We start from the raw sequence: 112,699 nt of genomic DNA, 5'->3' as shown, positions 1-112,699 counted from the left end.
TCCCACAGTTCCACGCCGCGGCTCTCGGCCTGCTTCACAGCAGCCCCGGACAGTTCGTGCGCCTCGCGGAAGGGCACGCCCTGGCGGACCAGCCACTCGGCGATGTCAGTGGCCAGCGCGAAGCCCTGCGGAGCCAGGGATTCCATCCGCTCGGCATTGAACTTGAGCGTGGCGATCATGCCGGAGACAGCCGGCAGCAGCAGCTCCAGCGTGTCGGCGGCGTCGAACACCGGCTCCTTGTCTTCCTGCAGGTCGCGGTTGTACGCGAGCGGCAGGCCCTTCAGCGTGGCCAGCAGGCCGGTGAGGTTGCCGATCAGCCGGCCGGCCTTGCCGCGGGCCAGTTCGGCCACATCCGGGTTCTTCTTCTGCGGCATGATGGACGATCCCGTGGAGTAGGAATCGTGCAGCGTGACGAAGGAGAACTCCTTGGTGGCCCAGAAGATGACTTCCTCCGAGATCCGGGACAGGTCGACGCCGATCATCGCGGCCACCCAGGCAAACTCGGCAAAGACATCGCGGGACGCGGTGCCGTCGATCGAGTTGTGGACGGCGGAGAAGAAGCCCAGGTCCGCGGCCACGGCCTCGGGGTCAAGGCCCAGCGACGAACCCGCGAGGGCACCGGAGCCGTACGGCGAGACGCCGGCTCGCTTGTCCCAGTCCTGCAGCCGCTGCACGTCGCGCAGCAGCGCCCAGGCGTGGGCCAGCAGGTGGTGGCTGAGCAGGACGGGCTGCGCGTGCTGCAGGTGCGTGCGCCCCGGCATCGCCACGCCGGGGTGGGCCTTGGCCTGCCCCACCAGCGCGTCGATGGTGGCGAGCACGCCGCGGGCAATGATCCGGGCGTGGTCACGCAGGAACATGCGGCCCAGCGTGGCCACCTGGTCGTTGCGCGAACGCCCCGCCCGAAGCTTGCCGCCCAGCTGGGTCCCGGCACGCTCGATCAGGCCGCGCTCCAGCGAACCGTGCACGTCCTCATCGGATTCCGCCGGCACATAGGCGCCCGAGGCGACGTCCGCATCCAGCTGGTCCAGGGCTGCGAGCATGCCTTCGAGTTCGGCGGCATCCAGCAGCCCGGCCTTGTGGAGCACGCGGGCGTGCGCCTTGGAACCGGCGATGTCGTAGCGCGCCAGGCGCCAGTCGAAGTGCGTCGACTTGCTCAGCGCCGCGAGGGCATCGGCGGGGCCGCCGGCGAACCGGCCGCCCCACAGCGCGCCCTCGTTTGTTGCGGACGCCATTACTTTCCTGCGACGCGGATGTCGCGGCCGGACGCAACCTTGGCGGACATGCCCCACAGCTCAATGAAGCCGCGCGCCATGGACTGGTCGAAGGTGTCGCCGGTGTCGTAGGTGGCGAGGTCGAAGTCGTACAGCGAGGTCTCGGAGCGGCGTCCGTTGACGATCGCCTGGCCGCCGTGCAGCACCATGCGGATATCGCCGGAGACGTACTTCTGGGTGTCGTCGATGAAGGCGTCCAGGGAGCGCTTCAGCGGGGAGAACCACTGGCCGTCGTAGACCAGTTCGGCCCAGCGCTGGCCGACGGTGGCCTTGAAACGGGCCTGCTCGCGCTCGATGGTGATGTCCTCGAGGTGCTTGTGCGCGGTGATCAGCGCCATGGCGCCCGGTGCTTCGTAGATTTCGCGGGACTTGATGCCCACGAGGCGGTCCTCGACGACGTCGATGCGGCCCACACCCTGGGCGCCGGCGCGGCGGTTCAGTTCCTTGATGGCCTGCAGCGGGGTGACCTTGACGCCGTCGATGGCTACCGGAACGCCGGCTTCGAAGGAGATGGTGACCTCGTCCGGGGCCGGCGGGAATTCCGGCGTGGCGGTGTAGTCGTAGATGTCCTTGGTGGGCGCGTTCCAGATGTCCTCGAGGTAGCCGGTTTCGACGGCGCGTCCCCAGACGTTCTGGTCGATCGAGTAGGGGTTCTTCTTGGTGGTCTCGATCGGCAGTCCCTTTTCCTCGGCGAAGGCGATGGCCTTATCGCGGGTCAGGGCGAGGTCGCGGACGGGCGCGATGCACTTCAGGTCGGGTCCGAGGGTCTGGATGCCCACCTCGAAGCGGACCTGGTCGTTGCCCTTGCCGGTGCAGCCGTGCGCCACCGTAGTGGCGCCGAATTCGCGGGCGGCCTTGACCAGGTGCTTGACGATCACCGGACGCGAGATGGCGGAGACCAGCGGGTAGTGGCCCTGGTAGAGGGCGTTGGCCTTCAGCGTGGGCACGCAGTATTCGTTGGCGAACTCGTCAGACGCGTCCGCCACGTAGGCCTCGACGGCGCCGCAGCCGAGGGCGCGCTGGCGGATGGTCTCCAGCGATTCGCCGCCCTGTCCGACGTCGACCGCCACGGCGATGACCTCGGCGCCGGTGGCTTCACCGATCCAGCCGATGGCTACGGAAGTATCCAGGCCACCTGAGTAGGCCAGAACAATACGCTCAGTCACGGAATATGCTCCTTAGTTGTTGTTTCTGTTTTTTGTTTGTCTTGGAAGGAAGCGGCCGGCTTACTGGCCGGCTTCCTCGGCGAGCTGCAGGAACCGGGCGGCCAATTCCGGCCCGCCCAGCGGGTCCCGGGCCACAAGCAGCACGGTGTCATCCCCGGCGATGGTGCCCAGGATCGAGGGCATCACTGAATGGTCGATGGCGAGGGCGAGGAAGTTTGCCGCGCCCGGCGGCGTCCGGAGCACCGCGATGTTGGCCGAGGCCTCCGCCGTGACCAGCAGTTCGCCGCACAGCCGTGCCAGCCTGGCATCGAGGATTTCCTGGCTGACCCCGCTCTTGGCCGCCCGCTCCCCGCCTTCACCGGGGACGGCGTACACCAGCACGCCTTCCTTGCCGCGGACGCGGACAGCACCAAGCTCCACCAGGTCACGCGACAGCGTGGCCTGGGTGACCTGTACGCCGTCGTCCGCGAGCAGCGCCGCAAGCTCGGCCTGCGAACGCACCGATTCGCCGGTCAGGATCGCGGTGATCCGCGCCTGGCGGGCCGTCTTGGTGGCCGGGCTCGCGCCGGGCGCGGGAGCGGGGACGGACAACTACGCCTGCCCTGCCAGGGGCCGCAGTCCGTCGACGACGGCCAGCCCGGACTGGTGCATGAGCCAAGCCATGAGCCCCTTCTGCGCGTGCAGGCGGTTCTCGGCCTCGTCCCACACGATGGACTGCGGGCCATCAATCACGCCGGCCGAGATTTCGTAGCCGCGGTAGGCGGGAAGGCAGTGCAGCACGACGGCGTCAGCGGCAGCCTGCGCCAGCGCAGCCTCGTCCACGGAGTATTCACGGAACAGCTTCATCCGTGCTTCCTTTTCCGCTTCCTGGCCCATGGAAACCCAGGTGTCGGTGGCCACGACGTCGGCTCCCTTGAGTGCCTCCGCCGCGTCCGTCGTGATGAGGACGGATCCGCCGGTTTCGGCAGCACGTTCCTCGGCAGCGGCCACGATGCCGGCCGCAGGCAGGTAGCCCTCGGGACCGGCGATGCGGACGTGCATGCCTGCCGTGACGCCGGCCAGGAGGTAGGAGTTCGCCATGTTGTTGGCGGCGTCACCGAGGTAGGCCATGGTGAGCCCCGTGAGTTCGCCCTTGTGCTCCTTGACGGTCAGGAGATCAGCCAGCAGTTGGCAGGGGTGGTAGTCGTCGCACAGGGCGTTGATAACCGGAACTTTAGAGTTTTCGGCCATGGCAACGAGGCCGGAGTGCGCGCCGGTGCGCCAGACGATGGTGGAAACCATGCGCTCCAGGACCTTGGCGGTGTCCTCCACCGATTCCTTGTGGCCGATCTGGGCCTCTCCCGGGTTGATGATGAGGGCATTACCGCCCATGTCCGCCACGCCGGTGGCGAAGGAGACCCGGGTCCGGGTGGAGGTCTTGTCGAAGATGACGGCGACAGTTTTGCGTCCGCTGCCTTCGGCGGCGAACGGCTGGACGCTGTACGGCGCTGCTTTCATGCGTCCCGCGAGTTCCAGGACTTCCGCCTGCTCGGCAGGGCTCAGGTCCGTGTCCTTGAGGAAGTGGCGGATGGTGCCGGTGGAAGTCACTGTGCGTCCTTTGCGGTTTGCAGGATGGCCGGAAGGGCGGCCAGGAAACGGTCTGCCTGCTCGGTGGTCAGGATGAGCGGCGGGGCCAGGCGGATGGTGCGGGGGCCGGGGCTGTTGATGATGAAGCCGGCGTCCAGGGCTGCGGTCACCGCGGCAGGGGCGACGTCGGCGTCCAGGTCGAAGCCGATCAGCAGGCCCTCGCCACGCACCTCGATGACACCATCGACGGCGGCCAGCGACTGCCGGACATGCCCACCGACAGCGCGGACGTTGTCCAGCACGTGCTGGCTTTCGATGGCGTGCAGGGTGGCAAGGGCCGCCGCGGTGGCCACCGGGTTGCCGCCGAACGTGGTGCCGTGCTGCCCTGCGGACAGCAGCGACGACGTCTGCTCGCCGAACGTGACGAGCGCACCGATCGGGAAACCGCCGCCGAGGCCCTTGGCCAGGGTGATTGCGTCCGGCACGATGCCGGCGTCCTCGCTGGCCAACCACTTGCCCGTACGGGCGATGCCGGTCTGCACCTCGTCCAGGATCAGCAGGGCACCGGCCTCCGCCGTGAACTCGCGGGCGGCCTTCAGGTAGCCGGCCGGAAGGGGCCGGACGCCTGCCTCGCCCTGGATCGGCTCCAGGAAGACGGCAGCCACGGTGTCATCGACGGCGTTGCGCAGCGCCTCGATGTCCCCGAACGGGATGTGCTCAACGCCGCCGGGCATGGGCTCGAAGGGCGCGCGGTACGCCTCTTTTGCGGTGAGTGCCAGTGCGCCCATGGTCCGGCCGTGGAATGCGCCTTCGAGCGCGATGATCCGGGTGCGGCGCTTGCCGCCGGCCTCCCCGGAGGAGGAACCCGAGTTCCGGCGGGCCAGCTTGAAGGCGGCCTCGTTGGCCTCCGTGCCGGAGTTGGTGAAGAACACCTTGGACCCGGCCGGCGCTGCACTGAGTTCCAGCAGTTTTTCGGCCAGCGCGATCTGGGTGGGGCTGGTGAAGAAGTTGGACACGTGCCCCAGGGTGGCCAGCTGGCTGGAGATCACCGAGGTCACGAACGGGTGGGCGTGGCCCAGCGCGTTGACGGCGATGCCGCCCAGGAGGTCCAGGTATTCCTTGCCGTCGGCGTCCCAGACAAGGCAGCCCGCGCCGCGGACCAGCACCCGCTGGGGCGTGCCGAACACACCCATCAGCGACGAGGAGTAGCGCGCCAGCCACTCGGAGCCTGCGTGGCCGCTGGTTTCAACCAGCTCCGTTACCGGGCTCCGTTGATCGAGCTTGTCGAGATTCTCCATGGTGTTCATGCGTTCGTCTCCTCGTCCGGGACCACCTGGGTGCCGATGCCCGCCGTCGTAAATGTTTCAAGAAGCATTGAGTGGGGCAGCCGGCCGTCCACAATGTGCGCCCGCTCCACGCCCTCGTCGATCGCCTTAAGGCAGGCGGCCATCTTGGGAATCATGCCTGATTCGAGGCTGGGTAGCATGTCCCGCAGCTCGGAGGCCGTCAGGGAGGAAATGAGCGAGGATTTGTCCGGCCAGTTGGCGTAGAGGCCTTCGACGTCGGTCAGGATGACCAGCTTGGAGGCGCCCAGCGCGGAGGCAACGGCCGCCGCTGCGGTGTCCGCGTTGACGTTCAGGACCTGGCCGGTGGGCTGGAACCGCGCGGTGCCCGTCACGCCTTCGCCGGCGTCGGTGATCTCCGGGGCGACGGTGGAGATCACGGGGATCCGGCCGGCGTCGAGAATGTCCACGATGCCGGCGGGGTCAACTCCCACCACCTCGCCCACGAGCCCGAGGTCCACCTGCTCGCCGTCAACGACGGTTCCGGTGCGGACGGCACGCAGCAGGCCGCCGTCTTCACCGGACATGCCGACGGCGTAGGGCCCGTGCGAGTTGATCAGGCCCACCAGTTCCCGGCCCACCTGGCCGGTGAGGACCATGCGCACCACATCCATGGCCTCGGGCGTGGTCACGCGCAGGCCGCCCTTGAACTCCGACTCGATGCCGAGCCGGCCCAGCATCGAGTTGATCTGCGGACCGCCGCCATGCACCACCACGGGGTGGATGCCCACGTGGTGGAGGAACACGACGTCCTCGGCGAAGGCGCGGCGCAGCTCGTCGTTGACCATGGCGTTGCCGCCGTACTTGATCACCATGGTGGTTCCGGCAAAGCGCTGGATCCACGGCAGGGCTTCGATGAGGGTGCCTGCCTTGTCTTGGGCATCACTCATGGACGTTGACTCGCGGGTCTGGGTGTTCATGCGGCTGGTTCTCCAGGGTTGCCGGCGGATCTAGCTTGAGTAGGCGCTGTTCTCGTGGACGTAGTCGTGCGTGAGGTCGTTGGTCCAGATGGTGGCTTCTGCATCGCCGGCCTGCAGGTCGATCTCCACGAGCACCTCGCGCGGCTCCAGGTCCACGAGCTTGCGGTCCTGGCCTATGCCGCCGTTCTGGCAGATCTGGACCCCGTTCATGGACACGTTGAGCTGGTCCGGTGCGAACGCGGCGTCGGTGGTGCCCACGGCGGAGAGCACGCGGCCCCAGTTGGGGTCCTTGCCGAAGATGGCTGCCTTGAAGAGGTTCGAGCGGGCCACGGCGCGGCTGACCGTTTCGGCGTCGCGCTCGGTGGCGGCGTTGAACGTCCGGATCGCGATGTCATGGCTGGCGCCCTCTGCGTCGCCGATCAGCTTGCGGGCCAGCTCGGCGCAGACCTGGGTGAGGCCCTGGCCGAAGGTCTCGGCGGACGGAACGGCCTTGGAGGCGCCGGAGGCCAGCAGCACCACGGTGTCGTTGGTGGACATGCAGCCGTCGGAGTCGGCACGGTCGAAGGTGACCCGCGTGGCGTCGCGGAGGACAAGGTCGAGCATTTCCGGCTGGACGTCCGCATCCGTGGTGAGCACCACCAGCATGGTGGCAAGCCCGGGCGCCAGCATGCCCGCGCCCTTGGCGATGCCGCCGATGGTGAATTCGTTTCCCCCGGCGTCGGCGCCGGTGAAGACCGCCTGCTTGGGCACCGAATCGGTGGTCATGATGGCCGTGGCGGCCTGGGCACCGCCGTCCGTGCTCAGGGCGGCTGCCGCGGCGTCGATGCCCGGGACGATCTTGTCCATGGGCAACTGCTCGCCGATCAGGCCGGTGGAACAGACGAAGACGTCGGTGGCGGACAGGCCGAGCGCCTCGGCCGTCTTCTCCGCCGTCGTGTGCGTGTTCTGGAAGCCCTGCGGGCCGGTGCAGGCGTTGGCACCGCCGGAGTTGAGGATCACCGCGTCGACGCGGCCGTCCGAGACCACCTGGCGCGACCAGTGGACGGGGGCTGCGGCCACCCGGTTGGAGGTGAAGACGGCGGCTGCGGCCTTGGACGGTCCGTCGTTGACCACGAGGGCGAGGTCCGGATTTCCTGAGGCCTTGAGGCCGGCCCTGACGCCGGCGGCGCGGAATCCCTTGGGTGCGGTAACGGTCACGGGGCAACTCCCTGCAGGTTGAGGCCGGCGGTCTCCGGCAGGCCAAGGGCAATGTTCATGGACTGCACTGCTCCACCGGCGGTGCCTTTGGTCAGGTTGTCGATGGCGCACGTGACAATGACGCGGCCGACGTGCGGGTCGAAAGCCAGCTGCATGGCAGCGTGGTTGGAGCCCTGCACGGACTTGGTGGTGGGCCACTGGCCTTCGGGCAGCAGGTGGACGAACGGCTCGTCGTCGTACGCCTCCGCCCAGGCACGGCGCAGTTCCTCGGCCCCGACGCCGGGCTTGACCCGTGCGGTGGCGGTGGTGAGGATGCCCCGGCTCATGGGCGCCAGGGTGGGCGTGAAGGAAACCGTCACCGGCTCACCGGAGGCGTTGGACAGGCCCTGCTCGATCTCCGGCGTGTGCCGGTGGCCGCCGCCCACGCCATAGGGGCTCATGGAGCCCATGACCTCGGCGCCGATGAGGTTCACCTTTGCTGCCTTGCCTGCGCCGGAAGTGCCGGAGGCGGCGACGATGACGACGTCGTTCCCCTCGAGCAGGCCGCCGGCGAAACCGGGCGTGAGAGCGAGCAGAGCCGACGTCGGGTAGCAGCCCGGAACGGCGATCCGGTTGGCACCCTTGAGTTTCTCGCGCTGGCCCGGCAGCTCAGGCAGGCCGTACGGCCATGTTCCGGCATGGTCCGAGCCGTAAAACTTTTCCCACGCGGTGGCGGACTCCAGGCGGTGGTCCGCGCCGGCGTCGATCACCACCGTTCCCTCGGGGAGCTTGGCCGCGATTTCAGCGGACGCCCCGTGCGGGAGGGCCAGGAACACGACGTCGTGCCCGGACAGGTTCTCCACGCTGGTGTCCTCGAGAATCCTGCTGGCCAGGCCATGGAGATGCGGCTGCAGTTCGCCTAGTCTGGAACCGGCGTTGCTGTGTGCCGTGATGGCTCCGATGGTGACGTCCGGGTGGCCGGCCAAGAGGCGGAGGACTTCGCCGCCGGCGTAGCCGCTGGCCCCGGAAACGGCAACAGAAATAGTCATGAAGACGACTATACAGCAAGACTATGCATAGAAGTCGATATTTATGCATGCGATGGATTCTGCCCGTAAACCCACTGCCCGGTGGTTTGGAGCGTCAGCGTATGCTGGCAGGAGGGTGAGCTTGACCGTGCGGTCCGAATGTCGGCTGCAGCGTTGCCCGTGACAGTTACGAGGCGCCGCGTCCATGACCCCCACCACCACTTCGGAGCGCCCGCAGACGCGTGTCCGGCAACCAAACGCCGTTGTGGCGAGCTATTCCGAACTCCTTAAGAGCGTCAAGGCAGCCGGGCTGCTCGAGCGCCGCGTGGGTTTCTACATCACCCTGTTTTCCAGCCTGGTTCTCCTGATGACCGCGGCCTGGTTCGGTTTCGCGCTGATCGGCGACAGCTGGTTCCAACTCCTGATCGCTGCCGCGGTGGGCATCCTCTGCACCCAGCTGAGCTTCCTGGCCCATGAGGCCGGGCACCGTCAGATTTTCGCCTCCCGCCGGGCCAACGACTGGACCGCCCGCATCCTGGCCACCTCCGTGGCCGGCATGAGCTACTCCTGGTGGGAGCAGAAGCACGGTGCGCACCACAACCACCCGAACGTGATCTCCAAGGACCCGGACATCGCCCCCGGTCCCATCGCGTTCCACACTGAAGCGGTGGCCGACCGGCAGGGCAGGTTCGCTTTCCTGACCCGCAAGCAGGGCTGGTTCTTCTTCCCGCTGCTGTTCCTGGTGGGCCTGGGACTTCAGATCGATTCGGTGAAGTTCGTCCTCCGCCGGGCCAAGGTCACGCACCGCTGGGTAGAGCTTCCCATCCTGCTTGTCCGCCTCGGCAGCCTGCCCGCCCTGGCCTTCACCTTCCTGCCGCTGGGCATGGCTGCCGCCTTCATAGGCGTGCAGCTCGCTGTTTTCGGTTTCTACATGGGTGCGTCTTTTGCACCCAACCACAAGGGCATGCCGGTCCTTCCGGCGGACAGCCGCGTTGACTTCCTCAGCCGCCAGGTGCTTACATCACGCAACATTTCCGGCGGCCGGTACATGGACATCCTGCTCGGCGGCCTGAACCGCCAGGTGGAGCATCACCTCTTCCCCGACATGGCCCGGCCCCACCTGCATAAGGCAACAGCGATGGTGCGCCAGCACTGCAAAACACAGGGAATTCCCTTTACCGAGACCACGCTGGCCGCGTCATTCGGGATCATTGTCCGGTACCTCAATGAGGTGGGGCTCGCTGCGGGACGCGGCTTCGAATGCCCCATGTCTGCGGTCTCCCGGCGCTACTGAGCGGCTGCCCGACTTCGCCTGCACCGCCCCGGTCCCTAGGATGAGTTGAGGAAGGGTGCCGGAGGTCCCGGCCCGGAAAAGGAGAGGTTCCATGACGCACGCCATCGTCGCCCGGCAGGCAGGCGGACCAGAGGTTCTGGACATCACGGAGATCGACCGCCCCGTCCCCGGTCCCGGCCAACTGCTGGTGAAGGTAGCGGCAACGGGCGTCAACTTCATCGAAACCTACCAGCGCAGCGGCACGTACAAGGTGAACTACCCCTTCACCCCGGGATCCGAAGCGGCCGGCGTCGTTGAGGAAATCGGCGAGGGCGTCGAGGACTACCCCGTGGGAAGCCGGGTAGCCACGGCTGAGGGAACCGCGTGCTACGCCGGGTACACCGTGCTGGACGCCGTGAAGGCCCTGCCCGTGCCGGACGGCGTGGACGACCACACCGCCGCCGCGCTCCCCCTCCAGGGCATGACGGCGCATTACCTGATCAACTCCTCGTTCCGCGTTGAGCCCGGACACAACGTGCTGGTCCACGCAGGCGCCGGCGGGGTGGGCCTGCTGCTCATCCAGCTGCTGAAAGCCCGCGGCGCCCGTGTCATCACCACCGTCTCCACTGACGAGAAGGAATCCCTGGCCCGCGGTGCCGGCGCGGACGAGGTGCTGCGCTACGACGGCTTCGCCGACGCCGTCCGGGACCTGACCCACGGTGCCGGCGTGAACGTGGTGTACGACGGCGTGGGGAAAGACACGTTCGACGGCTCCATGGCCAGCCTGCGCACCCGTGGTTCACTCGTGCTCTTCGGTGCGGCGTCCGGCCCCGTCCCGCCCGTGGACCCGCAGCGGCTTAACGCCGGCGGCTCACTGACCCTGACGCGCCCGACGCTCGCGCACTTCCTCGGCAACCCGCAGGAACGGCTGTGGCGCTCCACAGAAATCTTCGGAGCAGCGGCCGACGGCAGCCTCAACGTCCGCATCGGCGCCACCTATCCGCTGGCTGAGGCCCGCCGGGCGCACGAGGACCTCGAGGGCCGGCGCACCACCGGCAAGGTCCTGCTGGTCCCGTAGCGTTTGTCTTTAACCCTGCAGGCCCGGAACGCGGCAGCCCTGTAAACAAAGCAGCCCCGGATGAACGGAGGGGAAACGATGTCACCTTCCGTTCACCTTGGTGGGGGAGAATCCAGCCGTGATTGAGCCCCTCCCCAAAACCATGGACACGACCGCTCCCTCTGCCCTCGGCGGACCGGCAGCGGCAGAGGTGCACGCGGCGCAACTGCCGGGCGCTGCCGCCGCCCCGCCGGAGCGGACGCTGGTGGACATCCTGGCTGAGACGGCCGCCCGGTATCCCGACGCTTCCGCGCTCGACGACGGCCGCCGCTCCCTGAGCTACGCCCAGCTCCTGGCCGAGGTAAAGTCCGAGGGCCTGCGTCTGCACCAGGCCGGCCTGGGAGCGGGAGACAAAATCGGGGTGCGGATTCCTTCCGGCACCAACGAGCTCTACATCGCGATCCTCGCCGTCCTGCTGATCGGCGCCGCCTACGTCCCCGTGGACGCGGATGATCCGGACGAACGGGCCAAGCTGGTGTTCGGTGAGGCCCTGGTGGCCGGCATCCGGCGAGCCAACGGCGAGATCGTCACGGACCACAAGCGGCCGCGCCCCTTCCCGGCTCCCCGCCCGGCCGCCCCCGCCGACGACGCCTGGGTCATCTTTACGTCCGGCTCCACCGGGACGCCCAAGGGCGTTGCGGTGCAGCACCGCTCTTCGGCCGCGTTCGTGGACGCAGAAGCCCGTATTTTCCTGCCGGACGATCCGGTAGGGCCGCAGGACCGTGTGCTCGCGGGTCTTTCGGTGGCGTTCGATGCCTCCTGTGAAGAGATGTGGCTGGCCTGGCGCCATGGCGCCTGCCTTGTGCCTGCCCCGCGGGCCCTCGTCCGCACCGGCATGGACCTGGGACCCTGGCTGATCAATCACGGCATCACGGTGGTCTCCACCGTTCCCACTCTTGCGGCGCTGTGGCCGGCCGAAGCCCTGGAGAACGTCCGGCTGCTGATCTTCGGCGGCGAGGCCTGCCCGCCGGAGCTGGCCGAGCGCCTGGCCGTGGACGGCCGTGAGGTGTGGAACACCTACGGACCCACCGAGGCAACAGTCGTGGCCTGCGCGGCTCCGCTGGGCGGTACCGGCCCGGTCAGGATCGGGCTCCCCCTGGACGGCTGGGACCTGGCGGTGGTGGGTTCCGACGGCGTCCCGGTGGCCGAGGGCGAGGTGGGCGAGCTCATCATCGGCGGCGTGGGGCTGGCCCGCTACCTCGATCCGCAGAAGGACGCGGAGAAATATGCCCCCATGCCCTCGCTGGGATGGGGACGCGCCTACCGCTCCGGCGACCTGGTCCGTTTCGAGCGCGCCGGCCTGATCTTCATGGGACGCGCCGACGAACAGGTCAAGCTTGGCGGCCGCCGGATCGAACTCGGCGAGATCGACGCAGCCCTGCAGTCCCTCCCCGGCGTTGCGGGCGCCGCCGCCGCTGTGCGCACGACGGCCGCCGGCAACCAGGTCCTGGTGGGTTACCTGGCTCCCGCCGCACCGGACACTGCGCCGGACCTGGCCGCGTTCCGTGAACTGCTCTCCGCCACACTGCCGGCCCCGCTCATCCCCATGCTGACCGTCGTCGACACGTTGCCCACCAAGACCAGCGGGAAAGTCGACCGGCATGCGCTGCCGTGGCCCCTGCCGGGTGCCGGCGCCGCGGCTGCGGACGCCGCGCCGCTGAACCTGCCGGAGGATGCCCAGTGGGTCGTTGACCAGTGGCAGGCCGTCCTGGGCAGCAGCGTGGCCGGCCTCGACGCGGACTTCTTCGCCCACGGCGGAGGTTCGCTGGCCGCGGCACAGCTCGTCTCCGTGCTCCGGGTCCGCTACCCCACCATCACCGTGGCAGACATCTACGCCACCCCGCGCATCGGCGCGCTGATTGAGACGGCCCGCCAGTCACTGCCCGACGGCGTCTCCGCCGGCCCTGCCCCGGAACGGCCGGTCCGCCCCACGGCCCTGAAGTCACAGGTCTTCCAGACCCTGATGGGCATCCCGCTGCACATTCTGGCGGGTATGCGCTGGCTGACCTATCTGATGGCTGCCAACAACGTCCTGTTCGCGGTTGCCGGGTTCACGGCGGCGCCCACCGTGTCATGGTGGTGGGTGGCCGCCTCCTGGCTGATCTTCGTCAGCCCGGCGGGACGGATGGCACTCTCTGTTGCCGCCGCCCGCCTCCTGCTTCGCAACGTGCAGCCGGGGACCTACCCGCGGGCCGGCAAAGTGCACCTGCGCCTCTGGCTTGCCGAACAGATCCAGGACTTGGCCGGCGCCGTGAGCCTTGCCAGTGCGCCTTGGGTGCCTTACTACGCAAGGGCCCTCGGCGCCAAGATCGGGAGCGACGTCCATCTGCATTCCCTACCCCCGGTGACAGGCTTGCTTACCCTCGGCCGCGGCTGCAATATCGAGCCTGAGGTGGACCTTTCCGGGTGGTGGATCGACGGCGACATCGTCCGCATCGGCCATATCCACGTCGGGGCGGAGGCCACGGTGGGAGCCCGCAGCACCCTGATGCCCGGGTCCAGCATCGGCGCCGGCGGCCAGGTGGAACCGGGTTCCGCGGTGCTGGGCAAGGTCAAGTCCGGCCAGGTGGTGGCGGGTTCCCCGGCACAACGGCGTGGCAAGGCGCGGCAGGACTGGCCCGCGGCGCAGCCGGTCAGTTCCCTCCTGGGGCGCCTCTGGTTCACGGCCTTCGCCGCCGCGTCCGCCGTCCTCGCCCTGATTCCCTACGCTTCAGCCGTGGCCGCAGCTTTGGTGGTCTTCCTGTTCATTCGGGGCAGCGACTCACTGCTCAGTGCCGTGCCGCAGGTGCTGGCGTCGCTTCCACTCGCCGCTGTGACCTGGTTCCTCACCAATATGCTGCTCATCCTGGTCACCACCAGGCTGCTGGGCCTGGGCCTGAAGGAGGGCTACTACCGGGTCCGCAGCCGCGTCGGCTGGCAGGTGTGGGCCACCGAGCGGGTGCTGGACATGGCACGGGACCTGCTGTTCCCGATTTACGCCAGCCTGTTCACGCCCGTCTGGCTGAGGCTGCTGGGGAGCAAAGTCGGAAAGAATGTTGAGGCCTCCACCGTCCTGTTGCTGCCGCGCATGACCACCGTGGGAGAGGGTGCTTTCCTCGCAGACGACACCATGGTGGCCCCCTATGAGCTCGGCGGAGGATGGATGCGGATTGCGCCCGCGAAAATCGGAAAGCGCTCCTTCCTTGGCAACTCCGGCATGACCGCGGCCGGACGCAGCGTACCAAAGAACTCCCTGGTCGCAGTCCTCTCGGCGACACCGGGCAAGGCCAAGTCAGGCACGTCCTGGCTGGGCAGCCCTCCCGTCAGGCTGCGGCGCACCGCGGTGGCGTCCGACAGCACGCGCACCTTCCAACCGCCGGCCCGGCTCAAGGTGGCCAGGACCCTCTGGGAACTGTGCCGGTTCGTGCCGGTGGTCCTGACGGTGGGTCTGGCCCTTGGCGTGCTGCTCGTCTTCGACTGGCTCGCCACCGCCCTCGGCTACGGTGCGGCAGCGGCACTCGGAGGCGTGGTCCTCCTGTCCGCGGGCGGGGTGGCGGCAGGCTGCTCGGCGGCGGCCAAGTGGCTGCTCGTGGGCAGGATCAAAACCGGTGAACACCCGTTGTGGAGCTCCTTCATCTGGCGCAACGAGGTTGTGGACACCTTCATCGAGATGGTTAGTGCCCCGTGGTTTGCCCGGTCCGCCAGCGGTACCCCGGCCCTCGTCTGGTGGCTGCGTGCCCTCGGCGCCAGGATCGGCCGTGGCACGTGGTGTGAAAGTTATTGGCTTCCTGAGGCGGACCTCGTGACGCTCGGTGCCGGCTCCACGGTCAACCGCGGCTGCGTCGTCCAGACCCACCTCTTCCACGACCGCGTCATGAGCATCGACACTGTTAGTCTCGAAGACGGGGCGACGATGGGCCCGCATGGCGTGATTCTGCCGCAGGCGAGGATTGGCAAGGGCGGAACCGTTGGTCCGGCGTCCCTGGTGATGCGGGGCGAGACCGTTCCGGCCGGGACGTACTGGATGGGCAATCCGGTCAGCCCGTGGACCGGGCCCGCCGTTCCCGCACCCCGACTCAAATAACAGCTAAGGAAGTCACACGCAGAATGAGCTCCGGAGAATCGCCCGGCCCCGCCGCCGTCCTCTCTGCCGGCGCCACGACAACCGGCGACCCCTACGTCCCGGGCCACGGTACGGATGCCTACCGCGTCCTGCACTATGAACTGGAGCTGGACTGCAAGCTCGCCAGCAACCGGCTGACCGGCCGCGCAGTCCTGGCTGCTGTGGCAGCCCGCCGCACATCCGCCGTCGTACTCGATATGACAGGCCTCCGCGCCCTGAAGGTCCAGTTGAACGGGGTCCGCGTGCGGAAGTTCACCCAGCGGGCAGAACAGCTCGTCGTGCACTGCGAACAGCCCCTTGAGGCGGGCACCGAGTTCAGCCTCGAGATCCGCTATGACGGCAACCCGCAGCCGCGGCGGGGGCTGTGGGGCGAGGTGGGCTGGGAGGAGCTCACCGACGGCGTTCTGGTAGCCGGCCAGCCCAACGGGGCGCCGACGTGGTTCCCCTGCAACGACCACCCGCGGAACAAAGCCAGCTACCGGATCACCGTCACCACCGATGCCGGCTACCGCGCCGTGTGCAACGGACTCCTGGTGGGGCAGGCCGTGAGGTCGAGCCGCCAGACCTGGGTCTACGAGCAGCGTGAACCGATGGCGACGTATCTGGCAACCATCCAGATCGGCCGGTATGGGCTGGTCAGCCTGCCGGACTCGGCCGGCGTGCCCCAGTTCGTTGCGGCGCCGGCGCAGCTGGTGGCCCGGGCGCAGACCGCGCTGGCCCGGCAGGAAGCCATGATGAGCACCTTTGTGAGCCGCTTCGGTCCCTATCCCTTCCCCGAATACACGGTGGTGGTCACCGACGATGAGCTGGAAATTCCGCTCGAGGCCCAGTCGCTGTCCATCCTCGGCGCCAACCATCTGGATACCGGGTGGGATTCACAGCGCCTGATCGCCCATGAACTGGCCCACCAGTGGTTCGGCAACTCGCTGACGCTCGGCACGTGGAGCGACATCTGGCTGCACGAGGGTTTCGCCTGCTACGCGGAGTGGATCTGGTCCGAGGAAGCCGGAGAGATGCCTGCCCACGAGCGGGCGCTGGCGGCCTGGCGGCGGCTCAACGCCGGCGCTCAGGACCTTCTGGTGGGTGATCCCGGACCCGAGCTCATGTTCGATGACAGGGTCTACAAGCGCGGAGCACTGGCCCTGCACGCCCTGCGCCGCCGTTGCGGAGACCTCGCGTTCTTCGCGCTGCTGCAGGAATGGACCCGAACATACGCGCACAGTTCCGTGTCGACGCCCGAGTTCATCCTCACGGCCGACCGCGTCACGGGGCTGGACTCGGAATCGCTGCTGCATCCGTGGCTGTACGAAGAGGCCCTGCCGCCGCTGCCCTAGCCGGGACGCCATAAAGCCACTCAGACAAAAAGAAAGACCACGCCGCATGGCGTGGTCTTTCCTTTTGCTTATCTAGCGCTGGACGGCACCAAACCGCTCGGCTGCGGCGGCGACGGCGCGCTCCCGAGCCTCCGACGCCTCGTCGGCCGTCAGTGTCCGGTCGGTGGCGCGGAACCGCAGCCCGAAGGCGAGGGACTTCTTGCCGTCCCCGATCCCCTTGCCCGCGTACACGTCGAACAGGGCGACGTCCTCAAGCAGCTCACCGGCACCTTCACGCAGCGCTACCAGCACGTCGTCGGCGGGGACGTCCTGCGGCACCACGAGTGCCACGTCCTGTGTGGCCACCGGGAAGGTTGAGATGTGGCGGGCCACCACGACGTCGGCCGCAGCCTCGAACAGGGCATCCGCGTTCAGTTCCAGCGCGACGGACCGCGCCGGAACGTCGTGCGCGGCCAGGAGCTTGGGGTGCAGCTCGCCGGCGTATCCCACCACTTCGCCGGAGCGCAGCGACAGTTGCGCGGCTCGGCCCGGATGGAAGGCCTGGTGCCGGCCCTGCGTGACCACAAGCTCCACACCAAGAACGTCACCGGCCAGGCGGGCGATGTCCAGGGCGTCTGCCCAGTCCCATGGCCGCGGGGCGTGGCCGGCGGCGGCGGGCGAATCATGGCCGGTCAGGACGGCGGCGACGTGCAGCGGCTGGTCCGGAACGCCGTCGTACAGCGCGTCCAGCACCTCATCGGTTGGCTTGACGCCCAACGGAGGGATGGACGGCGTGCCCAGCGTGTCACCGGGCAGGAACACCATGCCGGCTTCGAAGACGGCAAGGTCGCGGAAGCCGCGGGAGTGGTTGCGCTTGGCGACCTCCAGCAGGCCCGGCAGCACCGATGTGCGCAGGTAGCCCTGCTCCTCGCTGATCGGGTTGGCAAGCTTGACCGCAGTCCGGGGTGCACCCTCCTCGGCCACGCCGAACGTCTCATTGGCGGCCTTCGACACGAAGGGGTAGGCCAGGACCTCAGTGAGACCGGCGTCCGCCAGGGCCTGGACCAGGCGGCGGCGTTGCTGCTGCACGCGGGTCAGGCCACGCCCGGGAGGCGCCACCGGCAGGGTCGCGGGGATCTGGTCGTAGCCCACCAGGCGGGCTACCTCCTCGGAGAGGTCCTCCTTGGTTTCCAGGTCGTTCCGCCAGCTCGGCGCTGTGACGGTCCAGCCGGCGTCGGACTTTTCGAGAACGGCGCCGAGGTCCTCCAGGGACGTGACGATCTGCTCTTCGGTGAAGTCGATGCCAATCCGGGCTGCGGGGAATTCCCCCGGCAGCGCGATGGTCACCGGATCCGGCGCGGTTCCGACGTCGGTGCCCGCCTCATCGGCGGTCCCGCCGGCCAGTTCCACGAGAAGGTCGACGGCGCGCTGGGCCGCGATGTTGGCGACCTGCCAGTCCACGCCGCGTTCAAAGCGCTTGGAGGCTTCGGACGGGAGCTTGTGGCGCCGGCGCGAGCGGGCAATGGAAACTTCCTCGAAGTGGGCAGCCTCGATCAGGACAGCCGTGGTGGCGTCGGAGACCTCGGTGGACGCGCCGCCCATGACGCCGGCGACGCCGATGGGGCCGGAGGCGTCGGTGATCAGCAGGTCCTCGGGATCGAGCGAGCGCTCCTTGCCGTCGAGGGTGGTCAGCTTCTCCCCGGCAACAGCCCGGCGCACCACGATGTCGCCGGACAGCTTGTCCTGGTCGTAGAAGTGCAGCGGCTGGCCGAGCTCGAGCATCACGTAATTCGAAATGTCCACCGGCAGGGAGATGGACCGGATCCCTGCGAGGCGCAGTCTGGAAGCCATCCACGGCGGCGTGGGCCTGGTGGCGTCCACACCCCGGACGCTGCGCGCCACGAAGCGGTCGCAGCCGGGCTTGCCGTAGATGGGCGCGTCGTCGTTGATCTTGACGCCGTAGCCGCCGGAGAGGACAGCCGGCGCGTTGACCTTCGACGCGGGATCGGTGAATACCGTGCCGGTGGCGTGGGCGTATTCGCGCGCCACGCCGCGGATCGAGAAGGCGTACCCGCGGTCCGGCGTCACGTTGATTTCCGCGGCCTGGTCGTAGAGGCCCAGCAGTTCCATGGCGTCGGTCCCGATCTCGGGGTCGAGGCCGATCCGGGAGAGCACCAGGATGCCGTCGTGGTCCTCGCCAATGCCCAGTTCACGGACGGAGGCGATCATGCCCGCGGACAGGTGGCCGTAGGTCTTCCGTGCCGAAATGTGGAAGTCGCCGGGAAGGACGGCACCCGGCAGGGTGACCACCACCTTGTCGCCCTCAACGAAGTTGTGGGCTCCGCAGATGATGCCCTGCACACCGGAAGGGTCAATGCCCTTGCCGGTGAGGGTCTGCTCCTGGCCCTCGGGGACGACGCGGACCTGGCACCAGTTGATGGTCTTGCCGTTGGTCTGCGGTTCCTTGACCAGGCTCAGGACCTGGCCCACCACGACGGGTCCGCGCAGGGCGTCCGTGGGGCGGTGCACTGCTTCTTCTTCAAATCCGACCTTGACCAGTTCGGCCATGACGTCTTCGGCCGTTGCTCCGGCCGGGATCTGCGCAAATTCACGCAGCCAGGAAAGTGGGATACGCACTGTTAGATCTCCATCCCGAAGTGCTCGCTGAATCGTACATCGCCCTCGATCATGTCGCGCATGTCGGCGACCTCGTTGCGGAACATGAGCGTGCGCTCGATGCCCATGCCGAAGGCAAAACCTGAATAGACATCCGGATCGATGCCGGCAGCCCGCAGGACATTGGGGTTGACCATGCCGCAGCCGCCCCATTCGATCCAGCGGGGCCCGCCCTTGGCGCCGGGGTGGAAGATGTCCAGCTCGGCGGACGGCTCGGTGAACGGGAAGTAGTTGGGGCGCAGCCGGATCTGGGCTTCGTCGCCGAACATCTGGCGGGCGAAGTGCTCCAGGGTTCCGCGGAGGTCAGCCATGCTGAGCTTCTTGTCGATGGCCAGGCCCTCGAACTGGTGGAACACCGGGGTGTGGGTGGCATCGAGCTCATCGGTGCGGAACACCTTGCCCGGGCACAGCACGTAGATGGGCAGCTCCCGCTCCAGCATGGACCGGACCTGCACCGGCGAGGTGTGCGTGCGCATCAGCAGGTGCGCTTCCGGCGGCTCCACGAAGAACGTGTCCTGCATTTCGCGGGCCGGGTGGTCCGGCTTGAAGTTCAATGCGTCGAAGTTGAACCACTCGGATTCCACCTCGGGGCCCTCGGCGATTTCCCAGCCCATGCCCACGAAGATGTCCGCTACGCGGTCCTGCAGCGTGGACAGCGGATGGCGGGCTCCGGCGCGGCGGCGGCGCGGGGCTGCCGTGACGTCCACGGTCTCCTCAACGAGGATGCGGGCGTCGTTCTCCGCTTCGAGCTCGGCGGTGCGGTCCGCGAGCGCCTTATTAACACGTCCGCGCGAGGAACCCATCAGCTTGCCGGCGGCGGCCTTCTGGTCCTTGGGCAGGCCTCCGATCCCACGGTTGGCCAGGCTGAGCGGCGACTTCTCGCCGGTGTGGGCCAGGCGGACTGCCTTGAGTTCATCGAGCGTGGACGCGCCGGCAATGGCGGCGACGGCCTGGTCCACGGCGGCGTTGATGGCGGTTTCATCCAGAGGGTTCGGGACGGCGGCGCCCGGCAAAGTTTCAGTCATCTACTGTTCTTAGCTACGAGTCGGGTGATGCCAGCGGCCGGTGCAGCCGCGCCGGTTTCCCAGGCAGCGCGTCCGTCGCTGGCACGTCATTGCATGAAGTCGTCCAAGGACGTCATCCAAAGACGCCATCCCAAGACAAGGGCAGGCTCGCCGGCGGATGGCCGGCGGGCACTGTTCCCAGTCTAATTGACAGCGCCGGGCTAATTGACAGCGGCCCGGCTGCTTGACGGTGGCCCGGCTGCCCGCTGCCCGGGGGCTGTCATCGGCAGGGGCCCGGCCGGCGCCCTTCGCCTGTCACGCACCGCCGCCCGCGGCTAGCATGGCCTCATGATGCAAGGCCCTATGGCCCCGGGCCCGCTGACGCGAGGACAGCGCCTGAGGCAGCTCGCAAACGTGCTGAACGCCTCCACGCCGCTGGGGCTGGTGCTTGCCGGGCTGGCCCGCACCCGGACGGTCCGGGGTCCCCACGGCCTGATTGTCGCCACCGGATACCGCTGGCGGCTGCCGGTGGCTGGCGCCTTCACGGTGGGCAACGTGGTCATCTTCCGGACGGATACCGACACAGCTTTGACGAGCCGCGTGCTCCTGGGCCACGAGGAGCGGCACAGCACCCAGTACGCCTGGTGCGCCGGGCTGCCCTTCCTGCTGTTCTATTTCGCGGCCGCGGCCTGGTCGGCCGCGCGGTACGGCGATCCGGCGTCGGGAAATCCCTTCGAGCGGCACGCCGGCCTGGAAGCCGGCGGCTATATGGACCCGAGGCACCGGCACGGCCGGAGGCACAGACATGAGTGAACCCGCGGGCCGGGCGGAAGCCCGGACTGTCACAGTCACCGGAACCGGAACCGCCGAGGCCGCCCCGGACCTGCTGACGCTCGCCATTGGCGTGGAATGCCGGCGCGACTACGCAGGTGATGCCTATGCCGCCGCCGGCGGGGCCTCCGCTGCCGTGACGGGCGCACTGCGCACTCGGGGCGTGGAAAGCCGGGACATCAGGACGTCGGGTCTCAACGTCCGTGCCGACGTCGTCTGGCAGGAAGGCCTGGGCCAGCAGGTCACGGGGTACGTGGCGTCCAGCATGCTCAGCGTCCGGCTCCTGGATCTTGCCGCGGGCTCCGGAATCATCGCGGCAGCCGTGGAGGCAGGCGGCAACGACGTGCGCCTGGATGGCCTGCAGCTCGGCTTTGCCGATGCCGCGGCCGTGATGGCACTTGCCCGCGAGGCCGCCTGGACCGACGCGCGGGCAGCAGCATCACAGCTCGCCGCTCTTGCGGGCGCTGAGCTGGGTGAGGTGGCCTCCGTGCGGCAGCACCCGGTACCGTCGGCGCCCGTTCCGGTGGGCGGGATGGAGCGGGCCTTCGCCGCCGGCTCCATGACGGTGGAAGCCGGTGAATCCGGCGTCAGCACCAGCGTCACGGTTGAGTGGGAGCTCCGCTCCGGGACAGGGACACCGCCGGGGCCCTAGTGAAGACTGCCGGACCCAGCGTTGTCGCCCGTCCGCGGGAAACGCCAACGGCGGACCTTGACTTAAGTTCGAACATACCTTCGAATGGAGGGCATGAGATGGGACGCGCAGGCAGTCAAACCCGCACAGGAAGAGATGCCCGGGACTGCACCGCTGCTGCCCCTGGCCGGCTTGGTGCGGTCCGTGTCCACGCCCGAGTTCGCCGGCGTCACCTTTCATGAGGTCACCGCCAAATCGGTGCTCAACAAGGTGCCCGCCGGCTCACGGATGCCGTTCGAGTGGACCGTGAACCCTTACCGGGGCTGCAGCCACGCGTGCGTCTACTGCTTCGCCCGCAAGAGCCACACCTACCTGGACTTCGACGCCGGGATTGATTTCGACAGCCAGGTGGTGGTCAAGATCAACGCGGCCGAGGTGCTGCAAAAGGAGCTGGCCAAGCCCTCCTGGAACCGGCAGCACGTGGCACTGGGCACCAACACCGATCCCTACCAGCGGGCGGAAGGCCGGTACCGGCTGATGCCCGGCATCATCGGCGCGCTGGCCGATTCCGGGACTCCGCTGTCCATCCTGACTAAGGGGACTTTGCTGGCGCGTGACATTCCGCTCCTGAAGCATGCCGCGGCACAGGTTCCCGTGGGCATCGGGATCTCCCTCGCCATGACGGACGAGCAGCTCTCCGAAGCCATCGAACCCGGCACACCAGGACCCCGGGCCCGGCTCAAACTCGTATCCCGGCTCCGGGAAGCCGGGCTGCCCTGCGGGGTGATGGCCATGCCCATCCTCCCGTGGCTCTCGGACAGCGACGAGGCACTGGACTCCCTGTTCGCCTCACTGGCGGCCGCGGGTGCCACCGGCGTCACAGCCGGTGCACTGTATCTGAAGCCCGGCACCCGGGAGTGGTTCATGCAATGGATCGCCGCCCGGCATCCGGAACTGGCGGGCCGCTACCGCAGGCTGTACGGCACAGGCTCATACGCCTCCAAGGAATACCGCACCTGGCTTGCCGGCAGGATCCGCTTCTTCAAGGCCCGGCACGGCTTCACCGGCTCGCACGGGTTCAGCCACCGGGACGTCGAGGATTCCCCCGCCGACGATCCCCGCGGCGAAGAAGCCGCGTACCCCGAAGGAAGCCTGCCGCAACACCCGACTGCGCAGCATGGGTCCGGGCAGCATGGCCAGCGCAGCGAACTACGGACGTCCCAGCCCACACTGTTCTGAGCACTAGGCCATGCTGCCACCGGAAATCCAGGCCACCCCCCGGAAGCCTCTGCGTGGCAGCCAAGAAACGCCACCAAAAATGCGGAGGGCAGGACGGTGACCGTCCTGCCCTCCGCGGGTCCGGTGGCGTTAATTTCCAGGGAGGGAGTCCGCGCGGGTCGCTGCGGCGACGCTGGCCAGCAGCGCCTGGACAATCGGGAGGTCAGCCGGAATCCAGGGCAGACTGAGAGCTTCGTCACCTTCGCGGATGCTGACCCAGCGGAGTTCATCGTGATCTTCGAGCGGCCGCGGGTCGCCGTCGGCCACCTCGGCGAACCACACCCGCATTGCTGCCCGGTCATTCAGGGGCCAGCCAGCCGGCTCCGGTGATTCCAACTCGACCCCAAGGACGACGCCGATGCCAAGTTCCTCGCGGAGTTCCCGGTGCAGCGCGCTTTCGGTCGCCTCCCCCGGCTCCACCTTGCCGCCGGGGAATTCCCACATGCCGGCAAACTGCGGAGGCGCCGTCCGGCGCGCCACGAGAAGCCGGGCGGGGGCGGACAGCGAGTCCACAACGGCCCCGCCGACGACGTTAATCAGTTCAGTCACCGCCCCAGTCTACGAGGGCGCATGTCCCTGCGGATGCACGTAGCCCTCCGCAGGCGGAATATCCATCCCGCCGCGAAAGCTTGTTAAAATCAGACGTATCAGTGGCAACGAGGCCTACTCCGCAACTCCCCTTCGAAAAGCAGGCACATGACTTCCACTGTCCAGGCTCCCCGCACGCCAAAGGCCGCCACGCGCATCGGACCCGCCATCCTGGCCCTGGCCATGGGCGGCTTCGGCATCGGCGTCACCGAGTTCGCCATGATGGGACTGCTCAAGGAAATCGAAATCGGACTCCGGATCAGTACTCCCGAGGCCGGCCACCTCATCTCGGCCTACGCCCTGGGGGTCGTCGTCGGAGCTCCCGTGCTTGCCGCCGTCGGGGCGAAACTGCCGCGCAAGTTCCTCGCACTGGGCCTCATGCTGTTTTTCAGTGTTGCCAACCTGTCCTCGTTCATTGCTCCCGATTACGCGAGCATGCTGGTCTCCCGGTTCGCCGCCGGACTGCCGCACGGCGCATTCTTTGGTGTGGCCGCAGTGATCGCCGCCTCCCTGGTGGCGCCCACTAAGCGTGGCTGGGCCATCTCCATGGTCATGGCGGGCCTCACCGTTGCCAACGTGGTCGGCGTTCCCTTCGCCACGTGGCTCGGCCAGACCTTCGGCTGGCGGCTGCTCTTTGTCCTGGTGGGAGTGCTGGGACTCGTGACCCTGGCCCTCATCTGGAAATTCGTTCCGTTCCAAAAGGCGCATGCAGACGCCAGCATCCGCCGGGAGCTGGGCGCGCTCAGGCGGGGGCAGGTCTGGCTGGCGATCCTCATCGGCATCGTGGGTTTCGGCGGGTTCTTCGCCACTTACACCTACATCTCCCACACCATGACCTCCGTGGCCGGAATTCCCGCCGCCCTGCTGCCGCTCGTGGTGGCCTTGTACGGTCTGGGAATGGTGGCCGGCAACATCGTCGGCGGCCGAATCGCGGACAAGTCCGTCATGGGCACCATCTACCGCGTTCTGCCGGGAATCGCCGTCGCACTGGTGGTGTACGCCGTGGCCGTGCACTGGCCGTGGTCAGCCTTCGTCATGGTGTTCGTGGTAGGCGGCGCCGGGTCCATGCTCGTCCCGGCCCTGCAGACCCGGCTGCTGGACGCGTCTCCCGACGCGCCGTCCCTGGCGTCCTCGCTCAACCACGCCGCACTGAACGTCGCCAACGCTCTGGGCGCCTTCCTGGGTGGCGTGGTGATCGCCTGGGGCTGGGGGTACGTTGCGCCTGCCCTGGTGGGTGCTGTTTTGGCCATTCTCGGCCTGATGGTTGCGCTCCTGAGCGGCCTGCTGGAACGCAAAAAGCCGCTGGCCCCGTAACAGCAGTCACGGAACCAGCGGCGGAAAAATGCACAGGGCCGGCGGCCCAAGCGGTAAGCGGCTAGGCGCCCGAGTCGCCCGCAAGGGCTGGCCCGCTGGCCACCTGGGCGCGGCGGATGTCGGGCTCCAGGTAGATGACCCGCGCGATGGGAACTGCTGAGCGGATCCGAGTTTCGGCGTCGTCAATGGCCTTGGCAATATCCAGCCCGGAATCACCGGCCTCCACGCTGATCTTGGCGGCCACGAGCAGCTCCTCCGGGCCCAGGTGCAGGGTCTTAAGGTGGATGATTGCGGTTCCGTCCGCCTCGATGGCGCGCCGGATGCGGCCGACATCGTCCTTGGTCGCCGACTCCCCCAACAGCAGGGATTTGGTTTCCACCGCCAGGATCACGGCAATCGCCACCAGCAGCAGACCGATCATCGCGGTCCCGATTCCGTCCCAGATGCCGTCGCCGGTCAGCAGGGTCAGCCCCACGCCGAACAGGGCCAAGACCAGGCCCAGCAGCGCACCGAAGTCCTCGAGCAGGATCACCGGAAGCTCGGGCTGCTTGGCGGTCCGCACAAAGCTGATCCAGCCCTGGCTACCGCGGATGTGGTTGGCTTCGATGATGGCCGTCCGGAACGAGAACGACTCGGCGATGATGGCTCCCACCAGCACGGCCAGGGGCACCCACCAGAAGTCACCTTCAATCGCGTGCGGGTGCTGGATTTTTTCCCATCCCTCATACAGGGCGAACAGGCCGCCGACGCTGAAGAGCACGATGGAAACGATGAACGCATAAATGTAACGCTCGCGTCCGTAGCCAAAGGGGTGTTCCGGGCTGGCTGCCCGTTGTGCGCGTTTCCCGCCGACCAGCAGCAAGATCTGGTTGCCGGAGTCCGCGACTGAGTGGATGGCCTCAGCCAGCATCGACGATGATCGCGTCAGCAGGAACGCGACGAACTTCAGGACAGCGATGGTCAGGTTGGCGGCCAGCGCCGCCACAATCGCCTTGGTACCGCCATTTGCAGCCAAGGGAGGCTCACCTCTTCACGTGGATATTTCAACGGATGGGACAGGGCGGCATGGAACCGCCGTCTAGTAAATACCGTACCCGTCCGGCCCCGGACAGACACCGGACACGGCAACGGATGCCACGAAAAGAGCCAAAACTAAGCCTGCTGACAAATAATCACGCGCTGTGTTAGCTTGAAGCCATATCGGGACTGATAAGAATCGCTCCCGACGAATATGAAGGAGCAGACAATGGGATTTCTTGCTTGGATTATTCTCGGCCTGATCGTAGGCGCAATTGTTAAAGCCGTCATGCCCGGCAGGGTCGGCGGCGGCTGGGTCACCAGCTTGGTTCTGGGCGTCGTTGGCGCCATCGTTGGCGGCTGGATCGGCAGCCTTCTCTTCGGCAAGGGTGACCTGGCGTTCTTCGACCTTGGCACCTGGATCCTCGCCATCATCGGCGGCCTCGTAGTCGCAGGTATCTACGGCGCAATCACCGGCCGCAGCCATAGCACCCGGGCACCATAACAGGTGCGAATCACAGGCACTGGGCCGTAACAGGCCCAGGCCCAGGCCCAGGCCCATAACAGACAAACAGACAGGAGCGGGGGCCCACCACCAGGGTGGGCCCCCGCTCCTTCGTGTAGGACCGCCGACACTGTCTAAAGGTGGAGTTTTTGTACAAATATCGCGACCAAAGGTGCCTTTTGCGGCCTGTATCTGTACAAAAACGCCAGCGCGCTAGGCGGGCTGCTGGGACCTCGCACTGGCATAGAGGCAGACGGTGGCGGCCGTTCCAAGGTTGAGGCTCTCGGCGGCGCCGTACACGGGCACAGCCACCCGATGGTCGGCAAGCGCAAGCTCGTCCTCGGACAGTCCCTGGGCTTCGTTGCCGAAAAGCCAGGCCGTGGGGTTTTCCAGGGCGTAGTCCGAGCCCGCGGCCGAAGCGCCGAAGCGGCGAGCGGCGTTCTCATCCTGCAGGCGGTCAAGGTTCAGCTGCCCGTAGCCGTCCGCCGCGAGCACGCCGATCCCCCGGCTTTTGCACAGCGCCACCAGCTCATTGACGTCGGCGCCGAGGACCACCGGGAGGTGGAAGAGGGAACCGGCGGTCGAGCGGACCGCCTTGGGATTGTAGATGTCGACGCTGGAACCGGTCAGGACCACGGCGTCGGCGCCGGCGGCGTCTGCGGCCCGAAGCACCGTCCCGGCATTGCCGGGATCGCGGACCTGGCAGAGCACGGCAATCAGCCGCGGCCCGGCGTCGAGCACGTCCGCCAGGGCGACATCCACGAAATCACACACCGCAATGATCCCCTGCGGGGTAACGGTGTCCGCCATGGCGGCCAGGACGTCGTCTGTGGCGAGCCGGGCGCTGGTTCCCGCGGCCAGTTCCTCAAACTCTGGGTACCGGTCCAGGCAGGCCTCGCTGGCATACACCTCGCGCACTATGCCTGGCTGGCCCGCAGCGATCCGCTTGCCGTGAAGCACCAGGGCCTCACGTACTGCCTGGGGGCCTTCGGCCAGGAACTGCCGGCGCTTTAAACGGGCCGGGCGCCCTGCAAGCTTTGCCACGTCCCTGACCCGATCTGCTCGGGGATTGGAGAGTGGAAAGTCTTGCGGGCGCCCGGTTTCGTTCATATAAGAAACCATAGTGGCTGTTGCCACCGGTCCTTGAACGGGGAGTTGCCTGCTTACTCAGCAGCTGCAGCAACCGGCTTCTTCGCAGCGCGTGCGCGGGTAGCCTTGGCCTTCGGTGCAGCCTCAGCCTTGGCGGCCGGAGCGGAGGTGTCGGCGGGCAGCGAGTCTTTGGCAACCTGGACCAGCGCAGCGAACGCGTTGGCGTCAGAAACGGCGAGCTCGGCCAGCATGCGGCGGTCAACCTCGACCTCAGCGGCCTTCAGGCCCTGGATCAGGCGGTTGTAGGTCAGGCCGTTGGCGCGGGATGCAGCGTTGATGCGCTGGATCCACAGGCGGCGGAAGTCGCCCTTCTTCTTCTTGCGGTCCCCGTAGCTGTACACAAACGAGTGCAGCAGCTGCTCTTTGGCCTTACGGTACAGGCGTGAGCGCTGTCCACGGTAACCTTTGGCGCGTTCGAGGATAACCCGGCGCTTCTTGTGGGCGTTTACCGCCCGCTTCACACGTGCCACGTGCGTACTCCTTCAAAAATCTGATCCCAAGCGACTACTGCCGGTAACCGGCTGGCCTGAGAAGGCTTATTGGTAGTTGACCGCTGCCAGGTGGCAGTCAGTCAGAATGCTTGGAAATTAGATGCCGAGCATCTTCCGGATGACCTTGGCGTCGCCCTTGAAGACGATCTTGTCGCCGGCGAGGCGGCGGGTCAGCCTGGAGGACTTGTGCTCGAGGTAGTGGCGGCGGTTGGCCTGCTGGCGGCGGAGCTTGCCGCTGCCGGTCAGCTTGAAGCGCTTCTTAGCACCGCTGTGGGTCTTCATCTTCGGCATGGGAACCGATCTCCTTACGTATCCGCGGACAATGTCCGCAGTTCTATCGTGCAGCCGCCCCTGCGGGCGGCATGCTGGTTGCTGACTGCCTGAAGGCGATGCCTTCCGCAGTTTCGAACTAGGTGGTCTTCTTACCCGCCGGCTTGGGCGTGGGCCGAGGCGCTGCGGGTCGTGCAACAGGCTTCGGCGCTGCCGGCCTGGCCACCGGCTTGGGCGGGCCCGGGGCAACCGCAGGCTTCGGCGCTGCCGGAGCAGGCGACTCAGCTACGGGAGCCTTCGGCTCAGCAGGCACTGCCGCCTTTGGTGCTGCAGGGGCTGCCGCCCTGGGAGCAGCGGGGGCTGCCTTGGGTGCTGCGGCCCTGGGTGCCTCGCGCTTCGGCTCGGCCTCCTTGGCAGCCCTGGGTGCTTCCGCAGCCTTGGGCGCCTCGGCAGCCTTGGGTGCTTCCGCAACCTTGGGTGCTTCCGCGGCGGGGGCCTCGGCAGCCTTGGGTGCTTCCGCGGCGGGGGCCTCGGCAGCCGGAGCTGCTTCGACCGGAACCGAGGGCGCTTCGACGGCGGCTTCCGGAGCGGCTGCCTCAGCTGCTGCCGGGGCGTCCTGCGCAGGGGCCTCCGTGGAAACCTGGAAGCCTTCCGGCAGAAGATCGGCAAGCGACTGTGTCAGGGGTGCCTGATCGTCACCGGAGGTGTCCACGCGGCCTGAGGCCTTGGCTTCGTTCTGGGCCTTGGCTTCAGCGCGCTGGGTTGCACGGCGCGCTTCGGCCTTGGCCTCCGCCTTGTTCTTCAGCGGACCGATGACCATGACCATGTTGCGGCCGTCGATGCGGGGGCTGGACTCCACCACACCGACCTCACCGACATCTTCCGCGAACCGCTGAAGCAGGCGCAGGCCCATTTCGGGACGCTGCTGCTCACGGCCACGGAACTGGATCATGGCCTTGACCTTGTCCCCGGCTCCGAGGAAGCGGAGGGCGTGGCCGCGCTTGGTCTCGTAGTCATGGGTGTCAATCTTCAGGCGGAACCGGATTTCCTTCAGAACCGTGTTGGTCTGGTTCTTCCGGGCCTCACGGGCCTTTACCGCGGCTTCGTACTTGTACTTGCCGAAGTCCATCAGCTTGCACACCGGAGGCTTGGCCTGCGGTGCAACTTCAACGAGATCCAGGTCGGACTCGGCAGCCAGACGCAGGGCATCCTCAATACGGACGATTCCTACCTGTTCGCCGGCAGGGCCGACCAGCCGCACCTCAGGGACGCGGATACGCTCATTGATTCTTGGCTCGCTAATGTTAAAGCTCCTGTGTTCGTGATGGGGTTCCACCGGCAAAATAGAGAAGGCCCCCAATTGCCGGAGCAATCGAAGGCCTCAAAGATCGGATGTGCATATCCCGCGAGGGACTGCACGCACTTCCCCAGGCTCCTGCCCGGTGAACCGCCCGACCGTTACCCGGCAACCTTGCTTCCCTAAAATCTTCCGGGAAAACGGCTGACGCGGGTGGGAGAGAACTCCGCTTGCAAACTGAATATCAATTCTACATAAAGATGCCCGCTTACCGCACATTCGCGGCAGTGGGTCTCATCCACGGCAAAATAACGACATCCAGTCGGTCTGTGACAAGCTTACCAGTATGAGCACTCCAGACAGCAATTCACACGTCTACCAGGCGCCCGGCGCCGGGGATGACGTCACGCAGCAAACCCGCGATATCTCCGAAGTTCCTGCGATCGAGGTCATCACCACGGCCGCCGTACACCTCATGAGTGCCTCCGCCGTAAAGCTCGGCCTGGCCGCGGAGGAGAACGCCGCTGAGCTGAAGGACTTGGACGAGGCCCGCAAGCTCATCACCGCCCTCGCCGGCCTGGTGACGGCGGCCGCCCCGGAAATCGGTTCGCAGCATGCCGGGCCGTTGCGCGATGGCCTGCGGTCACTGCAGCTCGCCTTCCGCGAAGAGTCCATCATTCCGGATCCCCCGGGCAAGGGTCCCGGTGAGAAGTTCACCGGTGCAGTGAACTAAAGATTGAATTACGACGGCGGCGGCCGGCTCCTCGGGGCCGGCCGCCGCCGTTTTTGTCTTCTGGGGGCACTAGCTCCGGAAGCGCTCCCCCACCCACCTCTTCCCAACGAAACCGGAGACCGTCAGGATGCGGCGGCGCGGCGGCGCCGCTGCTGCAGGACAAGCCCCACGACGCAGAGCAGCACCCCTGCCACCCCGACGGACACAAAGCCTCCCGCCGCGCCAATGCTGTCGATGAAGAGTCCGGCCAGCGGAGCCCCCAGTGCCACGCCGGCGGTCAACGCGGACCCGTACCAGCCCATGGCCTCCCCCCGCCTGGCCTCGTCAACCAGTTCAGCCACCTTCTCGGATGCCGCCGAAAGCACCGGCGCGCAGAGGAGCCCCGGCAGCAGCGACAGCAAGCTGAGGGTCAGTGTGTCGGTGGCAAACCCCATGGGAATGGTCAGGGCAGCCATTCCCAGCAGCAGGAGGATCGGTGAAACGGGCCGGTGCATGGCCCCGTAGACCAGGCCGCCGACCACCGACGCGGCGCACCAGAAGAGGAACACCACGCCGATCTCGCCCTGGCGGCCGCCTGTCTCCAGCGCAGCCACGATTCCCACATCAGTGCCGCTGAGCACCATGCCGGCGCCGCCGGCGACGGCGAACACCGCGGCCACGGCAGCGGTGAACCAGCCGAAGCTGTGGGCCACCCTGCGCCTCAGGACTGCCCGCCGCCTGCTGCCCGCAGCCGCCGGACCGAGCTCCGCGGCAGCCTCCTGCAGGTGTGCGGGGGCGGCGGCCACAACGGCTACCTCTGCGGCAACCTGCTCGTCCGCCTCACAGGATTCGCTGCGGACAGCACTGCGGGTGGGCGGGTTGAACCACATGAGGAAGAGTCCGGCCAGCGATGTCGAGACGCCGACGGCGGTCAGCCCCAGCACGGAATTGCCGCTCGTGGCCACCACGGCACCCGCGGCCGGGCCGATCATAAACACCATCTCGGTGCTGACTGCGTCCAGCGCGAAGGCGGTCCTGCGCTGGTCGCCGTCCGCCAGGACTCCCAAAGACTGCCGCACCACACTGAAGATGGGAAGCGTCAGGAGGCCGCCGACGAACACGAGCGGCAGCAGCCACTGGTAGGAGACGTGCGGCACGATGGACCAGATGACCGTTTCCGAAATCACCGAAGGTATCAGCGCCGTCCGAAGGCCCGCCGTATCCACCCGGCGGCCACGCCAGGGTGCGCCGAGCGCGATGCCAATGGTCATCACGGCCGCTGCCGTACCCGCAGCCGCATAGCCCTCGCCGAGGGCCAGGACGATGTGCAGGGTCAGCAGGACGCCCGCCGCCGAATGGGGAATGCGGGCAATCATGCCGACCGCCAGAAGCCGGCGGATGGGCCGGACGGCCAGCAGCTCCCGGTACAGGCTGAAATTCACAGGTGGGTCCTCAGTTCCGCCGCCGGACAGCGCCGGAACGGACCCCACCGGGCCGGCGGCTACTGCGCGGCGCGCCTTAGCTTGACTTCGATCGAATCAACGCGCTCACCAAACAATACATTCCGGCTCCACTCGCTCTGGAGGCCGGCAACGAGGGCCTGGACCGCGGCCGCATCAAGTCCGTCCTCCAGGTAGAGCACCACCCGCAGTTCCGGTCCGGCGCCGCCGCCATCCACGCGGCTGCCCGAAGCAGTGGCAGTGGCCACTCCCCCGCCGGGAAGGACCTCGAGTCCGCGGACTGCGGGTTTGCTTTCCGTTCCGGCACGCAGCACCGCGGCCAGCTCGGCGTCCAGGTAGGCCGGCACCCACTGCCGCTGCTGCGCGAGGGCCCAGACGCCGGGGCGCCGGACCACGAAGGTCACTTCCGAACCGGGGTCCACCACCAGCAACTCGGCCCCCTCGGCGACGGCGGACAGGGCGGCCCGAGCGGCGTACACGGCCACCGGCCGCGCCTCCGGGTGCCACGCCGCCAGGGCTTCCGCCGAAGTGAACACCGGCATGGCGAGGCGGCCGTCGGGAGCCTTGAGCGTCACCAGCGCCATGTCCGCCTGCTTGTCGGCGTGCACGCCGTGCGCGCCCTCGGCTTCCTCCGCTAGCTGTGCCACAACGGGGACAAACACACGGGCACTGGCCAGCGAGGCAACCACCGCAGCCTCGTCGCCGTCGCCCGCAACAAGTGCAGAGACTGCGGTGAGGTAGCCGGCGTCGGCCGCGCCGTCGTCGTCCTCGAAGTTGTGGATTTTGGCGTCATCGCCGGCCAGGCTCCGCCCGGCCCAGGGCTGTCCCGCGGAATCGCCGGCGCCACCTGCTCCGGCGAGGGCTGACTCGATGTGACCGGGCAGCCGGCGTGCCGGGGGCAGGTCCGCTGCCTGTCCGCGGCCATCCGCGGAGTTGCGCTGGTGCTCGGTCACGGCGGCGTCCTAGCGGCGTCCGGCGACGTCGAGGGCCTCGGGCAGGGTGAAGGCGCCGGCGTACAGGGCCTTGCCGACGATGGCACCTTCGACACCGAGCGGCACCAGGGAGCGCAGGACCTTCAGGTCATCAAGGCTGGAAATGCCGCCGGAGGCCACCACGGGCTTGCCGGTTTTCTCCACCATCTGCCGCAGCAGTTCGACGTTCGGCCCCTGCAGCGTGCCGTCCTTGGTCACGTCGGTGACAACGTATCGTGCGCAGCCGGCCTCTTCGAGGCGGCCCAGCACGTCCCACAGGTCCCCGCCTTCCTTGGTCCAGCCGCGGCCGGCCAACGTGGTTCCCCGGACGTCCAGGCCGACGGCGATCCGGTCACCGAAGCGGTCGATGGCCCGCGCGGTCCATTCCGGGTTCTCCAGGGCGGCGGTGCCGAGGTTTACCCGGGCGACGCCCAGGTCCAGCGCCTTCTCCAGCGATTCATCGTCCCGAAGGCCGCCGGAGAGCTCGACCTTGATGTCCAGCCGGCCCACCACTTCGCGCAGCAGGTCCGCGTTTGAGCCGCGTCCGAAGGCAGCGTCCAGATCCACCAGATGGACCCATTCCGCGCCCTGCTGCTGCCAGTTGAGCGCCGCCTCCAGAGGCGTTCCGTAGCTTGTTTCGCTGCCGGCCTCGCCCTGGACCAGGCGGACGGCCTGGCCGTTCACGACGTCGACGGCGGGAAGCAGTTCAAGTACCGGCAGCTCGTTTTGGCTGGTCATCAGGGGTCCTCAGTTCTTATAGGCGCTGGTTCCCGTGCGCGGCGACTTCTGCGGCGCACACGGCGGGTTAGTTGGTTAGTTGCCGGGGAGCGTCAGCAGGTAGGCGGCCAGCAGCGACATGGCGGCCAGCACGTAGAAACCGATCTGGATCCAGAGCGGCTTGCGCTGCTGCCTGAAGGACAGGCCGCCGCCCACCAGGAGACCGGCCAGTCCCATCAGGAGGATTGACCACATCTAGGCGTCCGCTGCCTGCCGGGAATGCGGCCCACGGAGCCCGTCGACCCAGTTCTTCAGGAGCCGCGCGCCAGCGTCACCGGACTTTTCCGGGTGGAACTGGGTGGCGCAGAGCGGGCCGTTCTCCACGGCGGCGATGAAGGGGCCGCCGTGCTCGGACCACGTAACCAGGGGCGGCGCCATCCGGGGCTGGATCACATCGAAGTCCCAGCTCTGGACACCGTAGGAGTGCACGAAGTAGAAGCGCTCATCTTCGACGCCGTCGAAAAGCCTGGAGCCTTCCGGGACCTTGACGGTGTTCCAGCCCATGTGCGGGACCACTTCGGCCGGCAGGAGTTCCACCTTGCCGGGCCATTCCCCCATGCCTTCGGCTTCGGTTCCGTGTTCGACGCCGGCCTCAAAGAGCACCTGGAGGCCGACGCAGATACCGAGGACCGGACGGCCACCGGCAACGCGGCGTCCGATCATCCGGATTCCATCCACGGCCTTAAGCTCGCGCATGACCGTTTCGAAGGCGCCGACGCCGGGCACAACCAGCCCGTCGGCGTTCAGCACGTCCTCCGGTTTGGAGCTCAGGATGACCTCCGCACCGGCACGTTCCAGGGCGCGTACGGCAGAACGGACGTTGCCGGAGCCGTAGTCCAGGACGGTGACGGTGGGCTTGCCCTCCGGGGATGCCGGCTTCAGCGTGGCCGACGGATCGAGGATCGCGCCCTCGCGCAGAACTTTGCCGGTCACAGTGCTCCCTTGGTGGACGGAATGCCTTCGACGCGGGGATCCGGCTCGACGGCTGCGCGGAGGGCCCTGGCGAAGGCCTTGAACTGGGCTTCCACAATGTGGTGCGGGTCGCGGCCGGCGATAACGTTCATGTGCAGGCAGATGCCGGCGTGCAGCGTAATGGCCTCGAAGACGTGGCGCGTCAGCGATCCCGTGAAGTGGCCGCCGATCAGGTGGTACTCCTGCCCGGCGGGCTCGCCGCCGTGCACCAGGTATGGCCGGCCGGAGACGTCAACGACGGCGTGCGCGAGGGCCTCGTCCAGGGGCACGGTGGCCTCGCCGAAGCGGCGGATGCCCGCCTTGTTGCCCAGAGCCGTGCGCAGCACCTCGCCGAACGTGATGGCAACATCCTCGACGGTGTGGTGGACGTCAATGTGGGTGTCGCCCGTTGCCTTGACGGTCATGTCGATGAGTGAGTGCTTGCACAGCGCCGTCAGCATGTGGTCGTAGAACGGGACCGACGTGCTGATGTCCGACACTCCGGTGCCGTCGAGGTTGATCTCCACCAGCACGGAAGATTCGCTGGTGGTGCGCTCCATGCGTGCAGTCCGTGCCTCGGCAGCCTTGATTCCGGTGTCGCTCATGGTGATAGATGTCCTTTGACGAAGGATGGGGGCGGACCTGACCTGGTCCATATCCAAGTTTAGGCCGGAAGTGCGGTCTGCCGGGCCAGGATGGTTTCCAGCGCTTCGAGGAAGGCTGTGGTTTCCGTCTCAGTACCGGCTGTGACCCTCAGGTGGCCGGCGATGCCGACGTCGCGGACGAGCACCCCTGCGTCGAGCAACCCCTGCCAGACCTCATGGGGGTTCTCCAGCCCGCCGAAGAAGACGTAGTTGGAGTCGGACGCCGCGGGCCGCAGCCCCATCCGCGTCAGTTCCGCGACAATCCGGTCGCGCTGCCGCTTGATGTCCTGGACATCGGCCATGAGCGCCTCGCGGTGCTGCAGCGCCGCGAGGGCGGTTGCCTGCGTGACGGCCGACAGGTGGTAGGGCAGGCGCACCAGCCGGAGGGCGTCTGTCACCTCCGGGGCCGCGGCCATGTAGCCGAGGCGGGCGCCGGCAAGAGCGAACGCCTTGCTCATGGTCCGGGATACGATGAGCCGCTCCCGGCCGGGCAGCAGGGTGAGGGCGCTTGGCGTGCCGTCGTGTGCGAACTCGTGGTAGGCCTCGTCCACGACCACCACCGCCTGACTGGCTTCCCCGGCCTCGTAGACGGCTTCCACCACATCCAGGCCCAGGCCGGTGCCGGTGGGGTTGTTGGGCGAGCACAGGAAGACGATGTTGGGTTGGAGTTCGCGCACCTGGCTCGCGGCGGACTCGGCGCTGAGGCCGTAGTCGTCGGCACGCTTGCCGGCGATGTAGGCGGTGTCCGTGCCGCTGGCGAGGAGCGGGTACATGGAGTAGGTCGGCGGGAAGCTCAGGAGCGACCGGCCCGGGCCGCCAAAGGCCTGGAGAATCTGCTGGAGGACCTCGTTGGAGCCGTTGGCCGCCCAGAGGTTGTCCGCGCTGAGGCCGTGGCCCAAATATTCGGCCAAGGCTTCCCGGAGCTCGGTGAATTCGCGGTCGGGATACCGGTTGAGTCCGGCGGCGGCCTCGGTTACGGCCGCGGTGATGGCCGCCCGCACGTCGGCAGGCACGCCATGCGTGTTCTCGTTGACGTTGAGCAGGATCGGAACATCAAGCTGCGGGGCGCCATAGGGGGACAGCCCCCTCAGGTTGGTCCGAAGGGGCAGTCGGTTCAGTCGCTCAAGCTGGTCAGTCACCTCAACAGTTTAAGTAACCTGGAGGGCTGGCCGGAAACTGTGACGGTTCCGGCACTCGGGGAACCGCGCACCGCCCCTACTTATTCGGCACAAACAGCTGCTGGCCGGGCATGACCCTCCCGGCCTGAAGGTCGTTGAGCAGGACGATGTCCGCAATCACGTCCCGGGGATCGCGGTCCGGGTCGACTTGCCCTGCGATGGCCCACAGTGACTCGCCGGGCTGCACCGTGACCGAAACGGTGGGCGTGACCGTCAGGCCACTGGCATTGTCTGCAGCCTTGGCCGGGGAGTTCAGGAGCCCGGCAAGGGACAGGACCACGGCGGCAAGCAGAACAAGCGGCAGGCCGATCAGGACAATCCGGCCCCGGCGGGTAAGGCGAAGGCGCGGCGGCTTGCCGGGCCGCGACAGTGGCGTTGAAGTTGATGCTGCTGTTGAAGCTGACATGGCGTGAGCCCTCCTGGACCAAGTTGTACTGCCTCGCGTTCGAACAAACAGTTCGAACACCGGGCTGACAAACGGCCCTCACTAGAACACATGTTCGAACTTTGCTTTTCCTAGTTTTAGCACCTATCAACGAATTAAGTCGAGACTCGCTAGAACAAATGTTTGAAAAAGCCCTATGGCTGGCCTACGTTTGAAATCACAGAACAACCACATCTGCAGTTGATCAGCAGGGTCTGACATTTTTCAGGCCGGAAGTTCCCGGCCCCTGCAACTACCGCGGCCGGGAGGAACGGAAAGGCGTTGGCGAACATGGCAGCACAGGCCTCTGACGGCAAGGCTCCCCAGCGCAGCCCGCGGTCTCAGCGGATCCCCAAGGGACTCACCGTCCGGCAGAAAAAGATCCTGGAGACCATCCAGCGCTCGGTCAACGACAACGGCTACCCGCCGTCGATGCGGGAAATCGGCGACACCGTCGGCCTGGCCAGTCTCTCCAGCGTGACCCATCAGCTCTCGCAGTTGGAAAAGCTTGGCTACCTGCGGCGCGACCCCAAGCGGCCGCGCGCCATGGAGGTCCTGATGCCGCTCACCCTTGATGGGGGAACGGCGAAATCCGGCAGCGCGGACAAGGCCGCCGCCCTTAGCACCGCAGGCGCTTCCGTATCCGAACTGCCCAGCGCGATGGACACAGCAATGGTGCCGCTGGTCGGCCGGATCGCCGCCGGCGGCCCCATCCTCGCGGACCAAATGGTGGAGGACCTGATGCCGCTGCCCCGGCAGCTGGTGGGCCACGGCGAACTCTTCATGCTCAAGGTCGCGGGCGACTCCATGGTGGACGCCGCCATCTGCGACGGGGACTGGGTTGTGGTCCGCCGACAAAGCGACGCGGTCAACGGCGACATCGTCGCGGCGCTGCTCGACGATGAAGCGACAGTCAAGACCTTCCGGCAGCGGGACGGCCACACGTGGCTGCTTCCCCAGAACACCCAGTACGAACCCATCCTCGGCGACCACGCCGTTGTCATGGGCAAGGTGGTTTCCGTACTCCGCTCGCTGTAGCTGCTGCAAATCTCCGGCCCCGGGCTGTTATAGCCCGGGGCTTCTTTACGCCTGTGCGCCGGCGAGCCGTTCGAGTGCTGCGACGGCGGTCTTCCTGTCGGTCGTCGGCCAGAACGGCGGCAGGGCGGCCCGCAGGAACCCGCCGTAACGTTCCGTGGACAGCCGGGAATCCAGCACCGCCACCACGCCCTTGTCGTTCGTGGACCGGATGAGCCGTCCTGCCCCCTGGGCCAGCCTGATGGCCGCGTGCGTGGCGGATACGGACATGAAACCGTTGCCGCCGGCCTGGGCAACGGCCCGGGACCGCGCGGTCATCAGGGGGTCGTCCGGCCGCGGGAAGGGGATCCTGTCAATGACCACCAGGCGGCACGACCCGCCCGGCACGTCGACGCCCTGCCACAGTGACATCGTGCCGAACAGGCAGGTATCAGGCTCGTCAGCAAACTGCTTCACCAGTGCCGTCATGGTGGACTCACCCTGGCAAAGAATGCTGACATCCAGCCGCGTGCGCAGGGCATCTGCCGCTTCCTCGGCGGCCCGCCGTGAGGAGAACAGGCAGAGCGCTCCCCCACCGGAGGCGCGGATGAGGGACTCGAGTTCGTCCAGCGCCTCAGGCGAAGTGCCGCGGCCCGGTTTCGGCAGGTGCCCCGCCACGTACAGGATGCCCTGCCGGGGGTAGTCGAAGGGCGAACCCACGTCGACGCCGGTCCAGCTCGGTGCGCCGTCCCCGACCAGGCCCAGCCCGCCTGCGGCGGGTTCGAAGGCAGAGCCGATGGCCAGTGTTGCCGACGTCAGCACCACGGTATGGCCGGCGAACAGGCCTTCCCGGAGCCTGCCTGCCACGCTCAGCGGGGCGATGTTGACCAGAGCCGGGGCAGTCTCGTCCGGCGCCGAGTATCCTTGCTGGGGATCAAACGTGCTGTTCCGCGAGAACCAGACCACCTCGCGGTTTTCCCGGGCGGCGATGAGCCGCTCACAAAGCTCCAAAATCACCAGCAGGCGGGAGCGCGCGAGCTGCCGCCCGCCGTCGGCCGTTGTATTGCTGTCCCCCTTGGAATCCGACAGCGCCGCCCGGCAGGCCTCACGAAGCTGGTCCACACAATCCAGCTGCTCGTCGTTCAGGCCGTTGGGCAGCAAGCCGCTGGGAACGCCGGCAAGAGCCACCTCGAGGTTGGCGGCCGCTGTGTTGAGCGCGTCAACAGTGATCCCGGTGTGCTTGCGGGCGCCGGACGCTGCGGCGTGGACCATGGCCACCGACAGCTGCCCCGAAACCGCGCCGGTCACCCGGTCCTGGAGTTCGTGGGCCTCGTCCACCACCACGACGTCGTACTCCGGCAGCACGGCCAGGCCCTCGAAGGCGCTGACGGCCAGCATGGCGTGGTTGGTCACCACGACGTCGGCTTCCGTGGCGTTATGGCGGGCAAGTTCGCTGAAGCACTCTTCGGCGAGGGGGCATTTCTGCGCGCCGAGGCATTCCATGGACGTGACGGACACCTGCCGCCAGGCCCGGTCCGTGACGCCGGGAAGGAGCTCGTCACGGTCGCCCGTGGTGGTCTGCTCCGCCCATTCCCGGAGCCTGACCACCTCCTTGCCCAGCTGCGAGGAGGGGCCGCCCATGGCCGCGGCGAAGTGCGGGACGCTGGTGTCCTCGCCCAGTGAGAAAAGCTGGCCTTCGGAAGGCTCCTCGGAGGGAAAGCCGCCCTCGAGCTTGTGCCTGCAGACATAGTTCGCGCGGCCCTTGACCAGCGCAATCTTCACAGGCCGGTCGAGTGCGGGTTTGAGGCTTTCCAGCAGCCGCGGAAGGTCCCGGCCCACGATTTGGGTCTGCAGCGCGAGGGTGGCGGTGGAGACGAGGGTCGGTTTATTGCTCTCAAGCGAGTGGGCGATGAGCGGGACAAGGTAGGCCAACGACTTGCCGGTTCCCGTGCCGGCCTGCACCAGCAGGTGGTCGCCGGTTTCGATGGCGCGCGCCACCTGCCGGGCCATCTCGTGCTGGCCGCTGCGGCTTTGTCCGCCCATGCCCGCCACGGCACGGTCGAGCAGCTCCAGTACATGCTGCTCGCCGGCCGTGGCGCTGGCTGCGGCGTCTGCCACCCCGTCAGTCATTGCTGATGAAGGATTCCAGTTCAGCCGCGAGGCCTTCCCGGACCATGACAACGGCGCGGGTGCCGCCCTCTTCGTGATCCAGGCTGAGGATCTCCGCGTCAGAGTCGTGCAGTTTACTGATGAGATCGCCGCGGTGGTACGGCACGAGGAGCTCCATCTTGACATTTGGCCGCGGGATGGCCTCGCTGATGGCCTTGAGCAGCTCGGCAATGCCCTCCCCCGTGCGTGCCGAAACCACCACGTGCCTCGGTTCGCGCTGCTTCAGCCGCTCCACCACAAACGGGTCGGCGGCGTCCGCCTTGTTCAGGACGATGATCTCGGGCACCTTGCGGGCGTCCACCTCGGCGAACACCGAGCGCACGGCGGCGATCTGGCCCTCCGGGTCCGGGTGCGACACGTCCACCACGTGCAGGATCAGGTCTGCATCCGCCACTTCCTCAAGGGTGGAGCGGAAGGCCTCCACCAGCTGGGTGGGCAGGGACCGGACGAACCCCACGGTGTCGGCCAGCGTGTAGCCAACGCCGTCTGAGGTCTCGGCCTTGCGGACGGTGGGGTCCAGGGTGGCGAACAGGGCGTTTTCCACCAGGACGCCGGCGTCGGTAAGGCGGTTGAGCAGCGAGGACTTCCCGGCGTTGGTGTATCCGGCAATGGCCACTGACGGGACTTCATTACGACGGCGGTTGGCACGTTTGGTCTCCCGTGCCGGCTTCATCGCGGCGATCTCGCGCCGCAGCTTGGCCATCCGGGTGCGGATCCTTCGCCGGTCCAGTTCGATCTTTGTTTCACCGGGACCACGCGAGCCCATGCCGGCGCCTGCACCGCCCACCTGGCCACCGGCCTGGCGGGACATGGATTCACCCCAGCCGCGGAGGCGCGGAAGGAGGTATTCGAGCTGCGCCAACTCCACTTGAGCCTTGCCTTCACGGCTCTTGGCGTGCTGGGCGAAGATGTCGAGGATCAGTGCCGTGCGGTCAATGACCTTCACCTTGACGATGTCTTCAAGGCCGCGCCGCTGGGACGGAGCGAGTTCGGCGTCCACCACGACGGTATCGGCGCCGGTGGACATCACCACGTCCTTGAGTTCCAAGGCCTTGCCGGAACCAAGGAAGGTGCCGGGGTCCGGCTTGGCGCGCCGCTGGACGAGTCCGTCGAGGACTTCCGAGCCCGCCGTTTCCGCCAGCGCGGCGAGTTCACGCAGCGAATTCTCGGCATCACCCAGCGTGCCTTCGCTCCAGAGGCCGGCGAGCACAACGCGTTCCAGGCGCAGCTGCCTGTATTCGACTTCGGTGACGTCCTCGAGTTCGGTGGACAGCCCGGCGGTGCGCCGCAGTGCGCGGCGTTCCTCGAGGTCCTGCTGGTCGCCGTCGAACGTGCTGTGCTCTTCGTCGAGATGCGAGATGGCCTGCGCCTTGCCCAAAACGCCTTGGCTGTCGGCGCCGCTGCCGTTGGCAGGTGCGGCGTTCTTGGCCGGGACGTCCTTGGCGAGGATCCGGTCGATAACAGCCTGGATTTCCTCAGGACTCATGTCCTGGGCCGCCGGCTTGGATCCGGGATTTTGCTGACTGGTCATGGTCTCCTTTGAAGGTTCTGCATCTTCAGAATAGTGCTGATTGCCGCCCTTGGCGGAGGTATTCGCGCTGGGCTGACTGCGAGGGGTCATGGAGGGTCTCCTGAAATGCCGGCAGACGTCAGGCATGGCCGGCGGGAAGCGGTCTGATTGAGTGCTGTTCGGGCTGCGCTCCTGCGGAAGATGTGTGCCTGCAAAGGGCAATACCTGCGTCGCATTGGAGGGGAGCCATGGGCCGGCGCCGGCGGCTAAAGGCCGCGGGCAAAAAGAGGTACCGGCTACTCAAAAATCAGGAACATGCCTTCAAGGATACCAGAACGGCCGGCCGGCTTTCCGATCGGCCGGTTTCCCATCGGGCGGGCAGCCCACTAATCTGGCCAGTTATGGAGTCTGCCCACTATTTCAGCGCCTCACCTGCGGGGCCGTTTACCCGCAAGCCCCTCACAGTGGAACTGGCCGGTGAAACGCGGAAGCTGCAGACCTCGTCCGGCATCTTCAGTCCGGACGGGATCGACAAGGGGACGGCCATCCTGCTGGCCGAGGTTCCCGCTCCTTCCCCGCAGGGGAACCTGCTCGACATCGGCTGCGGCTGGGGACCCATCGCCCTGACCATGGCGCTGCGGGCACCGCACGCCCAGGTCTACGCCGTGGACGTCAATGAACGGTGCATCGCGCTCACCAACGGGAACGCTGAACTGCTTGGGCTGAGCAACGTCGCTGCCAGCACGCCAGAGGATGTGGACCCGGAAATCCGTTTCGATACCATCTGGTCCAATCCGCCGATCCGGATCGGCAAGGATGAACTGCACTCGCTCCTGCTGCTCTGGCTGCCGAGGCTGGCGCCGGGCGGTTCGGCCTGGTTGGTGGTGCAGAAGAACCTGGGCTCGGATACGCTTCAGCGCTGGCTGGCGGAGGTTCTGGATGGCTCCTTCACGGTGACGCGGGAAAACACGTCCAAATCCTTCAGGATCCTGCGGGTCAGGAAAGCGTCCCGGTAGCAACGATCGTTGCCGGGCCGCTGAGCTCCACGTGCTCGCGGCCGCCGGCAACGGTGAAGAACTTCACGCCCACGACGCCGCCCGGCACCTTCACCTGCCAGGTGTCCGGGGCGCCCTGCCCGGCCCAGTGACGGATGGCCACCGCTGCTGCACATGCTCCGGTGCCGCAGGACTGCGTTTCGCCGACACCACGTTCGTGGACCCGCATGGTCACGGTGCCCACGCCGTCGTGCACCAGCGGCTCGGCCGGGACAACGAACTCGACGTTGGTGCCATTGCCGGGAGCCGGGTCGACGTGCGGGGCGGTGAAGAGCCGGGTGTCCCGGAGTTCGGACAGCTCGGCCAGGGCGACCACCGTGTGCGGGTTGCCCATGCTGACGGACAGCGCCGGCCGCGGCACCTCGAGTCCGTCGGCGCTGACCAGCGAATCCATGGCGCGGGCCGCTGCCTCGTCCGGGAAAATGAACTCCCAAGGGCCCATGTCGACGGCGTAGCCGTCACCTGTGCGGACAATGGTCTTGACGCCGCCGCGGGTGCCGATGGTCAGCGAGCCGCCGGCAGGCAGCTCAGCCAGGCCTTCGGCCAGGAGGAAGTGGACGAACACGCGCACGCCGTTGCCGCACATCTCCGACAGGGAACCGTCACCGTTGCGGTAATCCATGAACCACTCGGCGCCGGGGTTTTCGGCAAGAATCTGCCGGCCCTCGTCAAGAAGCCGGGACGGCACGGCGCGGATGAGGCCGTCACCGCCGATGCCGCGGTGACGGTCGCACAGCTGGGCGACCTGCTCCGCGGAGATGGCGTGCACGCCCTCGGGATCAGCGACCAGGACGAAGTCGTTGCCTGTTCCGTGGCCCTTGGAAAACCGCAGTCCGCTCAGTGTGGTGCCGGCGGGCCGGGCTGTTTCTGCAAGGGTTTCATTCATGGTTCAAGGTTACCCGCCCGCCAGCGGCGCCAGAAAAACGGTTTGGATCCGCCTGGCCGGCCGCGGGTGTAGTTGCCGGCCCAGAACAGCGTCGCTGCCAGCAGCGAGGCGATCGCAACAGTGAGGGTCCGCCGCGAGGTGCGCTTTGGCCCGGCGGCAACTGCGAGAGTCATAAGGCTCTTTCTTCAAGCGCGTTGGGTGCTGGCTCAGCGGCACAGGCCGGCTGCCTTGGCGGCGAGCCCGGGGTCCTGCCAGTCCAGCCAGCTGATGCGGGGGTCGGCCCGGAACCACGTCAGCTGCCGGCGGGCGAACTGCCTGGTGGCCACGATGGTCTCCTCGGCTGCCTGCGCTACATCCGCTTCGCCGTCGAGCACCTTGAGAAACTGGGCGTAGCCCAGTGCGCGGGGTGCGGTCTTGCCGCGGCGAAGGCCCCGGGCGTCCAGCCCTTCGACTTCCGCCAGCAGCCCCCGCTCCACCATCCGATGCACGCGGACAGCGAGCCGGTCCCGTAACTGCTCACGGTCAACCTCCAGCCCGATCTGGATGGCCGGCTGATGGTACTCGCGGGTTGGCATGAAGGAGCTGAACGGGCGTCCACTCAGTTCGAACACCTCCAGCGCGCGGATGATGCGGCGGGCGTCGCCGATGCGCCCGGCGGAGACGGGGTCCACGGCCCGGAGGCGGTCCAGCAGCACCGCAGTCCCTTCCGCGGCGTTCTCCTGTTCGAGCCGGATGCGGATTTCCGGATCGGTTCCCGGGAAGTCCAGCACATCGAGGGCGGCGCGAACGTACAGGCCCGACCCGCCGGCAAGGATGGCGCGCTTGCCGCGGCGGTGGATGTCCGCGATGCAGTCCCTTGCCTGCTGCTGGAAGTCGGACACCGACGCCTCCTGCGTCACGTCCAGGATGTCCAGCAGGTGGTGCCGGACGCCCCGTTGTTCAGCCTCGGTGACCTTGGCGGTGCCGATGTCCATGCCGCGGTAGAACTGCATGGCGTCGGCGTTGATCACCTCGCCGTCCAGGGCCAGGGCAAGATCGACGGCGAGGTCGGACTTGCCCGAACCGGTGGGGCCGACAACCGCTATGACGGGGGGTTGGCCCGCCACCGGGTCAGCGGCTCCGCACCGGGAGTGACGGCATGCCAAGTGACACGCCTGCTCTGCCGGCGGCCCCCGCTGCGCCAGGCGCCGGCACGCCGCAGGAGTCGGCCTGCGCCCTGTCCCAGGCATCGCCGGCGCGGGACCGGCGCAGGGAGTAGTCGGCTGCGGTGGCCGGATCGGCGACCAGGTGGAAGGCGGCCGCTTCCGTAATGGTCACTGTCACCAGGTCTCCGGGACGCGGGGCAGGAGCGCCCTCGGGAACCGCGAAGTGGACCAGGCGCTGGTCCTGCGAACGGCCTGAGAGGCGGTGGGTTTCCTCGGACTTCCGGCCGGACTGGGCGGTGACCATGACCTCGACACAGCGTCCCAGCTGCTTGGCGTTCTCTTCCGACGCGATGCGGTCCTGGAGCGCAGTGAGTCGCTCAAAGCGTTCCTGCACCACCGCCTTGGGCAGCTGGTCCGGCAGGTCCGCTGCCGGCGTGCCAGGCCGCTTGGAGTACTGGAAGGTGAAGGCCGTGGCGAAGCGTGACTTTTCGACGACGTCCAGGGTCGCCTGGAAATCCTCCTCCGTCTCCCCCGGGAAGCCGACGATGATGTCCGTGGAGATCGCCGCATGCGGCATCTTGGCGCGGACCTTGTCCAGGATCCCGAGGAACTTCGCCGACCGGTAGGAACGCTTCATGTCACGCAGGACCTTGTCCGATCCCGACTGGAGAGGCATGTGCAGCTGCGGCATGACGTTGGGCGTCTCGGCCATGGCGTCGATGACATCATCGGTGAACGCGGCCGGGTGGGGGCTCGTGAAACGTACCCGTTCCAGGCCCGGGATCTCTCCGCAGGCGCGCAGCAGCTTGGAGAAGGCCTGGCGGTCCCCGAACTCCACCCCGTACGAGTTCACGTTCTGGCCCAGGAGCGTCACTTCGATGGCGCCGTCGTCCACCAGGGCCTGGACCTCGGCAAGGATCTCCCCCGGCCGGCGGTCCTTTTCCTTGCCCCGCAGGGCAGGGACGATGCAGAAGGTGCAGGTGTTGTTGCAGCCGACCGAAATGGACACCCAACCCGAATAGACGGAGTCGCGCTTGGTGGGCAGCGTGGATGGGAAGACATCCAGCGACTCGAGGATTTCCAGCTGCGCCTCGTTGTTGTGGCGCGCCCGGTCCAAAAGGGCAGGCAGGGCGCCGACGTTGTGCGTGCCGAAGACGGCATCGACCCAGGGCGCCTTCTTCAGGATGGTTTCGCGGTCCTTCTGGGCGAGGCAGCCGCCGACGGCGATCTGCATCCCCGGGTTGGCTGCCTTGACGGGGGCCAACTGGCCGAGGTTGCCGTAGAGCTTGTTGTCGGCGTTTTCCCGCACGGCGCAGGTGTTGAAAACGACGACGTCGGCCTGGGCACCGTCCGCCGGTACATAACCGGCGGCTTCCAGCATGCCCGCCATGCGCTCGGAGTCGTGAACGTTCATCTGGCAGCCGAAGGTGCGCACCTGGTAGGTGCGGGGCACAGCGGCCTCACCAGTCGGTTCGTTTTCGGTGCCGGTTGCGGGAGAAGGATAGGTCAGGCTCACCCATTAAGGGTACCGGCTGCCAAGAGTACCGGCTGCGCTCACTCCCAGTGCGCGGCGGCCTCGTAAGTATCCTCGTCGGACGCGGCGCCGCCGGCTGCAGCGTCCAGGACCTCCCCCACGATCCGGAAAGCCTGCGAGGGCTGGTACCCCTTGCGGGCAAGCATGGACGCGAGCCGCCGTGTGGTCTTGTCGCGTTCCGCCCGGTCAGTCAGGTCCGTCCCCGGCCGAAGCTTGCGTTCCACCAAGTGACGCGCGGAGGCTTCTTCGTCCTCGTCGCTGAGCTGCTCCAGGGCCGAGGCCGCCGTGTCAGGGTCAATGCCCTTGTCCGCGAGCTCCCGGCGCAGGGCTCCCTTGGCCAGCCTGCGCGACTGCGACCTGCTCCGCACCCACATGTCCGCGAATTCGGCGTCGTCGACGAGCCGGACCTCTTCGAAGCGGTCCAGCACGGCCGCGGCGACGTCCTCCGGCACGTTGCGCTCGGCCAGCTTGCGTTCAAGCTGCTGCCGGCTCTTGGGCGATGCGGTCAGCTGGCGCAGTACGATGGCGCGCGCCACCGACGCCGGGTCCGCCTCCCGGTCCTCATCCGGAGCGGGGCCTGGTCCTGCTTGCCGGTCCCCTCCGACCTTGGCGAAGGCCGAAGAAGACCGGCGTCTGCTAGAAGCCGTCAACGGCCTTCAGCTTCGGTGAAGCTTCGGTCTCGGCCGGGGCCTTCACGCCGACGCCGAGCTTTTCCTTGATCAGGCGCTCGAGCTCGGCCGCCAGTTCCGGGTTGTCGCGCAAGAAGCGGCGCGAGTTCTCCATGCCCTGGCCGAGCTGGTCGCCGTCGTAGGTGAACCATGACCCGGACTTCTTGATGATGCCGTGCTCCACGCCCATGTCAATGATGCCGCCCTCGCGGGAGATGCCCTGGCCGTAAATGATGTCGAATTCGGCGATCTTGAACGGCGGGGCCATTTTGTTCTTGACGATCTTGGCCTTGGTGCGGTTGCCCACGGAGTCCGCGCCCTCCTTGAGGGTCTGGATGCGGCGGACGTCGATACGCACGGAGGCGTAGAACTTCAGGGCCTTACCACCGGTGGTGGTTTCCGGGGAACCGAAGAACACACCGATCTTTTCGCGCAGCTGGTTGATGAAGATGGCGGTGGTCTTGGTCTGGCTCAGGCGGCCGGTGATTTTACGCAGAGCCTGGCTCATAAGGCGGGCCTGGAGACCGACGTGACTGTCGCCCATGTCGCCTTCAATTTCCGCTCGCGGCACCAGGGCTGCCACGGAGTCGATGACGACGACGTCCAGGGAGCCGGAACCGATAAGCATGTCCATGATTTCCAGGGCCTGCTCACCGGTGTCCGGCTGGGACACGAGGAGCGCGTCGGTGTCGACGCCCAGCTTGGCTGCGTATTCCGGATCCAGGGCATGTTCGGCGTCAATAAAGGCGGCAATGCCGCCTTGTCGCTGGGCACTGGCGACGGCGTGCAGGGCAACCGTGGTCTTACCGGAGGATTCCGGTCCGTAGATTTCCACGATGCGGCCGCGAGGCAGGCCGCCAATTCCCAAGGCGACGTCCAGGGCTATGGAGCCGGTCGGAATGACCTCGATGGGCGCACGGACTTCGTCGCCCAGGCGCATGACCGAGCCTTTGCCGAACTGCTTGTCAATCTGGGCAAGCGCTGCGTCGAGCGCCTTCTGGCGATCCGGGGCTGCGGCCATGGTTCACACCTCTAATACTTTCTCGCTTTGGAGGGGCCTCTGCGGCCCTTTGTCTGTCATCACTGACGCTAGCTCCACCCGCTGACATTCTTACCGGGCAGGCGTACGTATGTGGATAACCCGCTGCCAAAAAGCATAGTCGCACCCGAACAGATATTCGAACAATCCGTCGGCGTGTCAGCAGGTTCCCAGGCCGGGTCGGGATCTGCTCAGACCAGGTCTCGCCCGTGCTGTCGCGGCTTGATATCGCGGCCGAGGCGGCGCTCCTCGGGGACGTCCTGCACGTCGCACACCGCCAGCCAGATGTCACGGGGACTGACGCCCGCAGCGAGGGCCTGGTTCGCCGTCCGGCCGCCGACTCCCGCAAGGACGAGGGAGCCACCCAGTACCCGCGAGTAGCCGGCCCCGAATTCGTCGTCCATCAGCCGCCAGAAATCACTAATCCTCACTCAATACAGTCTCTCACGGACGCTGACTCTAGAATGGTTGCCATGAGCAATCCCGCTGAAGCCCCCGGAGCCACTGCCGCCTTCGAGGACACGCTTGATACGGCGCTGACCAACGTGGAGCATCAGATCAGCCTCTTCTGGCGACGGGCCAGGTCCGTTTCCCAGCAACTGTCGCGCGAGGTCCACCCGGATATGGAGCCCGCCGCCTACGGACTGCTCACCGTGATCCGCAAGAGCGGCCCGATCCGCCTTACCGAACTTGCATCCTCCATCGGCGTCGGCAAGCCGTCTGTCAGCAGGCAGATCGCATTCCTTGAAAGCATCGGCCTGGTGCTCAAGGAAGCCGACCCGCTGGACGGCAGGGCGCAAACGATCCGGCTCACAGCCGAGGGCGAAGAGAAGATGCACCAGGTGCAGGATGCCCGGCGGCAGGTGTTCCGGGAGCGCCTGGGCGAATGGCCGGTAGAGGACCTCGAGGCTCTGGCCGGCTACATGGCCAAACTCAACGCCACATACGAACGTGACGGATTCCCACGGGACGGCGCCTAGATTAAGACTTGATTTCAGGGAACGACGAAGGCCTCCGGCGGATTGCCGGAGGCCTTCGCTGTTGCTATTGAGTCCGGATTTCCGGGTTCCGTTACCGGGCGCCCGAGAGCATTTCCGTGGCGAGTTCGTTGTTAAGCTCGCTGCTCAGGTCACGCTCAAGGTCCCGGCCGTAACGCTGGGAGAATTCCTGCGGGACGGTGTCCGGCACGGCAACGCCTTCAGCGACGGCCACGCGGTCGCTGACCTCACGGAGCATGCTGGATAGCGGAACATCCAGCGCCGAACAGATCGAGGACAGGAGTTCCGAGGAAGCTTCCTTCTGGCCGCGTTCCACTTCGCTCAGGTAACCCAGGGACACCCGGGCACTGTGCGAGACTTCGCGGAGGGTACGCCCTTGACGCTGGCGGACATCGCGCAGTACATCACCGATTTCGTGACGAAGTACAACCATCTTGCGCTCCTTCTGTTCGCTCTTGGCCTGATCGGCGAGGCCCACGTCCTTCCAGCGGACAACGCCGTTTACGGACACGGGCTGCTTTACCATCTGTATCGCCTTGCTCCCTCGTGGTTCCGGTTCACTGTGACGCAAACCGCATATGTTCTCTTCATCCTAGGCGCCTCCCTCAGGGAGAGGCGACACAATGTGACAACTATTCGGATTCACTTTTTGTTCCCGGCAACCTTACTCCGGGTAGCTTAGCGCAGTCAGTGGGCCAGGCCAGCGTAGCCGGAAACTCAGCTTAACGCAGCCAGTGCCTCCTGAAGCCGCTCCAAAGCAGCGCCACAGGCCAGCCCGCGGATTTCTGCCCGGGTGCCCTGGAAGCTGTAGGGAAAGGCCTGCACGCGGTCCGCGGTGGCGACGCCCACGAACACTGTTCCAACCGCTTTGCCATCGTGCGCGTCAGGGCCGGCCACACCCGTGGTGGAGACGGCGAGGTCGGCCCCGCAGACCCGCCGGGCGCCTTCGGCCATGGCGGCAGCCACTGCTCCATCCACCGATCCGACGGCGTCCAGCAGGTCCTGCGGAACGCCAAGGACGTCCCGCTTCACGGTGTTGCTGTAGGAGACCACGCCGCCCTGCAGCATGGCGGACGCCCCTGGGGTGTCGGCCAGTACAGCGGCGACCATTCCTGCGGTGAGTGATTCCGCGGTGGCCACGGTGACGCCGCGCCCAACGGCCGCAGCCACGGCTTCTCCGGCGATCCGGTGCAGATTCGTCACGGCTGGCCCTCCTCGTTCTCCTGCTGGCCACGGTCCGCAGCCCGCCGGCGCAGCCCCTCCGACCTGACTTTCAGTGCTTGCACGACGTATTCGACGCCGGTCCAGACGGTGATCAGCACGGCTGCCAGCATCACCGCGAAGGCCACCCAGGTCAGCCACGGTGCGATGGATGCCAGCGGAAGGAGGTAGAGGAAGATCGCCACGGTCTGGACAACCGTCTTGAGCTTGCCGCCGCGTGACGCCGGGATGACGCCGTAGCGGATCACGAAGAACCGCAGCGCCGTGATGCCCCACTCACGGACCAGGATCACGATCGTCATCCACCAGGGCAGCTCATTCAGGACGCTCAGCATGACCAGGGCGGATCCGGTCAGCAGCTTGTCCGCGATCGGATCGGCAATCTTGCCGAAGTCGGTGACCAGTCCCCTGCTGCGGGCGATGTCGCCGTCGAGCTTGTCCGTGTAAATCGCGACGGCGAACGCCGCCACGGCTGCCCAGCGCCACCCGCCGGACTCGCTTCGCAGGCCCGGGGCATCGGCGACAAGGAACCACACGAAGAACGGCACCAGCACAATGCGGAGCATCGTGAGGATGTTGGGAAGATTCCAGATCCCGGAGCTGTTGGAGCCGGCCGCGGTCGCTTCGGTGCTAGTCACCCTTCTAGGCTACCGTCTTCGGCGCTACCGCTTTCTTGTTGAACGTCATTAGGACTACCGACCGGTGAGGGACCAGGCGTCCTCGGAACCGTCCTCGTCGTCACCGGAACTGTCGGCGCCGTCGTAATAGTCGACACCCTGGGTGCGGTTGTCCAGGTCGGCGGCAACGAGGTCCTCCGCGTAGCCGCCCTGCGCGATGTTGGCGTTGGCGTTGTCACTGAGCGCGGCGGTCTGCGAATCGGCCGTGGCCGGAGCCTCCTGGCCCTTCATCGCGGCCAGCACCGCGGCGAGGTCGTCCGGCTTGACCAGCACATCACGCGCCTTGGAGCCTTCCGATGGACCAACGACGCCGCGTGATTCGAGCAGGTCCATGAGGCGGCCCGCCTTGGCGAACCCGACGCGGAGCTTGCGCTGCAGCATGGACGTCGAGCCGAACTGGGTGGTGACCACCAGCTCCGTGGCCTGCAGCAGCACTTCGAGGTCGTCCCCGATGTCGTCGTCGATCTGCTTTTTCTGCGCCTCTGGTGCGACGTCGTCTCGGTAGACGGCCTGGAGCTGGCCCTTCACGTGTTCGACGACCTTATGGATTTCGGATTCGGTCACCCAGGCGCCCTGTACGCGCATCGCCTTGGACGCACCCATCGGAAGGAACAGCGCGTCACCCTGTCCGATCAGCTTCTCGGCACCGGGCTGGTCCAGGACCACGCGGGAGTCGGTCACGGATGACGTGGCGAAGGCCATCCGGGACGGCACGTTGGCCTTGATGAGGCCGGTGACCACGTCAACGGACGGGCGCTGCGTGGCGAGCACCAGGTGGATACCGGCGGCGCGGGCCAGCTGCGTGATGCGGACGATGGAATCTTCCACGTCCCGCGGTGCCACCATCATCAGGTCGGCAAGCTCGTCCACAATCACCAGGAGGTACGGGTAGGGCCGGATGACCCGCTTTGAATCCACCGGCGGCTGGACCTTGCCGGCGCGCACTGCCTTGTTGAAGTCGTCGACGTGCTTGAAGCCGTAGTTGGCCAGGTCATCGTAGCGGGCGTCCATTTCACGGACCACCCACTGCAGCGCCTCGGCAGCCTTCTTGGGGTTGGTGATGATGGGCGTGATGAGGTGCGGCACGCCTTCGTAGGCAGTGAGCTCCACGCGCTTGGGGTCCACCATGACCATACGGACCTCGTCGGGGGTGGCCCGCATCAGCAGGGACGTGATCATGGAGTTCACGAACGAGGACTTACCGGCACCGGTGGCACCGGCCACCAGCAGGTGGGGCATCTTCGCCAGGTTGGCCACGACGTAGCCGCCCTCGACGTCCTTGCCCACGCCCATGACCATGGGGTGGTCCGTGCGGCGGGCGTTCTGGCTGCGCAGGACGTCGCCCAGCGACACGGTCTCACGATCCGTGTTGGGGATCTCGATGCCGATGGCCGACTTACCGGGAATGGGGCTGAGGATGCGGACGTCGCTCGAGGCGACGGCGTAGGAGATGTTTTTGGACAGCGCGGTGACCCGCTCCACTTTGGTGCCCGGCGCCAGTTCGATCTCGTACCGGGTCACGGTCGGACCGCGGCTGAAACCGGTCACAGTGGCATCCACGTTGAACTGCTGGAGCGTGTCAGTCAAAGCGGCCACGACAGCGTCGTTGGCCTCCGTACGTTCCTTGGGAATGGAGCCGGGTGTGAGCACGTCGGACGACGGCAGCGTGTAGGTGACATCGCCAGCGAGGGACAGCTGCTCCGTGCGCTGCGGAATCGGTGTGGGCGGCGGCGCAGGCGCCACTGGCTTGGACGGCACCTGCACGGCAGCAGCGGGTGCAGTCACCGAACCGGCCATACCCGGGGTCACGAGCGGAATGGCCTCGGTGGCGTTCTCGGCGTCGGCGCCCTTGGCGCCGAGTCCCTGGGCTGCCTTGATCTTCTCGACGGCGATCTCCGCCTGCGTGGGCCGCCGGACTCCGGGGGCCACAGCAGGGCGCCCCTTGCCTGCCTCCGGTGACGGCTCGTCGTCGTCGACCACGGCATGCTCAAAGGCTTCGTCTCCGACGTAGCCTTCCAGCCGGGGATCGGCTTCCGCATCCTTGCCGAAGAGCCGCTTGCGCTTCTTCTTCGGGGCGGGAGGGCTGTTCTCGTACAGGTAGCTGCGGTCGTGGGCGTCGCCGTCGTTCTCCTGAAGGTCGATGCCCATCAGGTGCTCATAGGCGCCGCGCAGCCGCCGCGGTATGGCGCCGAACGGCGTGGCCGTGACGATGAGGACGGACACGAAGGCCAGCAGCCCGTACAGGACCACCGGGACCGCTGGGTGAATGGCGGCCAACGGCGAGGCCGCCAGGAAGCCCAGCATGCCGCCAGCCTGCCGCAGCCCGTCGAAGCCCTCGCTGACGGTCGGCTGGCCGCCCACAATGTGCGCGATGCCGCACCCTGCGAACGTCATGATGAGGAAGCCGATTCCCACGCGGTTGTTTCCTCGGCCGTCTACAGGCTGCCGGAACAGCCTGCAGGCGCACACGAAGAGCATGAGCGGCAGGACGAGCGACATCCATCCGAACGTGCCGTTGACCACGGCGTAGACGGCGTCCGGGAACCAGCCACGGAAACCCCACCAGGCGAAAGTGGCGATGAAGACCGCCAGCGCCATGTTGAACAGGGCGGCCCCGTCACGGCGGTCTTCGGGTGCGATGTCGTTGACGTCCTGGCCGATCCGGCGCACTCCCCCGCCCACCAGATGGCCGATGCCCTGCCAGGCCCCGCCGGCCACCCGCAGCAGCCAGGGCTGCCGGTGTTCGACGGCGGGAAGCTGGCGCGTGCGGGCGCTGCCGGCGGACGATCCGGCCCGGCCGGATTTCGCCGCCGACGAGCCGCTGCGGCCTGCGGATGCGCCCGTTTTACTGCTGGGGGTACGTTTTGGCGCCGGGGAAGTACGAGTGGCCATATGTGCCACGGTACTCCACCGCGGCCGCGGAACAGCGGATTTCCGGGCCTTCCGGGGGCTGTGTTCAGCCCCCGGGCACCGGCAGCTAGGCCTCCAGGACCACCGGGATGATCATGGGGCGCCGGCGCAGCTTGCGGTTGACCCACGTGCCGACGACCCGGCGGATGATCTGCTGCAGCTGGTGGTTGGTGTGGTCAGCGTTGCTGAGCACGGCCTCCTCCAGTGCGGCGTTGATCTTGGGAATGATGTCGTCGAAGACCGAGTCGTCCTCGGCAACGCCGCGGGCGTGGATCTCCGGCCCGGAGACAACCTTGCCGGTTGCTCGGTTGATGACCGTGATGATGGAGATGAAGCCTTCATCGCCCAGGACGCGGCGGTCCTTGAGGTCTGCGTCGGTGATTTCGCCGACGCTGGAGCCGTCCACGTACACGAAGCCGACCTCCACCTGGCCCACGATGTCGGCGCGGTGGTCGTGAAGGTCGATCACGGTGCCGTTGTCTGCCAGCAGGATGCTTGCGGCCGGAACTCCCGACTCCTCTGCGATCTTGCCGTTGGCGATCAGGTGGCGGGTTTCGCCGTGCACCGGCATGGCGTTGAGCGGCTCGAGGATGTTGTAGCAGTAGAGGAGCTCCCCCGCCGCGGCATGGCCGGACACATGAACCTTGGCGTTGCCCTTGTGGATCACGTCGGCGCCGAGCTTCAGCAGGCCGTTGATGATGCGGAAGACGGCATTCTCGTTGCCGGGAATGAGGCTGGACGCCAGAATGACGGTGTCGCCTTGGCCCACCACTACGCGGTGGTCGCCGTTGGCCATGCGTGAGAGCGCGGCCATGGGTTCGCCCTGGGAGCCGGTGGACATCAGGACCACCCGGTTGTCGGGCAGCGTGTCGATGTTCTTCAGGTCCACCACGATGCCGTCCGGCACGTGCAGGTAGCCGAGTTTGGCGGCGATGGCCATGTTCCGCACCATGGAACGCCCCACGAAGGCGACGTTGCGGCCGTGCTTGGCCGCAGCGTCCAGGACCTGCTGCACCCTGTGCACGTGGGATGAGAACGACGCCACGATGATGCGCTTGGTGGCCTGGCCGAAGAGCCGGTCCAGGGTGGGGCCGATCTCCTTCTCCGCGGTGGTGAATCCAGGGACGTCGGCGTTGGTTGAGTCGGACATGAACAGGTCCACGCCTTCTTCGCCCAGCTTGGCGAAGTGCCGGAGATCGGTGATGCGGCCGTCGAGCGGCAGCTGGTCCATCTTGAAGTCACCGGTATGCAGCACCGTCCCGCCGGCCGTGCGGATGAAGACCGCCAGGGCGTCCGGGATGGAGTGGTTGACCGCAACAAACTCGCACTGGAAGGGACCGAACTGCTCCACCTGCCCCTCGGTGACGGACAGCGTGTAGGGCCTGATCCGGTGCTCCTGCAGCTTGGCTTCAATCAGCGCGAGAGTCAGCTGCGATCCCACGAGTGGAATGTCGTTGCGGAGCCGCAGCAGGTACGGAACGGCTCCGATGTGGTCCTCGTGGCCGTGGGTGAGGACCACGGCCACGATGTCATTGATCCGGTCTTCGATGTAGGAGAAATCGGGCAGGATCAGGTCAACGCCGGGCTGGGTTTCCTCGGGGAAGAGGACGCCGCAGTCGACGACCAGCAGCTTGCCGTCGATTTCGAACACAGCCATGTTCCGGCCGATTTCGCCGAGCCCGCCCAGCGGAACAATCCGCAGGGTGCCCTGGGGAAGGCGGGGAGGCGTAACGAGGCCGGGGAGGGCTACTTGGGTCATAATGCACTTCTTTCCAGACGAAGAGTGCCGGTCTCAGTCCGTCAGGAAAAGACCAGCCCTCCTTTCGCCAAGTCCTCGCGGATGGTTTCGATCTCGGCTTCGTCCGGCTCCACGAGGGGCAAGCGGACAATCGAGTTGGGCAGGACTCCCTGCCATTTAAGAATTTGCTTGGCTGCAACGGCGCCTTGGACGCGGGTCATCGTGGCGCGCACTACCGGCTCAAGCTCGAAGTTGATCTTGCGGGCCGTGCCGAGGTCGTTCGCGTTGATCGCGTCGATGAGCTCCCGGAAGCGGCGGGTGGCGACGTGCGTGGTGACACCCACGAGGCCCACGGCGCCCAGGGCCATCCACTGCAGGGTCAGGCCGTCGTCGCCGGAGTAGAAGGCAAGGTCGGTCTCGGCCAGAACGCGGGTTGCTGCGGCGAAGTCGGCCTTGGCGTCCTTGACGGCCACGATGTTCGGGTGCTGGGCGAGGCGGATCATGGTGTCCGGCGCGATCTCGATGGAGGACCGCCCGGGGATGTCGTAGAGCATGACGGGCAGGTCCGTGGCGGATGCGACCGTCTCGAAGTGCGCCCGGACGCCGGCCTGGCTGGGCTTGTTGTAGTAGGGCGTGACGATCAGCAGGCCGTCGACGCCCAGCTTGGCGGCTTCCTGGGACAGGTGCACCGAGTGGGCGGTGTCGTTGGTTCCGGTGCCAGCGATAACGGCGGCACGCCCGCCAACGGCTTCCATCACGGCGCGGAACATCCCAAGGTTTTCCTCGTCGGTGAGGGTGGACGTCTCGCCGGTGGTTCCGGTGACAACCAGGCCGTCGCAGCCGTCGTCAACGAGCTTGCTGGCCAGTTCCGCGGCCTGCTGGTAATCGACCTTGCCGTCCATCGTGAACGGGGTAACCATGGCGGTCAGGAGGGTGCCCAGGGCAGGAAGGTTCGCGGAAGTGTCAGCCATGGGAAAAACGTTACCCTGTCACGTGCAGGTTAGGACAATGGCCACCGCGTGATGATCGTCAAATTGCGGCGAGCAGGCTGGCTACCGGTACCTCTCCAGCGAACCCCGCTGCAGCACGGCGGTGACCACTTCCGTTCCGGTACCGCCAGCCTGCTGCATCGACAGCCCGTCCGGTCCCCAGAAACCGCTCAGGCCGCAGGACGGACCCAGCGGCGTACGGCCACCCAGGTTGGCAAGGACGCCGTACATGCGGTTGTCCATGGCCCGCGCTCCGAGATGCAGCCCCAGCCGGTGGCCTTCCTCCTGCGTATAGAGCGCCGAGACGGCATACACGTCAGCTCCGGCAGCGGCAGCAGCGCCGGAGTGCGCGGGATGGGCAGCATCGAAGCAGATGGCCAGTGCAATTTTCCAGCCGTCCACGTCCAGCAGGAGCGGTTCCTGCCCTGCTTCGACCCCCTGCCCTTCTCCGAACCGCCCATCTTCCGACCGCCCATCTTCGGACCCAGGCCCTGCTTCATACCCCGGCCCTGCCTCGAACAAGGACTGCTCGTCGCCGTGAAGGTGCGTCTTGAAGCCAGCCTCGTCTGTGCCGTTCGGGTGGACGGCCAGGGATGCGAGCCGCGGCGTGCCGTCCGGCTCCCGGAAGGGTGCGCCAACGACGGCGGTGATCCCGGTTCTGCGGCAGATCTCGCGGATGGGGTCCAAACGGTGGTCCCCTGGCGCCACCCACTGGTCCCCCGCATGAGACTGGTCGCCGCCGCGAAGCAACGGCAGGTCGTACCCCGTGAGGGACAGTTCGGGGAACAGCACCAGCCGGGCACCGTGCGAGTCGGCGTCCTCAATGAGGCGCACATGCTCCGGCACATTGGCGTAGATGCCGCCGCCCAAGGCCGCATACTGGATGGCGGATACAGTCAGGGGTGCAGTCACGAGCCCATCCTAGGCGGGCTCCGGACCCGAGCAGTAACGCTCCACAGCCGCCTCCCGCAATGACTCGGCCCACTGGGAAAGGCGCTGCGCGGCCCTGACGTAGTGGAACAGCTCCGTGGGCGTCAGCGCATCGAGATCCGTTTCGGACAGCCGGCGTGCAAGCTCTGCCCCGGGCCCTTGGACGGAGAGCGCAATGCCTTCCCGGTTCCACTGGGTGTCCTCGGGCGGCTCCCCCGCCACGAGTTGCCGGAACAGGTAGTCCACGACGCCCGGGCTCATTGCCTTCAGCGGGTCGCCCTTAGGCGCGTCACTTCTGAGCGCATGAGGTTTGGGCGCATCGCTCTTGAGCTGGCCTCCGCCAAGCGCGCGCCCTCCCGGCTGGTGACCTGCCGACTGGGGACCCGGCAAACGCCCTGATGACTTCTTCATGCCGAAATCATATTCGAACATATATTCGAATACAAGAGCCGGAGAAGCATTACCACAGACCGGCCCTAGTGCTTTAGCCACACTGCTTCGCTGGGGGAACGACGGCGACCTGCCGCCTTTCGCCGCCTGCTGGAGGTGCTCGAATGCGCAGGATCATCCTGATGATGTCAGTGTCCCTGGATGGATTCTTCGAGGTCCTCAACCGGGACATCAGCTGGCGTCTGTGGACGGCGAACTCCTCCGCAACCTCAACGAGCGGTTCCGGACCATGAGCGCTTTCATGTCCGAGCGCATCACCCATGAGCTGATGGCCGGTTCCTGGCCCGCCGCCGACCAGGATCTGGGACAGGGCCGGCCACTGCTCGAAGAGCCCGATGTCCGGATGAGCCTCAGGCTCGAAGGGACGCGATCGGTCGGCAACGGCGTGGTTGCGCTTGATTACTCAGGCGACCCCGGTTCATGAAAATCAGTGCTGCAATGCGGATGTGAGACGATCACATCATGACCTCGCGGAGCACGGCTGCATCTTCCAAAACAGCGAAGGGGCCCGCAACAGGCGTCCGATTGGCCGGTATCGATGCTGCCCGCGGCCTGGCCCTCCTGGGCATGATGGCCACCCACCTGCTCCCGACCTTCGAGGCAAATGCCGCCCTGACCCCGACCTGGGTGGGCCTGACATTCTCCGGCCGTGCCGCCGCACTGTTTGCCGTGCTCGCTGGAATCGGCCTCGCCCTGTCCACCGGCAAGCAACAGCCTCTTGATGGACCGGCACTGACCGCGGCGCGGCGCGGCATCGCGATGCGCGCCCTGGTGATTGCCGTCGTCGGGCTCGCGCTCGGCGGACTTGACGTCAACGTGGCGGTAATCCTGGTCCATTACGCCGTGCTGTTCCTGTGCGTTCTGCCGTTCATCGGGCTGCGGCTGAAGGCCCTGTGCGCCTGGGCAGCGGGCTGGATCCTGCTGTCCCCGTTGGTTGCCTTCCTGCTGCGGCCGTGGCTGATGGCCGCAGATCCGCCGCTGCAGCTCAACCACAACCCGGGGTGGGAGGACCTCACCGCCCCGGGCCAGCTGCTTGGAGACCTGTTCCTGACGGGGTACTACCCGGTGTTCCAGTGGATTTCATATCTGTTGGTGGGTCTCATCATTGGCAGGCTCGCGCTGACCACGGCGATAGTTCCCGTGTTGATGCTGCTCGGCGGCACTGCGGTGGCGGCATTCTCCAAGGTCCTGGGCACGGCGGCGATGGAGCGATGGGGCGGCCGCGCCGCCCTGCAGGACATCCTCACGGACCCCAACTATCCGCTGGACAGCCTCCTGCAGGTCAATCTGGCCGGCGTCCGCCAGGAGGGATCGTGGTGGTGGCTGGCCACCAGCGCGCCACATTCCGGAACCACGCTGGACCTGCTGCATACCAGCGGCGTGGCGGCCGCCGTCGTCGGCCTTTGCCTTCTGGTGGGCAGGCTGGGACAGTGGCTGGCGCTGGACCTGCTGCTTCCCCTCCGCGGACCCGGCGCCATGACGCTGACGCTGTACACGGCCCATGTGTGCGTGGTGGCGTCGTTCCATCTCAAGCCATTGCCTGTGGGGTGGACCGAGGACGGGATGTACTTCGCCCACGCGGCGCTGGCCGTGGTGATCGGCATGGTCTTCGCGATCCTGAAATGGCGCGGTCCGCTGGAATGGCTCGGACACGCCGCCAACCAGGTGGGCCGCCACCAGCCGGCAAGGATCCGGTAGACCGGCTGCCCGTCCGGTAGACCGGCTGCCCGGCTAGCGCGCCACAGCGTCGCTGGAGGCGCGGAACAGCCGCACGGCATCCCGCATGGAAGACCGTGCCCGTTTCCGGTCGCCCGACGCGTCATAGGCGCAGCTGAGCCTGAACCAGGAGCGCCAGTCGTCCGGGGCCGCTTCGGTTTCCGCGCGGTATTTCTCGAACTCCTGGTCCGCCGCAGCCCGGATAATCCGGCCGGCCGGCGTGCGGGGCAGGTTGTCCTCCGGCAGGCCGCCTTCGGCCTCAAGCACCCGCGCCATCTGTTCCGTCCGGGCGCCGAAGAGGAGTTCCCGGATCAGGGCCCAGGCGCCGATCACCGGCAGCACGAGGTACGCCGCGCCGATGGCCTTGGCCACGGGCTCGGGATCGGTCAGCAGCAGGACCGAGCGCTGGAGGGACACCACCAGATAGAAGACCAGCAGGAGCGTCACCGCGCCCACCCAGATCTTGGTGCGGTTGGTCTTCAGCCAGCTAAGTAGCGGTTTCACTGCGTTACAGCCCCAGGTCCAGGTAGCCGTCGAGGCCTACGGTGAGGCCCGGATGGGCGGCAACGTTGCGGACACCCAGGAGGACACCGGGCATGAACGAGGCGCGGTCGAATGAATCATGACGGAGCGTCAGCTGCTCCCCCCGCCCGCCGAGGAGGACCTCCTGGTGGGCCACGAGCCCGCGGAGCCGGACGCTGTGCACACGCACGCCGTCCACCTCGCAGCCGCGGGCTCCGGCCAGTTCAGTTGTTGTTGCGTCCGGGCTGGGCCCGACGCCGGCCGCCTCGCGTTCCGCTGCCACCAGCTGGGCGGTGCGCACCGCAGTACCCGAGGGCGCATCCACCTTGTCCGGGTGGTGGAGTTCGATGATCTCCACGGATTCGAAGTACTTGGACGCCTTGGCAGCAAATGCCGACGTGAGCACAGAGCCGAGGGCGAAGTTGGGCGCAATCAGTACGCCGACTTCCGGGTGGCCGGCCAGCAGGGTCTCCAGCGACTCCAGCCTGCCCAGGTCCCACCCGGTGGTGCCCACCACGGCGTGCATGCCGTTTTCGACGGCGAAGCGAACGTTCTCCTCGGTGCTTTCCGGAACGGTGAGGTCCACGACGTACCGGGCACCGGCGTCGAGCAAGGAATCGAGGGAGTCACCGCGTCCCAGCGCGGCGACGAGCACCATGTCCGGAGCGGCCTCCACAGCTTTCACGGCCTCGGCGCCCATGCGCCCGTTTGCGCCCAAAACGGCGACAGGAAGTTGTTGGGTCATGGTTGCAACACTACCGTTCGGGCCGCGGCCGGAAGGAACCGGAGCACATGCGTTACCTCACGCGCGGACGGCGTTTTCCCCGGCGCTGCTGGCCCTTATTCCCCTGCCCCGACCCATTCGACGGTGCCGTCGCTGAAGAACTGTTCCTTCCAGATCGGCACCTGCGCCTTCACCCGGTCCACCAGCTCGGAGCACACGGCGAAGGCCTGCCCGCGGTGGGCGGCCGCCACGGCACAGACAAGGGCGGGGTCGCCAATTTCCAGCGGCCCCACCCGGTGCGCGACCCAGATCCGGACGGGGGGAGCCGCACCAGCGCCACCGGCCGTTCCAGCCGGGCCGGCACCCTCCGTTCCAGCCGCTGCGGCCTGTTCGGCCACCAGCTGCGCCACGACCTCGTCCAACACCCTCCGGGCCGTCGGATGGGCGCTGTAGCTGAGCCGGTCAACCGGCTTCCCTCCGTCGTGGTTTCGGACCACGCCGCTGAAGCTGACCACAGCTCCGGCCGTCTCCGATTCCACGGCGGCGATGGCCTGGTCCACGGAGATGGGTCCGGCGCTGAGCACCGCGGTTACTACTTCGAACGAAGCCTCAGTGGCCATGTCCGCCCTCCAATTGGTCGCACAGGTGCCCGATCACCGGGTCCAGGACGGAGAGACCGTCCATAACCCCTTTAGGTGATCCGGGCAGGTTGATGATGAAAGTCCGGCCGGCCGCACCGGCATGTCCGCGGCTGAGCATGGCGTGCGGCGTCTTGGCCGTTCCGGCCTGGCGGATGCCCTCCATGATGCCGGGGATTTCGCGGTCCAGCAGCGGCAGCGTCATTTCCGGCGTGCGGTCGTCCGGGCTCAGGCCGGTGCCGCCGCTGGTGATGACGACGGCGGGGCCCTGGGTCAGGAGCGCGCGGATCGCCGCACCCACCGCTTCACCGTCGGGCACCACCATGACCGGATACGGCACGAAGCCGTGTTCGGTGAGCCAGTCGGTGATGACCGGCCCGGTCTCATCCTGGTAGACGCCGGACGCTGCGCGCGTTGAGGCAATCACGACGCCGGCCTTGCGGCCCTGCACCTCGCCGTGGACGTGAGGTGCCCTGGTTGTGGAATCGGGGGTGCTCACAGGGCCCAGTCCCCGCTCTTGCCGCCGCTCTTGGCCAGGACCTTGATGTCTGTGAGGACAGCGTGCTTGTCCACCGCCTTGATCATGTCGTAGACGCTCAGCGCCGCCACGGAGGCCGCCGTCAGGGCCTCCATTTCGACGCCGGTCACACCTCTGGTCTTGACCGTGGCCAGGATGTCCACGGTCTCCGGTCCGAGTTCAAAGTCGACCGTCACCTTTGAAATCGGGAGCGGGTGGCACAGCGGGATCAGTTCAGGGGTTTTCTTGGCCGCCATGATCCCGGCAACCCGGGCCACGGCCAGCGCGTCGCCTTTGGGCAGGCCGCCGGTGCCAAGCAGCGCGAGGACCTCGGCGGTGCTGCGGACCGTCGCCGTGGCCGTGGCCTCGCGCGTGGTTTCCGGTTTTTCTGAGACGTCCACCATCTGGGCCGTGCCGTCACGGCGCAGATGAGTCAGGGCGCCGTGGTCATTTTCTGCAGTCACAACATCCATACTTCCACTTCGGCGCCCTCGTCGAGAGCGGCAGTGCCAACTGGCACGTGTACCAAGGCGTTGGAGTGGGCCAGCGCCTGCACCAAATGCGAGCTTTCGCCGCCCTGCAACCGGACTGCACCGTCAGCCTGCAGGGACCCGCGCCGGACCTGGTGCTTGCCGGCCGGGGAAGACAGCGGTTGAGCCAGCCGTGCCCGGACTGCGGGCCTGGGCGCTGGGGCGCCAAACAGTTCGCCCAGCACCGGACGGAGAAACATCTCAAAGGAGACGAGGCAGCTGACGGGGTTCCCCGGAAAAGCAAGGAGGGGGACGCCGTCGAACGTTCCCAATCCTTGCGGGCCGCCGGGCTGCATGGCGACGTGCTGGAACGCGACGTCCTGGCCGTCCATGGCCTGCCGCACCACCTCGTACGCCCCCTTGCTGACTCCCCCGGTGGTGACAATCAGGTCCACCGCGGACGTGTGGGTGCGCAGCAGCGTCCGCAGGGCGTCCGGGCTGTCGGCCGAAATGCCCGCCCTGGTCACGGCAAGTCCCGCCTGCCGCAGCGCAGACTCCAGTATGGTGCCGTTGGCGTCGTAGATCTTGCCGTCGCCCAGCGGTTCCCCGGGTTCCACCACCTCATCCCCGGTGGTGACCAGCAGGACGGACAGCTGCTTGTTGACCAGGACCTCCGGCAACCCCAGCGCCGCGAGCAGACCCAGCTGCGCGGGACCCAGGCAGGTTCCGGCGGCCAGGGCCTGCTGGCCGGCCTCGATGTCGCTTCCGGCGGCTCGGATGAACGTCCCGGCAGCCGTGGCCGGCAGTCTCACCTCAGCCTCTTCGCCTGCGGTGGGAAAGACGGAGGGGACGGCCAGTTCAATGGGTACGACGGCGTCTGCCCCGGCCGGGACCATGGCACCGGTCATGATCGGGGCAGCGGTGTCCGGCTGCAGGGGTGCGGGATGTGCGCCCGCCGGAACCGGAGCCGCGACGCGCAGGCGCGCGCCGCCGTCGGGCACGTCCGCGGAGCGGATGGCAAAGCCATCCATCTGGGAGTTCGGAAACGGGGGCAGGCTGAGCGGAGCAGTGACGTCCTCCGCCAGACCGCGGCCCAAGGCCTGGACCAGCGGAAGCCTTTCGGTCCGCTCCGGGGACAGCAGCGGTTCGAGGAGCTCCCTGACCGCCCGGCGGTGATCCGCGACGCTCCTGTGGGTCCCGTGATCGTGGGCGCCGTGATCGTGGGTGTTCTGTTCATGCGCGCTGCGCTCGCGGACGCTGGCGTCCGTGGCGGCGGCAGCGCCGGCGTCAGTTGCGCCGGATCGTACGGCGGCATTGCCGTGCGGCTGCGAAGGGCTGTGCATAATCCGGCCTTAGGTGGGCTACGTTTTCACGTCCACTCTAATGGTGTGGAAGCCCGTGGCACCGTCCGGCGCCACCGAGCGCTGTTCCTCGGTCTGTTCAGTGCCCTTGCGGTCCGTGGCCCGGACCTGGACCTCGTGCTGCCCGGGCTGCAGGTCAATGCCGAGCTGCCACTGGTACCAGGTGTCCACCGAGATGCCCGGAGCAAGCCGGGCCGGCTGCCAGCTCCCCCGGTCCACGCGCAGCTCGACCTTGCCGATTCCTGTGTGCTGCGCCCAGGCCACCCCGCCAAACACCACGTTCCCGGCCGGGACCGAGGCTCCGTTCCGGGGCACGTCGACCCGGGATGAGATCTTGATGGGGCCGCGTTCTGACCAGCCGCGCGGCGTCCAGTAGGCCACGTCGTCGGCAAACCTGGTGACCTTCAATTCGGTGAGCCACTTGGTCGCGGACACGTACCCGTACAGCCCGGGGACGATCATCCGCATGGGGAAGCCGTGTTCGAGCGGGAGCGGCTCGCCGTTCATGCCCACGGCCAGCAACGCATCACGGCGGTCGGTGAGCACCTCCAGCGGAGTGCTGGCCGTAAAGCCGTCGGAGCTTCGGGACAGGACCATGTCCGCGTCGGGCTTGGGGACGGCCATCGCCAGCAGTTCCCGCACCGGCCAGCCCAGCCACCGTGCGTTGCCGATCAGGTCGCCGCCCACCTCGTTGGACACGCACGCGATGGTCACGTGCCGCTCGATCAGTGGCTTCGCCAGCAGGTCCTCGAAGGTGAGCTCAACCTCCCGTTCCACCAGGCCGGTGACCTTGAGCCTCCACTCGCGGGAATCAAGCACCGGAACGGACAGTGCCGTGTCAATGCGGTAAAAGTCCGAACTCGGGGTGACCAGCGGGGTGACTCCCGCCAGGCCGATGTCAGCGCCGGCCGGAACGGGCGGCGCCGGGGACTTCGGCACGGGCAGCCGCAGGGTCCGGCGGACCTCGTTGACGCCGGCGGCCCCGCCCCGCCAGACGGTGACGACGGCGCCGCCCACCAGGACGCCGGCGGCGGTGCCTCCCAGCAGCTGGAAGAAGCCCCGACGGGCCGGTCCCGGGCCAGTCTCCCCGCCCCGCGCGCCAGCAAAGCGCCTGACGAGCTTCATCAGCACCGCGATCCCGATCCCGCCCGCAAGCAGCGGAAGGACGACGGCGGCGGCGGTCACCTGGGCACGCGTCAGGACCGCGGCCAGGCCCACGACACCGAAGACTGCAAACACAGCCGCACCCGCGAAGCGCCGGCGCAGCTCGAGGACGCCTGCCGCGGCAGCGAAAGCGGCGATACCCAGCGCCATGCCGGCCAGCAGCGCCAGCTTGTCCGCTGTGCCGAAGAGGGAAACGGCCCACTCCTTGACGCCCGGCGGAACAGCGTCAATGACGGCGCCGCCCAGGGCGGTCATTGTGGAAAGTGAAGGACTGACGAAGCCTGCGATGAGTTCGCTCGCGACGAGTCCGGTGCCGGCTGCCACCACGCCTGCGGCCGCCGCCCACCGGCGCCGGTGCCGGCCTGGCTCATGGCTCCCGTTCACCCTTCCAGCATAGGTTCAGCAGAGCTTTTCCGGCACTGCCGTCATCCCCGGCGACCGCTCTGTATCCGGTGCCGCAGCCGCAGCCGCCGGTCACGGAACGAGGCGGGTGTGATCGGCGGCCCGGGGTGGCGTAGCCTGAACTTATGAGTGTTCAGCTTGGCATGCCGCAGCTCCCCGAAGGAGGCGCACCCGATTCCGGTCCGCAGCCCCTTCCCGCTGCCCGCCTGGCGGGGGTCCCCGCCCGTCCGGCTGACGCCCCCGCCGGTCTCGCGGACCGTTACGGCCGCAGGGCCACGGATATGCGGCTCTCGCTCACGGATAAATGCAACCTCCGGTGTACCTACTGCATGCCGGCCGAGGGGCTGGAGTGGCTGGCCAAGCAGGCAGTCATGACCGGCGAGGAAATCGTGCGGATCGTCGGCATCGGCGTGAACCTGCTTGGCGTGCGCGAACTGCGCCTGACCGGCGGAGAGCCTCTGGTCCGGGCCGACCTCGCCGACATCATTGGCGCCCTGCGCCAGGCGCACCCCGAGCTTCCGATTTCCATGACGACGAACGGCGTCGGCCTGGACCGGAAGGCTGCAGCCCTCAAGGCCGCCGGGCTGACGCGTATCAACGTCTCCCTGGACTCGCTGCACGAGGAAACCTTCACCAAACTGACACGGCGGCCGTTCCTGGACCGGGTACTCGCCGGGGTGGACGCCGCCTGGGCTGCGGGCCTGGGACCGGTGAAGCTCAACGCCGTGCTGATGAGGGGCATCAACGACGCCGAATCGCCGTCCCTCCTCGCCTGGGCGCTGGAGCGCGGCTACGAACTGCGGTTCATTGAGCAGATGCCGCTGGACGCCGACCATGGCTGGACCCGCCGGAACATGATCACCGCGGCTGAGATCCGCGAACTCCTCTCCAAGGAGTTCGTGCTGAGCCCGGATCCGCGTGCCCGGGACGGCGCACCGGCGGAACGCTTTGAAGTACGACGCCGGACGGCCGGTTCCACTGACCCGGACGCCGCTGCCGGTTCGGACGGCCCGGTGTTGGGAACCGTGGGGATCATCGCCTCGGTCACCGAGCCGTTCTGCTCCGATTGCCGGCGGACCCGGATCACCGCCGAAGGCAAGATCATGAGCTGCCTCTTCTCCCGCGAGGAATTCGACCTGCTCGGCCTGCTGAGGCAAGGGGCCAGCGACGAGCAGCTCGCCGAACGCTGGCAGGATGCCATGTGGCTGAAGCCCAAAGCCCACGGCATGGACCATGTGGGACTCGACGCTCCGGACTTCGTCCAGCCGGACCGCAGCATGAGCGCCATCGGAGGCTAATCCTTGAACGTACGATACTTCGCTGCCGCACGCGCCGCGGCAGGTGTGGATGAAGAACGTTTCGAACTTCCCGCCGGATCCACGGTGGAGTCCCTCCTGGCCGCCGTGCTCGACGTCGAACGTCCGGAACCGCCGGCCGGGACACCGCCGCTGGACAGGATCCTGGCCCGCAGCAGCTTCCTGCTGAACGAGGTCGCCGTCCGGGACCGGACCACCGTCCTGGTAGTTGGCGACGTGGTGGACGTCCTGCCGCCTTTCGCTGGCGGCTAACTCAACTGTGTAGCAGCACAGGGCGTTCCCAGCCGTGGGACCGCCCTCAGCTGGTACCTAGTTGAGTGGTGCGGCGTCGGGTACTACCGCACTGGGTGGTGCGGCAGGATGACCGGTCCTACCATGGCACTACCTCGCCATTTCACCGCGCCGGACATGGACCGCGCGGGGAATGGAATGCACCAGGAATGGAGCGGAGGCAGGCCAAAGGAGACCGAAAATGTTCACCCTGCAGATTGAACACGCCATCAAGGACTTCGACATGTGGAAGGCGGCCTTTGACCGTGATCCCGCGGACCGTGCGGGCTCCGGCGTCGTAGCCCATCGGATCGGCCGCCCGGTGGAGGACGACCGGTCCATCGTGTTGGAACTGGATTTTGAGCGCCGTGACCAGGCCGAAGGCTTCCTGGCCAAGCTGCGCGAAAATGTGTGGAACTCCCCCGACGTCGCTCCGGCCCTGTCCGGCTCCCCGCAGACCCGGGTCATCGAGCTGGTTGGCTGACCACCGCCTAGTTAGCTCGCAACCCGCCTCAGGCGCGGTGGCAGATCGAGGTCATGAACGGCTGGAAGTCCTGGGCCTCCCCCAGCCGCAGTTCGGCCGTGTGAGTCAGCACGCCCTGGTCAACCCGAAAGGTGTGACGGGCGGTGCCGCGGTCGCTGTGCCGCTCAACCGTGAGGGTCGAGTCGTGCCAGGCACCACGGGCCGGCGCCGCCGGGGGCTTGCCCATGCTGTCGACGTAATACCAGAGCGTTTCGTCGTGGTCGGGATCCACCGTGAAGACCCCGTGCCCTTCAAAGTGCGTGCCGTCGGCTTCGGTGTGGCGGTAGGACTGGACGACGGCGAACCCTCCGGCGGCGCGGGTGAATGTCACCTCCGCGGTGGCGGTACGTGCCGGACCCCACGGCGAGGCAGCCAGCTCGGTGGTTCCCAGCCAGCGCCCGACGAAGATCTCGAGCGCCTCGTGCGCTGTGCCCGGTAGCGGCTGGTCCATCATTCCTCCTACGCCGGAACTTCCTAGACTCAGAGCCCGAAGGTTTCCGATTCGTCGAAGGGGCCGACCACCGTCACGGTCCGGGGTGCCGCAGCCAGCTCACTGGCCAGCTCCTGGACCTGTTCCGCCGTCACGGCCTTGATGAGCCGCAGGGTCTCGTCAATGTCCTGGTATTCACCGGAGACAAGCTCGGCGCGGCCCAGCCGCGACATGCGGGAGCCAGTGTCTTCGAGGGCCAGGACGATCCCGCCGCAGAGCTGCCCCACCGCCTTGCGAAGCTCCTCTTCGGAGATGCCGCCGGCCGCGAGACTGTCGAGTTCGGCGCCGAGGAGTTCCAGGACCTGGCGCACCTTGGTGGGCGTGCAGCCGGCATACATGCCGAAGTAGCCGGCGTCGGCGTAGGAGGAGGCGAAGGAGTACGTGGAGTACACGAGCCCGCGCTTCTCGCGGATCTCCTGGAACAGCCGTGATGACATTCCGCCGCCGAGCACCGCGTTCAGCACGCTCATGACGTAGCGGCGCTCATCGGTGGCCACGATGGTGGGACAGCCCATGATGATGTTGGCCTGTTCCACCGGGCGGGTGACCACGTGCAGGCCCGCGGTGCCGGTGATCTCTGCGCGCTCGGTGGAGCGGCGCTCCACGGGAGCCGACCCGGACTCAAGTGACCACCCGGCTGAGTGGAGGGCATCCACCACAAGCCGGCAGACGACGTCGTGCTCCAGGCCACCCGCGGCGGTGATCACAAGCTCGTCCGGGCGGTAGTAGCGGCGGTAGTGGTCCCAGACGGAGTCACGCGCCACGGCGCGGATGGCGTCCGGAGTGCCGCCAATGGGCCGCCCAAGCGGATGGGTGCCGAGAACGGCGGCCACGAAGTGTTCATGGGCGACGTCCGTGGGGTCGTCGCTGTCCATGGCGATTTCCTCGAGGATGACGTCCCGCTCCTGCTCCATCTCTGCGGGGTCCAGCACTGCGCCGGTAATCATGTCGGCGATGACGTCGATGGCCATGGGCAGGTCCGTATCCAGCACGCGGGCGAAGTAGCAGGTGCTCTCCTTCGCCGTGGCGGCGTTGGATTCGCCGCCCACCTCGTCAAAGGCGGAAGCGATCTCAAGGGCGGTGCGCCTCTTGGTGCCTTTGAACAGCAGATGCTCAAGGAAGTGCGTCGAGCCGTGCTGTCCGGGAGCCTCGTCGCGGGATCCCACCCCCACCCAGAACCCGATGGTGGCCGAACGCTGCCCCGGCATGGCCTCTGTCAGGACGCGGACCCCACCGGGGAGGACCGAACGGCGGACTTCCGAACCGCCGTCGGCTCCGTGGATCAGGGTGTCGCCGGGGTAGTTCTGCTCCAGCGGCAGGGGTACGACAGTCATCAAGGCCTTTCGGGAAGCGGAGCCAAATCTGCCTGCAATCGTACCAGCGGGCCCCGCCGTCGGCGTGGCTCTGACGTGGGCTGTTTTGCCGCCGCAAGCGGGTTTGGGGTGGGTTAAAAGGGGCGGGGCCGGTGGTACAACCAACGGCCCCGCCTTTATGGGTTCCGGCAGCACGCAGCTAGCCGGAGCCTGGAACTACTCGGAAGCGTCCGAGCCTTCTGCCGGAGTTGAAGCGTGGACGCGCTCGGCGTCGCCAGCGCCTTCCTCTTCAGCCACTACCGGAGACAGGGACAGCTTTCCGCGGTCGTCGATCTTGGTGATCTCGACCTGGATCTTCTGGCCCACGGAGACGACGTCCTCGACGTTGTCCACGCGCTTGCCCCCGGCGATCTTGCGCAGCTCGGAGATGTGCAGCAGACCGTCCTTGCCCGGGGTCAGGGACACGAAGGCGCCGAAGGTGGTGGTCTTGACGACCGTGCCCAGGTAGCGCTCACCGATTTCCGGAACCTGCGGGTTGGCGATGGCGTTGATCGCGGAGCGGGCGGCATCTGCCGACGGGCCGTTGGTGGCGCCGATGTAGACGGTGCCGTCGTCCTCGATGGAGATGTCCGCGCCGGTGTCCTCCTGGATCTGGTTGATCATCTTGCCCTTGGGGCCGATGACCTCGCCGATCTTGTCCACGGGGATCTTGACGGCGATAACGCGCGGCGCGAACTCGGAGAGCTCGTCCGGGGTGTCGATCGCGGCGTTGATGACCTCGAGGATGTGGAGGCGGGCCTCGCGGGCCTGCTTCAGTGCTGCTGCCAGCACGGATGCCGGGATGCCGTCGAGCTTGGTGTCCAGCTGGATGGCGGTGACGAACTCGGAAGTACCGGCAACCTTGAAGTCCATGTCACCGAAGGCATCTTCGGCGCCGAGGATGTCGGTCAGTGCGGCGTAGCGGGTCTGACCGTCCACCTGGTCGGAGACCAGGCCCATGGCGATGCCGGCAACGGCTGCCTTCAGCGGGACACCGGCGTTGAGCATGGACAGCGTCGAGGCGCAGACAGAGCCCATCGAGGTGGAGCCGTTGGAGCTGAGGGCCTCGGACACCTGGCGGATGGCGTACGGGAACTCCTCGCGGGACGGCAGCACCGGCACGAGCGCGCGCTCGGCCAGGGCACCGTGGCCGATTTCGCGGCGCTTCGGGGAACCGACGCGGCCGGTCTCACCGGTGGAGTACGGCGGGAAGTTGTAGTTGTGCATGTAGCGCTTGCGCGTGACCGGCGACAGCGAGTCGATCTGCTGTTCCATCTTGAGCATGTTCAGCGTGGTGACGCCCATGATCTGGGTTTCGCCACGTTCGAAGATGGCGGAGCCGTGAACGCGGGGCAGGACCTCGACCTCTGCGGTGAGCTGGCGGATGTCCGTCAGGCCGCGGCCGTCGATGCGGATCTGGTCCTTGAGGATGCGCTGGCGGACCACGTGCTTGGTCACGGAACGGAAAGCTGCGGACAGCTCCTTCTCGCGGCCTTCGAACTGCCCGGCCAGGGAGCCAACAACCTCGTCCTTCAGCTCGTCCGCTGCGTTGTCGCGGTCCTGCTTGTCAGCGATCTGGAAGACAGCGGTGAGCTTCTCCGCGGCAGCAGCCTCGACGGCGGCGTAAACGTCGTCCTGGTAGTCCAGGAAGACGGGGAACTCGACGGTGGGCTTGGCGGCGCGGGCAGCCAGGTCCTGCTGCGCTTCGCAGAGTGCCTTGATGAACGGCTTGGCAGCCTCCAGGCCCTCGGAAACAACCTCTTCGGTGGGGGCGGTGGCGCCCTGTTCCTTGATGAGGCTCCAGGAGTTGTCCGTGGCTTCGGCTTCGACCATCATGATGGCGACGTCGTCACCGGCAACGCGGCCGGCCACAACCATGTTGAACACGGAGTTCTCGAGCTGGGAGTGCTTCGGGAAGGCAACCCACTGCGAACCCTGCTCGTCGGCGACGAGGGCAACGCGGACGCCGCCGATCGGGCCGGAGAACGGCAGGCCGGAGAGCTGGGTGGACATCGAGGAGGCGTTGATTGCAACGACGTCGTAGAGCTCGTCCGGGTTGATCGCCAGGACGGTGACGACGATCTGGACCTCGTTGCGCAGGCCCTTGACGAACGCGGGGCGCAGCGGGCGGTCCATCAGGCGGCAGGCCAGGATGGCTTCCGTGGACGGGCGGCCTTCACGGCGGAAGAACGAGCCCGGGATGCGGCCGGCGGCGTACATGCGCTCTTCGACGTCCACCGTCAGGGGGAAGAAGTCAAAGCCTTCACGCGGGTGCTTGCCGGCGGTGGTGGCGGAGAGGAGCGCGGTGTCCTCGTCGATGTACACCATGGCTGCGCCGGCTGCCTGCTTGGCAAGGCGGCCGGTTTCGAAGCGGATTACACGCTTGCCAAAGCGGCCATTGTCAATGACTGCTTCTGAGAACTGGATTTCGGGACCCTCCAAGAGAGTCACCTCCGTTTCTTGTTTAACGGAAGTCCAGCCGCATCAACCCAGCCAGCATCTGTCTACTGGCCCTGCACCCGGTCATCGATCGAGACCCACGGGCTTGCTTCAGTCAGCGAAGCTTCCCGGGGATCACTACCGAGGACCGCGAATGCGTGATGCGGTTGATCCTCCTGTTTAGTTTTTATGTACTGACGAGGCGGCCCGTTCCGGGAGGAAAGGGCCGCCTCCAAACCAGACTAGCGGCGCAGGCCGAGACGCTCGATGAGCGAACGGTAGCGGGCGATGTCGGTGTTCTTCAGGTAAGTCAGCATGCGCTTGCGGCGACCAACCATGGCCAGCAGACCGCGCTGGGTGTGGAAGTCGTGCTTGTGCTCCTTCATGTGCTCAGTCAGATCCTTGATCCGCTGAGTCAGAACCGCAATCTGAACCTCCGGCGAACCGGTGTCGGCCTCAGACGTTGCGAAATCCTTGATGATGGACTGCTTTACGGCGGCGTCAAGTGCCACAATAACTCCTAGAGATGTGCCGTGAGGCCCGAATCAGTAATTCACTGCCGGGGGTGCCGGACGGTATTCCGATGAAGATTCCGAACAGGCAGGACCCAGCAACCACGGACTGCAGCCGGATCCACCGCTTAGTTTACCGGGCGTGTTGCAATCTTGTCGAAACGGCAACAGCGCGTTCGGGGTTGCGGTTCAGGCCTCCGGAAGCAGGTCCCGGATGGCCGCCATGCCGCGGTGAAGTTCGGTAAAGCCTGTGCTCAGCGGCGAAAGTCCAATCCTGATGCCCTGGGGCGCCCGGAAGTCCGGGATAACATCCTTCTCCCACAGCGCCGCAGTCACCTCGCGGAAGGCGGGATGGTCAACGGTGATGTGGCCTCCGCGGCGGTCGGCATCCCGCGGCGTGGCAAGCCTCACGCCAGCCGGCGCGAGCCAGGCATCGTGCAGTTCCAGGGCGTAGGCGGTGAGCTGCCGCGACTTTTCGCGGATGGCGGCCATGCCGGCCTCTTCAATCAGGTCCAGGGTGCCGCGCATGGCGATCATTCCGAAGATGGCCGGCGTGCCGCTCAGGAAACCGCGGATACCGGCGGCCGGTTCGTAGCCGGGCCCCATCTCGAACGCGTCCTTCCGGCCCATCCATCCCCAGATGGGCTGCGCGAGTCCGGGCAGGTGCCGGTCGTTGACGTAGGCGAAGGCGGGCGAGCCCGGCCCGCCGTTCAGGTACTTGTAGGTGCAGCCCGCGGCAAAGTCAACGTTCCAGGCGTCCAGCTGAAGCTGCACTGACCCGGCGGAATGGCACAGGTCCCAGACCACCAGCCCGCCGGCGTCGTGCACTGCCGCGGTGATGGCCGGCAGGTCCGCCAGGTAACCGGAACGGTAGGCCACGTGGCTGAGGAGGACGACGGCGGTGGCCGGCCCCACGGCCTCCCTCACCTGATCGAGGTGGACACCGGAGGCGGGATCCGCCTCGATCCAGCGCAGGGTCAGCCCCTCCTCCTTGGCGATGCCTTCGACGAGGTATCGGTCGGTGGGAAAGTTGTCCGTGTCCACCACGATCTCTGTCCGCGCCGGGTCTCCGACGGCGGCGAGGGCTGCCCGGATCAGCTTGTACAGCACCACGGTGGTGGAGTCGGCGATGATCGTCTGGCCGGCGGCGGCGCCCAGCACCGCTCGCCCCAGCTGGTCGCCGAGGGCCTGGGGCATGTCCAGCCATTCCTCGTCCCAGCCCCTGATCAGGCGACCGCCCCAGCCCTCCTGGATGAAGGTGGTTATGTCACCCGCGGTCCGCTTCAGCGGGCGGCCCAGGGAGTTGCCGTCGAGGTAGGACAGCTCGGTGTCCGCGCCGACGAACAGGTCCCGGTACCGGGCGAGGCGGTCTTCGGCATCGAGGCGCGTGGCCTTTTGAAGCAGGGCCTCGCTTGCTTGGGCGGTCAGGTCACCCGAGCCATCCAGGGCGGTCACTGTCCGATCTCCGTACGCACGGCGAACAGCTCCGGGAAGAACGTCAGCTCAAGGGCCTTTTGCAGGAACGCCGCCCCGGTGGAGCCGCCGGTGCCCGTCTTCATGCCGATGGTGCGCTGTACGGTGCGCAGGTGCCGGAACCGCCACAGCTGGAAGTTGTCTTCCAGGTCAACGAGTTCCTCGCACGCCTCGTACGCTCCCCAGTTCTGCGCGGCGTTTTCGTAGATGTGCTTGAAGAGAGGCACCAGCCCTGGCTCAAACTCATGCGCCCGGGTCACATCCCTGTTGAGCACCTCCTCGGGAACATCGAAGCCTTGGCGGTGAAGGTACGCGAGGAATTCGTCGTAGATGCTTGGCGCGTGCAGGACTTCGGTCAGCAGGGCGTGGGCTTCGGGGTCGGATTCGAAGACGGGAAGCATCTTCCTGTTCTTGTTGCCCAGCACGAACTCCACAGCACGGTACTGGCTGGACTGGAATCCGGATGAGTTGCCCAGGAACCCGCGGAATTCCGCGTACTCGGTTGGTGTCAGCGTGGCCAGGACGGACCACTGTTCGGTGAGGGTCTTCTGGATGTGCTTGACCCGCGCGATGCCCTTCAGGGCCGAACCGAGGTCATCGGAACGCAGCCACTGGGCGGCACTGCGGAGCTCGTGGAGCACAAGCTTCAGCCACAGCTCCGTGGTCTGGTGCTGGATGATGAAGAGCAATTCGTCATGGTGTTCCGGGACGCTGACGGGCTGCTGGGCGCTGAGCAGCGTGGGCAGCTGAAGGTAGGACGCGTAACTCATGCGGGAACTGAAATCACGCACAATGCCCTTGTCCAGTTTCCTGGTGTTCTTCTCTACGGTCACAGCGTCGCCTTCCTTGCCAATACTGTGTGATGCGGGACTGTGTGTTGCAGACCCAGGGGTGCAGGCGGGTCAGCGCTTGAGCAGGATGTCGTGCGTCTGCAGGACGTCCTGGCGCATCTGCTCCACGAGGGCTTCAGGCCCACGGTATGCCACCATGCCACGGAGCCTGGCCGCGAACTCCACAACTACTGTCTGGCCGTACAGATCGAAGTCCTCGATGCGTTCTTCGGGCCTGTCGATGACATGAGCCTCCACCTGGCGGCTCACGCCGTCGAAAGTGGGGTTGGAGCCAACGGAGATGGCGGCAGGCCAGCGCGTCCCCGCCTCGTCCACGAGCCAGCCCGCGTAGATGCCGTCCGCCGGAATCAGGCCGCTCGCGTCGCTGGAGAGGTTGGCAGTGGGGAAACCGAGGTCGCGGCCGCGCGCGGCTCCGTGGACCACCTCGCCCCGCATCCGGTGCGCGCGGCCCAGGACCGCGGCGGCGGTGCCGACGTCTCCTTCCCGGAGCGCTTCGCGCACCCAGGTGGAGGAACAACGGCGGTCCGTCCCGCCGTCGTCATGCAGCGGGAAGCCTTCGGAGCCGAACTCGCTGATCACCAGCACCTCGAAGCCGAACTTCTCCCCCAGATCCTGCATGGTATTCAGGTCCCCGGAGTTACCTTTGCCGAAGCGGGTGTCGTGGCCGATGACAACGTAGCTGGCGTGGAGGCTGTCCACTAGCACCGAACCGACGAACTCTTCCGGGGTAAGGCTGGCGAGCTCCAAGGAGTACTTCATGACCAGAACGGCGTCCAGTCCGAGCTCGCCGAGGGCCTGGAGTTTGTCCTGCAGGCCCATGATCAGCTCAGGCGCGCTTTCCGGCCGATGGACCAGGGCCGGGTGGGGGTCGAACGTCACCGCAACCGACTTGGCGTTGTTCAGCCGCGCGGTCCTGATGAGCTGTGACAGCACCTGCTGGTGGCCGCGGTGGACGCCGTCGAAATTGCCGATAGTGACAACGGAAGGACCAAAGTCTTCGGGGACCTCGGTCGGATCATTCCAGATGTGGACCATCAACCTCGCCTTTTACTGCCTGCCAGAACTTGCTTCCGGCGCGCCGGGGCCGGAACTCTCTAAGGTTACCTGCAATCCCTGCCGGTCACGGACGCCCGGGTTACGGCGGGCCAGGTGGCCTGGCAAACGCGCTGGGGGCAGCCCGGCGGGCCTACCGTCTGCAGGCACGCCCCGCTAGGATGCAAAGGCATCGGCCCGGGCAGCACTGCCCTGAGCTTTCTGAGTTTCATTCGCGTCTTAAGCGCACGGATCGCCTGCGAGATCAGCGGGCCGGAAGGAGCCACGCATGAGTGATATCCAGGAGTTATTGGGACAGATCCCTGTCCAGCAGATCGCGTCCCTGCTGGGGACTGATGCGGCATCCGCCCAGGCTGCCGTAGAAGCCGCCGTGCCGACGCTGCTTGCCGGAATGCAGAGCAACGTCTAGGCGCCGGATGGCGCTGCTGCACTGGAATCCGAGCTGGCCAGGCACCGGAATGGACTGGCCGACGGCGGCGTGGACCCGTCGCAGGTGGACACTAAGGACGGCGAGAAGATCGTTGACCACGTCTTCGGCGGCCAGCAGGACCAGGTGGCCAACCGGCTTGCCGGGACAGCGAACCTCGGCGGTGTCGGCGGGGACCTTGTCCGCAAGCTGCTGCCGATCCTCGCTCCGATCGTGATGTCCTACCTGGCCAAAAAGGTCCTCGGGGGCGGACAGGGTTCCGGCGCACAGCCCTCCCCTGCCGGTGGAGGCGGAATTGACCTGGGAAGCATCCTCGGGGGAATTCTGGGTGGCAGCCTCGGCGGGCTTGGTTCCGGCGGACAGGGTGCGGGCGGGCTCGGTTCAGGAGGACTTGGTTCGGGCGGCCTTGGCGATATCCTGAGCGGCATTCTTGGCGGCGGTTCGCAGCCGCAGCAGGCTCCGCTGACCGGGCAGGACGAGGAACCATCCACGCGGTCCGGTCCGGCACCGAATACGAACAGTTCAGGGCAGACGAACGATTCAGCGCCACCCTCGCACCGGTCGGTGACGCCCGGCGAGCTGATCGAGGTGGACCTGCCCGACGAGTACCGTTAGATCAGGCGGCAGGATCACTGGACCGGCGGTATTCCTGAACCGGCCGTGTCCCGTATCGGCAGTCCGGAACAGGTTCCTAGGCGGCAGGGGCTGCGGGCCGCCGTCGGTAGAGCCAGATGAGGCCCAGAATCGGCAGGATGAAGGGAACGAAGGCGTAGCCGCGGCCAAACGCGGACCACACGGTTTCGTGCGGGAACTGCACGGAGTCGAACAGGCTCAGCGCCCCCACGACAATGACGCCGACCAGTTCCACCAGGACGGCGACCAGGGAAACCTTGAACCAGGTGCGGCCAGCCTTGGCCAGCGACACCGTGGCCACCACATAGACGACGGCGGCGAAGGCGGACAGCAGGTAGGCAAGCGGGGCTTCGGAGAACTTGGTGAGGATCTGGTAGCCGGCCCGGGCGGTGGCCGAAATGGCAAAGATGGCGTAGACGGCGATGAGGAGCCGGCCGGGACCGGTGTTCCTCGTGTCGGCGGGGCGCTTGCCGGTGTGTTTGGACGTATCAGTCACGTTGCGTGCTTCTTCCACTTCAGTACCAGATCTGATTCATGCGGGCGGCCATGACGAGGGCGGTAACGCCGACGGCCGCCAGGACAAAGTTGCTCCAGCGGGTCCGTTCCAGGATGGACCAGTACACCGCGGCTACCGGCAGCAGGAGCGCGGTGGCGAGGTAGCCCCAGAATTCCCAGGCCTCTCCCGCGATCTGTTCCCCCGCGATGACCCGCACGATCGAGCCCACGAGGTAGACCAACAGGGCCAGTTCGACGGCCGCCACCGAGAGGATGGTGACGTCGTTCGGAGCCTTCTTCATGATGCCGGCCGCCACGCAGATGAGCGTGGACAGCAGGCCGACTCCCAGGATGATGTAGAAATAGGCGTCCAACGCTAGGCCTGCCCGCCGCCGTCGGCACCCGAACCGTCAGGAACGCCTGGGCCTGCGCCGGAACCGCCTGTGCCGGAACTGTTGGAGCCGCCGGGTCCCGTTCCCGGGGCGAAGACCAGCACGGGTTTGGCGAAGCTTCCGCTGTCCGCGAGCAGCGCCACAAGCGATCCGTCAGGCGCGAACGCGGCCGCGGGCTTTTCCGCTGTCGCGGCGGACGGTGTGCCCGCAGCGGCTCCGGCCGCGATGCGCCGGCCGAAGGAAATCTCAGTGGTTTCATCGGCGCTCAGCTCCCGGTTGGGCATAAGCGCCCTGGCCGCCTGCGACATCTCGAGGATTTCGAGGTCTTCGGCGAGCTGCTCGAGGGTGCGTGCCTGGTCCAGCGAGTACGGTCCCACGTTGGTGCGACGCAATGCGGTCAGGTGCCCGCCGACGCCGAGGGAGTTACCGAGGTCCCGGGCTAGGGCACGGATGTACGTGCCCGAGGAGCATTCCACCGTCACGTCGACGTCCATGACATCTGTGTCGTGTCCGGTGACCTGCTCCCGGCGGATTCCGTGGATGTCGAAGCGGTGGATGGTGACCGGCCGGGCAGCCAGCTGGACATCTTCCCCGGAACGGACGCGGGCATAGGAGCGTTCACCGTTGACCTTGATGGCGCTGACGCTGCTGGGCACCTGCTGGATCTCCCCGGTTAGGGACTCCACGCCGGAGCGGATGGCGTCCTCGGTCAGGGACGCGGCGCTCGCCCGGCTGACAACTTCGCCTTCGGCGTCATCGGTGATGGTGGATTCCCCCAGCCGGATGGTGGCCGTGTAGGTCTTGGACGTGCCCACAATGTACGTGAGAAGCCGAGTGGCCTTGTTGATGCCGAGCACCAGCACGCCGGTGGCCATGGGATCCAGCGTTCCCGCGTGGCCCACTTTCCGGGTACCGGCGATCCGCCGCATCCGTCCAACCACATCGTGGCTGGTCCATCCCTGCGGCTTGTCCACTATTACTAGTCCAGAAAGCACGCCTATCAGTATATCGGGCACGCGGCCGGGGTATCGGGACGCATCGGCGATGCGGCAGGGCCCGGCGCTAGGATGGCAGTCATGCCCGAGCTTTCCGCGCACATACGCGACGTACCCGTGAACCAGATCCGCGAGATCACCGAGGCAGCGTGGCGCACCCCTGGGGCGCTGATCCTGAGCATCGGGGAGCCCGGGTTCCCGCTCCCCCGCCATGTCCTGGATGCGGGTATCGCATGCCTGGACCGTGACGAGACCAACTACACTCCGAACGCCGGCATCCCGCCTCTCCGGGAGGCTTTCGCGACCAGGTTCCGGGAGCAGTCCGGCGTAGATATCGGGGCGGACCGCGTATATGTGGTGGACGGCGCCCAGCAGGGCCTGCACTTCGCCATGAGCCTGCTGCTCGCCCCCGGCGATGAAATCCTGATCCCCAATCCCGGCTATCCCACGTTTGCGATGACCAGCCGGCTGCTGCATGCCGTGCCCGTGGAGTATCCCATGTATCCCGCCCAAGATTTCCAGCCCCGGATCGCGGACATCGAGGCGCTCATCACGGACCGGACGCGCGTGCTGATGCTCAACTCGCCGTCGAACCCTTTGGGCGCCGTTCTCCGTGAAGATCTGACCCGGGAACTGGTGGAACTGGCCCGCCGCCGTGACCTGTGGATCATCTCGGACGAGTGCTACGAGGCCTTCACGTTCGACGTCCCCCACGTGAGTCCTGCCCGGTTCGACAGCACCGGCCCCGGCGAGGCGCGGGTGTTCACGTCACTGACGCTGTCCAAGACGTATGGGCTCACCGGCTTGCGCATCGGGGCCTTGATTTGCCCGCCCGGCCTGGAGCAGCGGATGAATAACGTCATGGAGGCGATTGTCTCCTGCGTGGCGTCGCCGTCCCAGTACGCGGCGCTCGCCGCGTTAACCGGTCCGCAGGACTATGTGTCGCAGGCCCACGCGCACTACCGGGCCAACCGCGACGCGGCGTCCGCTGTGCTGGCTGAGAAGGGCATTCCCTTCCTGAGCGCGCAGGGGGCGTTCTACCTGTGGGCGGACGTCTCGCATGTGAGCGGCGGAAACGTCCGGGCCTGGGTCAAGCAGTTCCTCGCCGAGGCCGGCGTCTCCTTTGCGCCCGGAACAGCCTTTGGCTCCATCGGCGAGGGCTGGATCCGGATTGCCCTGTGCAGGGACCAAAGCGAATTGGTTGAGGGCGTGGGCAGGCTTCCCCGCAGGCTCGCCGGGTAGCGAGCATCAGTAGTCGGTGCGTCCGGCGTTGCTCCGCCAGGCATCGAACGGGGCGCCCGACGTCGGGACCTGGGTATGGCTGACCGGCAGCAGTTCGGGCCGTGTGCCGCCGAAGTATTCGTAGAAGACGGCGTCGTCGAATCCCGCGGCGGCTGCGCCGTGCCGGTCGGCGGCGAAGTACACCCGGTCGATCCGCGCCCAGAGCGCTGCGGCGAGGCACAGCGGGCATGGCTCACAGCTGGCGTACAGAACGGCGCCACTAAGGTCGAAGTTCCGGGTCTCCTTGGCGGCGGTCCGGATAGCCACCACCTCAGCATGGGCGGTGGGATCGTTGTCCCGGGTGACCCGGTTGACCCCTTCGTGGACGTTACCGTCAGCTGTAACCACCAGAGCGCCGAAGGGCCCGCCGCCGGCCGCGACATTCCGTTCGGCCAGTGCCACCGCCTCGGTCAGGTATCCGGTCACGTCTGCAGCAGATGGGTGGGCGCGCATGGTCTGATCATAGCCAGCCGGATGGTGATGCGGGACTGCCAGCTCCCGTTCATTCCTTTTGGGGTCGTGAGCGGACGTAGTTGTTGCGGCGTGGTTTTCGTTGGGGGTCGAGTTCCGGCGGCGGTTTGAACCAGGGCACTTCGCCGGTGACGTCGATGGTCCAGTGTTCTTTGTGGATGAGGTGGTGGTGACGGCTGCAGAACAGGACGCCGTTGCCGGTGCCGGTGGGTCCGCCCCGGGACCAGTAGGTGATGTGGTGCGCTTCGCACCAGGGCGCGGGGATGGTGCAGCCGAGGCAGCCTGGCCTGCAGGAACTCGACGCTGTTCCGGGACCCGTCGTCCGCCGGCGAGGGGTCAGCCACGGGGACGGGGACGAGGGGTGATGCTGCGGCGGTGAGGGCGGCGGTGCGGGACCGGTCCACTGCGCCCGCGGCCATCACCTGCAGGTGCTCCACCCTGGGAGAGCTCCTCGAGCCGGTCCGCGAAATCCGCGGCCCGCCCGAAACCCCACAACCCCGTGTCCTCGGCGGTGATCGCGTCAGATGTCAGCAGCGCCAGGACCTGATCAACCACGTCCCCCTCGCGGACGCGGGCGTCGCCGTCAGCAGGAGTGCTTTGAAGGGCGTTGGCGCCGGCGGTAGCCCACCCGCCGGCACCGGGCCGTCCGGCCCGGTCTGCGGTGAATCACCCAATGGCTTCCATGGAACCAGTCTGTGGAGGGGGTCTGACATTATTAGCCCTGTCAGCAACCACCCGGAACTTTTTGAGTAGTCCTAATCCACAGCCCGGAGCGACGTTCCAAAGTCAACACCGGCCCATCGACAGGCCCCGAAAGCCGGGCTTAGAATACGCGCGTCGGGGGACCCGATTTTCGGACCACATATCGGTCTCAATGTTTTGGATGCGCACCATAGACATTGGAGACGGCATGGAAAAGCAACGAGCACTTTTGGCGGCTGTCGCGGCTGCCTCACTCCTCTTGTCGGCGTCCCCGGCGGGCCACGCAGCCCCGGCAGGCAAGGCAGCAGGGAGCCAGTCCCCGCCGACCGTGCTCACCAAAGGCCTGCTGAGCCCGCTTCACCTCAGCGACGGACCGGACGGTTCCGTTCTGGTCAGTGAGGAATTCGCGGGGAAGCTGACGAAAATTGCCCGGGACGGCAGCAAGTCGATGGTTTACGGGAACGCAGCCTGGGACGTGGCCGGCAGCGACCGCGGCGGCCGCACCATTTACCTGGCCGAGAGCCAGGGCGCCGGCCCCATGGATCCGAGACCGCTGGCCGGACACATCAGAAGCATCGGCGCCGACGGCAAGCACCGCACGTTCGGCGACCTCGCTGCCCTGGAGGTAAAGCACAATGCGGACGGCGGCACGAGCTACGGCTTCAAGGACCTTCCCGCCGCCTGCGCTGCCAAGCTGCCGAAGGACGTGGAGGTCTCCTACAAGGGCCACATCGATTCGCATCCCTACGGAATCGAGGTTTACGGGAGCACCATCTACGTTGCCGACGCCGGGGCCAATAGCATCGTGTCGGTCGACGTAAAGTCAGGCGAGGCCGAAACCGTAGCCGTGCTGCCGGCCCGGCCGCACACGTTTACCGCCAAGGACGCCGCGGCCCTGAAACTTCCGGGCTGCATCGCCGGCCACACCTACCGCTTCGAGCCCGTGCCCACCGACGTCGAGCGCGGACCGGACGGCTGGCTTTACGTCTCCGTGCTGCCCGGCGGACCGGAGGACCCGGCACTGGGTGCCCGCGGAGCGGTGTACAAGGTCAATCCCCACAACGGCCGCGTCAAGCTGTTCGCCGATGACGTGATGTCACCCACCGGCCTGGACATGGACGACAACGGGCATGTGTACGTCGCATCCCTGTTCGGTAAGGGCGTGTTGAGGCTGTCTGCACATTCAAGCGAGCAGACGGTGGTGCTTCCGGGAGTGCTCACGGCCGACGTCGACATCAGGGGCGAGACCATCTACGCGACGGTCAACTCCCTGCCGGCACCGAATGCGGCGCCGGACGGCCGTGTCGTGAAGGCCCCACTCGACGACTAGCAAAGTAAGGGCAGCAAAAAAGTAAGGGTGCGGCCGGATTGATTAGATCCGGCCGCACCCTTTCAGTGCATGATGGCATGGGCTCTGCGGCGCAGAACCGGCAACGTTAGCGGTTCCGGTCCTCGTCGATAGCGTCGTCATCCGCGAGGCCGAGGCCCTCTTCGTCGAAGTCGTCTTCGTCGATTTCCACGTTCGGCTGGGCGTCGCTCTTGTACGGGTCGGCGTCGCCCGCGGGCTTGGCGTTCCGGGCCAGTTCAGCCACCTCGGCATCGCGCTGCTTCGCGGTGCGGAGCAGTTCTTCGAGGTTGGACGCGTTCACGGGAATCTGGTCCGCGACGAACTCCAGCGTAGGCGTTAGCCGGACGGTGATGTTCCGGCCCACTTCCTGCCTCAGCACACCCTTGGCCTTCTCCAGCCCCTTGGCGGCATCAGCCTGTACGGCCTGGTCGCCGAAGACGGTGTAGTAGACGGTGGCATGCTGCAGGTCATTGGTCACACGGGCGTCAGTGACGGTAATCCCCTCAAGCCGGGGATCCTTCACCTTCCGGCCCAAAGCCTCAGCAACAACAACCTTAATCCGTTGCGCCAACTTGGCAGCGCGTGCCGGATCAGCCATGACATCCTCCTGGATGGAAATAGAAAACTGGGGCGCGCCAACGCATGGAACATGCGTCAGCGCGTAGCGATTGTGGGGGTCCGGCGAAGGGGCGGGGCCGCCGGAAAAATCCAACGGCCCCGCCTCTGTAACGCTAAACCGATTAGACGCGCGGCTTCTCGCGCATCTCGAAGGTCTCGATGATGTCGCCTTCGGTGATGTCGTTGAACGAGCCAAGTCCGATACCGCACTCGAAGTCCGTGCGGACCTCGGTGGCGTCGTCCTTGAAGCGCTTGAGCGTCTCCACCGTGAGGTTGTCGCCGATGATCTTGCCGCCGCGGCTGATGCGGGCCTTCGTGTTGCGTCGGATGGTGCCCGAGCGAACGATGGAACCTGCGATGTTGCCGAACTTGGAGGAACGGAACACTTCGCGGACTTCGGCGGTGCCCAGCTGGGCCTCCTCGTACTCCGGCTTGAGCATTCCCTTGAGGGCCAGCTCGATGTCATCGATTGCTGCGTAGATGACGGAGTAGAAGCGCATGTCCACGCCTTCGCGGTCTGCCAGTTCGGCAACCCGCTCGGCGGGCTTGACGTTGAAGCCGATGATGACGGCGCTGTCGACCGTTGCCAGGTTGACGTCGTTCTGCGTGATCGCACCGACACCGCGGTGGATGACGCGGAGCTGCACGCCTTCGCCGACGTCGATCTTGAGCAGCGCGTCCTCGAGGGCTTCGACGGCACCGGACACGTCACCCTTGAGGATGAGGTTGAGGGTGTCGATCTTGCCTTCGGCGACGGCCTGGTCGAAGTCTTCCAGGCTGATGCGCTTGCGGCGCTTGGCGAGCTGGGCGTTGCGGTCAGCAGCTTCACGCTTTTCGGCGATCTGGCGGGCCGTGCGCTCGTCGGAGGTCACCAGGAAGGTGTCACCGGCGCGCGGCACGTTGGACAGGCCGAGGACCTGAACCGGACGGGACGGCAGTGCGACGTCGAGGGCCTCGCCGTCCTCGTCGAACATGGCGCGGACGCGGCCGTGGGCCGTGCCGGCCACGATCGTGTCGCCGACCGCGAGGGTACCGGACTGCACCAGGACGGTGGCCACGGAACCGCGGCCCTTATCCAGGTTCGCTTCGATGGCGATACCTCGGGCGGCCTTGTCCGGGTTGGCCCGCAGGTCCAGCGCGGCGTCGGCGGTCAGGAGCACGGCGTCGATCAGTTCGTTGATGTTCACGTTCTGGCGGGCAGAGACCTCAACGAACATGGTGTCGCCACCGTATTCTTCGGGAACCAGTCCGTACTCGGTGAGCTGACCCTTGACCTTGTCCGGGTTGGCGCCTTCCTTGTCGATCTTGTTCACAGCCACGACGATCGGCACGTTGGCCGCCTGGGCGTGGTTGAGGGCTTCAACGGTCTGGGGCATTACGCCGTCGTCCGCTGCCACAACCAGGATGGCGATGTCCGTGACCTTCGCGCCACGGGCACGCATGGCGGTGAACGCCTCGTGACCAGGGGTATCGATGAAGGTGATGTCGCGTACGTTGCCCTCGTGCTCGTGGCTGATCTGGTAGGCACCGATGTGCTGGGTGATGCCACCGTGCTCGCCGGCAACGACGTCAGAATTACGGATCGCGTCCAGCAGGCGGGTCTTACCGTGGTCAACGTGGCCCATGACGGTGACTACCGGAGGACGAGCCTCGAGGTCTTCATCGCCTTCAGCTTCGAGCTCGGCTTCGAAGTCAATGTCGAAGGTGGAGAGCAGCTCGCGCTCCTCGTCCTCCGGCGAAACAACCTGCAGCTTGTAGCCGAGTTCCTCACCGAGCAGGGCAAAGGTGTCCTCGTCCAGCGACTGGGTTGCCGTCGCCATTTCACCGAGGTGGAAGAGCACGGTAACCAGTGCGGCGGGGTTCGCCTCGATCTTGTCAGCGAAGTCCGTGATGGACGAGCCGCGGCGAAGCCGGATAACGGTGTTGCCGTCGCCGCGGGGTACGCTCACGCCACCCAGCGACGGTGCGCTCATCTGCTCAAGTTCCTGGCGCTTTGCGCGCTTCGACTTGCGCTGCTTGCCACGGCCAGCGCCGCCCTTACCGAACGCACCCTGGGTGCCACCGCGACCGCGGCCGCCCTTGCCGAAGCCACCGCCGGCCGGAGCACCGCCACCGGCACCGGGACCGCCGGTTCCGGGAGCGCCGGGACGGCCGGGGCCGCCAGGACCGCGGCCGCCGCCACCGGGACGCCCGGCACCTGCAGGTGCGGGACGCTCGGTGCGGTTAGGCATCATGCCAGGCGTGGGCCGGTTTCCACCGGCACCCGGGCGGGGACCGCCGGGACGGGCGCCGCCTGCGCCAGCCGCAGGACGCGGGCCGGGCGTAGCGCCGGGACGCGGAGCACCGGGGCGGGGTCCGCCTGCACCGGCTGCCGGACGCGGGCCGCCGGGACGGTCGCCGTCAGTGCGGCCGCCGGCACGGGGCATGCCCTGGGAAGTTGCAAACGGGTTGTTGCCCGGGCGCGGCGGACGTTCGCCGTCTCCACCGCGGCCGCGGGGCATGCCCTGGGACGTGGCGAAGGGGTTGTTGCCGGGGCGGGGGCCACCGGGACGCGGAGCACCGCCCGGACGTGAGGGGGTCTCGGCCTTCGGTGCGGGACGCGCTCCCGGCTTGGCGCCGGTGGAGGGCGCAGCAGGCGTGGATGCAGCGGGAGCTGCCGGAGCGGCGGGAGCAGCCGGAGCTGCAGGCGCCTCGGCCTTGGGGGCCGGTGCCGGTGCCGGTGCTGGTGCGGGAGCCGGAGCAGGCGCCGCAGCCTTGGGGGCAGCGGGGCCGGGAGCCGGCGCGGGACGGGAATCCGCCGGCTTGGCCGGGGACTTGGGGGCGGCTGCGGGGGCTTCGGACTTCGAAGCGGCGGCAGCCGGGAACGCGTTGCGGAGTTTCCGCACCACGGGGGCCTCAATGGTGGAAGAGGCGGAGCGAACAAATTCGCCCAGTTCCTGCAGTTTGGTTACTGCATCTTTGGAAGTAATACCGAGCTCTTTTGCAAGCTCATGTACGCGGACCTTGGCCACATTTCTCCTGTCTCGGTCCGCACCGAGCCAGGCACGAACCGTCTACTTCTTACTGCGGGCCCCCGCTGCGGTTACAGCTGAAAGGCCCATTGCAGAGCGCAACAAAGTTGTCATCGTTACGCGCTCATCGCTGGGAACTCATCGGGTTTCCATCAGATTTCTGACCCGCTTTCAGGTTGGACGGTTGGTACTGCAGACGCCGGGACGTCCGCAGCGTGCGCTCCTGCCGTTATCCGGCGTTCGACGGCGGCGGTTCCGGTTGACCCGTTGAGGGCCCTCCCGAAGGCTCGCCGCTTGACCGCCAGGGCCAGGCACGCTTCGCTGGGGTGCAGCCATGCACCCCGGCCAGCCATCCGACGTCGTTCATCCACCACGACGGCGGACGAACCGCCGGTGTCGGAGACGAGCCGGAGCAACTCTGACCGCGGACCCTTTTTCCGGCATCCGATGCAGGTACGCTGCGGCTGATTCCCGAGTTGTTGCACGTGTGCCACTGCCGAGTATCTTCCTGCCTGTACCTATCTGCCTGCCCGGCCACCCGTCACTGCCTTTCGGCAGGACCTGCTTGCGGCAGGAACCCGGGCGCACGAACACGCTGATGCCGGCCGCTAGGCGCGGCCACGTTCTATTCTAGCCCCTGACGGGCCCCATACCCGAAACCGGAAACTGAAACTGCCCGCCGCGGGGGCGGGCAGATCGGTCGAGGTCAGGGCTTGTGCCGGACGGTCTGGTCTCCGTCCGGCGCAGCGCTAACCGCGGGGAGCGGCGGCGTCGGAGACGATATCGATTCGCCATCCCGTCAGCTTGGCGGCGAGGCGGGCGTTCTGGCCCTCCTTGCCAATGGCAAGGGAGAGCTGGTAGTCCGGCACCACGACGCGGGCCGAGCGGGTGGCCTCGTCCGTGATGGTGACTGAATTCACACGCGACGGCGACAGTGCGCTGGCGATGAAGGTGGCCGGATCCTCGCTGAAGTCAACGATGTCGATCTTTTCGTCGTTCAGTTCGGTCATGACCGCCCGCACGCGCGAACCCATTTCGCCGATGCACGCGCCCTTGGCGTTGATGCCCTGGGTGTTTGCCTTGACCGCGATCTTGGTGCGGTGCCCGGCTTCGCGGGCCAGGGCGACGATCTCCACGGAGCGGTCGGCGATCTCGGGGACCTCCAGTTCGAAAAGCTTCCGAACCAGGCCCGGGTGCGAACGGGACAGGGTGATGGACGGGCCCTTGGTGCCGCGGTGCACGTCGATCACGTACGCGCGCAGCCGGTTGCCGTGGGTGTACTTCTCCCCCGGCACCTGCTCCGGCGGCGGAAGCAGGGCTTCCACGGAGCCCAGGTTGACCTGGATCATGTGCGGGTTGTTGCCCTGCTGGATCAGCCCGGCAACGAGTTCACCCTCGCGGCCCTTGAATTCGCCCAGGACGTTATCGTCCTCAACGTCGCGCAACCGCTGCAGGATGATCTGCCGGGCGGTGCTGGCGGCGATGCGGCCGAACCCGGCCGGCGTGTGCTCGAACTCGCCGATGGGCGCGCCGTCGTCGTCGATTTCGGTGGCCCAGATGGTCACGTGGCCGCTCTTGCGGTCCAGCTCCGCCCGGGCCTTCTCGAAGGCGCCCGGTGACTTGTGGTAGGCGACGAGCAGGGCCTGCTCGATCGTGGGGATGAGGAGATCCAGCGGGATTTCGCGCTCACGCTCCAGGAGTCTCAGCGCGCTCATGTCAATATCCATCAGGCCTCCTCAGAAGGTCCATTGTGCTCAGTTTCCAGACCGGCCTCGTCGAGGCGGCTGAACTCAATTTCGACTTTTCCGCTGCGGATCTTGTCGAAAGGAAGTTTTACGGGGTCGCCCTGCTTGGGCTTCATGCCCTTCTTCACGGCGATTTCGGGAACGAGGGTCACGCCGGCGTCGTCAACGGAGCTGATCCTGCCCGTGACGTTCTCGCCTTGGATCACGTTGACCGCAACCATCCGGCCGCGGGCGCGGTGCCAGTGCCGGGGCTCGGTCAGCGGCCGGCCCACGCCGGGCGATGAAACTTCGAGGTCATAGGGACGGCTGTCCGTGCTGGGGTCGCTGTCCAGGATGTCGGAGAGCTCCTTGGAGATGTCTGCGATGACGTCAAGGCCCACCCCTCCCGTTTCTTCCTGCGGCAGATCCACCACTACGTGGACCACGCGGTTGGACCCTGCGATGTGGATGGCAACATCCTCGAGGTAAAGCCGGTGCGACTGGACCGCGGGCTCCAGCAGCGCCCGGAGGCGCTCAGCCTCGGGATTGTGGACAGCCGCGGGTTCAGCCTTTCCCGCGTCGGTCCGGTCTGATGAAGTCGTGGCTTCTGCATTGCTCACGATGCCGGCCGCCTCCCGTTAGATGATGTTGTGTCTACTAGCGTAGCGATTTTCCGGGCGGCTTGGTGCACGGACTTCCACGCGGCCGTGACAACATGGTCTGTTGTGAATGACGACAGCGGGCGAAAAAGAAGGACGGCCAGCTATCTCCGGTATGGCCTGCTGGCTCTCGCCGCATTCCTGGTGCTGAGCCTCGGTTTTGCGCTGATTCCGCGGGAATCCCCGGCACCGGCAGCTCCTCCTTTCTCCGAGCAGGCGCGCGCCGCCGCCCTCGCTCAAACCCTGGACCTGAGGGCTGCAAGCCAGCACCTCGCGGACGGGTCGTCGGGCGCGCGGCGGCAGCTGTTTTCGCACACTGTGACTTTGCTGACTACGCAGGCACGGGCGCTCCTTCTTCCGGGTGGCGCCACCGCCACTTCAACGGCCGGGGCGCCGGGAACCGCCGGTCCGTCCGCCGCAGCATCATCGGGGACAGCACCGTCGCGACCGGCCACGCTGCCCGCGCTGGTCGCTGCACTGTCCAAGAGCGGCAAGGAACGCCTCGTCCATGCGGAGAAGGCCGATGGCGGGATGGCCCGCCTGCTCGCCGCGGTAGGAACCGCTCAGCTGCTTCAGGCGACGACGCTGGCACAGGTTGCCGGGACGCCGTCGCCTGCCCTTTCAGCGCCCGCGACAACGAAGCGAAACGCGGCCACGGCGTGCTCCGTCACCAGCCCCTCAGGCCGCAGCGCCCAATCAGGCAACAGCGCCGAGGCAGGCGGTGACGCCCAGCCAAGCAACAGTGACCAGTCCACCAAATCAGCGGACCCGTCTGACAGCGCCACGCTCGCTGCCGCCCTGAATCGGGTGGTCCGGACAGAAGTTGAGACGGTGTACGGCTACCAGGTGGCGCTGACGCGCCTGGCCGCGCCCGCCGCGGACCAGGCGAGGGCCCTGCTGGCCACGCATGAGACCCTCGTTAACCAGGCCGAGGCCTACACCCGCGCTCGTTGTGTGTCCGTTCCTCCCCGTGAACCGGGCTACTCCCTGGGCACCTCGTTCCTGCAGAAGCCGGCTGCGGGGCTGGCCAGCCTTGAAGCAGGAACGCTCCCGGTCTACGGCGACCTTGTGGCGCTGAGTGAGGGTGAGACCCGGCGGTGGGCTGTCTCCTCGCTGGTGGCGGCTGCCCAGCGGACCACGCGCTGGGGGTCCGATCCCGGCCCCGTACCCGGCATTGTGCTGGACACCGCGCTCCTGCCGGAGCTTCCGGAACCGCCTGCGCCGGCACCGCGCCGGACCGACGGCGGCGCAGCGGTAACACCCGCCGCACCCTAAGCACGGGCCGGCCGGTGACATCCCACTGGCAGCCGGCTGCCCCAAAGTGGTTTGCTGGAGCCATGGATTCAGCGGACAGATCTGCGTTGCCCCCTGAGGGGCAGCACGCCAACGAGCCCCACGGTAACGACATCGTGCACCGCCTGAACTGGCTGCGCGCCGGTGTCCTCGGGGCCAACGACGGGATCGTGTCGGTCGCTGCGATTGTGGTGGGCGTGGCCGGTGCGACCAGTGACAACGGCCTTATCCTCGCAGCCGGTGCTGCCGGACTCGTGGGCGGTGCCGTATCCATGGCCCTGGGCGAGTACGTCTCCGTCAGCAGCCAGAGCGACAGCCAAAAAGCGCTGATCGAGAAGGAACGGCGCGAACTTGCCGAGGAACCGGAAGAGGAGCTGCTGGAGCTCACCGCGATCTACCGGAGCAAGGGCCTTAGCGAGGAGACAGCCCAGAATGTGGCGCGGGAACTGACAGAGCACAACGCCCTGGCTGCACATCTGTCCGCCGAGCTCAATATCGACGAACAGGACATCGTGAGCCCCTGGCATGCCGCCTTTGCGTCAGCCATCGCCTTCACCCTGGGGGCCATTCTGCCGATGCTGGCCATTCTGCTGCCTCCTGAAAACATTCGCGTTGCGGTGACTTTCGGAGCAGTCCTGCTGGCCCTGGCCGTGACGGGCGCCGTGGGCGCGTGGATCGGCGGCGGTTCGAAGACCCGGGCAGCCGGACGCGTGGTGGTGGGTGGCGGCCTCGCCCTGGCCGCGACGTTCACTATCGGCAACCTGCTCGGCGCCAGCGGCATTGTGTAGGGGTGCCAGCGGCATCGTCCAGGCAGGAGCTGTCCGGCCTACGCAATCCGCGAGGCCCGCTCCACTACGCTGGAGCTGTGAGCCGGCCAGCAGACGTTCCCATCCCCCTGGACCTGACGCGCCGCTACTCCCGCAGCAGCGCCGGCAGGGCCTGGCTGGCGTCCCTTCCTGACATGATCCGTGGCCGGCTCGACCAGTGGCAGCTTGAGCTTGACCTGGAACCGGGAGCGTTTCCGTGGAGCGGCCACGGCGCGGTTGTGGTTCCGGTCCGCGCGGCGGGATCGGCCGCAGCATTGAAGGTGGCCTTTCCGCATGATGAAGCCCTCGTTGAACGCCATGCGCTGGCACTGTGGAACGGCCACGGCGCGGTGAAGTTGCTGGCCTCCGACGCCGGAACGTGTTCCATGCTCCTTGAGCGCCTGGATGCGGGCAGGTCGCTCCGGACAGAGCCGATGGACACCGCCATTGAGGTGTGGGGCGGGCTGATGCGGGAACTGAGCCTCGTGCCCGACGGCCGGCCGCAGTGGCAGGAATTTTTGCACGTAGCCGCCCGTGCGGAACAGTGGAGCGACGACTTGCCCGCCGACTGGGAACAGCTGAGCCGCCCGTTTCCCCGGTGGCTGCTGGAGGCAGCACTCGAGGTTTGCCAGACCCGGGGCGCCGTGGGCCGCCGCTCCTCGGAGGACGTCCTGGTCAACACGGACTTCCACTACCTCAACATTCTGGCCAGGTCTGACTCCCCAGCGAACTCTGCGGCAGGGAACCGTTCCGCCGGGGAGACTGTCGCCGACGGCTTTGCCGCCATAGACCCCCAGCCGATGGTGGGCGAGGCGGAATTCGCGGTGGCTCCCGTGCTGTGGAACCGGATCCCGGACCTGCCGGCATCGGATCCCGCCGGCGGCCTGCTGGCAAGGTGCCATGACTTCAGCCTCGCGGCCGGGCTGGACCCGGAAGTGGCCCGGCAGTGGAGCCTGGCCAGGGAGGTGGACAACGCCCTGCACTACGCCTCGAGGCCAGGGCACAGCGGTGACATGGCCCGGTCCCTATGGGTGGCCAGCACACTTGCCGGCCGGACGCTGGACGGGCTTCCGGCTGCCCACGACTTGCCCGAACCCGGCGAGGATGCCATGAACACATCGCCGTCGTAGGGCCCTAGAGGGCACAGGGCCGTCAGGGCCCGCCCGACCGGACGGCTTCGACGGCCGTCCGCACCGCCTCCACCGCGGTGGTGACGTCATCGGCGTCGGTGGTCCAGTTGCTGACCGATATCCGCACCACGTCCCTGCCGTGCCAATGGGAACCGGACATCCACACCTTTCCGTCGGCGATGAGCCTATCCGCCACGCGCCGGGTTGTGGCGTCGTCGCCGAAGGCCACGGAGATCTGGGTGTAGCCGACGTCATTCAGGACTTCCACCCCGTCAATGGCCGTGAGCTGTACCGCGAGCTGGGCAGCGGATGTGGCAAGGCGGCGGATCTGTTCGGCAGCGCCGTCCCTGCCCAGGGACTTCAGGGCAGCCCACACGGGCACTCCCCTTGCCCTGCGGGAAAGCTCCGGGACCCGCTGGCTGGGATCACCCGAGCCGTCGGCATCCTGGAGAAGGTAGCTGGCGTGCAGCCCCATGGCGCTGCGCAGCGCTTGCGCATCCCGGACAACTACAACGCCGCAGTCGTACGGCACGTTCAAACTCTTGTGGGCGTCTGTGGCCCAGGAGTCGGCCTGTTCCACGCCTGCGGTCAGCCCTGCGAGCTCCGGGACGGCCGCAGCCCAGAGTCCGAAGGCCCCGTCCACGTGCACCCAGGCGCCGTGTGCCTTGGACACCGCGATGGCTGCGGCGAAGGGGTCGAAGGCTCCGGAGTGGAGGTTTCCGGCCTGCAGGCACACCAGCACCTGGGCCGGTCCCGAACCCTGGGATACGCCAGATTGGGCGGCGCCTGAACTATCCGTTGCTGCACGCTCCATCGCGATCCGGTCCAGGGCACAGTCCAACTCCGCGGCGTCGATGCGTCCCTGGCTGTCGGCCGGAACCACGGTGGGGCTGCCCATTCCCAAGTAGCGCAGCGCGAGGTCCACCGTCTCGTGCCGTTCCTCCCCCACAAGGCAATGGATCCGCGGAGCGCCGAAGAGTCCGTCACGTTCCAGGTTCCAGCCGGCGTCCTTCAGAAGCCGCCACCGTGCGGCCGCCAGCCCGGTGAAGTTGGCCATGGTGGTTCCGGTGACGAAGCCGACGTCGGATTCCTCCGGCAGGCCCAGCAGCTGCAGCAGCCAGTGACCGGCTGCGTCCTCAATGGCGGCAATGGCTGGTGTGGCGTAGCGGAGCCCCGAGTTCTGGTCCCATGAACTGACCAGCCAGTCGGCCGCCATGGCGGCCGGGAGGGTACCGCCGATGACCCAGCCGAAAAAGCGTCCGGATGGCATGGCCATGAGGCCCGGTTCGGCGTGGCTGGCCAGGTAATCCACGACGTCTGCCGGGGGCATGCCGGACTGCGGCAACGCTCCGTCGAACGCTGCGGCGAGTTCCCGCGCTGCCTGCTGCGGACCTACCCGGCGGCTGGGCTGGCTTTCCAGCCAGCGCGTCGCATGCCGGACGGCTGCAGCCAGGGCCTCCCTGTACGGTTCCGCGCCGGCTGACATAGAGGCATGCTACGCCGTCCCGGGAACGCCCGCGAGAACTTGGCTCGCCGGGAACCTGGCTCAGCCGAGAAGCCAGCTCAGGCGAAGTTCTCCTGCCAGACGTCGAAGGCGAGCTTGACGATCAGGGCGAAAACCACCACGAGGAACACCACACGCACAAACTTGCTCCCCTGCTTCACAGCGGTGCGCGCGCCAAGGTAGCCCCCGGCCATGTTCGCTGCGCCCAGCAGCAGGCCGACTCCCCAGAGGAGTGACCCGTGCGGGAGGAAAAATATAAGTGCCCCGGCGTTCGTCGCCATGTTGACGATTTTCGCTTTGGCGCTGGCCTCGAGGAAGGCGTACCCCATCGCCGAAACCAGCGCGATCACCAGGAACGATCCGGTGCCGGGCCCGATCAGGCCGTCGTAGAACCCGATCACGGCGCCGATGGCGCAGGCCACCACGTAGTGCGTGCGGCCGTCGTGCCTGAGCACGGTCAGGTGGCCGGCGTCGGGCCTAAGTGCCGTGAACAGCGCGACGGCGACCAGGGCCACCACGATGATCGGCTTGAACACCTCCGCCGGCAGCCGGGTGGCCAGCAGCGCTCCACCGAAGCTGCCCGCCAGCGCGATCGCGGCCATCGGCACGGCCGTCCGGAGGTCGGGCCGGACGCGGCCATAGTAGGTCACGGCGCTGGTGGTGGTGCCAAAAATGGAACCCATCTTGTTGGTGGCCAGAGCCTGCACCGGGGTGATCCCCGGCACCAGCAACAGCGCCGGCAGCTGCAGCAGGCCGCCGCCGCCCACGACGGCGTCCACCCAGCCAGCGGAGAAGCCAGCCACCACTATCAGGACGATAGTGGTGAGCTGGATCGTCTCAAACCCCGAAACCACTGAGAGGGTCGGGCGTCAGTTGCTGCGGACGGCGTTGACCACGTAGTCAACGGCCTTGTCCACAGCCACATTCTCAGCCTCGCCGCTGCGGCGGTCCTTGATTTCGACGACGCCGTCCACCAGTCCGCGGCCGACGGCAAGGATGGTGGGCACGCCAACAAGCTCGGCATCGCCGAACTTCACGCCCGGGGAAACCTTGGGCCGGTCATCGTAGATGACTTCCAGGCCGGCACCCTCAAGGTCGAGGGCGAGCTGCTCAGCGGCGGCGAAGATCTCCTCGCCGCGGCCGACGGCCACGACATGCACGTCGGCCGGAGCCACGGAGCGGGGCCAAACCAGGCCCTTGGCGTCGTGGTTGGATTCCGCCAGCGCGGCCACGGCTCGGGTGACGCCCACGCCGTACGAACCCATGGTGACCACCACCTGCTTGCCGTTCTGGTCCAGGACCTTCAGTTCCAGCGCTTCGGCGTACTTGCGGCCCAGCTGGAAGATGTGTCCCATCTCGATGCCGCGGGCCGTTTCGAGCGGACCGGAGCCGTCCGGGGCCTCATCACCGGCGCGCACCTCAGTGCACTCGATGACGCCATCCCACGTGAAGTCGCGTCCCGCAACGAGCCCGAAGACGTGCTTGCCCGCCATGTTGGCACCGGTCACCCAGGCCGTACCGTTGACGACGCGCGGATCCACCAGGTACAGGAGCTTAGCGGCGCCTTCGAGGCCAAGGAGCGGTGCGCCCAGCGACATGCCCGGGCCGAGGTAACCGCGGACGATGAGCGGGTTGCGGGCCAGGTCCTCCTCGCCGGCGGCTTCCACGGCGATTTCGCCGGCGACCGGGAGGTAGGCGCCGATGTTGGCCTCGACGCGCTTGAGGTCGACACCCCGGTCACCGGGGACACCGAGCACCACGATCTGGCGCTCCCCGGTGGGCAGGGTGACGGCGAGAACAACGTTCTTGAGTGTGTCAGCGGCAGTCCAAGGGCCGTCGGCCTCGCTGCGCGGCACGAGCTCGTTGGAGGCAGCCACGAGCGTGTCGATCGTGGGAGTGTTCGGGGTATCGCGGATCTCCGCGGCCGGGGCGTTGGTGAAGTCGATTTCCGCGGGAACCACCGTGGTCACAGCTTCGACGTTGGCCGTGTAGCCGCCGGCCGAGCGCACGAAGGTGTCCTCGCCGATGTCGGTGGGGTGCAGGAATTCCTCGCTCCTGGACCCGCCCATGGCGCCTGCGGTGGCCGTGACGGGAATGACTTCCAGGCCCAGCCGCTCGAAGATCTTCAGGTACGCCGCGCGGTGCGCGTTGTAGCTCGCCTCCAGGCCGGCGTCGTCGACGTCGAACGAGTAGGAGTCCTTCATGATGAATTCGCGGCCGCGGAGCAGGCCGGCACGGGGACGTGCCTCGTCGCGGTACTTGTTCTGGATCTGGTAGATGCTCAGCGGCAGGTCCTTGTACGAGGAGTACAGGTCCTTGACCAGCAGGGTGAACATCTCCTCGTGCGTAGGGGCCAGCAGGTAGTCCCCGCCCTTGCGGTCCTTCAGCCGGAACAGCCCTTCGCCGTATTCGGTCCAGCGGTTGGTCGCCTCGTAGGGCTCCTTGGGAAGCAGCGCGGGGAAGTGAACTTCCTGGGCGCCGATGGCGGCCATCTCTTCCCGGATGATCTGCTCCACCTTGCGCAGCACGCTCAGTCCCAGCGGCAGCCAGGTGTAGATGCCCGGAGCCGCGCGGCGGATGTATCCCGCGCGCACGAGCAGCCGGTGGCTGGCCACCTCGGCGTCAGCGGGGTCTTCACGCAGGGTGCGCAGGAAAAGCTTGGAGAGTCGAAGAACCACGGGTAGGTGTCCATTTCTGGGGGAAGTGCTGATTGTCTGGGTACTAATCTACCGGCTGGGCAGCAGTACAGGTTCCGGGCCCTGTGGGAGCTGAACAGGAAAGCCACGCCCCGCAGGAGAAGCCCCTGGCGGTTTACGGCTGGTCATCCCTGTGGCGGCGTGGCTCCGCGGCCGGTCATGCCGCAGATTCAAGAAAGACCACCCGAGTCCGAAAACGCGGTTAGAACGAACCTATGTGATAGCCGTCACCGATTCCAAATCCAGTGTGACCGGTGCGGCTTTGGCCGGGCAGGCCTGAGCCACAAGCTAGAAGAGAACTGTAGCGAACGTCCCCACCTGCCGGAAGCCAACGCGTTCGTACGTGGCCCTCGCCCGGGAGTTGTAGTCGTTGACGTAGAGGCTAGTGACAGGCGCCATTTTCTGGGCCAGCAGCACCACGGCCGCCATGTATCCCGCGCTCAGCCCGAGTCCCCGCTGGCTGGGGTTCATCCACACGCCCTGGACCTGCGTGACCTCGGCAGTGACGGCACCGAGCTCGGCCTTAAAAACGACTTCGCCGTCCTTCAGGTGGACCAGGGAGTGTCCCTGCCGGATCAGGCCCGCCACCCGGCGGCTGTAGAAATCGCGGCCGCCGAGGTAGGGCGAATAGCCAACCTCTTCCTCGAACATCGCCGCACAGGCAGGGAGGATAGCGTCGAAATCTGCGTACTGCCCGTATCCGAGCCGCCAGTTCGGCTCAACGGCAGGGGGGCCGGTGATGGTCATCAGCGGCTGGTCGGGCCGTACCTCGTGGGCCAAGTGGCCCAGCTCTTCAAGGTGGCGGTGCAGGGCAAGGACCGTGCCGGCCGGCCCGAAGATCGACGCGTACCGCCGCCCGGAGCGGTGGGCCGCAGCAGCCACCGGTCCGGCCAGCTCGGGGTCCAGCTGGACTGGGACCAGGTTGGCGCCTGCCCAGCAGGCGCCAACCAGAACGTCGTCGTCGAAAACGCCCAGGACGTTGGCTCCGCCCGGGGTGGGCGCGGCAGAGTCTGTTGACTCCAGGTGCGCCAGGATGAACACGTTGGCGACGGGATCCGTCCCCGCCAGTTCGCGCAGCTGACGGGTGTCTCCAACACCCAGTACCCGGACGGTGGCACCGTCCGGCGCGGCGCCGTCCTTATGAGACGCTAACCACGGGGCTACCCTTGACAGCATCTTCGCCATCGGCCTCCCCCATCTCTTCCGCGATACGCATGGCCTCTTCGATCAGTGTCTCAACAATCTGGCTCTCGGGGACAGTCTTGATGACCTCGCCCTTCACAAATATCTGTCCCTTGCCGTTGCCCGAGGCGACGCCGAGGTCAGCTTCCCGCGCTTCGCCCGGACCGTTGACGACGCAGCCCATGACGGCGACGCGCAGCGGGATCTCCATCCCCTCGAGGCCGGCGGTGACCTGCTCGGCGAGGGTGTATACATCAACCTGGGCGCGCCCGCAGGACGGGCACGAGACGATTTCCAGCTTGCGGGGGCGCAGGTTCAGCGACTGCAGGATCTGGTTCCCCACCTTGATCTCCTCGACAGGAGGGGCAGACAGGGACACGCGGATGGTGTCGCCGATGCCGCGCGAGAGGAGGGCACCAAAGGCTGTGGCCGACTTGATGGTTCCCTGGAAGGCGGGGCCGGCCTCAGTGACGCCCAGGTGCAGCGGCCAGTCTCCCTTTTCGGCGAGCATCTCGTAGGCCGCCACCATGACCACCGGGTCATTGTGCTTCACGGAGATCTTGAAGTCGTGGAAGCCGTGCTCCTCGAAGAGCGAGGCTTCCCAGACCGCGGATTCGACCAAAGCCTCCGGGGTGGCTTTGCCGTACTTCTTCAAGATGCCCGGTTCCAGCGATCCTGCATTCACGCCGATACGGATGGACGTGCCGTGGTCCTTGGCCGCTTTGGCGATCTCCTTGACCTGGTCGTCGAACTTGCGGATGTTGCCCGGGTTGACGCGCACTGCAGCGCAGCCGGCCTCGATGGCCGCGAAGACGTACTTCGGCTGGAAGTGGATGTCGGCGATGACCGGGATCTGCGATTTCCGGGCGATGATCGGAAGCGCTTCCGCGTCATCTGCGGACGGGCACGCCACGCGGACGATGTCGCAGCCGGAGGCGGTCAGCTCGGCAATCTGTTGCAGCGTGGCGTTGATGTCCGTGGTGGGCGTGGTGGTCATCGACTGCACGCTGATGGGGAAATCGGAACCGACGCCGACGGAGCCCACCTTGATCTGGCGCGTCTTGCGTCGCGGGGCAAGGACGGGCGGCGGTGCGGATGGCATTCCCAGGCTGACCGAGGTCACGTGGACTCCTTGAATTCGAAAATCGGTGGTGCGGGGCGGCTAGGCTGCGTGCTCAGCCAAAAGACCGGTCACGGGCGCCCATTCGGTGGTTCGCGTGCCGGAAATGACGCCCGCTGCCGCGAAGGGATCCTGCCGGAGGATCTCGTTGAGTGCGGCTTCGTCGGCCGCCTTGAAAATAAGCAGGGCGCCTGCGCCGTCGCCGTAGGGTCCGCTGGCCAGAAGCCGGCCGTCCTGCGCGAGTCCTGCAGTCCATTCGCGGTGGGCGGGGCGGGTGGCCGCGCGCGTTTCGGAGGACTCGGCGTCGTATACGTACTCAACAGCAAAAACAGTCATAGAGATACCCTATCCCGCGGCCGGGCTAGCCGAGGAGCACGACCTTCGTGAGGGCGGCAACTCCCGCCGCCCACAGCATAGAGGCCAGGGTGCCGATGATGAACCGCTCCGCAGCTACCGGCGTTTCCTTGAGTTCCGCGAACCGGCCCAGGCCTTTGATGGCCACCACGTAGGCGATTGCTACGGGCTGCCCGCCCAGGATGGCGAGGCAGACTGCCAGCCGCTCGAGCACCCCGATGATGGCCCCGCCCCGGAGAATCCGCGTGGCCGAGGCATCGCCTCCGGGCTCCGGCGCGGCAGCACCACCAGCGTCCACCGTGATGTCGCCGTTCACTGTATTCACCCTGTCCCCTGCGGCCGGGCTGTCCACCGTCACGTCGGCTGAGGGATCGTCGGCGCCGTCCCTCCCGGCGCTGGCGACGGCATCGGCTTTGTCGTCGATGGTGCGGGCCAGCCGGAAAACCAGGGCCGTGACAGGCCAGCCCACGAATCCGGCCGTCAGCAGGGCGGCTGCGATCCAGACTGCGTTCACGCTTCTCCTCGGTTGTCGTCGCCGTCCCGGGTCCCAGGGGTGAGGTTCTCAAGGACCAGGCGGTGGGCGGTTGCCAGCAGCATTTCCACCGCCGGCCTTGCCGCCCATTCTTCCTGCCAGCCCGACCGGAGGACGGCCCGGCTCACCGACTGTTCGGTGATTCCCAGCTCCCGCGCAACCTGTTTCTGGAGTCCGTGGCGCCCGGAGCCCTGTTCGGTTGCTGCGCCGCTCTTCGCACGGAGGGCATCCACCACGCGCCATTGGGCCTCGGTCCGTGCCTGCACCAGCCCGCCGACCAGCCGCAGCACCGCCTCCGCGTTTGCGCACGCCACGGCGGCCTCGTGCTCGCGGCTTCCGGCAACCACGGCCGCGGGGACATGGCTCGCTGCTGACTTGGCCCGCTCCACCGCCCGGCGAGCAGCGACAAAGGCGGGGCCGGACCCTTCGCGAGGGCTCGCGTCCGGCGGCAGGGTTCCCGGGCCGACACCGATTCCGACATACCAGTGCCGGCTTCGCAGGGCATGCAGGGTCACGTCGACCACCAGGGCAGGGTCCTGCAGGACGCCCTGTACTTCGTCGCCGACAGAGCGTTCAAAGCGGACGCCAGGATGGCTGCCGAGGTCGCCGAGGAGCTCGGGCACGCGGTCCACATCGCTGGTGCTGCCACGCTGGTCGATGGTCAGAACGTACATGAAGAAACCGTATCCGGCTTATATTCGCAAATCAATCATTCGGAGCTGACTTTCCGTAATCAGCCAATAAGAGTTTAGCATCAGGGATCAGCCGAAGAGATTCACTGGCTTCACGATGTCCGCATAGATCAGCAGGGCGCCCATTCCCATGAGCAGTGCGGCCACTACGTAGGTCACCGGCAGCAGTTTCGCGATGTCAAAGGCGCCGGGGTCGGGTTTGCCGAGCAGCTTTGCCGCCCGCCGCCGCACCGCCTCGTAGAGTGCGCCGGCGACGTGCCCGCCGTCGAGCGGGAGCAGCGGAATCAGATTGAAGACGGCCAAGGCAAAGTTCAGCCCGGCTAGCAGTCCCACCAAGGCGGCAAGCCGGGCCTGGGCAGGCACTTCCTCCATGGCGGCCACTTCGCCCGCCACGCGGCCCACGCCCACCACACTGATGGGGCCGTTGGGGTCGCGGGGTTCTTCGCTGAAGGCCGCCTTGGCCACTCCGACCACCCGGGCCGGCAGATTGAGGACCACCCCGGCCACCTGCCTGATGTTCTCCCCCGCCATGGGCAGGACGGACGACGCCGGCTGGGGAACCAGGGCGGTCTGCGCACCGATGCCCAGGAAGCCAACGTCCTGGTACAGGAGCTTTCCGGCGTCGTCCTTCGCCTGACGCCCGTCCGGACCGACGACCGGGCGTGCCGAGAGGACAGGGGTGACGGTGCTGGTCACCGGTGAGCCGTTGCGCTCAACTGTGATGGACACTTCCTTGCCCGCGGAAGCGCGGATCCAGCCCGTGAGCTGGTCCCAGCTGGTGACGGTTTTTCCGTCGAAGGCGGTGATGACGTCGTTGGGCTTGAGCTGGGACGCAGCTGCCGGTGTCGGTTTGCAGTCGGCGGAGTTCGGGTCGACTGTCTCCCCCGCCTTCACCTGGCACTTGGAGACGTCGGCGATGGTGGTGGTGGGCTCGGAGATGCCGAACCCCATGAGCAGCACGGCCGTGAGCACGAGGCCGATCAGCAGGTTCATTGCCGGGCCGCCCAGCATGATGATGATCTTCTTCCAGACCGCGAGCCGGTAGAACACGCGGTTCTCGTCCCCCGGCCCCACATCTTCATGGGCCATGGAGCGGGCCTCGCTGGCTAGCGTCTGGAACATGCCGGTGCTGGACGGGCGCACCGAGCCGTCCTCCTTGTTGGGCGGGTACATGCCGATCATCGATACGTAGCCGCCCAGCGGCAGCGCCTTGAAGCCGTACTCGGTCTCGCCCTTTTTGGTCGACCATATGGTGGGACCGAAGCCGATCATGTACTTGGTGACTCGCACCTTGAACAGCTTGGCCGGCACCAGGTGACCCACCTCATGCAGCGCAATGGATACCGCGATGCCGACCGCCACAAAGACGACACCAAGGATAAAGAGGATAACGGGACTCATGCTTCAGATCTGCTGCTTCCTAGAGACTGCTCACTGCTAAACGTTCGTGGGTGCGCGCACGTGCCCACTTCTCAGCATCGAGTACGGTTCCGACCGTTAGCCCGGAGGAACCCGAATGCTCGCTGAGGACGGCTTCGATCGTATCCACGATGTCTGTGAACCGGATTCGTCCCGCGTGGAAAGCCATGACGGCTTCCTCGTTGGCGGCGTTGAACACTGCAGGGTAGGTACTGCCCTGCTTCGCCGCGTCCTTGGCCAGCCGGACGGCGGGGAACGCGCCGGCGTCCAGCGGCTCGAACGTCCAGCTGGTGGCCCGGGTCCAGTCGCAGGGCGTGGCCGCGCTGGGCACCCGGTGCGGCCAGCCCAGGCCAAGCGCAATCGGCAGGCGCATGTCCGGCGGCGAGGCCTGGGCGATGGTGGAACCGTCCACAAACTGCACCATGGAGTGGACCACTGACTGCGGATGGACCACCACGTCGATCCGGTCCAGGGGGATGTCGAACAGCAGGTGCGCCTCGATAACCTCAAGACCCTTGTTCACCAGGCTGGCTGAGTTGGTGGTGACCATCAGGCCCATGTCCCAGGTGGGGTGGGCCAGCGCCTCCTCCGGCGTCACGGCGAAGAGCTGTTCGCGGGTACGGCCGCGGAAGGGTCCGCCGGAGGCTGTCAGGATAAGCTTGTCCACCTCCGCGGCGGTCCCCGAGCGCAGGCACTGGGCGATAGCGGAGTGCTCAGAGTCAACCGGAACGATCTGTCCCTCCGCGGCGGCGGCCTTGACCAGCGAACCGCCAACGATCAGGGATTCCTTGTTGGCCAGCGCCAGCGTGGCGCCGGATCCCAGCGCTGCGAGCGTGGGCGCCAGTCCGATCGAGCCCGTAATGCCATTGAGCACCACGTCCGCCTGCACGGCGGCGATCCTGGTTGAGGCGTCGGGGCCGGCGATGATCTCGGGACGGTATTCCCCCAGCCCGGCTGCCCGGGCGGCGTCCTTGATCAGGTCCCGGAGGCGCCCGGGATCGCCTTCGGCGATGCCGACGGCGGCGGCCCGGGTGTGCACGGCCTGCCGGGCTAGGAGTTCGAGGTTGCCGCCCCCGGCGCTCAGCGCCACGACCTCGAAAAGGTGCGGGGCGCCGTCGACGACGTCAATCGCCTGGGTGCCGATGGAACCGGTGGATCCGAGAATGACGACGGTGCGCGGCTGGCTGTCTGGACGGCTGGAGCCGGAAGTCTGCATGGCTTAAGTATCCCGCACCGCCGGTGGCCGCCCGGCTCGCGGGGCTCCTAGGACGGACTCGCTTAGCTGGGTGTTCCGCCATTTGCCATAAGGGCCGCTGAGCGAAGCGTTGAGCGGCCAATTTTGGCAATTGGGTGAACGGCCGCGAGCGCACCGCCTGTGGGGCCGCATGAGACTGCGCCGAAAGGGGGAAATTAGCAGCACCTTGACGCGCATCCGGGCCGGGGTAACGTGGTGCCCGTGGACTGGGCCGCGTGGTTCGATGCGCCGGACTATGAATTCGCCCGGCAGGTGCTGCAGCGCGGTGTCGCCGCACTCTATTTCGTTGCGTTCCTCTCCTCCCTCAACCAGTTCCCCGCGCTCCTCGGCGAGCGCGGCCTCCTTCCTGTTCCGGACTACCTGAAGGCTTTCGGCAGGATGCGAAGGCCCACCCTGTTCCGCTGGCGCTACTCGGACCGGCTGTTCCGGGCCGTCTGTGCAGTGGGGCTGGTCATCTCCGGCGTCCTGGTCCTCGGCCTCCCCCAGCTGGGCCCGCCCTGGCTGCCGCTGGTCGCGTTCCTGGCCCTGTGGCTGCTGTACATGTCGGTGGTCAACGTGGGCCAGACGTTTTACGGGTTCGGCTGGGAGATGCTGCTCCTGGAGGCCGGCTTCACGGTGGCCTTCCTGGGATCGGACCAGACCGATCCGCCGCGGACCATCCTGATCCTCGTGGCCTGGCTGGTGTTCCGGCTGGAATTCGGTGCCGGCATGATCAAGATCCGCGGCGGACGGGAGTGGCGCGACCTCACCGCCCTGTACTACCACCACGAGACGCAGCCGATGCCCGGCCCACTAAGCCGGCAGGCGCATCTGCTGCCGAAGCCCTTCCACCGGCTGGAGGTGGTGGGGAACCACTTCGCCCAGCTGGTGGTGCCGTTCTTCCTCTTCGCGCCGCAGCCGCTGGGCAGCCTCGCGGCCGGCATCATCATCTTCACCCAGCTGTGGCTGGTGGCCAGCGGCAATTTCGCCTGGCTGAACTGGATTGCGATCGTGCTCGCCTTCGCCGGCGTCAGCGATCCCGTCGCGCACGCGGTACTGCCATTCATTCCGCTGGAATGGCACACCCCCGGGGAGACGCCGCTGTGGTGGCTCCTCATCACACTGGCCGCGTCCCTGCTCCTGGTGGTCCTCAGCTACTGGCCCATCCGCAACCTGTTTTCCCAGTACCAGCTGATGAACGCCAGCTTCAACCGCTGGCAGCTGGTGAACACCTACGGCGCGTTCGGCACGGTGACCAAGCAGCGCATCGAGGTGGCGGTGGAGGGCACCCTGGACGAGGATCCGGACGAGGCGGCCGACTGGCGCGAGTACGGTTTCAAGGGAAAACCGGGCGAGGTGCACAGGCTGCCCCGACAGTGGGCGCCCTACCATCTGCGGCTGGACTGGCTCATGTGGTTCCTGCCCCTGCGCACGGTCCACGAGGAATGGTTCTACGCCTTCCTGGGCAAGCTGCTCGAGGCAGACGCAGCCATGCTGCGGCTGCTGCGCCATGACCCGTTCGACGGCGAACGCCCCCGCTGGGTGCGCGCCCGCACCTACCTGTACCGCTTCGCCAGCCGGGCGGAGTTCCGGGAGACCGGCCAGCGCTGGATCCGGACACCGCTCTACGAGGCGATCCCGCCCATCTCCCTGCGGGCACGGAAATGATGGCGTGCGGAATATAGCGCGGACGACGGCGGGCTGCCGGGCTCTGTGGAACCTACCGGGCCCTGCGGAGCACCGACTCCGCGTGCCGGAGGATGGGGCCGTCGATCATCCGGCCCTGGTACTGGAACACGCCGGTCCCGGCTTCCTTTGCGGCCTCCAGCAGGTGCGTAGCAGCGGCCACGTCCTCGCCCGAGGGTGCGTAGGCGGCCCGGACGGCGGCCACCTGGCTGGGGTGGATGCAGGCCTTGGAGCCGAACCCGGAGGCAGCGGCGTCCCGGGCCTCCGCGGCCAGCCCGTCAAGGTCGGGGATGTTTACGTAGACCGCGTCAACGGCCTGCTTGCCGGCTGCGCCCGCTGCCAGGAGCACAGCGGAACGGGCGTGCAGGGCAACAGCGCGGTAGCCGCCGTCGTCGTTCCTGCTGGAGGTGCCGCCAAGGGAGGCGAGCAGGTCCTCCGCTCCCCACATCATGGCCACCACGTTGGGTTCGGCGGCAATGGCGGGGGCGTGGACTACGCCCGCGGCCGTCTCGCACAGGGCAATCACGTGGAAGTCCGGCAGGGCCCGGAGCTGGTTCGCGCTCTCTGCCTTGGCGAGCATGACGGTGCGGTAGGGCGTGTGGGCCAGGCAGTGCAGGTCCTTCTCGAAGTCCTCAGTGCCGGCCGGGTTGATCCTGATGATGGTCCGGCTGGGATCCAGCTCCGGCCCGTCGCCTGAACCTCCTAGCTGGGCAAGGATGGCGCCCCGGGCCCGCTGCTTGTCCGGCGCCGCCACGGCATCCTCAAGATCCAGGATGACGGCGTCGGAGCGCTCGGCGGCCTTTTGGAAGCGTTCGGGGCGGTCGGCAGGGCAGAAAAGCAGGGCAGGGCCCATCACAAAAGTCATACAGCCATTGTCCGATTATTTGCCCCGCTGCGCCTCTATATGCGCCTCGCGCGTCCACATCAGGCAGCTCCGCGTTGCCAGCGCCACCACCGTTCCGTCCTGGTTGCGCCCTGTGTGCTGCATGGTGACGACGCCCTGCCCCGGCCGTGACCCGGACAGCCGCTTGCCGGTGATGACGGTCTCCGTATAGAGCGTGTCGCCGTGGTAGAGCGGGTGGGGGAAGGAGACATCGGTCAGCCCCAGCTGCGCAATGATGGTGCCCTGGGTCAACTGGCCGACGGACTGCCCCACCACCGTCGCCAGCGTGAACATCGAGTTCACCAGCCGCTGGCCGAAGGGCTGGCCCGCACTCCAGGCCGCGTCCAGGTGCAGCCCCTGCGTGTTCATGGTCATGGTGGTGAACAGCACGTTGTCCGCCTCCGTGACGGTCCGCCCGGGGCGGTGGGCGTAAATGACGCCTTCCTCGAGTTCCTCGAAGTAGAGTCCGCGCTGCTCGACGACCCGGGCACCGCCGGTGGCTGAGCCTGTCGAAACCGCGCTCATACGGTGAGTTCCTGGTCTTCCTCGAACAGCTCCGCCCCGGTGGCTGCGGCAACGTCCTCCACCGATACGTTCGGGGCGAGTTCGCGCAGGATCAGGCCGTCGGGCGTGACATCGAGGACGGCAAGGTCGGTGATGATGCGGTCCACGCACGCTTTGCCCGTCAAGGGCAGCGAGCAGCGATCCACGATCTTCGGTTTCCCGCTGCGGTCCACGTGCTCCATCATCACGATCACTTTCTTGGCGCCGAAGACCAGGTCCATGGCGCCACCCATCCCCTTGACCATCTTTCCCGGGATCATCCAGTTGGCGAGGTCCCCGTTGGCGGCCACCTCCATGGCGCCAAGCACGGCCACGTCCACATGCCCGCCGCGGATCATGCCGAAGGACTGCGCAGAGTCGAAGAACGCGGCGCCTTTGTTGACCGTGACAGTTTCCTTGCCGGCGTTGATGAGGTCCGGATCCACCTCGTCCTCGCCGGGGTAGGGCCCGACGCCGAGGATGCCGTTCTCGGAGTGCAGGACCACTTCAACGCCGGCCGGGATGTAGTTGGGGATCAGGGTGGGCATGCCGATGCCCAGGTTCACGTACTGGCCGTTGCTCAGCTCCTGGGCCACCCGGGCGGCGAGCTCATTGCGGGTCCAGCCCTTGCCCTCGAGGTGGGAGGAGGCGGCCCGGCGGTACTCGTGCCGGACGGCTTCGGGGCGGGGCGGTGCCTCCTGCGGCCTGTTCGACTCCATGGCTACGCTCCTGCCTGTTCGGTAGTGCCGGCGGTTCCTGCCGCGGACAGTGCGACCGTCCGCTTTTCAATGCGCTTCTCGGACTCGGGCACCACCACCACCCGCTGGACGAAGATGCCCGGCAGGTGGACGTGCTCGGGATCCAACTCCCCCGGCTCCACCAGTTCCTCCACCTCCGCGATGGTGATCCTTCCCGCCATGGCGCAAAGCGGGTTGAAGTTCATGGCCGTGGCGTGGAAGACCAGGTTCCCGTGGCGGTCGCCCTTCCAGGCGTGGACCAGGCCGTAGTCGGGGGTGAGCGACTCCTCCAGGACGTAGTCGATGCCATCGAAGGTCCGAACTTCCTTCGCCGGGGAGGCGATGGCGATGCCGCCGTCGGCGTCGTATTTCTGCGGCAGACCGCCGTCGGACACCTGGGTCCCCACGCCCGCCTTGGTGTAAAAAGCGGGGATGCCGGCACCGCCGGCGCGCAGCTTCTCGGCCAGGGTGCCCTGCGGGGTCAGGACCACCTCCAGCTCGCCGGCGAGATACTGCCGGGCGAACTCCTTGTTCTCCCCCACGTACGAGCTGACAGTCCGGCGGATCCTGCCGTCCCGGAGGAGGATCCCCAGGCCCCAGTCGTCCACGCCGCAGTTGTTGCTGACAGTCTCCAGGTCCGTGGTGCCACGGCGGTGGAGGGCGTCTATCAGCGCCACTGGGATCCCGCACAGGCCAAAACCCCCGACGGCGAGCGACGCGCCGTCGGATATGTCGGCGACCGCTTCGTCAGCGCTGGCAACAACCTTGTCAATCATCGTTGATCCTTTCGGCGTCTCCACAGACTTTCGACAGACACGGCCACCGGGCCTGCTACAGCCCCAGTTCCCGGGCGATCAGCATCAGCTGGACCTCCGTGGTGCCCTCCCCGACCTCCAGGATCTTGGAGTCGCGGTAGTGGCGCGCCACGGTGAACTCGTTGATGAAGCCATAGCCGCCGAATACCTGGGTGGCATCCCGCGCATTGTCCATGGCCGCCTCGCCTGCGACCATCTTAGCTATGGCCGCCTGGGTCTTGAACGGCTTGCCGGCCAGCATACGGGCGGCCGCATCGTAGTACGCAAGACGGGCCGTATGGGCGCGCGCCTGCATGCGGGCGATCTTGAACGCAATGGCCTGGTGCTTGCCGATATTGGTCCCGAACGCGCTGCGATCCCTGGCGTAACGGACCGAAAGATCCACGCAGCCCTGCGCAGCGCCGGTGGCCAGTGCGGCGATGGCGATCCTGCCTTCATCCAGGATGGAGAGGAAGTTGGCGTAGCCCCGCCCCCGCTCCCCCAGCAAGTTCGCCTCTGGAACGGTGACGTCCCGCAACGTCAGGGGGTGGGTGTCCGAAGCGTTCCAGCCCACCTTGTTGTACGCCTTCTCCGCCTTGAAGCCGGGCGTGTCCGTGGGCACCAGGATGGTGGAGATCTCCTTCCTGATGCTGCCGTCCTTGCGCTCCTGCTGGCCCGTGACGGCGGTGACGGTCACCAGCTTGCTGATGTCCGTTCCCGAGTTGGTGATGAATTCCTTGTTGCCGTTGATGACCCAGTTTTTTGCGTCTCCGCTGCCTTCCAGCCGGGCCGTGGTCTTCGTGCCACCGGCGTCCGAGCCGGCCTCCGGTTCGGTCAGGCCGAAGCCGGCGAGCGCCTTTCCGGACGCGAGCAGCGGCAGCCACTCCTGCTTCTGCGCCTCGGTGCCGAAACGGTAGACGGGCATGGCGCCAAGGGACACCCCTGCCTCCAGCGTGATCGCAACTGACTGGTCCACCCGCCCCAGCTGTTCCAGCGCGAGGGCCAGCGCGAAGTAGTCGCCGCCCATGCCGCCGTATTCCTCCGGAAACGGCAGGCCGAACAGGCCCATGTCCGCCATTTGCGAGACCACTTCGTAGGGGAAGCTGTGTTCCTCGTCGTGCTTGGCGGAGACCGGGGCCACCACTTCGTCGGCGAATTCGCGGACGGTCTTGCTGAGGTCCTGGTATTCCTCGCTGAGGTCAAAATCGGCCATGGCTAGGCCTCCTTACGTTCATCTGTTGGATCCTGTGTTGCGGCGCCGGCCGCGTGAATGGTGGCGACGACCTGGTCGGCCTTGACCAGGTCACCGGTGGCGACGGTGATGTGGACTGTGCCGGAGACTTCGGCCACGAGCTGGTGTTCCATTTTCATGGCCTCCACGGACAGCAGCACCTGGCCCGTCGACACCGGATCTCCGTCGTGCACCGCAACGGAGACGACGGTCCCGGGCATGGGTGACCGGACCTCCGGATCGGCCGCGCCCTCTTCCCGTTCGATGGCGGCCAGCACCCGTTCCAGGCGCGACTCCCGGGTGAGCACTTCGAGCGCGCAGGACCAGCCGCCGCTGCCCACGTAAACGTGCCGCGGCCGCGCCCTCCGGCGATGGTCGCCGTCGGAATGGTTCTCCCGGGACACACCGATAGCGAACGTGTGCTGCTGGTCCTCCACCTCGAGTGTTAGGACGTCAAGTCCGGGTTCGTCGGATCCGTCAGCATTGAATCCCGCGCTGGCCGGCCCGAGGACCCGCACTGTCCGCTCCGGCCCGCCGTCGACGGTGACCAGGACATGGCCGGCCTCAGCCGCGCCGTCTCCCGGCCAGGTGACGGCCACGGTGGCCATGGCACCGCCGGGAAGGCCGAAGCTCACCCGCCACGGCGCGGGAGCCCCGAGACGCCAGCCCCGGGCACTGTGCCAGGGCGACCTGGGACCTGATCCGCTGACACCGGCCTCGCCAAGCCAGAACCGCAGGGCGGCGGCCGCGAGCTCTGTGTCGCCGATGTCCCGGAACGCCAGGTCCGGCATCTTGCGGTCAATCAGCGTGGTGTCCAAGCGGCCGGCGCGGACATCCTCGTCATTGATCAGGAGCCGCAGGTACTCCACGTTGGTGTCGATGCCAAGCACCGTGTACCGCTCCAGCGCCGCGTCCAGTTTGTCGAGGGCGGCCTTGCGGTCGGTTCCCCAGGCGATGACCTTGGACAGCATAGGGTCGTAGTCGCTGGAGATTGCCAGTCCCGGCAGCAACGATGAGTCGATGCGCACGTCCCGGGTTTGGAGATGGCCAGTGCCGGGAGCTGGGCCTTGGGGACCCGGCCGGCCCAGTGGCGTCAAGAGGCTGCCGCGTTCGTCGAGGAGCACCACCTCGCCCGAGGACGGCAGGAAATTTCGGTGCGGGGTCTCGGCGTAGACGCGGGCCTCCGCGGCGTGGCCGTTAAGAACGACGTCGCCCTGTCCGACGGTGAGCACCTCACCGGCGGCGATGCGCACCTGCCACTCGACGAGGTCGATGCCGGTGACCATTTCCGTCACCGGATGTTCCACCTGGAGCCGGGTATTCATTTCCATGAAGAAGAACTCGTCCGGGGAATCGTCGGAAACGAGGAACTCCACGGTGCCGGCGCCGGTGTAGTGGACGCTCCGGGCGGCCTGGCGCGCGGCCTCGCCGATCTTCGCGCGGACGGCTTCGCCGTCGGCCAGCGATTCCAGCAGGGGTGACGGCGCCTCCTCGATGACCTTCTGGTGCCGCCGTTGCAGGGAGCACTCGCGCTCCCCCAGGTGGATGACGTTGCCGTGCGCATCGGCCAGGACCTGCACCTCGATGTGCCGCGGGGACGTCACCAGGCGCTCCAGGAAAAGGGTGTCGTCTCCAAACGCGCTCGCAGCCACGCGGCGTGCCGTTGCCAGGGCGGACGGCAGGTCCTCGGGCCGGTCCACCGCATGCATTCCCTTGCCGCCGCCGCCCGCCGACGGCTTGATCAGCAGGGGGAACCCCACGGCCGGGGCGGCGGTGATGAGTTCCTCATCCGTCATGCCGGGCTCGGCGATGCCCGGGACCACCGGAACGCCATACCCGGCCACGTGGTTCTTCGAGCGGATCTTGTCCCCCATGACATCCAGGGCCTCGACCCCGGGGCCGATGAAGGCGATGCCGACGGCCTTCAGCGCTCTGGCAAAGTCCGCGTTCTCACTCAGGAATCCATACCCTGGGTGCACCGCCTGGGCGCCGGTGTCCTGGCAGGCCCTGATGATTGCGTCGATGCTGAGGTAGCTCTGGGCGGCCGCGGCGGGGCCGATCCGGACGGCGGCGTCGGCCTCGCGCACGTGGCGGGCACCGGCGTCGGCATCGCTGTAGACGGCAATTGAACGGATGCCCATGGCGCGCAGGGTCCTGATCACCCGGCAGGCAATCTCGCCGCGGTTGGCCACCAGGACGGTGCGAAACACGCTACTAGTAGTCATCGCTGGCTCACATTCGGAAGAGGCCGAAGGAGGTCTCCGGCAGCGGGACGCGGGAGACGACGTCGAGGGCCAGGCCCAGCACGGTGCGGGTGTCGGCGGGGTCGATCACGCCGTCGTCCCACAGCCGCGCCGTGGAGTAGTAGGGGCTGCCCTGGTCCTCGTACTGCTGCCGGATGGGGGCCTTGAATGCCTCTTCATCCGCTGCGGACCACTCCTGCCCTGCTGCCTGGTACTGGTCGCGTTTGACGGTGGCCAGGACGCTTGAGGCCTGGTTGCCGCCCATGACGGAGATCCGGCTGGCGGGCCACATCCACAGGAACCGCGGCGAATAGGCCCGGCCGCACATCGAGTAGTTGCCGGCGCCGAAGGACCCGCCGACCACCACCGTCAGCTTGGGCACGCGCGTGGTGGCCACGGCGGTGACCATCTTGGCGCCGTTCTTGGCAATGCCGCCCTGTTCGTAGTCCTTGCCCACCATGAAGCCGGAGATGTTCTGCAGGAAGAGCAGCGGAATGCCCCGCTGGTCGCACAGTTCAATGAAGTGGGCGCCCTTGAGTGCCGACTCGCTGAACAGCACGCCGTTGTTGGCCACGATGCCCACGGGGTGTCCGTGGAGCCTGGCGAATCCGGTCACCAGGGTGGGGCCATAGTTCTTCTTGAACTCATGGAAGCGGCTGCCGTCCACCAGCCGGGCGATCACCTCGCGGACGTCGTATTGCGCGTTGACGTCCGTGGGGACGGCGCCGTATAGCTGGCCGGGACCGGCAGCGGGTTCGACGGCGGTGTCCAAGTCCCAAACAGGGGCGGCGGGCCCGGGCAGCGTGGCGACGATGTCGCGGACGATCTGCAGGGCGTGCTCGTCGTTCTCGGCGAGGTGGTCCGTGACGCCGGAAATCCGGGAGTGCACGTCGCCGCCGCCAAGCTCTTCCGCGCTGACGATCTCACCGATGGCAGCCTTCACGAGGGGCGGCCCGCCGAGGAAGATGGTGCCCTGGTTGCGGACGATGACCGTTTCATCGCTCATCGCGGGAACGTAGGCACCGCCTGCGGTGCAGGAGCCCATGACGGAGGCGATCTGGGGAATCCCGGCAGCGGACATCCGGGCCTGGTTGTAGAAGATCCGGCCGAAGTGGTCCCGGTCCGGAAAGACTTCGTCCTGTCTGGGGAGGAAGGCTCCGCCCGAATCCACGAGGTAGATGCACGGGAGCCGGTTCTCGAGGGCGATCTCCTGGGCCCTGAGGTGCTTCTTCACCGTCATGGGGTAGTAGGTGCCGCCCTTGACGGTGGCGTCATTGGAAATCACCAGCACGTGGCGGCCGTGCACCAGGCCGATGCCTGCGATGATGCCTGCGCCGGGCGAATCGTCGTTGTACATGCCGTTCGCAGCAAGCGGGGCGATCTCGAGGAAGGGGCTGCCGTCGTCGAGAAGCCGGTCAATCCGTTCCCTGGGAAGCAGCTTGCCCCGCGCCATGTGCCGCTCCCGGGACTTCTCCGGCCCGCCCAGCGCCGCCGTGGCAAGACGTTTCCGCAGCTCATCGGCGAGCGCGCGCTGCGCAAGGCTGTTGGCCTCGAATGCGCTGCCGGCGGTATCCAGCCGGCTGGCGAGTGTCTCCATTGACCGCTTCCATTCCCGGGCACGTCCGGCGGCAGTTCTGCCGCATTTCGGTTAGTGCCTCGTAACTGAGATTAGGTTAGTCTCTAGTAACTGTGATGTCCAACACAGGATGTTGGTAGAGTTCTTTGGGTTCCGAGGAGGAAATGTGCCCACCACAGATCACGGAGAGCTCACCTCTCCCGGCCAGGCCGCAGACGGCCGCGAGACATCCGGCGCGACGCAGCGCAGCCGGGCCAAGGAGTCCCGGCGGCAGGCGCTCCTGTCCGCTGCGGCCACGCTCTTCGCCGGCAACGGGTTCAACCGGGTCTCCCTCGAGGACCTTGGCGCTGCAGCAGGCGTAAGCGGACCCGCCGTGTACCGCCACTTCCCCGGAAAGCAGGCCGTGCTGGGCGCCTTACTGCTCACCGTCAGCCAAGACCTGCTCGACGGCGGCCGCCATGTGGTTGCCGACGCCGCCGATCCCTCCGCCGCCCTCACCCGGCTGGTGCAGTTCCACGTGGACTTTGCCCTCAGCAACCCCGACGTGATCCGGGTGCAGGACAGGGATTTCAGCAACCTGACCAGCGAGGACCAGGCACAGGTACGTGCCCTGCAGCGCAGCTACGTGGAGGTGTGGGTCGACGTGCTCGCCGGCATCCATGGCACAACAGACACGGCTGACCTCCGCATGCGCGCCCACGCGACATTCGGCCTGATCAACTCCACGCCGCACTCCGTCCGCAACCACGGCAGTCGGATGGCCATCAAGTCGGCGCGGCCGCTTCTGGAAAACATGGCGCTGGCGGCCCTGCTGGTGACAGCCGGCCCGCTCCCCGGCTAACCCTGCTGGCCGAGTATTCCAGCGCTGGGTCCCGCGCCAAAACGGGGCACTTTGACACGGACACGCCGGGCTTTCGGCGCTAAAACGCCAATTGCGGCCTCAAAGTGCCCCCGTTTGGTTCCGGGCTGCCTGCCGCTCGAGCGTGAGCGGCAGGCAGCCCGGAAAACCGCCGCTAGGCCATCGCGAAGGCCATACCGGGATCCGCGAGGAGAGCGCCCACGTCCGCCAGGAACCTGGACCCCTGCTCGCCATCCACCAGCCGGTGGTCAAAGGAGAGG

The 112,699-nt window shown here is 67.1% G+C and carries 108 protein-coding genes and 2 pseudogenes (2 of these 110 running past the window's edge); 26 read left to right on the top strand and 84 right to left on the bottom strand.

What is annotated here, in order from left to right; genetic code table 11:
- The 8 genes in view from argH to argC are tightly spaced (at most 60 nt apart) and all read right to left on the bottom strand, a layout consistent with a single transcriptional unit that may run on beyond the window.
- Positions 1-1,232, bottom strand: the 5' portion of a protein-coding gene (gene argH / locus J7I85_RS10235; RefSeq protein ID WP_214851151.1) for an argininosuccinate lyase. 184 nt of this gene lie to the left of the window's left edge; 1,232 of the gene's 1,416 nt are visible here — the first part of the coding sequence; its start codon is at positions 1,230-1,232; its stop codon lies off the left edge, out of view.
- Entirely contained in the window at positions 1,232-2,437 is a 1,206-nt protein-coding gene (locus tag J7I85_RS10230; RefSeq protein ID WP_190605519.1) for an argininosuccinate synthase, read from the bottom strand. Before J7I85_RS10230 ends, argH begins: the two co-directional genes overlap by 1 nt.
- Before the next feature lie 60 nt (positions 2,438-2,497).
- On the bottom strand, positions 2,498-3,028 hold the full coding sequence (locus J7I85_RS10225) for an arginine repressor (protein ID WP_214851149.1): 531 nt from the start codon (positions 3,026-3,028) through the stop codon (positions 2,498-2,500).
- A complete protein-coding gene (argF, locus tag J7I85_RS10220; protein ID WP_214851147.1) occupies positions 3,029-4,024 on the bottom strand; it encodes an ornithine carbamoyltransferase in 996 nt (331 codons plus the stop codon).
- Positions 4,021-5,310, bottom strand: coding sequence for an acetylornithine transaminase (locus tag J7I85_RS10215; RefSeq protein WP_214851140.1), 1,290 nt, complete (start codon positions 5,308-5,310; stop codon positions 4,021-4,023). Before J7I85_RS10215 ends, argF begins: the two co-directional genes overlap by 4 nt.
- Positions 5,307-6,266, bottom strand: a complete 960-nt coding sequence (gene argB / locus J7I85_RS10210; RefSeq protein WP_214851139.1) for an acetylglutamate kinase — start codon at positions 6,264-6,266, stop codon at positions 5,307-5,309. The genes J7I85_RS10215 and argB overlap by 4 nt, the downstream gene beginning before the upstream one ends.
- A 30-nt stretch (positions 6,267-6,296) precedes the next feature.
- Entirely contained in the window at positions 6,297-7,463 is a 1,167-nt protein-coding gene (gene argJ / locus J7I85_RS10205) for a bifunctional glutamate N-acetyltransferase/amino-acid acetyltransferase ArgJ (RefSeq protein ID WP_214851130.1), read from the bottom strand.
- The gene (gene argC, locus J7I85_RS10200; RefSeq protein ID WP_214851128.1) at positions 7,460-8,491 is read right to left on the bottom strand and encodes an N-acetyl-gamma-glutamyl-phosphate reductase; all 1,032 of its coding nucleotides are present in this window, start codon (positions 8,489-8,491) and stop codon (positions 7,460-7,462) included. The genes argJ and argC overlap by 4 nt, the downstream gene beginning before the upstream one ends.
- 184 nt (positions 8,492-8,675) lie before the next feature.
- Between argC and J7I85_RS10195 the strand changes: the two genes are divergently transcribed.
- The 4 genes from J7I85_RS10195 to J7I85_RS10180 all read left to right on the top strand — a co-directional run bounded on the left by J7I85_RS10195 (position 8,676) and on the right by J7I85_RS10180 (position 16,296).
- Positions 8,676-9,764 carry an acyl-CoA desaturase gene (locus J7I85_RS10195; protein ID WP_214851126.1) on the top strand — a complete coding sequence of 363 codons (1,089 nt, stop codon included), beginning with the start codon at positions 8,676-8,678 and terminating at the stop codon, positions 9,762-9,764.
- A gap of 91 nt (positions 9,765-9,855) precedes the next feature.
- Entirely contained in the window at positions 9,856-10,821 is a 966-nt protein-coding gene (locus J7I85_RS10190; RefSeq protein ID WP_214851124.1) for a quinone oxidoreductase, read from the top strand.
- A 142-nt stretch (positions 10,822-10,963) separates the two neighbouring features.
- The gene (locus tag J7I85_RS10185; RefSeq protein WP_214851310.1) at positions 10,964-14,923 is read left to right on the top strand and encodes a Pls/PosA family non-ribosomal peptide synthetase; all 3,960 of its coding nucleotides are present in this window, start codon (positions 10,964-10,966) and stop codon (positions 14,921-14,923) included.
- 23 nt (positions 14,924-14,946) lie between these two features.
- Positions 14,947-16,296: a M1 family metallopeptidase gene (locus tag J7I85_RS10180; RefSeq protein ID WP_214851114.1), complete on the top strand. Its 1,350-nt coding sequence runs from the start codon at positions 14,947-14,949 to the stop codon at positions 16,294-16,296.
- Between the two features lie 72 nt (positions 16,297-16,368).
- Here the strand turns inward: J7I85_RS10180 and pheT are convergent, their stop codons facing one another.
- Both pheT and pheS read right to left on the bottom strand, forming a co-directional pair.
- Positions 16,369-18,912 (bottom strand): phenylalanine--tRNA ligase subunit beta, encoded by a 2,544-nt coding sequence (gene pheT / locus J7I85_RS10175; RefSeq protein ID WP_214851112.1) that lies wholly within the window; start codon positions 18,910-18,912, stop codon positions 16,369-16,371.
- 2 nt (positions 18,913-18,914) lie between these two features.
- Positions 18,915-19,976, bottom strand: a complete 1,062-nt coding sequence (pheS, locus tag J7I85_RS10170; protein ID WP_214851110.1) for a phenylalanine--tRNA ligase subunit alpha — start codon at positions 19,974-19,976, stop codon at positions 18,915-18,917.
- 327 nt (positions 19,977-20,303) lie between these two features.
- On the opposite strand from pheS, the gene J7I85_RS10165 reads away from it, so the two are divergent.
- The 3 genes from J7I85_RS10165 (at position 20,304) to J7I85_RS10155 (ending at position 22,656) form a co-directional block, all read left to right on the top strand.
- Positions 20,304-20,768 carry a hypothetical protein gene (locus J7I85_RS10165; RefSeq protein WP_251024114.1) on the top strand — a complete coding sequence of 155 codons (465 nt, stop codon included), beginning with the start codon at positions 20,304-20,306 and terminating at the stop codon, positions 20,766-20,768.
- Positions 20,761-21,438, top strand: a complete 678-nt coding sequence (locus J7I85_RS10160) for an SIMPL domain-containing protein (protein ID WP_214851103.1) — start codon at positions 20,761-20,763, stop codon at positions 21,436-21,438. Before J7I85_RS10165 ends, J7I85_RS10160 begins: the two co-directional genes overlap by 8 nt.
- A gap of 93 nt (positions 21,439-21,531) precedes the next feature.
- Positions 21,532-22,656 carry an Rv2578c family radical SAM protein gene (locus tag J7I85_RS10155; protein ID WP_214851096.1) on the top strand — a complete coding sequence of 375 codons (1,125 nt, stop codon included), beginning with the start codon at positions 21,532-21,534 and terminating at the stop codon, positions 22,654-22,656.
- A gap of 129 nt (positions 22,657-22,785) precedes the next feature.
- Here J7I85_RS10155 and J7I85_RS10150 read toward each other — a convergent pair whose 3' ends face one another.
- Positions 22,786-23,244 carry a (deoxy)nucleoside triphosphate pyrophosphohydrolase gene (locus tag J7I85_RS10150; protein WP_214851088.1) on the bottom strand — a complete coding sequence of 153 codons (459 nt, stop codon included), beginning with the start codon at positions 23,242-23,244 and terminating at the stop codon, positions 22,786-22,788.
- A gap of 147 nt (positions 23,245-23,391) precedes the next feature.
- On the opposite strand from J7I85_RS10150, the gene J7I85_RS10145 reads away from it, so the two are divergent.
- On the top strand, positions 23,392-24,597 hold the full coding sequence (locus J7I85_RS10145; protein WP_214851086.1) for an MFS transporter: 1,206 nt from the start codon (positions 23,392-23,394) through the stop codon (positions 24,595-24,597).
- A gap of 61 nt (positions 24,598-24,658) precedes the next feature.
- On the opposite strand, the gene J7I85_RS10140 is transcribed toward J7I85_RS10145, so the two are convergent.
- On the bottom strand, positions 24,659-25,612 hold the full coding sequence (locus J7I85_RS10140; protein ID WP_214851084.1) for a cation diffusion facilitator family transporter: 954 nt from the start codon (positions 25,610-25,612) through the stop codon (positions 24,659-24,661).
- A 231-nt stretch (positions 25,613-25,843) separates the two neighbouring features.
- On the opposite strand from J7I85_RS10140, the gene J7I85_RS10135 reads away from it, so the two are divergent.
- Complete coding sequence (locus J7I85_RS10135) at positions 25,844-26,119, top strand: GlsB/YeaQ/YmgE family stress response membrane protein (RefSeq protein ID WP_003798714.1); 276 nt, start codon at positions 25,844-25,846, stop codon at positions 26,117-26,119.
- A gap of 213 nt (positions 26,120-26,332) precedes the next feature.
- Here the strand turns inward: J7I85_RS10135 and J7I85_RS10130 are convergent, their stop codons facing one another.
- The 4 genes from J7I85_RS10130 to infC form a co-directional block, all read right to left on the bottom strand.
- Positions 26,333-27,229, bottom strand: coding sequence for an RNA methyltransferase (locus tag J7I85_RS10130; protein WP_214851076.1), 897 nt, complete (start codon positions 27,227-27,229; stop codon positions 26,333-26,335).
- A gap of 53 nt (positions 27,230-27,282) precedes the next feature.
- Entirely contained in the window at positions 27,283-27,738 is a 456-nt protein-coding gene (gene rplT / locus J7I85_RS10125; RefSeq protein WP_111904720.1) for a 50S ribosomal protein L20, read from the bottom strand.
- 117 nt (positions 27,739-27,855) lie between these two features.
- Positions 27,856-28,050, bottom strand: a complete 195-nt coding sequence (gene rpmI, locus J7I85_RS10120) for a 50S ribosomal protein L35 (RefSeq protein WP_009358635.1) — start codon at positions 28,048-28,050, stop codon at positions 27,856-27,858.
- A 118-nt stretch (positions 28,051-28,168) separates the two neighbouring features.
- Entirely contained in the window at positions 28,169-29,365 is a 1,197-nt protein-coding gene (gene infC, locus J7I85_RS10115; RefSeq protein WP_308159441.1) for a translation initiation factor IF-3, read from the bottom strand.
- 307 nt (positions 29,366-29,672) lie between these two features.
- On the opposite strand from infC, the gene J7I85_RS10110 reads away from it, so the two are divergent.
- On the top strand, positions 29,673-30,059 hold the full coding sequence (locus tag J7I85_RS10110; RefSeq protein ID WP_214851074.1) for a DUF1844 domain-containing protein: 387 nt from the start codon (positions 29,673-29,675) through the stop codon (positions 30,057-30,059).
- A 122-nt stretch (positions 30,060-30,181) separates the two neighbouring features.
- On the opposite strand, the gene J7I85_RS10105 is transcribed toward J7I85_RS10110, so the two are convergent.
- The 8 genes from J7I85_RS10105 to J7I85_RS10070 form a co-directional block, all read right to left on the bottom strand.
- On the bottom strand, positions 30,182-31,480 hold the full coding sequence (locus tag J7I85_RS10105) for an MFS transporter (RefSeq protein WP_214851072.1): 1,299 nt from the start codon (positions 31,478-31,480) through the stop codon (positions 30,182-30,184).
- Positions 31,481-31,539: 59 nt separating this feature from the next.
- The gene (locus tag J7I85_RS10100) at positions 31,540-32,451 is read right to left on the bottom strand and encodes an SseB family protein (protein WP_374102455.1); all 912 of its coding nucleotides are present in this window, start codon (positions 32,449-32,451) and stop codon (positions 31,540-31,542) included.
- A 9-nt stretch (positions 32,452-32,460) separates the two neighbouring features.
- Complete coding sequence (gene priA, locus J7I85_RS10095; RefSeq protein ID WP_087873510.1) at positions 32,461-33,207, bottom strand: bifunctional 1-(5-phosphoribosyl)-5-((5-phosphoribosylamino)methylideneamino)imidazole-4-carboxamide isomerase/phosphoribosylanthranilate isomerase PriA; 747 nt, start codon at positions 33,205-33,207, stop codon at positions 32,461-32,463.
- 75 nt (positions 33,208-33,282) lie between these two features.
- Entirely contained in the window at positions 33,283-33,441 is a 159-nt protein-coding gene (locus J7I85_RS10090) for a hypothetical protein (protein ID WP_214851070.1), read from the bottom strand.
- Positions 33,442-34,179: an imidazole glycerol phosphate synthase subunit HisH gene (hisH, locus tag J7I85_RS10085; protein ID WP_214851068.1), complete on the bottom strand. Its 738-nt coding sequence runs from the start codon at positions 34,177-34,179 to the stop codon at positions 33,442-33,444.
- Positions 34,176-34,802 carry an imidazoleglycerol-phosphate dehydratase HisB gene (hisB, locus tag J7I85_RS10080; protein ID WP_214851061.1) on the bottom strand — a complete coding sequence of 209 codons (627 nt, stop codon included), beginning with the start codon at positions 34,800-34,802 and terminating at the stop codon, positions 34,176-34,178. The genes hisH and hisB overlap by 4 nt, the downstream gene beginning before the upstream one ends.
- Before the next feature lie 59 nt (positions 34,803-34,861).
- On the bottom strand, positions 34,862-35,980 hold the full coding sequence (locus tag J7I85_RS10075; protein ID WP_214851058.1) for a histidinol-phosphate transaminase: 1,119 nt from the start codon (positions 35,978-35,980) through the stop codon (positions 34,862-34,864).
- Positions 35,981-36,056: 76 nt separating this feature from the next.
- Positions 36,057-36,425, bottom strand: coding sequence for a LysM peptidoglycan-binding domain-containing protein (locus tag J7I85_RS10070; protein WP_214851056.1), 369 nt, complete (start codon positions 36,423-36,425; stop codon positions 36,057-36,059).
- Positions 36,426-36,734: 309 nt separating this feature from the next.
- On the opposite strand from J7I85_RS10070, the gene lexA reads away from it, so the two are divergent.
- On the top strand, positions 36,735-37,481 hold the full coding sequence (gene lexA / locus J7I85_RS10065) for a transcriptional repressor LexA (RefSeq protein WP_214851049.1): 747 nt from the start codon (positions 36,735-36,737) through the stop codon (positions 37,479-37,481).
- 45 nt (positions 37,482-37,526) lie between these two features.
- Here lexA and J7I85_RS10060 read toward each other — a convergent pair whose 3' ends face one another.
- Positions 37,527-39,587 (bottom strand): ATP-dependent DNA helicase, encoded by a 2,061-nt coding sequence (locus tag J7I85_RS10060; protein WP_214851041.1) that lies wholly within the window; start codon positions 39,585-39,587, stop codon positions 37,527-37,529.
- The gene (gene hflX / locus J7I85_RS10055; RefSeq protein ID WP_214851039.1) at positions 39,580-41,157 is read right to left on the bottom strand and encodes a GTPase HflX; all 1,578 of its coding nucleotides are present in this window, start codon (positions 41,155-41,157) and stop codon (positions 39,580-39,582) included. Before hflX ends, J7I85_RS10060 begins: the two co-directional genes overlap by 8 nt.
- A gap of 380 nt (positions 41,158-41,537) precedes the next feature.
- Here hflX and J7I85_RS10050 point away from each other — a divergent pair, with 380 nt between their 5' ends.
- On the top strand, positions 41,538-42,152 hold the full coding sequence (locus tag J7I85_RS10050; RefSeq protein WP_214851031.1) for a class I SAM-dependent methyltransferase: 615 nt from the start codon (positions 41,538-41,540) through the stop codon (positions 42,150-42,152).
- Here the strand turns inward: J7I85_RS10050 and dapF are convergent.
- The 7 genes from dapF to J7I85_RS10015 form a co-directional block, all read right to left on the bottom strand.
- The gene (gene dapF / locus J7I85_RS10045; protein WP_214851029.1) at positions 42,133-43,077 is read right to left on the bottom strand and encodes a diaminopimelate epimerase; all 945 of its coding nucleotides are present in this window, start codon (positions 43,075-43,077) and stop codon (positions 42,133-42,135) included. The genes J7I85_RS10050 and dapF overlap by 20 nt on opposite strands.
- On the bottom strand, positions 43,074-43,250 hold the full coding sequence (locus J7I85_RS10040) for a hypothetical protein (RefSeq protein WP_214851021.1): 177 nt from the start codon (positions 43,248-43,250) through the stop codon (positions 43,074-43,076). Before J7I85_RS10040 ends, dapF begins: the two co-directional genes overlap by 4 nt.
- A 33-nt stretch (positions 43,251-43,283) precedes the next feature.
- Positions 43,284-44,183 (bottom strand): tRNA (adenosine(37)-N6)-dimethylallyltransferase MiaA, encoded by a 900-nt coding sequence (miaA, locus tag J7I85_RS10035; RefSeq protein WP_214851018.1) that lies wholly within the window; start codon positions 44,181-44,183, stop codon positions 43,284-43,286.
- A gap of 4 nt (positions 44,184-44,187) precedes the next feature.
- Positions 44,188-45,738: a tRNA (N6-isopentenyl adenosine(37)-C2)-methylthiotransferase MiaB gene (gene miaB, locus J7I85_RS10030; protein WP_214851010.1), complete on the bottom strand. Its 1,551-nt coding sequence runs from the start codon at positions 45,736-45,738 to the stop codon at positions 44,188-44,190.
- A gap of 38 nt (positions 45,739-45,776) precedes the next feature.
- Complete coding sequence (locus tag J7I85_RS10025) at positions 45,777-46,292, bottom strand: regulatory protein RecX (RefSeq protein WP_214851003.1); 516 nt, start codon at positions 46,290-46,292, stop codon at positions 45,777-45,779.
- A 100-nt stretch (positions 46,293-46,392) separates the two neighbouring features.
- Positions 46,393-47,445: a recombinase RecA gene (recA, locus tag J7I85_RS10020; RefSeq protein WP_214850995.1), complete on the bottom strand. Its 1,053-nt coding sequence runs from the start codon at positions 47,443-47,445 to the stop codon at positions 46,393-46,395.
- A gap of 209 nt (positions 47,446-47,654) precedes the next feature.
- Positions 47,655-47,894 (bottom strand): DUF3046 domain-containing protein, encoded by a 240-nt coding sequence (locus J7I85_RS10015; RefSeq protein WP_214850987.1) that lies wholly within the window; start codon positions 47,892-47,894, stop codon positions 47,655-47,657.
- Between the two features lie 42 nt (positions 47,895-47,936).
- Here J7I85_RS10015 and J7I85_RS10010 point away from each other — a divergent pair, with 42 nt between their 5' ends.
- Positions 47,937-48,443, top strand: coding sequence for a MarR family winged helix-turn-helix transcriptional regulator (locus tag J7I85_RS10010; protein ID WP_214850978.1), 507 nt, complete (start codon positions 47,937-47,939; stop codon positions 48,441-48,443).
- 91 nt (positions 48,444-48,534) lie between these two features.
- On the opposite strand, the gene J7I85_RS10005 is transcribed toward J7I85_RS10010, so the two are convergent.
- The 8 genes from J7I85_RS10005 to J7I85_RS25905 form a co-directional block, all read right to left on the bottom strand.
- The gene (locus J7I85_RS10005; RefSeq protein WP_003798764.1) at positions 48,535-48,987 is read right to left on the bottom strand and encodes a helix-turn-helix domain-containing protein; all 453 of its coding nucleotides are present in this window, start codon (positions 48,985-48,987) and stop codon (positions 48,535-48,537) included.
- 191 nt (positions 48,988-49,178) lie between these two features.
- Positions 49,179-49,664, bottom strand: coding sequence for a CinA family protein (locus tag J7I85_RS10000; protein WP_214850969.1), 486 nt, complete (start codon positions 49,662-49,664; stop codon positions 49,179-49,181).
- On the bottom strand, positions 49,661-50,320 hold the full coding sequence (gene pgsA, locus J7I85_RS09995; RefSeq protein WP_214850962.1) for a CDP-diacylglycerol--glycerol-3-phosphate 3-phosphatidyltransferase: 660 nt from the start codon (positions 50,318-50,320) through the stop codon (positions 49,661-49,663). Before pgsA ends, J7I85_RS10000 begins: the two co-directional genes overlap by 4 nt.
- A 54-nt stretch (positions 50,321-50,374) precedes the next feature.
- A complete protein-coding gene (locus J7I85_RS09990; protein WP_214850953.1) occupies positions 50,375-53,251 on the bottom strand; it encodes a DNA translocase FtsK in 2,877 nt (958 codons plus the stop codon).
- Between the two features lie 85 nt (positions 53,252-53,336).
- Positions 53,337-55,028 carry a ribonuclease J gene (locus tag J7I85_RS09985; protein ID WP_214850944.1) on the bottom strand — a complete coding sequence of 564 codons (1,692 nt, stop codon included), beginning with the start codon at positions 55,026-55,028 and terminating at the stop codon, positions 53,337-53,339.
- 41 nt (positions 55,029-55,069) lie between these two features.
- Positions 55,070-55,978 (bottom strand): 4-hydroxy-tetrahydrodipicolinate synthase, encoded by a 909-nt coding sequence (gene dapA, locus J7I85_RS09980; protein ID WP_214850936.1) that lies wholly within the window; start codon positions 55,976-55,978, stop codon positions 55,070-55,072.
- A gap of 81 nt (positions 55,979-56,059) precedes the next feature.
- Positions 56,060-56,908: a carbon-nitrogen hydrolase family protein gene (locus J7I85_RS09975; protein WP_214850930.1), complete on the bottom strand. Its 849-nt coding sequence runs from the start codon at positions 56,906-56,908 to the stop codon at positions 56,060-56,062.
- 9 nt (positions 56,909-56,917) lie between these two features.
- A complete protein-coding gene (locus tag J7I85_RS25905) occupies positions 56,918-57,337 on the bottom strand; it encodes a hypothetical protein (protein ID WP_374102454.1) in 420 nt (139 codons plus the stop codon).
- Positions 57,338-57,560: 223 nt separating this feature from the next.
- On the opposite strand from J7I85_RS25905, the gene J7I85_RS09965 reads away from it, so the two are divergent.
- Together J7I85_RS09965 and J7I85_RS09960 are read left to right on the top strand one after the other, a co-directional pair.
- The gene (locus J7I85_RS09965) at positions 57,561-57,800 is read left to right on the top strand and encodes a hypothetical protein (RefSeq protein WP_251024112.1); all 240 of its coding nucleotides are present in this window, start codon (positions 57,561-57,563) and stop codon (positions 57,798-57,800) included.
- 38 nt (positions 57,801-57,838) lie between these two features.
- Positions 57,839-59,074, top strand: a complete 1,236-nt coding sequence (locus J7I85_RS09960; RefSeq protein ID WP_214850923.1) for a heparan-alpha-glucosaminide N-acetyltransferase domain-containing protein — start codon at positions 57,839-57,841, stop codon at positions 59,072-59,074.
- A gap of 33 nt (positions 59,075-59,107) precedes the next feature.
- On the opposite strand, the gene J7I85_RS09955 is transcribed toward J7I85_RS09960, so the two are convergent.
- The 7 genes from J7I85_RS09955 to J7I85_RS09925 all read right to left on the bottom strand — a co-directional run bounded on the left by J7I85_RS09955 (position 59,108) and on the right by J7I85_RS09925 (position 64,743).
- Positions 59,108-59,596 (bottom strand): hypothetical protein, encoded by a 489-nt coding sequence (locus tag J7I85_RS09955; RefSeq protein ID WP_214850916.1) that lies wholly within the window; start codon positions 59,594-59,596, stop codon positions 59,108-59,110.
- 4 nt (positions 59,597-59,600) lie between these two features.
- Positions 59,601-60,359 carry a 4-hydroxy-tetrahydrodipicolinate reductase gene (gene dapB / locus J7I85_RS09950; RefSeq protein ID WP_214850908.1) on the bottom strand — a complete coding sequence of 253 codons (759 nt, stop codon included), beginning with the start codon at positions 60,357-60,359 and terminating at the stop codon, positions 59,601-59,603.
- A gap of 95 nt (positions 60,360-60,454) precedes the next feature.
- Positions 60,455-60,958 (bottom strand): molybdenum cofactor biosynthesis protein MoaE, encoded by a 504-nt coding sequence (locus tag J7I85_RS09945; protein WP_214850899.1) that lies wholly within the window; start codon positions 60,956-60,958, stop codon positions 60,455-60,457.
- A complete protein-coding gene (locus J7I85_RS09940; RefSeq protein WP_214850883.1) occupies positions 60,948-61,475 on the bottom strand; it encodes a MogA/MoaB family molybdenum cofactor biosynthesis protein in 528 nt (175 codons plus the stop codon). Before J7I85_RS09940 ends, J7I85_RS09945 begins: the two co-directional genes overlap by 11 nt.
- Positions 61,472-61,966 carry a cyclic pyranopterin monophosphate synthase MoaC gene (gene moaC, locus J7I85_RS09935; protein WP_190607009.1) on the bottom strand — a complete coding sequence of 165 codons (495 nt, stop codon included), beginning with the start codon at positions 61,964-61,966 and terminating at the stop codon, positions 61,472-61,474. Before moaC ends, J7I85_RS09940 begins: the two co-directional genes overlap by 4 nt.
- Entirely contained in the window at positions 61,954-63,306 is a 1,353-nt protein-coding gene (gene glp, locus J7I85_RS09930; protein WP_214850880.1) for a gephyrin-like molybdotransferase Glp, read from the bottom strand. The genes moaC and glp overlap by 13 nt, the downstream gene beginning before the upstream one ends.
- Before the next feature lie 18 nt (positions 63,307-63,324).
- Positions 63,325-64,743, bottom strand: coding sequence for a molybdopterin-dependent oxidoreductase (locus J7I85_RS09925; protein WP_251024185.1), 1,419 nt, complete (start codon positions 64,741-64,743; stop codon positions 63,325-63,327).
- Positions 64,744-65,015: 272 nt separating this feature from the next.
- On the opposite strand from J7I85_RS09925, the gene moaA reads away from it, so the two are divergent.
- The 3 genes from moaA (at position 65,016) to J7I85_RS09910 (ending at position 66,960) form a co-directional block, all read left to right on the top strand.
- Positions 65,016-66,188 (top strand): GTP 3',8-cyclase MoaA, encoded by a 1,173-nt coding sequence (gene moaA / locus J7I85_RS09920; protein WP_214850853.1) that lies wholly within the window; start codon positions 65,016-65,018, stop codon positions 66,186-66,188.
- Between the two features lie 3 nt (positions 66,189-66,191).
- Positions 66,192-66,458 (top strand): MoaD/ThiS family protein, encoded by a 267-nt coding sequence (locus tag J7I85_RS09915; RefSeq protein WP_214850841.1) that lies wholly within the window; start codon positions 66,192-66,194, stop codon positions 66,456-66,458.
- Positions 66,459-66,678: 220 nt separating this feature from the next.
- On the top strand, positions 66,679-66,960 hold the full coding sequence (locus J7I85_RS09910) for a hypothetical protein (RefSeq protein WP_214850834.1): 282 nt from the start codon (positions 66,679-66,681) through the stop codon (positions 66,958-66,960).
- Positions 66,961-66,988: 28 nt separating this feature from the next.
- Here J7I85_RS09910 and J7I85_RS09905 read toward each other — a convergent pair whose 3' ends face one another.
- The 7 genes from J7I85_RS09905 to J7I85_RS09875 all read right to left on the bottom strand — a co-directional run bounded on the left by J7I85_RS09905 (position 66,989) and on the right by J7I85_RS09875 (position 75,151).
- Positions 66,989-67,450: a DUF1579 family protein gene (locus J7I85_RS09905; RefSeq protein WP_214850831.1), complete on the bottom strand. Its 462-nt coding sequence runs from the start codon at positions 67,448-67,450 to the stop codon at positions 66,989-66,991.
- 29 nt (positions 67,451-67,479) lie between these two features.
- Positions 67,480-68,823, bottom strand: a complete 1,344-nt coding sequence (locus J7I85_RS09900) for a pitrilysin family protein (RefSeq protein ID WP_214850829.1) — start codon at positions 68,821-68,823, stop codon at positions 67,480-67,482.
- Between the two features lie 195 nt (positions 68,824-69,018).
- On the bottom strand, positions 69,019-71,283 hold the full coding sequence (locus tag J7I85_RS09895) for a polyribonucleotide nucleotidyltransferase (protein ID WP_214851281.1): 2,265 nt from the start codon (positions 71,281-71,283) through the stop codon (positions 69,019-69,021).
- 239 nt (positions 71,284-71,522) lie between these two features.
- A complete protein-coding gene (gene rpsO / locus J7I85_RS09890; RefSeq protein WP_214850821.1) occupies positions 71,523-71,792 on the bottom strand; it encodes a 30S ribosomal protein S15 in 270 nt (89 codons plus the stop codon).
- Between the two features lie 189 nt (positions 71,793-71,981).
- The gene (gene kynU, locus J7I85_RS09885; RefSeq protein ID WP_251024184.1) at positions 71,982-73,238 is read right to left on the bottom strand and encodes a kynureninase; all 1,257 of its coding nucleotides are present in this window, start codon (positions 73,236-73,238) and stop codon (positions 71,982-71,984) included.
- A gap of 5 nt (positions 73,239-73,243) precedes the next feature.
- Positions 73,244-74,098, bottom strand: a complete 855-nt coding sequence (gene kynA, locus J7I85_RS09880; RefSeq protein WP_190606995.1) for a tryptophan 2,3-dioxygenase — start codon at positions 74,096-74,098, stop codon at positions 73,244-73,246.
- Positions 74,099-74,167: 69 nt separating this feature from the next.
- Positions 74,168-75,151, bottom strand: a complete 984-nt coding sequence (locus J7I85_RS09875; RefSeq protein ID WP_214850808.1) for a bifunctional riboflavin kinase/FAD synthetase — start codon at positions 75,149-75,151, stop codon at positions 74,168-74,170.
- A 286-nt stretch (positions 75,152-75,437) separates the two neighbouring features.
- Between J7I85_RS09875 and J7I85_RS09870 the strand changes: the two are divergent.
- A pseudogene (locus J7I85_RS09870) lies at positions 75,438-76,211 on the top strand (DUF937 domain-containing protein).
- Between the two features lie 76 nt (positions 76,212-76,287).
- Here J7I85_RS09870 and J7I85_RS09865 read toward each other — a convergent pair.
- From J7I85_RS09865 to truB, 3 genes are read right to left on the bottom strand one after another with little or no spacing between them, the layout of a single operon-like run.
- On the bottom strand, positions 76,288-76,743 hold the full coding sequence (locus J7I85_RS09865; RefSeq protein ID WP_374102453.1) for a hypothetical protein: 456 nt from the start codon (positions 76,741-76,743) through the stop codon (positions 76,288-76,290).
- 1 nt (position 76,744) lies between these two features.
- Positions 76,745-77,098: a hypothetical protein gene (locus J7I85_RS09860; RefSeq protein ID WP_214850798.1), complete on the bottom strand. Its 354-nt coding sequence runs from the start codon at positions 77,096-77,098 to the stop codon at positions 76,745-76,747.
- A 2-nt stretch (positions 77,099-77,100) separates the two neighbouring features.
- Positions 77,101-78,111, bottom strand: a complete 1,011-nt coding sequence (truB, locus tag J7I85_RS09855; RefSeq protein ID WP_214850796.1) for a tRNA pseudouridine(55) synthase TruB — start codon at positions 78,109-78,111, stop codon at positions 77,101-77,103.
- Positions 78,112-78,192: 81 nt separating this feature from the next.
- On the opposite strand from truB, the gene J7I85_RS09850 reads away from it, so the two are divergent.
- Positions 78,193-79,353 carry a pyridoxal phosphate-dependent aminotransferase gene (locus J7I85_RS09850; protein WP_214850785.1) on the top strand — a complete coding sequence of 387 codons (1,161 nt, stop codon included), beginning with the start codon at positions 78,193-78,195 and terminating at the stop codon, positions 79,351-79,353.
- Positions 79,354-79,359: 6 nt separating this feature from the next.
- Here the strand turns inward: J7I85_RS09850 and J7I85_RS09845 are convergent, their stop codons facing one another.
- From J7I85_RS09845 to J7I85_RS09840, 3 genes and pseudogenes are all read right to left on the bottom strand, one after another.
- Entirely contained in the window at positions 79,360-79,845 is a 486-nt protein-coding gene (locus J7I85_RS09845; protein ID WP_214850758.1) for a nucleoside deaminase, read from the bottom strand.
- A 49-nt stretch (positions 79,846-79,894) separates the two neighbouring features.
- Positions 79,895-80,134: pseudogene (locus tag J7I85_RS24995) on the bottom strand (HNH endonuclease); the annotation flags it as partial.
- 65 nt (positions 80,135-80,199) lie between these two features.
- Positions 80,200-80,418: a hypothetical protein gene (locus J7I85_RS09840; protein WP_214850750.1), complete on the bottom strand. Its 219-nt coding sequence runs from the start codon at positions 80,416-80,418 to the stop codon at positions 80,200-80,202.
- 355 nt (positions 80,419-80,773) lie between these two features.
- Between J7I85_RS09840 and J7I85_RS09835 the strand changes: the two genes are divergently transcribed.
- Positions 80,774-81,895, top strand: coding sequence for a ScyD/ScyE family protein (locus J7I85_RS09835; protein WP_214850742.1), 1,122 nt, complete (start codon positions 80,774-80,776; stop codon positions 81,893-81,895).
- A gap of 106 nt (positions 81,896-82,001) precedes the next feature.
- On the opposite strand, the gene rbfA is transcribed toward J7I85_RS09835, so the two are convergent.
- The 5 genes from rbfA to rimP all read right to left on the bottom strand — a co-directional run bounded on the left by rbfA (position 82,002) and on the right by rimP (position 87,886).
- Positions 82,002-82,511 carry a 30S ribosome-binding factor RbfA gene (rbfA, locus tag J7I85_RS09830; protein ID WP_214850727.1) on the bottom strand — a complete coding sequence of 170 codons (510 nt, stop codon included), beginning with the start codon at positions 82,509-82,511 and terminating at the stop codon, positions 82,002-82,004.
- Positions 82,512-82,653: 142 nt separating this feature from the next.
- Positions 82,654-85,542 (bottom strand): translation initiation factor IF-2, encoded by a 2,889-nt coding sequence (gene infB / locus J7I85_RS09825; protein WP_214850715.1) that lies wholly within the window; start codon positions 85,540-85,542, stop codon positions 82,654-82,656.
- 152 nt (positions 85,543-85,694) lie between these two features.
- On the bottom strand, positions 85,695-86,027 hold the full coding sequence (locus J7I85_RS09820; RefSeq protein WP_307031735.1) for a YlxR family protein: 333 nt from the start codon (positions 86,025-86,027) through the stop codon (positions 85,695-85,697).
- A gap of 264 nt (positions 86,028-86,291) precedes the next feature.
- A complete protein-coding gene (gene nusA / locus J7I85_RS09815) occupies positions 86,292-87,269 on the bottom strand; it encodes a transcription termination factor NusA (protein ID WP_214850703.1) in 978 nt (325 codons plus the stop codon).
- Positions 87,269-87,886: a ribosome maturation factor RimP gene (gene rimP, locus J7I85_RS09810; protein ID WP_214850694.1), complete on the bottom strand. Its 618-nt coding sequence runs from the start codon at positions 87,884-87,886 to the stop codon at positions 87,269-87,271. The genes nusA and rimP overlap by 1 nt, the downstream gene beginning before the upstream one ends.
- Positions 87,887-87,991: 105 nt before the next feature.
- Between rimP and J7I85_RS25720 the strand changes: the two genes are divergently transcribed.
- From J7I85_RS25720 to J7I85_RS09795, 3 genes are all read left to right on the top strand, one after another.
- Positions 87,992-89,200 carry a DUF4439 domain-containing protein gene (locus J7I85_RS25720; protein WP_214850681.1) on the top strand — a complete coding sequence of 403 codons (1,209 nt, stop codon included), beginning with the start codon at positions 87,992-87,994 and terminating at the stop codon, positions 89,198-89,200.
- A 62-nt stretch (positions 89,201-89,262) separates the two neighbouring features.
- Complete coding sequence (locus J7I85_RS09800) at positions 89,263-90,006, top strand: VIT family protein (RefSeq protein ID WP_214850679.1); 744 nt, start codon at positions 89,263-89,265, stop codon at positions 90,004-90,006.
- 77 nt (positions 90,007-90,083) lie between these two features.
- Entirely contained in the window at positions 90,084-91,154 is a 1,071-nt protein-coding gene (locus tag J7I85_RS09795) for an aminoglycoside phosphotransferase family protein (protein WP_214850677.1), read from the top strand.
- Positions 91,155-91,176: 22 nt separating this feature from the next.
- Here the strand turns inward: J7I85_RS09795 and J7I85_RS09790 are convergent, their stop codons facing one another.
- The 10 genes from J7I85_RS09790 to dxr all read right to left on the bottom strand — a co-directional run bounded on the left by J7I85_RS09790 (position 91,177) and on the right by dxr (position 101,869).
- Positions 91,177-92,640: a pyridoxal-dependent decarboxylase gene (locus J7I85_RS09790; RefSeq protein WP_214850675.1), complete on the bottom strand. Its 1,464-nt coding sequence runs from the start codon at positions 92,638-92,640 to the stop codon at positions 91,177-91,179.
- Positions 92,641-92,717: 77 nt separating this feature from the next.
- Positions 92,718-93,512 (bottom strand): TSUP family transporter, encoded by a 795-nt coding sequence (locus tag J7I85_RS09785; protein ID WP_214850673.1) that lies wholly within the window; start codon positions 93,510-93,512, stop codon positions 92,718-92,720.
- Positions 93,513-93,527: 15 nt separating this feature from the next.
- Positions 93,528-95,336 carry a proline--tRNA ligase gene (locus tag J7I85_RS09780; RefSeq protein WP_214850658.1) on the bottom strand — a complete coding sequence of 603 codons (1,809 nt, stop codon included), beginning with the start codon at positions 95,334-95,336 and terminating at the stop codon, positions 93,528-93,530.
- Between the two features lie 306 nt (positions 95,337-95,642).
- The gene (locus J7I85_RS09775) at positions 95,643-96,530 is read right to left on the bottom strand and encodes a GNAT family N-acetyltransferase (RefSeq protein WP_214851265.1); all 888 of its coding nucleotides are present in this window, start codon (positions 96,528-96,530) and stop codon (positions 95,643-95,645) included.
- Positions 96,493-97,659, bottom strand: a complete 1,167-nt coding sequence (gene ispG, locus J7I85_RS09770; protein ID WP_003805892.1) for a flavodoxin-dependent (E)-4-hydroxy-3-methylbut-2-enyl-diphosphate synthase — start codon at positions 97,657-97,659, stop codon at positions 96,493-96,495. The genes J7I85_RS09775 and ispG overlap by 38 nt, the downstream gene beginning before the upstream one ends.
- A gap of 39 nt (positions 97,660-97,698) precedes the next feature.
- The gene (locus tag J7I85_RS09765; RefSeq protein ID WP_102970838.1) at positions 97,699-97,992 is read right to left on the bottom strand and encodes a YciI family protein; all 294 of its coding nucleotides are present in this window, start codon (positions 97,990-97,992) and stop codon (positions 97,699-97,701) included.
- A gap of 25 nt (positions 97,993-98,017) precedes the next feature.
- The gene (locus tag J7I85_RS09760) at positions 98,018-98,524 is read right to left on the bottom strand and encodes a hypothetical protein (protein ID WP_214850655.1); all 507 of its coding nucleotides are present in this window, start codon (positions 98,522-98,524) and stop codon (positions 98,018-98,020) included.
- Positions 98,521-99,216, bottom strand: coding sequence for a MarR family transcriptional regulator (locus J7I85_RS09755; RefSeq protein WP_214850652.1), 696 nt, complete (start codon positions 99,214-99,216; stop codon positions 98,521-98,523). Before J7I85_RS09755 ends, J7I85_RS09760 begins: the two co-directional genes overlap by 4 nt.
- An 87-nt stretch (positions 99,217-99,303) precedes the next feature.
- On the bottom strand, positions 99,304-100,635 hold the full coding sequence (locus J7I85_RS09750; RefSeq protein ID WP_214850649.1) for an RIP metalloprotease: 1,332 nt from the start codon (positions 100,633-100,635) through the stop codon (positions 99,304-99,306).
- A 19-nt stretch (positions 100,636-100,654) separates the two neighbouring features.
- The gene (gene dxr / locus J7I85_RS09745) at positions 100,655-101,869 is read right to left on the bottom strand and encodes a 1-deoxy-D-xylulose-5-phosphate reductoisomerase (protein WP_214850647.1); all 1,215 of its coding nucleotides are present in this window, start codon (positions 101,867-101,869) and stop codon (positions 100,655-100,657) included.
- Positions 101,870-102,109: 240 nt separating this feature from the next.
- Between dxr and J7I85_RS09740 the strand changes: the two genes are divergently transcribed.
- Positions 102,110-103,555 (top strand): lipase maturation factor family protein, encoded by a 1,446-nt coding sequence (locus tag J7I85_RS09740; protein ID WP_214850634.1) that lies wholly within the window; start codon positions 102,110-102,112, stop codon positions 103,553-103,555.
- 52 nt (positions 103,556-103,607) lie between these two features.
- On the opposite strand, the gene J7I85_RS09735 is transcribed toward J7I85_RS09740, so the two are convergent.
- The 7 genes from J7I85_RS09735 to J7I85_RS09705 are packed head-to-tail and all read right to left on the bottom strand — an operon-like array spanning position 103,608 to position 111,601.
- Entirely contained in the window at positions 103,608-104,438 is an 831-nt protein-coding gene (locus tag J7I85_RS09735) for a CoA ester lyase (protein ID WP_214850632.1), read from the bottom strand.
- Positions 104,439-104,453: 15 nt separating this feature from the next.
- Positions 104,454-104,981: a MaoC family dehydratase gene (locus tag J7I85_RS09730; RefSeq protein WP_214850629.1), complete on the bottom strand. Its 528-nt coding sequence runs from the start codon at positions 104,979-104,981 to the stop codon at positions 104,454-104,456.
- A complete protein-coding gene (locus tag J7I85_RS09725; protein ID WP_214850627.1) occupies positions 104,978-105,718 on the bottom strand; it encodes a CoA transferase subunit B in 741 nt (246 codons plus the stop codon). The genes J7I85_RS09730 and J7I85_RS09725 overlap by 4 nt, the downstream gene beginning before the upstream one ends.
- A 2-nt stretch (positions 105,719-105,720) precedes the next feature.
- The gene (locus J7I85_RS09720) at positions 105,721-106,512 is read right to left on the bottom strand and encodes a CoA transferase subunit A (protein WP_214850623.1); all 792 of its coding nucleotides are present in this window, start codon (positions 106,510-106,512) and stop codon (positions 105,721-105,723) included.
- A gap of 55 nt (positions 106,513-106,567) precedes the next feature.
- On the bottom strand, positions 106,568-107,743 hold the full coding sequence (locus tag J7I85_RS09715) for an acyl-CoA dehydrogenase family protein (protein ID WP_214850620.1): 1,176 nt from the start codon (positions 107,741-107,743) through the stop codon (positions 106,568-106,570).
- A 2-nt stretch (positions 107,744-107,745) separates the two neighbouring features.
- Positions 107,746-109,986, bottom strand: a complete 2,241-nt coding sequence (locus J7I85_RS09710) for a biotin carboxylase N-terminal domain-containing protein (protein WP_214850616.1) — start codon at positions 109,984-109,986, stop codon at positions 107,746-107,748.
- Between the two features lie 7 nt (positions 109,987-109,993).
- Positions 109,994-111,601, bottom strand: coding sequence for a carboxyl transferase domain-containing protein (locus J7I85_RS09705; RefSeq protein WP_214850613.1), 1,608 nt, complete (start codon positions 111,599-111,601; stop codon positions 109,994-109,996).
- A 145-nt stretch (positions 111,602-111,746) separates the two neighbouring features.
- Between J7I85_RS09705 and J7I85_RS09700 the strand changes: the two genes are divergently transcribed.
- Entirely contained in the window at positions 111,747-112,421 is a 675-nt protein-coding gene (locus J7I85_RS09700; RefSeq protein ID WP_308159438.1) for a TetR/AcrR family transcriptional regulator, read from the top strand.
- Positions 112,422-112,593: 172 nt separating this feature from the next.
- Here J7I85_RS09700 and J7I85_RS09695 read toward each other — a convergent pair whose 3' ends face one another.
- Positions 112,594-112,699: the end of a dihydrolipoamide acetyltransferase family protein gene (locus J7I85_RS09695; protein ID WP_214850610.1), read on the bottom strand. The gene runs 1,289 nt beyond the window's last position; 106 of the gene's 1,395 nt are visible here — the last part of the coding sequence; the start codon falls outside the window, past its right edge; its stop codon occupies positions 112,594-112,596.

The organism is Arthrobacter sp. ISL-65, from assembly GCF_018613795.1.
Taxonomy (GTDB): domain Bacteria; phylum Actinomycetota; class Actinomycetes; order Actinomycetales; family Micrococcaceae; genus Arthrobacter.
Note: the sequence above shows the minus strand (reverse complement) of the source record. Positions and strands in the feature narration are given on the sequence as shown.

Excerpts from the sequence above, each read along its gene's own strand:
- J7I85_RS10215 (WP_214851140.1), bottom strand. The coding sequence starts at position 5,310 with ATGAACACCATGGAGAATCTCGACAAGCTCGATCAACGGAGCCCGGTA.
- argB (WP_214851139.1), bottom strand. The coding sequence starts at position 6,266 with ATGAACACCCAGACCCGCGAGTCAACGTCCATGAGTGATGCCCAAGAC.
- argC (WP_214851128.1), bottom strand. The coding sequence starts at position 8,491 with ATGACTATTTCTGTTGCCGTTTCCGGGGCCAGCGGCTACGCCGGCGGC.
- J7I85_RS10195 (WP_214851126.1), top strand. The coding sequence starts at position 8,676 with ATGACCCCCACCACCACTTCGGAGCGCCCGCAGACGCGTGTCCGGCAA.
- J7I85_RS10190 (WP_214851124.1), top strand. The coding sequence starts at position 9,856 with ATGACGCACGCCATCGTCGCCCGGCAGGCAGGCGGACCAGAGGTTCTG.
- J7I85_RS10185 (WP_214851310.1), top strand. The coding sequence starts at position 10,964 with ATGGACACGACCGCTCCCTCTGCCCTCGGCGGACCGGCAGCGGCAGAG.
- J7I85_RS10180 (WP_214851114.1), top strand. The coding sequence starts at position 14,947 with ATGAGCTCCGGAGAATCGCCCGGCCCCGCCGCCGTCCTCTCTGCCGGC.
- pheS (WP_214851110.1), bottom strand. The coding sequence starts at position 19,976 with ATGACTGAAACTTTGCCGGGCGCCGCCGTCCCGAACCCTCTGGATGAA.
- J7I85_RS10165 (WP_251024114.1), top strand. The coding sequence starts at position 20,304 with ATGATGCAAGGCCCTATGGCCCCGGGCCCGCTGACGCGAGGACAGCGC.
- J7I85_RS10160 (WP_214851103.1), top strand. The coding sequence starts at position 20,761 with ATGAGTGAACCCGCGGGCCGGGCGGAAGCCCGGACTGTCACAGTCACC.
- J7I85_RS10155 (WP_214851096.1), top strand. The coding sequence starts at position 21,532 with ATGAGATGGGACGCGCAGGCAGTCAAACCCGCACAGGAAGAGATGCCC.
- J7I85_RS10145 (WP_214851086.1), top strand. The coding sequence starts at position 23,392 with ATGACTTCCACTGTCCAGGCTCCCCGCACGCCAAAGGCCGCCACGCGC.
- J7I85_RS10135 (WP_003798714.1), top strand. The coding sequence starts at position 25,844 with ATGGGATTTCTTGCTTGGATTATTCTCGGCCTGATCGTAGGCGCAATT.
- J7I85_RS10130 (WP_214851076.1), bottom strand. The coding sequence starts at position 27,229 with ATGAACGAAACCGGGCGCCCGCAAGACTTTCCACTCTCCAATCCCCGA.
- rpmI (WP_009358635.1), bottom strand. The coding sequence starts at position 28,050 with ATGCCGAAGATGAAGACCCACAGCGGTGCTAAGAAGCGCTTCAAGCTG.
- J7I85_RS10110 (WP_214851074.1), top strand. The coding sequence starts at position 29,673 with ATGAGCACTCCAGACAGCAATTCACACGTCTACCAGGCGCCCGGCGCC.
- priA (WP_087873510.1), bottom strand. The coding sequence starts at position 33,207 with ATGACCAGCCAAAACGAGCTGCCGGTACTTGAACTGCTTCCCGCCGTC.
- J7I85_RS10090 (WP_214851070.1), bottom strand. The coding sequence starts at position 33,441 with ATGTGGTCAATCCTCCTGATGGGACTGGCCGGTCTCCTGGTGGGCGGC.
- hisB (WP_214851061.1), bottom strand. The coding sequence starts at position 34,802 with ATGAGCGACACCGGAATCAAGGCTGCCGAGGCACGGACTGCACGCATG.
- J7I85_RS10070 (WP_214851056.1), bottom strand. The coding sequence starts at position 36,425 with ATGTCAGCTTCAACAGCAGCATCAACTTCAACGCCACTGTCGCGGCCC.
- lexA (WP_214851049.1), top strand. The coding sequence starts at position 36,735 with ATGGCAGCACAGGCCTCTGACGGCAAGGCTCCCCAGCGCAGCCCGCGG.
- J7I85_RS10060 (WP_214851041.1), bottom strand. The coding sequence starts at position 39,587 with ATGACTGACGGGGTGGCAGACGCCGCAGCCAGCGCCACGGCCGGCGAG.
- hflX (WP_214851039.1), bottom strand. The coding sequence starts at position 41,157 with ATGACCAGTCAGCAAAATCCCGGATCCAAGCCGGCGGCCCAGGACATG.
- J7I85_RS10050 (WP_214851031.1), top strand. The coding sequence starts at position 41,538 with ATGGAGTCTGCCCACTATTTCAGCGCCTCACCTGCGGGGCCGTTTACC.
- dapF (WP_214851029.1), bottom strand. The coding sequence starts at position 43,077 with ATGAATGAAACCCTTGCAGAAACAGCCCGGCCCGCCGGCACCACACTG.
- J7I85_RS10040 (WP_214851021.1), bottom strand. The coding sequence starts at position 43,250 with ATGACTCTCGCAGTTGCCGCCGGGCCAAAGCGCACCTCGCGGCGGACC.
- recA (WP_214850995.1), bottom strand. The coding sequence starts at position 47,445 with ATGGCCGCAGCCCCGGATCGCCAGAAGGCGCTCGACGCAGCGCTTGCC.
- J7I85_RS10010 (WP_214850978.1), top strand. The coding sequence starts at position 47,937 with ATGAGCAATCCCGCTGAAGCCCCCGGAGCCACTGCCGCCTTCGAGGAC.
- J7I85_RS10005 (WP_003798764.1), bottom strand. The coding sequence starts at position 48,987 with ATGGTAAAGCAGCCCGTGTCCGTAAACGGCGTTGTCCGCTGGAAGGAC.
- J7I85_RS09990 (WP_214850953.1), bottom strand. The coding sequence starts at position 53,251 with ATGGCCACTCGTACTTCCCCGGCGCCAAAACGTACCCCCAGCAGTAAA.
- J7I85_RS09985 (WP_214850944.1), bottom strand. The coding sequence starts at position 55,028 with ATGACCCAAGTAGCCCTCCCCGGCCTCGTTACGCCTCCCCGCCTTCCC.
- dapA (WP_214850936.1), bottom strand. The coding sequence starts at position 55,978 with ATGGCTGACACTTCCGCGAACCTTCCTGCCCTGGGCACCCTCCTGACC.
- J7I85_RS25905 (WP_374102454.1), bottom strand. The coding sequence starts at position 57,337 with ATGAAGAAGTCATCAGGGCGTTTGCCGGGTCCCCAGTCGGCAGGTCAC.
- J7I85_RS09960 (WP_214850923.1), top strand. The coding sequence starts at position 57,839 with ATGACCTCGCGGAGCACGGCTGCATCTTCCAAAACAGCGAAGGGGCCC.
- dapB (WP_214850908.1), bottom strand. The coding sequence starts at position 60,359 with ATGACCCAACAACTTCCTGTCGCCGTTTTGGGCGCAAACGGGCGCATG.
- J7I85_RS09945 (WP_214850899.1), bottom strand. The coding sequence starts at position 60,958 with ATGGCCACTGAGGCTTCGTTCGAAGTAGTAACCGCGGTGCTCAGCGCC.
- moaC (WP_190607009.1), bottom strand. The coding sequence starts at position 61,966 with ATGGATGTTGTGACTGCAGAAAATGACCACGGCGCCCTGACTCATCTG.
- glp (WP_214850880.1), bottom strand. The coding sequence starts at position 63,306 with ATGCACAGCCCTTCGCAGCCGCACGGCAATGCCGCCGTACGATCCGGC.
- J7I85_RS09925 (WP_251024185.1), bottom strand. The coding sequence starts at position 64,743 with ATGACCGCCCTGGGCGGCGCCGTCATTGACGCTGTTCCGCCGGGCGTC.
- moaA (WP_214850853.1), top strand. The coding sequence starts at position 65,016 with ATGAGTGTTCAGCTTGGCATGCCGCAGCTCCCCGAAGGAGGCGCACCC.
- J7I85_RS09910 (WP_214850834.1), top strand. The coding sequence starts at position 66,679 with ATGTTCACCCTGCAGATTGAACACGCCATCAAGGACTTCGACATGTGG.
- J7I85_RS09905 (WP_214850831.1), bottom strand. The coding sequence starts at position 67,450 with ATGGACCAGCCGCTACCGGGCACAGCGCACGAGGCGCTCGAGATCTTC.
- J7I85_RS09900 (WP_214850829.1), bottom strand. The coding sequence starts at position 68,823 with ATGACTGTCGTACCCCTGCCGCTGGAGCAGAACTACCCCGGCGACACC.
- J7I85_RS09875 (WP_214850808.1), bottom strand. The coding sequence starts at position 75,151 with ATGGTCCACATCTGGAATGATCCGACCGAGGTCCCCGAAGACTTTGGT.
- J7I85_RS09850 (WP_214850785.1), top strand. The coding sequence starts at position 78,193 with ATGCCCGAGCTTTCCGCGCACATACGCGACGTACCCGTGAACCAGATC.
- J7I85_RS09845 (WP_214850758.1), bottom strand. The coding sequence starts at position 79,845 with ATGCGCGCCCACCCATCTGCTGCAGACGTGACCGGATACCTGACCGAG.
- J7I85_RS09835 (WP_214850742.1), top strand. The coding sequence starts at position 80,774 with ATGGAAAAGCAACGAGCACTTTTGGCGGCTGTCGCGGCTGCCTCACTC.
- rbfA (WP_214850727.1), bottom strand. The coding sequence starts at position 82,511 with ATGGCTGATCCGGCACGCGCTGCCAAGTTGGCGCAACGGATTAAGGTT.
- nusA (WP_214850703.1), bottom strand. The coding sequence starts at position 87,269 with ATGGATATTGACATGAGCGCGCTGAGACTCCTGGAGCGTGAGCGCGAA.
- J7I85_RS09800 (WP_214850679.1), top strand. The coding sequence starts at position 89,263 with ATGGATTCAGCGGACAGATCTGCGTTGCCCCCTGAGGGGCAGCACGCC.
- J7I85_RS09790 (WP_214850675.1), bottom strand. The coding sequence starts at position 92,640 with ATGTCAGCCGGCGCGGAACCGTACAGGGAGGCCCTGGCTGCAGCCGTC.
- J7I85_RS09775 (WP_214851265.1), bottom strand. The coding sequence starts at position 96,530 with ATGCTGTCAAGGGTAGCCCCGTGGTTAGCGTCTCATAAGGACGGCGCC.
- J7I85_RS09765 (WP_102970838.1), bottom strand. The coding sequence starts at position 97,992 with ATGACTGTTTTTGCTGTTGAGTACGTATACGACGCCGAGTCCTCCGAA.
- J7I85_RS09755 (WP_214850652.1), bottom strand. The coding sequence starts at position 99,216 with ATGTACGTTCTGACCATCGACCAGCGTGGCAGCACCAGCGATGTGGAC.
- J7I85_RS09750 (WP_214850649.1), bottom strand. The coding sequence starts at position 100,635 with ATGAGTCCCGTTATCCTCTTTATCCTTGGTGTCGTCTTTGTGGCGGTC.
- dxr (WP_214850647.1), bottom strand. The coding sequence starts at position 101,869 with ATGCAGACTTCCGGCTCCAGCCGTCCAGACAGCCAGCCGCGCACCGTC.
- J7I85_RS09735 (WP_214850632.1), bottom strand. The coding sequence starts at position 104,438 with ATGACTTTTGTGATGGGCCCTGCCCTGCTTTTCTGCCCTGCCGACCGC.
- J7I85_RS09730 (WP_214850629.1), bottom strand. The coding sequence starts at position 104,981 with ATGAGCGCGGTTTCGACAGGCTCAGCCACCGGCGGTGCCCGGGTCGTC.
- J7I85_RS09725 (WP_214850627.1), bottom strand. The coding sequence starts at position 105,718 with ATGGAGTCGAACAGGCCGCAGGAGGCACCGCCCCGCCCCGAAGCCGTC.
- J7I85_RS09720 (WP_214850623.1), bottom strand. The coding sequence starts at position 106,512 with ATGATTGACAAGGTTGTTGCCAGCGCTGACGAAGCGGTCGCCGACATA.
- J7I85_RS09715 (WP_214850620.1), bottom strand. The coding sequence starts at position 107,743 with ATGGCCGATTTTGACCTCAGCGAGGAATACCAGGACCTCAGCAAGACC.
- J7I85_RS09710 (WP_214850616.1), bottom strand. The coding sequence starts at position 109,986 with ATGACTACTAGTAGCGTGTTTCGCACCGTCCTGGTGGCCAACCGCGGC.
- J7I85_RS09705 (WP_214850613.1), bottom strand. The coding sequence starts at position 111,601 with ATGGAGACACTCGCCAGCCGGCTGGATACCGCCGGCAGCGCATTCGAG.